This window comes from Paenibacillus sp. sptzw28, assembly GCF_019550795.1.
In the GTDB taxonomy this organism is placed as follows: Bacteria; Bacillota; Bacilli; order Paenibacillales; family Paenibacillaceae; genus Paenibacillus_Z.
The window spans coordinates 5,415,858-5,531,200 of the sequence record NZ_CP080545.1 but is presented as its reverse complement, the minus strand read 5'-3'; the positions used below and the strand labels follow the sequence as shown (position 1 = coordinate 5,531,200).

Annotated in this window: 105 protein-coding genes, 7 pseudogenes and 1 riboswitch (1 of these 113 only partly in view); of the genes and pseudogenes, 67 read left to right on the top strand and 45 right to left on the bottom strand. The window is 45.9% G+C overall.

Annotated elements, in window-relative coordinates; all coding sequences use genetic code 11:
- Positions 1 to 78: 78 nt before the first annotated feature.
- Positions 79 to 402, bottom strand: a complete 324-nt coding sequence (locus KZ483_RS25710; protein WP_220350366.1) for a hypothetical protein — start codon at positions 400 to 402, stop codon at positions 79 to 81.
- Between the two features lie 340 nt (positions 403 to 742).
- On the opposite strand from KZ483_RS25710, the gene KZ483_RS25705 reads away from it, so the two are divergent.
- The 3 genes from KZ483_RS25705 (at position 743) to KZ483_RS25695 (ending at position 3,648) form a co-directional block, all read left to right on the top strand.
- Complete coding sequence (locus KZ483_RS25705; protein WP_220350365.1) at positions 743 to 1,213, top strand: GNAT family N-acetyltransferase; 471 nt, start codon at positions 743 to 745, stop codon at positions 1,211 to 1,213.
- A gap of 141 nt (positions 1,214 to 1,354) precedes the next feature.
- Entirely contained in the window at positions 1,355 to 1,843 is a 489-nt protein-coding gene (locus KZ483_RS25700) for a hypothetical protein (protein ID WP_220350364.1), read from the top strand.
- Between the two features lie 434 nt (positions 1,844 to 2,277).
- Positions 2,278 to 3,648 (top strand): glycoside hydrolase family 18 protein, encoded by a 1,371-nt coding sequence (locus KZ483_RS25695; RefSeq protein ID WP_220350363.1) that lies wholly within the window; start codon positions 2,278 to 2,280, stop codon positions 3,646 to 3,648.
- A gap of 101 nt (positions 3,649 to 3,749) precedes the next feature.
- Here the strand turns inward: KZ483_RS25695 and KZ483_RS25690 are convergent, their stop codons facing one another.
- A complete protein-coding gene (locus KZ483_RS25690; RefSeq protein ID WP_220350362.1) occupies positions 3,750 to 4,568 on the bottom strand; it encodes a shikimate 5-dehydrogenase in 819 nt (272 codons plus the stop codon).
- A gap of 199 nt (positions 4,569 to 4,767) precedes the next feature.
- On the opposite strand from KZ483_RS25690, the gene KZ483_RS25685 reads away from it, so the two are divergent.
- The 4 genes from KZ483_RS25685 to KZ483_RS25670 all read left to right on the top strand — a co-directional run bounded on the left by KZ483_RS25685 (position 4,768) and on the right by KZ483_RS25670 (position 7,318).
- Entirely contained in the window at positions 4,768 to 5,253 is a 486-nt protein-coding gene (locus KZ483_RS25685) for a hypothetical protein (protein ID WP_220350361.1), read from the top strand.
- An 83-nt stretch (positions 5,254 to 5,336) separates the two neighbouring features.
- The gene (locus tag KZ483_RS25680; protein WP_220350360.1) at positions 5,337 to 5,873 is read left to right on the top strand and encodes an AAA family ATPase; all 537 of its coding nucleotides are present in this window, start codon (positions 5,337 to 5,339) and stop codon (positions 5,871 to 5,873) included.
- Between the two features lie 173 nt (positions 5,874 to 6,046).
- Complete coding sequence (locus tag KZ483_RS25675; protein WP_220350359.1) at positions 6,047 to 6,475, top strand: VOC family protein; 429 nt, start codon at positions 6,047 to 6,049, stop codon at positions 6,473 to 6,475.
- 231 nt (positions 6,476 to 6,706) lie between these two features.
- Positions 6,707 to 7,318 carry a TetR/AcrR family transcriptional regulator gene (locus tag KZ483_RS25670; protein WP_220350358.1) on the top strand — a complete coding sequence of 204 codons (612 nt, stop codon included), beginning with the start codon at positions 6,707 to 6,709 and terminating at the stop codon, positions 7,316 to 7,318.
- A 305-nt stretch (positions 7,319 to 7,623) separates the two neighbouring features.
- Here KZ483_RS25670 and KZ483_RS25665 read toward each other — a convergent pair whose 3' ends face one another.
- A complete protein-coding gene (locus KZ483_RS25665) occupies positions 7,624 to 7,836 on the bottom strand; it encodes a tyrosine-type recombinase/integrase (RefSeq protein ID WP_258881427.1) in 213 nt (70 codons plus the stop codon).
- Between KZ483_RS25665 and KZ483_RS25660 the strand changes: the two genes are divergently transcribed.
- Both KZ483_RS25660 and KZ483_RS25655 read left to right on the top strand, forming a co-directional pair.
- The gene (locus KZ483_RS25660) at positions 7,786 to 8,346 is read left to right on the top strand and encodes a hypothetical protein (RefSeq protein ID WP_258881796.1); all 561 of its coding nucleotides are present in this window, start codon (positions 7,786 to 7,788) and stop codon (positions 8,344 to 8,346) included. The genes KZ483_RS25665 and KZ483_RS25660 overlap by 51 nt on opposite strands.
- A gap of 80 nt (positions 8,347 to 8,426) precedes the next feature.
- Complete coding sequence (locus KZ483_RS25655; RefSeq protein ID WP_220350356.1) at positions 8,427 to 8,960, top strand: hypothetical protein; 534 nt, start codon at positions 8,427 to 8,429, stop codon at positions 8,958 to 8,960.
- A gap of 224 nt (positions 8,961 to 9,184) precedes the next feature.
- Here KZ483_RS25655 and radC read toward each other — a convergent pair.
- Positions 9,185 to 9,671, bottom strand: a pseudogene (gene radC, locus KZ483_RS25650) (DNA repair protein RadC).
- A gap of 399 nt (positions 9,672 to 10,070) precedes the next feature.
- Between radC and KZ483_RS25645 the strand changes: the two are divergent.
- From KZ483_RS25645 to KZ483_RS25610, 8 genes are all read left to right on the top strand, one after another.
- Complete coding sequence (locus KZ483_RS25645) at positions 10,071 to 13,379, top strand: DEAD/DEAH box helicase (RefSeq protein ID WP_258881426.1); 3,309 nt, start codon at positions 10,071 to 10,073, stop codon at positions 13,377 to 13,379.
- A 111-nt stretch (positions 13,380 to 13,490) separates the two neighbouring features.
- Positions 13,491 to 13,796 (top strand): AAA family ATPase, encoded by a 306-nt coding sequence (locus KZ483_RS25640; protein WP_258881425.1) that lies wholly within the window; start codon positions 13,491 to 13,493, stop codon positions 13,794 to 13,796.
- 63 nt (positions 13,797 to 13,859) lie between these two features.
- Complete coding sequence (locus KZ483_RS25635) at positions 13,860 to 15,080, top strand: IS256 family transposase (protein WP_220350355.1); 1,221 nt, start codon at positions 13,860 to 13,862, stop codon at positions 15,078 to 15,080.
- 57 nt (positions 15,081 to 15,137) lie between these two features.
- Positions 15,138 to 16,862: an ATP-dependent nuclease gene (locus KZ483_RS25630; protein WP_258881424.1), complete on the top strand. Its 1,725-nt coding sequence runs from the start codon at positions 15,138 to 15,140 to the stop codon at positions 16,860 to 16,862.
- Between the two features lie 4 nt (positions 16,863 to 16,866).
- A complete protein-coding gene (locus tag KZ483_RS25625) occupies positions 16,867 to 18,810 on the top strand; it encodes a UvrD-helicase domain-containing protein (RefSeq protein WP_220350354.1) in 1,944 nt (647 codons plus the stop codon).
- A gap of 2 nt (positions 18,811 to 18,812) precedes the next feature.
- On the top strand, positions 18,813 to 19,562 hold the full coding sequence (locus KZ483_RS25620; protein ID WP_220350353.1) for a YfgM family protein: 750 nt from the start codon (positions 18,813 to 18,815) through the stop codon (positions 19,560 to 19,562).
- Between the two features lie 1,083 nt (positions 19,563 to 20,645).
- Complete coding sequence (locus tag KZ483_RS25615; RefSeq protein ID WP_220350352.1) at positions 20,646 to 21,308, top strand: NAD(P)H-dependent oxidoreductase; 663 nt, start codon at positions 20,646 to 20,648, stop codon at positions 21,306 to 21,308.
- Between the two features lie 87 nt (positions 21,309 to 21,395).
- Positions 21,396 to 21,887, top strand: a complete 492-nt coding sequence (locus KZ483_RS25610) for a DinB family protein (RefSeq protein WP_220350351.1) — start codon at positions 21,396 to 21,398, stop codon at positions 21,885 to 21,887.
- Between the two features lie 48 nt (positions 21,888 to 21,935).
- Here the strand turns inward: KZ483_RS25610 and KZ483_RS25605 are convergent, their stop codons facing one another.
- Positions 21,936 to 22,304 carry a hypothetical protein gene (locus KZ483_RS25605; protein WP_220350350.1) on the bottom strand — a complete coding sequence of 123 codons (369 nt, stop codon included), beginning with the start codon at positions 22,302 to 22,304 and terminating at the stop codon, positions 21,936 to 21,938.
- A gap of 342 nt (positions 22,305 to 22,646) precedes the next feature.
- Here KZ483_RS25605 and KZ483_RS25600 point away from each other — a divergent pair, with 342 nt between their 5' ends.
- Together KZ483_RS25600 and KZ483_RS25595 are read left to right on the top strand one after the other, a co-directional pair.
- Positions 22,647 to 23,090 carry a hypothetical protein gene (locus tag KZ483_RS25600; protein WP_258881423.1) on the top strand — a complete coding sequence of 148 codons (444 nt, stop codon included), beginning with the start codon at positions 22,647 to 22,649 and terminating at the stop codon, positions 23,088 to 23,090.
- An 80-nt stretch (positions 23,091 to 23,170) separates the two neighbouring features.
- Positions 23,171 to 23,719 (top strand): shikimate kinase, encoded by a 549-nt coding sequence (locus tag KZ483_RS25595; protein WP_258881422.1) that lies wholly within the window; start codon positions 23,171 to 23,173, stop codon positions 23,717 to 23,719.
- Positions 23,720 to 23,752: 33 nt separating this feature from the next.
- Here the strand turns inward: KZ483_RS25595 and KZ483_RS25590 are convergent.
- The 10 genes and pseudogenes from KZ483_RS25590 to KZ483_RS25545 all read right to left on the bottom strand — a co-directional run bounded on the left by KZ483_RS25590 (position 23,753) and on the right by KZ483_RS25545 (position 32,329).
- Positions 23,753 to 24,974: pseudogene (locus KZ483_RS25590) on the bottom strand (IS256 family transposase).
- 287 nt (positions 24,975 to 25,261) lie between these two features.
- Positions 25,262 to 26,011, bottom strand: coding sequence for an SDR family oxidoreductase (locus tag KZ483_RS25585; RefSeq protein ID WP_220350349.1), 750 nt, complete (start codon positions 26,009 to 26,011; stop codon positions 25,262 to 25,264).
- A gap of 723 nt (positions 26,012 to 26,734) precedes the next feature.
- Positions 26,735 to 27,676 (bottom strand): NAD(P)-dependent oxidoreductase, encoded by a 942-nt coding sequence (locus KZ483_RS25580; protein ID WP_220353678.1) that lies wholly within the window; start codon positions 27,674 to 27,676, stop codon positions 26,735 to 26,737.
- A 58-nt stretch (positions 27,677 to 27,734) separates the two neighbouring features.
- Entirely contained in the window at positions 27,735 to 28,694 is a 960-nt protein-coding gene (locus tag KZ483_RS25575) for an NAD(P)-dependent oxidoreductase (RefSeq protein WP_220350348.1), read from the bottom strand.
- A gap of 170 nt (positions 28,695 to 28,864) precedes the next feature.
- Complete coding sequence (locus KZ483_RS25570; RefSeq protein WP_220350347.1) at positions 28,865 to 29,221, bottom strand: MerR family transcriptional regulator; 357 nt, start codon at positions 29,219 to 29,221, stop codon at positions 28,865 to 28,867.
- Positions 29,222 to 29,329: 108 nt separating this feature from the next.
- On the bottom strand, positions 29,330 to 29,494 hold the full coding sequence (locus KZ483_RS25565) for a winged helix-turn-helix transcriptional regulator (protein WP_309568614.1): 165 nt from the start codon (positions 29,492 to 29,494) through the stop codon (positions 29,330 to 29,332).
- A gap of 30 nt (positions 29,495 to 29,524) precedes the next feature.
- Positions 29,525 to 31,077 (bottom strand): annotated as a pseudogene (gene tnpC, locus KZ483_RS25560) (IS66 family transposase).
- Positions 31,078 to 31,147: 70 nt separating this feature from the next.
- Positions 31,148 to 31,501 carry an IS66 family insertion sequence element accessory protein TnpB gene (gene tnpB, locus KZ483_RS25555; RefSeq protein WP_220350345.1) on the bottom strand — a complete coding sequence of 118 codons (354 nt, stop codon included), beginning with the start codon at positions 31,499 to 31,501 and terminating at the stop codon, positions 31,148 to 31,150.
- Entirely contained in the window at positions 31,495 to 31,836 is a 342-nt protein-coding gene (gene tnpA, locus KZ483_RS25550; protein ID WP_220350344.1) for an IS66 family insertion sequence element accessory protein TnpA, read from the bottom strand. Before tnpA ends, tnpB begins: the two co-directional genes overlap by 7 nt.
- A 151-nt stretch (positions 31,837 to 31,987) precedes the next feature.
- Complete coding sequence (locus KZ483_RS25545) at positions 31,988 to 32,329, bottom strand: winged helix-turn-helix transcriptional regulator (RefSeq protein WP_220350343.1); 342 nt, start codon at positions 32,327 to 32,329, stop codon at positions 31,988 to 31,990.
- A gap of 225 nt (positions 32,330 to 32,554) precedes the next feature.
- Here KZ483_RS25545 and KZ483_RS25540 point away from each other — a divergent pair, with 225 nt between their 5' ends.
- Positions 32,555 to 32,713 carry a hypothetical protein gene (locus KZ483_RS25540; protein WP_220350342.1) on the top strand — a complete coding sequence of 53 codons (159 nt, stop codon included), beginning with the start codon at positions 32,555 to 32,557 and terminating at the stop codon, positions 32,711 to 32,713.
- A 262-nt stretch (positions 32,714 to 32,975) separates the two neighbouring features.
- Here KZ483_RS25540 and KZ483_RS25535 read toward each other — a convergent pair whose 3' ends face one another.
- On the bottom strand, positions 32,976 to 34,166 hold the full coding sequence (locus KZ483_RS25535) for a stalk domain-containing protein (protein ID WP_220350341.1): 1,191 nt from the start codon (positions 34,164 to 34,166) through the stop codon (positions 32,976 to 32,978).
- A gap of 81 nt (positions 34,167 to 34,247) precedes the next feature.
- On the opposite strand from KZ483_RS25535, the gene KZ483_RS25530 reads away from it, so the two are divergent.
- From KZ483_RS25530 to KZ483_RS25515, 4 genes are all read left to right on the top strand, one after another.
- Entirely contained in the window at positions 34,248 to 34,658 is a 411-nt protein-coding gene (locus KZ483_RS25530) for an MFS transporter (RefSeq protein ID WP_220350340.1), read from the top strand.
- Positions 34,659 to 34,984: 326 nt separating this feature from the next.
- Complete coding sequence (locus KZ483_RS25525) at positions 34,985 to 35,857, top strand: MBL fold metallo-hydrolase (RefSeq protein WP_220350339.1); 873 nt, start codon at positions 34,985 to 34,987, stop codon at positions 35,855 to 35,857.
- Between the two features lie 63 nt (positions 35,858 to 35,920).
- Positions 35,921 to 36,238, top strand: coding sequence for an HTH domain-containing protein (locus tag KZ483_RS29230; protein ID WP_397376229.1), 318 nt, complete (start codon positions 35,921 to 35,923; stop codon positions 36,236 to 36,238).
- Entirely contained in the window at positions 36,235 to 36,456 is a 222-nt protein-coding gene (locus KZ483_RS25515; protein ID WP_220350338.1) for a hypothetical protein, read from the top strand. The genes KZ483_RS29230 and KZ483_RS25515 overlap by 4 nt, the downstream gene beginning before the upstream one ends.
- Positions 36,457 to 36,461: 5 nt before the next feature.
- On the opposite strand, the gene KZ483_RS25510 is transcribed toward KZ483_RS25515, so the two are convergent.
- The gene (locus KZ483_RS25510) at positions 36,462 to 37,052 is read right to left on the bottom strand and encodes an NAD(P)H oxidoreductase (RefSeq protein WP_220350337.1); all 591 of its coding nucleotides are present in this window, start codon (positions 37,050 to 37,052) and stop codon (positions 36,462 to 36,464) included.
- Positions 37,053 to 37,429: 377 nt separating this feature from the next.
- Here KZ483_RS25510 and KZ483_RS25505 point away from each other — a divergent pair, with 377 nt between their 5' ends.
- Positions 37,430 to 37,990: a DJ-1/PfpI family protein gene (locus tag KZ483_RS25505; RefSeq protein ID WP_220350336.1), complete on the top strand. Its 561-nt coding sequence runs from the start codon at positions 37,430 to 37,432 to the stop codon at positions 37,988 to 37,990.
- A gap of 780 nt (positions 37,991 to 38,770) precedes the next feature.
- Here the strand turns inward: KZ483_RS25505 and KZ483_RS25500 are convergent.
- The 3 genes from KZ483_RS25500 to KZ483_RS25490 form a co-directional block, all read right to left on the bottom strand.
- On the bottom strand, positions 38,771 to 39,082 hold the full coding sequence (locus KZ483_RS25500; protein WP_220350335.1) for an SHOCT domain-containing protein: 312 nt from the start codon (positions 39,080 to 39,082) through the stop codon (positions 38,771 to 38,773).
- 193 nt (positions 39,083 to 39,275) lie between these two features.
- Positions 39,276 to 39,392, bottom strand: a complete 117-nt coding sequence (locus KZ483_RS29225; protein WP_220350334.1) for a DUF5946 family protein — start codon at positions 39,390 to 39,392, stop codon at positions 39,276 to 39,278.
- 81 nt (positions 39,393 to 39,473) lie between these two features.
- The gene (locus KZ483_RS25490) at positions 39,474 to 39,917 is read right to left on the bottom strand and encodes an Lrp/AsnC family transcriptional regulator (RefSeq protein WP_220353677.1); all 444 of its coding nucleotides are present in this window, start codon (positions 39,915 to 39,917) and stop codon (positions 39,474 to 39,476) included.
- Between the two features lie 23 nt (positions 39,918 to 39,940).
- Between KZ483_RS25490 and KZ483_RS25485 the strand changes: the two genes are divergently transcribed.
- From KZ483_RS25485 to KZ483_RS25470, 4 genes are all read left to right on the top strand, one after another.
- On the top strand, positions 39,941 to 40,489 hold the full coding sequence (locus tag KZ483_RS25485; protein WP_258881421.1) for a flavodoxin family protein: 549 nt from the start codon (positions 39,941 to 39,943) through the stop codon (positions 40,487 to 40,489).
- 137 nt (positions 40,490 to 40,626) lie between these two features.
- A complete protein-coding gene (locus tag KZ483_RS25480) occupies positions 40,627 to 41,061 on the top strand; it encodes an NUDIX hydrolase (RefSeq protein WP_220350333.1) in 435 nt (144 codons plus the stop codon).
- A gap of 133 nt (positions 41,062 to 41,194) precedes the next feature.
- Positions 41,195 to 42,103 (top strand): DMT family transporter, encoded by a 909-nt coding sequence (locus KZ483_RS25475; protein WP_220350332.1) that lies wholly within the window; start codon positions 41,195 to 41,197, stop codon positions 42,101 to 42,103.
- A 37-nt stretch (positions 42,104 to 42,140) separates the two neighbouring features.
- Positions 42,141 to 42,620, top strand: coding sequence for a GNAT family N-acetyltransferase (locus KZ483_RS25470; RefSeq protein WP_220350331.1), 480 nt, complete (start codon positions 42,141 to 42,143; stop codon positions 42,618 to 42,620).
- A 64-nt stretch (positions 42,621 to 42,684) separates the two neighbouring features.
- On the opposite strand, the gene katA is transcribed toward KZ483_RS25470, so the two are convergent.
- Positions 42,685 to 44,148, bottom strand: a complete 1,464-nt coding sequence (gene katA, locus KZ483_RS25465) for a catalase KatA (protein WP_220350330.1) — start codon at positions 44,146 to 44,148, stop codon at positions 42,685 to 42,687.
- Positions 44,149 to 44,412: 264 nt separating this feature from the next.
- Here katA and KZ483_RS25460 point away from each other — a divergent pair, with 264 nt between their 5' ends.
- From KZ483_RS25460 to KZ483_RS25400, 13 genes are all read left to right on the top strand, one after another.
- A complete protein-coding gene (locus tag KZ483_RS25460) occupies positions 44,413 to 46,422 on the top strand; it encodes an ATP-binding protein (protein ID WP_220350329.1) in 2,010 nt (669 codons plus the stop codon).
- A gap of 192 nt (positions 46,423 to 46,614) precedes the next feature.
- Positions 46,615 to 48,279, top strand: coding sequence for an extracellular solute-binding protein (locus KZ483_RS25455; RefSeq protein WP_220350328.1), 1,665 nt, complete (start codon positions 46,615 to 46,617; stop codon positions 48,277 to 48,279).
- 22 nt (positions 48,280 to 48,301) lie between these two features.
- Positions 48,302 to 49,198 carry an ABC transporter permease gene (locus KZ483_RS25450; RefSeq protein WP_220350327.1) on the top strand — a complete coding sequence of 299 codons (897 nt, stop codon included), beginning with the start codon at positions 48,302 to 48,304 and terminating at the stop codon, positions 49,196 to 49,198.
- 16 nt (positions 49,199 to 49,214) lie between these two features.
- Entirely contained in the window at positions 49,215 to 50,099 is an 885-nt protein-coding gene (locus KZ483_RS25445; protein ID WP_220350326.1) for a carbohydrate ABC transporter permease, read from the top strand.
- A gap of 54 nt (positions 50,100 to 50,153) precedes the next feature.
- Entirely contained in the window at positions 50,154 to 51,920 is a 1,767-nt protein-coding gene (locus KZ483_RS25440; RefSeq protein WP_220350325.1) for a sensor histidine kinase, read from the top strand.
- Positions 51,921 to 52,205: 285 nt separating this feature from the next.
- The gene (locus tag KZ483_RS25435) at positions 52,206 to 53,462 is read left to right on the top strand and encodes an O-antigen ligase family protein (RefSeq protein WP_220350324.1); all 1,257 of its coding nucleotides are present in this window, start codon (positions 52,206 to 52,208) and stop codon (positions 53,460 to 53,462) included.
- Positions 53,463 to 53,774: 312 nt separating this feature from the next.
- The gene (locus tag KZ483_RS25430; protein WP_220350323.1) at positions 53,775 to 54,872 is read left to right on the top strand and encodes an acyltransferase family protein; all 1,098 of its coding nucleotides are present in this window, start codon (positions 53,775 to 53,777) and stop codon (positions 54,870 to 54,872) included.
- A gap of 51 nt (positions 54,873 to 54,923) precedes the next feature.
- Positions 54,924 to 56,435, top strand: coding sequence for a Calx-beta domain-containing protein (locus tag KZ483_RS25425; protein ID WP_220350322.1), 1,512 nt, complete (start codon positions 54,924 to 54,926; stop codon positions 56,433 to 56,435).
- A gap of 645 nt (positions 56,436 to 57,080) precedes the next feature.
- Positions 57,081 to 58,733: an extracellular solute-binding protein gene (locus tag KZ483_RS25420; protein WP_220350321.1), complete on the top strand. Its 1,653-nt coding sequence runs from the start codon at positions 57,081 to 57,083 to the stop codon at positions 58,731 to 58,733.
- Positions 58,734 to 58,759: 26 nt separating this feature from the next.
- Positions 58,760 to 60,412: a helix-turn-helix domain-containing protein gene (locus KZ483_RS25415; protein WP_220350320.1), complete on the top strand. Its 1,653-nt coding sequence runs from the start codon at positions 58,760 to 58,762 to the stop codon at positions 60,410 to 60,412.
- 173 nt (positions 60,413 to 60,585) lie between these two features.
- A complete protein-coding gene (locus tag KZ483_RS25410; RefSeq protein ID WP_220353675.1) occupies positions 60,586 to 61,569 on the top strand; it encodes an aldo/keto reductase in 984 nt (327 codons plus the stop codon).
- 83 nt (positions 61,570 to 61,652) lie between these two features.
- On the top strand, positions 61,653 to 62,633 hold the full coding sequence (locus KZ483_RS25405) for an NAD(P)H-quinone oxidoreductase (RefSeq protein ID WP_220350319.1): 981 nt from the start codon (positions 61,653 to 61,655) through the stop codon (positions 62,631 to 62,633).
- Positions 62,634 to 62,679: 46 nt separating this feature from the next.
- On the top strand, positions 62,680 to 63,279 hold the full coding sequence (locus KZ483_RS25400) for a P-loop nucleotide/nucleoside kinase family protein (RefSeq protein ID WP_220350318.1): 600 nt from the start codon (positions 62,680 to 62,682) through the stop codon (positions 63,277 to 63,279).
- Between the two features lie 96 nt (positions 63,280 to 63,375).
- Here the strand turns inward: KZ483_RS25400 and KZ483_RS25395 are convergent, their stop codons facing one another.
- From KZ483_RS25395 to KZ483_RS25370, 6 genes are all read right to left on the bottom strand, one after another.
- Positions 63,376 to 67,395 carry a carbohydrate-binding protein gene (locus tag KZ483_RS25395; RefSeq protein WP_220350317.1) on the bottom strand — a complete coding sequence of 1,340 codons (4,020 nt, stop codon included), beginning with the start codon at positions 67,393 to 67,395 and terminating at the stop codon, positions 63,376 to 63,378.
- Positions 67,396 to 67,437: 42 nt separating this feature from the next.
- A complete protein-coding gene (locus KZ483_RS25390; RefSeq protein ID WP_220350316.1) occupies positions 67,438 to 68,259 on the bottom strand; it encodes a carbohydrate ABC transporter permease in 822 nt (273 codons plus the stop codon).
- A 10-nt stretch (positions 68,260 to 68,269) separates the two neighbouring features.
- Positions 68,270 to 69,181 (bottom strand): carbohydrate ABC transporter permease, encoded by a 912-nt coding sequence (locus tag KZ483_RS25385; protein WP_220350315.1) that lies wholly within the window; start codon positions 69,179 to 69,181, stop codon positions 68,270 to 68,272.
- Between the two features lie 6 nt (positions 69,182 to 69,187).
- Positions 69,188 to 70,492, bottom strand: coding sequence for an ABC transporter substrate-binding protein (locus KZ483_RS25380; RefSeq protein WP_258881420.1), 1,305 nt, complete (start codon positions 70,490 to 70,492; stop codon positions 69,188 to 69,190).
- Between the two features lie 88 nt (positions 70,493 to 70,580).
- The gene (locus KZ483_RS25375) at positions 70,581 to 72,200 is read right to left on the bottom strand and encodes a response regulator (RefSeq protein WP_220350314.1); all 1,620 of its coding nucleotides are present in this window, start codon (positions 72,198 to 72,200) and stop codon (positions 70,581 to 70,583) included.
- Positions 72,197 to 74,047, bottom strand: coding sequence for a cache domain-containing sensor histidine kinase (locus KZ483_RS25370; protein ID WP_258881419.1), 1,851 nt, complete (start codon positions 74,045 to 74,047; stop codon positions 72,197 to 72,199). The genes KZ483_RS25375 and KZ483_RS25370 overlap by 4 nt, the downstream gene beginning before the upstream one ends.
- Before the next feature lie 184 nt (positions 74,048 to 74,231).
- On the opposite strand from KZ483_RS25370, the gene KZ483_RS25365 reads away from it, so the two are divergent.
- From KZ483_RS25365 to KZ483_RS25350, 4 genes are all read left to right on the top strand, one after another.
- Complete coding sequence (locus KZ483_RS25365) at positions 74,232 to 75,392, top strand: nucleotide disphospho-sugar-binding domain-containing protein (protein WP_220350312.1); 1,161 nt, start codon at positions 74,232 to 74,234, stop codon at positions 75,390 to 75,392.
- 577 nt (positions 75,393 to 75,969) lie between these two features.
- Positions 75,970 to 76,494 (top strand): 5' nucleotidase, NT5C type, encoded by a 525-nt coding sequence (locus KZ483_RS25360; RefSeq protein WP_220350311.1) that lies wholly within the window; start codon positions 75,970 to 75,972, stop codon positions 76,492 to 76,494.
- 145 nt (positions 76,495 to 76,639) lie between these two features.
- Positions 76,640 to 77,110 carry an alpha/beta fold hydrolase gene (locus KZ483_RS25355; protein WP_220350310.1) on the top strand — a complete coding sequence of 157 codons (471 nt, stop codon included), beginning with the start codon at positions 76,640 to 76,642 and terminating at the stop codon, positions 77,108 to 77,110.
- Complete coding sequence (locus tag KZ483_RS25350; protein WP_220350309.1) at positions 77,088 to 77,891, top strand: class I SAM-dependent methyltransferase; 804 nt, start codon at positions 77,088 to 77,090, stop codon at positions 77,889 to 77,891. The genes KZ483_RS25355 and KZ483_RS25350 overlap by 23 nt, the downstream gene beginning before the upstream one ends.
- 265 nt (positions 77,892 to 78,156) lie before the next feature.
- On the opposite strand, the gene KZ483_RS25345 is transcribed toward KZ483_RS25350, so the two are convergent.
- The 5 genes from KZ483_RS25345 to KZ483_RS25325 all read right to left on the bottom strand — a co-directional run bounded on the left by KZ483_RS25345 (position 78,157) and on the right by KZ483_RS25325 (position 81,775).
- Positions 78,157 to 78,600, bottom strand: a complete 444-nt coding sequence (locus KZ483_RS25345; protein WP_258881782.1) for an MEKHLA domain-containing protein — start codon at positions 78,598 to 78,600, stop codon at positions 78,157 to 78,159.
- A gap of 89 nt (positions 78,601 to 78,689) precedes the next feature.
- Positions 78,690 to 79,472 carry an SDR family NAD(P)-dependent oxidoreductase gene (locus KZ483_RS25340; protein ID WP_220350307.1) on the bottom strand — a complete coding sequence of 261 codons (783 nt, stop codon included), beginning with the start codon at positions 79,470 to 79,472 and terminating at the stop codon, positions 78,690 to 78,692.
- 21 nt (positions 79,473 to 79,493) lie between these two features.
- Complete coding sequence (locus KZ483_RS25335) at positions 79,494 to 79,829, bottom strand: cupin domain-containing protein (protein ID WP_220350306.1); 336 nt, start codon at positions 79,827 to 79,829, stop codon at positions 79,494 to 79,496.
- 33 nt (positions 79,830 to 79,862) lie between these two features.
- Positions 79,863 to 80,879, bottom strand: a complete 1,017-nt coding sequence (gene dmpG / locus KZ483_RS25330; protein WP_220350305.1) for a 4-hydroxy-2-oxovalerate aldolase — start codon at positions 80,877 to 80,879, stop codon at positions 79,863 to 79,865.
- A gap of 5 nt (positions 80,880 to 80,884) precedes the next feature.
- A complete protein-coding gene (locus KZ483_RS25325; RefSeq protein ID WP_258881418.1) occupies positions 80,885 to 81,775 on the bottom strand; it encodes an acetaldehyde dehydrogenase (acetylating) in 891 nt (296 codons plus the stop codon).
- A 179-nt stretch (positions 81,776 to 81,954) separates the two neighbouring features.
- Positions 81,955 to 82,050: riboswitch (cyclic di-GMP riboswitch) on the bottom strand.
- 182 nt (positions 82,051 to 82,232) lie between these two features.
- Between KZ483_RS25325 and KZ483_RS29220 the strand changes: the two genes are divergently transcribed.
- From KZ483_RS29220 to KZ483_RS25310, 3 genes are all read left to right on the top strand, one after another.
- Entirely contained in the window at positions 82,233 to 82,460 is a 228-nt protein-coding gene (locus KZ483_RS29220) for an alpha-L-arabinofuranosidase C-terminal domain-containing protein (protein ID WP_220350304.1), read from the top strand.
- Positions 82,358 to 82,600, top strand: a complete 243-nt coding sequence (locus KZ483_RS25315; RefSeq protein WP_220353752.1) for a hypothetical protein — start codon at positions 82,358 to 82,360, stop codon at positions 82,598 to 82,600. Before KZ483_RS29220 ends, KZ483_RS25315 begins: the two co-directional genes overlap by 103 nt.
- A gap of 79 nt (positions 82,601 to 82,679) precedes the next feature.
- Complete coding sequence (locus KZ483_RS25310; RefSeq protein WP_258881781.1) at positions 82,680 to 82,865, top strand: DinB family protein; 186 nt, start codon at positions 82,680 to 82,682, stop codon at positions 82,863 to 82,865.
- Between the two features lie 153 nt (positions 82,866 to 83,018).
- Here the strand turns inward: KZ483_RS25310 and KZ483_RS25305 are convergent, their stop codons facing one another.
- On the bottom strand, positions 83,019 to 83,453 hold the full coding sequence (locus KZ483_RS25305; RefSeq protein ID WP_258881417.1) for a cupin domain-containing protein: 435 nt from the start codon (positions 83,451 to 83,453) through the stop codon (positions 83,019 to 83,021).
- 610 nt (positions 83,454 to 84,063) lie between these two features.
- Between KZ483_RS25305 and KZ483_RS25300 the strand changes: the two genes are divergently transcribed.
- From KZ483_RS25300 to KZ483_RS25270, 7 genes and pseudogenes are all read left to right on the top strand, one after another.
- Positions 84,064 to 84,390 (top strand): helix-turn-helix domain-containing protein, encoded by a 327-nt coding sequence (locus KZ483_RS25300; RefSeq protein ID WP_220350303.1) that lies wholly within the window; start codon positions 84,064 to 84,066, stop codon positions 84,388 to 84,390.
- Positions 84,391 to 84,455: 65 nt separating this feature from the next.
- On the top strand, positions 84,456 to 85,145 hold the full coding sequence (locus KZ483_RS25295; RefSeq protein WP_220350302.1) for a hypothetical protein: 690 nt from the start codon (positions 84,456 to 84,458) through the stop codon (positions 85,143 to 85,145).
- A gap of 216 nt (positions 85,146 to 85,361) precedes the next feature.
- On the top strand, positions 85,362 to 86,924 hold the full coding sequence (locus tag KZ483_RS25290) for an esterase/lipase family protein (protein ID WP_258881416.1): 1,563 nt from the start codon (positions 85,362 to 85,364) through the stop codon (positions 86,922 to 86,924).
- A gap of 166 nt (positions 86,925 to 87,090) precedes the next feature.
- Positions 87,091 to 88,002 (top strand): annotated as a pseudogene (locus tag KZ483_RS25285) (S8 family peptidase); the annotation flags it as partial.
- Between the two features lie 413 nt (positions 88,003 to 88,415).
- Entirely contained in the window at positions 88,416 to 88,895 is a 480-nt protein-coding gene (locus KZ483_RS25280; protein ID WP_220350299.1) for a hypothetical protein, read from the top strand.
- A 268-nt stretch (positions 88,896 to 89,163) separates the two neighbouring features.
- Positions 89,164 to 89,403: pseudogene (locus KZ483_RS25275) on the top strand (transposase); the annotation flags it as partial.
- Positions 89,404 to 89,855: 452 nt separating this feature from the next.
- Positions 89,856 to 90,545, top strand: a complete 690-nt coding sequence (locus tag KZ483_RS25270) for a hypothetical protein (RefSeq protein ID WP_220350298.1) — start codon at positions 89,856 to 89,858, stop codon at positions 90,543 to 90,545.
- 41 nt (positions 90,546 to 90,586) lie between these two features.
- On the opposite strand, the gene KZ483_RS25265 is transcribed toward KZ483_RS25270, so the two are convergent.
- Genes KZ483_RS25265 through KZ483_RS25250 form a run of 4 tightly spaced genes read right to left on the bottom strand, consistent with a single transcriptional unit; the run spans position 90,587 to position 94,712 of the window.
- Positions 90,587 to 90,805 (bottom strand): hypothetical protein, encoded by a 219-nt coding sequence (locus KZ483_RS25265; RefSeq protein ID WP_220350297.1) that lies wholly within the window; start codon positions 90,803 to 90,805, stop codon positions 90,587 to 90,589.
- Positions 90,802 to 91,986: a Ger(x)C family spore germination protein gene (locus tag KZ483_RS25260; RefSeq protein ID WP_220350296.1), complete on the bottom strand. Its 1,185-nt coding sequence runs from the start codon at positions 91,984 to 91,986 to the stop codon at positions 90,802 to 90,804. The genes KZ483_RS25265 and KZ483_RS25260 overlap by 4 nt, the downstream gene beginning before the upstream one ends.
- Positions 91,983 to 93,089, bottom strand: coding sequence for a GerAB/ArcD/ProY family transporter (locus tag KZ483_RS25255; RefSeq protein ID WP_220350295.1), 1,107 nt, complete (start codon positions 93,087 to 93,089; stop codon positions 91,983 to 91,985). Before KZ483_RS25255 ends, KZ483_RS25260 begins: the two co-directional genes overlap by 4 nt.
- Positions 93,090 to 93,122: 33 nt before the next feature.
- The gene (locus KZ483_RS25250) at positions 93,123 to 94,712 is read right to left on the bottom strand and encodes a spore germination protein (RefSeq protein ID WP_220350294.1); all 1,590 of its coding nucleotides are present in this window, start codon (positions 94,710 to 94,712) and stop codon (positions 93,123 to 93,125) included.
- A 231-nt stretch (positions 94,713 to 94,943) separates the two neighbouring features.
- Between KZ483_RS25250 and KZ483_RS25245 the strand changes: the two genes are divergently transcribed.
- A complete protein-coding gene (locus KZ483_RS25245) occupies positions 94,944 to 95,765 on the top strand; it encodes a S8 family peptidase (protein ID WP_220350293.1) in 822 nt (273 codons plus the stop codon).
- A gap of 298 nt (positions 95,766 to 96,063) precedes the next feature.
- Here the strand turns inward: KZ483_RS25245 and KZ483_RS25240 are convergent, their stop codons facing one another.
- On the bottom strand, positions 96,064 to 96,222 hold the full coding sequence (locus KZ483_RS25240; protein ID WP_258881415.1) for a hypothetical protein: 159 nt from the start codon (positions 96,220 to 96,222) through the stop codon (positions 96,064 to 96,066).
- A 64-nt stretch (positions 96,223 to 96,286) separates the two neighbouring features.
- Positions 96,287 to 96,739, bottom strand: coding sequence for a hypothetical protein (locus KZ483_RS25235; RefSeq protein WP_220350292.1), 453 nt, complete (start codon positions 96,737 to 96,739; stop codon positions 96,287 to 96,289).
- A gap of 89 nt (positions 96,740 to 96,828) precedes the next feature.
- Between KZ483_RS25235 and KZ483_RS25230 the strand changes: the two genes are divergently transcribed.
- The gene (locus KZ483_RS25230) at positions 96,829 to 97,290 is read left to right on the top strand and encodes an Lrp/AsnC family transcriptional regulator (RefSeq protein ID WP_258881414.1); all 462 of its coding nucleotides are present in this window, start codon (positions 96,829 to 96,831) and stop codon (positions 97,288 to 97,290) included.
- 34 nt (positions 97,291 to 97,324) lie between these two features.
- Here the strand turns inward: KZ483_RS25230 and KZ483_RS25225 are convergent, their stop codons facing one another.
- Together KZ483_RS25225 and KZ483_RS25220 are read right to left on the bottom strand one after the other, a co-directional pair.
- A complete protein-coding gene (locus tag KZ483_RS25225) occupies positions 97,325 to 98,128 on the bottom strand; it encodes a WYL domain-containing protein (RefSeq protein ID WP_220350291.1) in 804 nt (267 codons plus the stop codon).
- On the bottom strand, positions 98,103 to 99,431 hold the full coding sequence (locus tag KZ483_RS25220; RefSeq protein WP_220350290.1) for a helix-turn-helix transcriptional regulator: 1,329 nt from the start codon (positions 99,429 to 99,431) through the stop codon (positions 98,103 to 98,105). The genes KZ483_RS25225 and KZ483_RS25220 overlap by 26 nt, the downstream gene beginning before the upstream one ends.
- A 209-nt stretch (positions 99,432 to 99,640) precedes the next feature.
- Here KZ483_RS25220 and KZ483_RS25215 point away from each other — a divergent pair.
- Positions 99,641 to 101,061: pseudogene (locus KZ483_RS25215) on the top strand (RtcB family protein).
- Positions 101,062 to 101,669: 608 nt separating this feature from the next.
- Positions 101,670 to 101,909: pseudogene (locus KZ483_RS25210) on the top strand (slipin family protein); the annotation flags it as partial.
- A 140-nt stretch (positions 101,910 to 102,049) separates the two neighbouring features.
- Here the strand turns inward: KZ483_RS25210 and KZ483_RS25205 are convergent.
- Positions 102,050 to 102,232, bottom strand: coding sequence for an IDEAL domain-containing protein (locus tag KZ483_RS25205; protein ID WP_220350289.1), 183 nt, complete (start codon positions 102,230 to 102,232; stop codon positions 102,050 to 102,052).
- 104 nt (positions 102,233 to 102,336) lie between these two features.
- Here KZ483_RS25205 and KZ483_RS25200 point away from each other — a divergent pair, with 104 nt between their 5' ends.
- Entirely contained in the window at positions 102,337 to 103,119 is a 783-nt protein-coding gene (locus KZ483_RS25200; RefSeq protein WP_220350288.1) for a nucleotidyltransferase domain-containing protein, read from the top strand.
- Positions 103,120 to 103,428: 309 nt separating this feature from the next.
- Here KZ483_RS25200 and KZ483_RS25195 read toward each other — a convergent pair whose 3' ends face one another.
- Positions 103,429 to 105,192 (bottom strand): DUF262 domain-containing protein, encoded by a 1,764-nt coding sequence (locus tag KZ483_RS25195; protein WP_220350287.1) that lies wholly within the window; start codon positions 105,190 to 105,192, stop codon positions 103,429 to 103,431.
- A 193-nt stretch (positions 105,193 to 105,385) separates the two neighbouring features.
- Here KZ483_RS25195 and dndB point away from each other — a divergent pair, with 193 nt between their 5' ends.
- The 6 genes from dndB to KZ483_RS25165 are packed head-to-tail and all read left to right on the top strand — an operon-like array spanning position 105,386 to position 112,419.
- Entirely contained in the window at positions 105,386 to 106,483 is a 1,098-nt protein-coding gene (dndB, locus tag KZ483_RS25190) for a DNA sulfur modification protein DndB (protein WP_220350286.1), read from the top strand.
- Positions 106,480 to 107,868, top strand: a complete 1,389-nt coding sequence (gene dndC / locus KZ483_RS25185) for a DNA phosphorothioation system sulfurtransferase DndC (protein WP_258881413.1) — start codon at positions 106,480 to 106,482, stop codon at positions 107,866 to 107,868. Before dndB ends, dndC begins: the two co-directional genes overlap by 4 nt.
- Positions 107,865 to 109,856, top strand: a complete 1,992-nt coding sequence (gene dndD / locus KZ483_RS25180) for a DNA sulfur modification protein DndD (protein ID WP_220350285.1) — start codon at positions 107,865 to 107,867, stop codon at positions 109,854 to 109,856. The genes dndC and dndD overlap by 4 nt, the downstream gene beginning before the upstream one ends.
- The gene (locus KZ483_RS25175) at positions 109,840 to 110,244 is read left to right on the top strand and encodes a DndE family protein (protein WP_220350284.1); all 405 of its coding nucleotides are present in this window, start codon (positions 109,840 to 109,842) and stop codon (positions 110,242 to 110,244) included. Before dndD ends, KZ483_RS25175 begins: the two co-directional genes overlap by 17 nt.
- Positions 110,225 to 111,355 (top strand): cysteine desulfurase family protein, encoded by a 1,131-nt coding sequence (locus tag KZ483_RS25170; RefSeq protein ID WP_220350283.1) that lies wholly within the window; start codon positions 110,225 to 110,227, stop codon positions 111,353 to 111,355. The genes KZ483_RS25175 and KZ483_RS25170 overlap by 20 nt, the downstream gene beginning before the upstream one ends.
- 47 nt (positions 111,356 to 111,402) lie before the next feature.
- Positions 111,403 to 112,419 (top strand): nuclease-related domain-containing protein, encoded by a 1,017-nt coding sequence (locus KZ483_RS25165; RefSeq protein ID WP_220350282.1) that lies wholly within the window; start codon positions 111,403 to 111,405, stop codon positions 112,417 to 112,419.
- On the opposite strand, the gene KZ483_RS25160 is transcribed toward KZ483_RS25165, so the two are convergent.
- Together KZ483_RS25160 and KZ483_RS25155 are read right to left on the bottom strand one after the other, a co-directional pair.
- On the bottom strand, positions 112,395 to 114,461 hold the full coding sequence (locus tag KZ483_RS25160; RefSeq protein ID WP_220350281.1) for a UvrD-helicase domain-containing protein: 2,067 nt from the start codon (positions 114,459 to 114,461) through the stop codon (positions 112,395 to 112,397). The genes KZ483_RS25165 and KZ483_RS25160 overlap by 25 nt on opposite strands.
- Positions 114,458 to 115,343: the end of a PD-(D/E)XK nuclease family protein gene (locus KZ483_RS25155; protein WP_220350280.1), read on the bottom strand. 2,030 nt of this gene lie beyond the right edge of the window; 886 of the gene's 2,916 nt are visible here — the last part of the coding sequence; its start codon lies off the right edge, out of view; it ends in the stop codon at positions 114,458 to 114,460. Before KZ483_RS25155 ends, KZ483_RS25160 begins: the two co-directional genes overlap by 4 nt.

Genomic DNA, 115,343 nt, shown 5'->3' with positions numbered 1-115,343 from the left:
TTGAGTTTTCAATCGTTCGGGTTCTTTTGCTTTAAGATTCGTGCTTCGGATCCTGCTTCTGACACGAGGGGCCGGTTCCTAACTAGGGGGACCGTTCACTTTTACAACCATACTCTCCCATAACTTGCTGCCTATGTATGCATCAAATCTCCACAGACCCTGCTTGGGCAAGGATATAGAAGTTAAAATATATCGATCGGCAGGTACAGTTTGCACGTTTTCCCCTGTAATTTTCAGCGCTAAAGCGACATTTTCTTCAATGACTATTTCATCATTTGAATTTTGGTGGGAAGCCACCAGCTTAAAATTCTTTTTCCCGCCGAGCTGTTTCTCGTCTCCCCACAGGTGAAAGACGTAAAATTGCCGTTTACCGGTTATAAACGGTTTATCGATGATACTCATTTTAGTTGTCCCACGCAAGGTTTGCGAATTGTATTGATAAGTCGGACTAAGGCTCCAATCGGCCTCAGGAATATCATCCGCCCTGGAGCATGATGCAAGAATACAAGAAATTATGAGAAGCAGGAGATAACTTTTCTTGTTCGTAGCGATCACCTCGTTGCAATTGTAACATAATGCAAGATCAAGAAACGCGAATATCAAATTTACTTGGCACTCTCACATACAGGGCAGATATAGGCACACCAAGCTGATTTCCAGTATACTGATTTTAGGTCAATATCCAGACTTCCGAAGTAGTTCAAATACGTAAAATATTTGCATATAGGAGGGGTTAATCAGCTTGAACATAACTTTAGAACCAATAACAAGGGCTAACTGGCTGGATGCTCTCAATTTGAAAGTAAAAGATGGCCAAAACGAATTCGTTCCAGCGGTTGCTGTGTCTCTTGCCAAGGTTCATGTGAAGCCTGATGGCGACCTGGTACAGTATCTTCCTTTTGCCATTTATGACGGCGATACCATGATCGGATTTATCATGCATGCATTCGAGGAGCATACAAGCCATTCGTACTGGATCAACGGTTTTCTTATTGATTCCCGCTATCAGGGACAAGGATATGGCAAAGCCGCTATACTCCTGATGATCGACTATATTAAAGGCCGGTTTTCACAATGCCGGGAAATAAGGCTCACGGTTCACAAGAACAATACTGGCGCATATAAACTTTATGCGAATATCGGGTTTACGGAAACAGGTGACATCTGGGGAGATGAAATAGTCCTCCGTCAACAGATAGAGTCGTCAGAATAACACTGATTCTCTATCTTTTTTATGCATTAATTCTTGGCGGAGATTATAAGGTGTGTCTCAGCCCGCGGCGCCCCTCTAACCAAAGACAGGAGCACAGCATACACTGCATATATGCTTCATCCTGAAGGAGGGAACCGCCTCGTGAGATATACGGTGCAATATATACCTCTTAGCAAGATCAAGCCGGATTTATCGGCCCGAATAACGCAGCGCGTCAAGGAGCTGCGCAAAGCGGCGCACGATTGCATGAACTTATTAATTGTCCGAAAAAGCAGGAAGGCGCGCGGTTACGTCATTGTCAGCGGCATTAATCATTTCAAATATCTCAAGAATCATACGAATAAAAAATATGCGCCTTGTCTTATCGATGAAAGCAAGGCTTTATCGAATCTTGCTTCGCTAATACACCGTTTCAGGAAGCGAAAGCTTCCCTACGAGGTCCCATACATCAAACCGGACAGACTGGCTGGAGGCAGCTGGTCGATCATCAATTCCTTCTTGAAGCAGGAGCCGAGGTTTAAACGTTTATCCCGAAGCCAGCAAATCAAAGTACTCCGGCTTGGCTTTCAGTATAAGCGAACGACGATATCATCGATGAAAGCGAAGGTTAACGACTTGCTGGCCAAGTAGTCTGAGAAGCTGGGCTGACCCGTCCAACCAACGTATCCCTCCATATTATGAACAGTACAGATGTGAATGAAGAAGGATCCACAGGGCTTGCTGCCCTGTGGATCCTTTGCATTTAACTCCTTGAAAATAACCAGTCCGCTCTATACCGCCTCCATAAATTGCTTCGGAAAACTCCGTATATCAGTTCGATGGGATCCCGATTCCGAAATTACCAGCTTGTCTCCAGCGAAAGGGGCTCTGCTCTCCATCATTTAGCTGTTTGAAAGCGTTTACCTTCGACTCCAAATTAGACGGTCAACCAGAATCCTTTCCTATTATTTCATAGGGAAAAGATACCTGATTCATCATCTATTAATGGCTGATATAATGAGAGGATGTTATTTAGAAGTTTCGCGCGCAATTACAGCAGGATACTACATCACGGAGGTATTATTGTGAAAACAAAGGCTACATTATGGAAAAGAACGGTTCGACGAAGGCATTTGTTCATACTCTCGCTTCTATTGATTTCAATCTCGGTTAGCGTTTTTGCCGCTTCGAAAGATTTTAAAGCTCCGGCCGCTCCAACACCGGAGGCTGCGAATTATAACGATTCAGGATTACCCCCGGTCAATACATACTCTTCAATCGCTAAAGCCAGCGTTACCTCAGACATATTATCTGTAGCCGGCAATCCGGTAAGGGTAAAGACTAAGGCTGTATCGTCCGCCCAGCGCAAAAAAATCATCGGTTATTACGCGGGATGGTCAGCATACAGCGGCAAACAAGCGGCTCAGATCGACGGAAGTAAGCTGACGCATATCAATTATGCTTTTGCGAATATTGGCCCTGATCTGAAAATCGCCCTCGGCGACCCGCATGCTGATACTGAACAAATATTCCCGAATGATTCGCCAAGCGACCCGTTCCATGGCAATTTCAATCAACTATTGAAATTAAAGAAGCGTTATCCGCATCTGAAAACATTCATTTCGGTAGGGGGCTGGTCGTGGTCCGGTAAATTTTCCGATGCTGCGCTCACGGATGCATCTCGTTCGGCATTCGCCGACAGCTGCGTGGCATTCATTGTCAAATACGGGTTTGACGGCGTCGATATCGACTGGGAATACCCGGTTGCAGGCGGGGCCGAAGGTAATGTGAAGAGGCCGCAGGACAAGCAGAATTTTACCTATCTGATGCAGAAGCTTCGCAGCAAATTGAATGCGCAGGGAGCGAAGGACGGGAAGAAATATCTGCTTAGCTTTGCCGGTGCTGCGGGTCCAGACTATGTCAATCATATAGAGCTGTCAAAGCTGCAGCGGGTTGTCGACCACATCAATATCATGACCTATGATTTGCGCGGGACGTGGGATTCGAAGACCGGCCTGAACGCACCTCTGTACAGCGATCCGAATAGCGGATCAGCTGCAGTAAGCGTCCATAATGCGCTTCGGTTGTACCGGAGCAAAGGCGTGCCTGCAGGAAAGCTTGTCGTGGGTGTTCCATTCTACGGTTACAAATTCGACAAAGTTTCGAATGTTAATAATGGGTTATATCAGAGCTTCAGCGGAGGAAAGGCCGTCAGCTATTCACAGATTGTTTCCAAGTATATCGGACAGGGCTACACGCGGTTTGTCCAGGGAAGCGCCAAGGTTCCTTACCTGTATAACGGAAGCAGCTTCATAAGCTACGATGATCCGGAATCGATCGGTTACAAGGCGGCATATATTAAACAACAAGGCCTTGCGGGAGCTATGATTTGGGATTTAAGTCAAGATACGGACAATCATGATCTTCTTAATTCGTTATACCGGGGATTAAAATAGTTTAACGGGGGCCTTTGACGGGCCCCCGTATTTTTTTGGTGATCTAACGGCAAAGTATGTTTTACTACTTCGGGCTGGGGAAGCCGGCCGCATGAAAGATATTATGACCGGGCGAACTCGGCTGCCCGCTTGACCTGCTCCTCATCCGGGCGAACGCCGGTATAAAGGACGAACTGCTCCAGCGCCTGAATAGCGCTGACTTCCGCCCCCGTTATGACCTTCTTCTCCAGTGCCCTTGCCTGACGGATGAGCGGTGTTTCGGGAGGAAGTGCGACCACATCGAATATGGTCCCGGCTTTCGCGATAACTTCGGGATCGAAGGCAAGCTCGTCTGACTCGGGGCCTCCTGCCATACCGATAGGCGTAACATTCACGAGCAGATCGGGATGCATGGATCCCATATCTTCTTTCCACTCATAATCATAGGTCTGCGCCAGCGCACGTCCGGCGGCTTCGTTTCTGGCAATGACGAAACCTGTGCGAAACCCGGCGTCGCGAAGCGCGCACAAAACCGCTTTCGCCATACCGCCGCTGCCTCGCAGGGCAAATACGGCATCGCGTGGCACTTGATGCAGATCGAGCAAATTCGAGACCGCAATATAATCTGTGTTATAGGCGCGAAGCCGGCCGTTATCGTTAACAATCGTATTCACGGACTGGATGGCGGCCGCAGATTCATCCATCTCGTCAAGTAGTGGGATGCAAGCTTCCTTGAAAGGCATGGAAATCGCACATCCGCGAATCCCAAGAGACCTTATACCGCCGATCGCCGACTGCAAATCATTCGTGGTAAACGCTTTGTAGACAAAGTTAAGATTTAACTCATTGTACAGGTAATTATGAAAGCGGGTGCCGAAATTTCCCGGCCTGCCCGCCAGCGACATGCAAAGCTGTGTGTCTTTATTAATTACTCTAGGCATAGTTCTTCTCCCTCCAAATAAGAGTTCACCATTGCCACGACATTGTAACATCTTGCGTTGATCCCGCACAACAGCTGCGTCACTTTGCGAGGGGATGAGAAGTGGACGATCACTCAAGGATGTGTGAGGTTTAGACGCCTGCGGCGGTAAATAACCGGGCGAGCAGTTCCAATATGTGGTATTATGTAGCTAAAAAATCATGGGAGATAAGCTAATGCCACATCACAAGAAACCAATGCTAATAAAGCAAAAGTACCTGGGTTTTTTGCTTATAGCTCTTGGAATTGTAATTATACTTATTAAGGCATCTTCAGACCGATCGGACGAAGGGCCGACACTGTTCTATATCGGAGGCACTGGCGAGCAAGTCGGTCAGTTCCCGGTTAAAGACGGGCTGGTTTATTATTCAGTAACCTTTGATAATCCAACAAGCCGATCTTTTAAAATCCATACAATTGAACCTGTTTTAACCGAAAAAGCCAAAAGTATATTACTTGCTAAAATTAAACCTACCGAAGAGGTGAAGAGAGTGGATGCTGGTGAAGAAGTTGAATACAGCGGAAACTTTCATGTAAATACCAGTGAGTTAACAGAAGCGGAAATCGTAGAAATGATGCCATTAATTGAAGCATACAGGGTGATTTTTAATCATAATGAAGAAATAATATTACCAATCCGCCCATAATGGTTATAAATAAATTTTACCTTACCATAACCTGTTGATTGCAATAAAATGGATGTAATCGTTCATCAATTGGAGGTACTACTATGGAGCAAAAATTACCGCTATTTATTATCACGGGAGCAAGCGGTGTAGGTAAAACAACTGTGATGCAGGAACTGCGAGTTCAAATGCCGGATTTTGATATATTTAGTACGGATATTGATAATTTTGGAACCACGGCTGCTAAATTGGAGTATCAGGACAGATTTAATATATTGCTCCATTTCGCCAACTTTGTATCTAAATCCGGAAGAGGGACGATTATTTGCGGTACGTTTATGCCTTGGGACGCGCAGAAATGTGATGTTTACAATTGTTTCAGCGAAGTTTACTTCATCAACTTACATTGCAACGACACAACCCGTAATAATCGTCTTCTTAATCGAGAGGATAAGGCAATGTGGACGGATGAAATGCTAAAGGAACATGAAAAATTTGCTCAGTGGCTTCTCGACAACGCGGAAACCGCATATAATCCGCCAATGCCAACAATCGATACCACCTCTATTCAACCATTCGAAATTGTAAAGCAGATTAAAAAATACGTCTTACAAAAATGGAGTGTTAGGATAACCGGATGATCCCCCAGGCTCCACCATACATAACAACGAACACGCCGAATTGGCGTGTTTTATTGTTTTTCTCGAAGGATGGAACAATTGTATTGAAATCGGCAGCTTGTTGAGCTCCATTTACAAACATACAGTATGTATGTTAAGATTGAGTTATCATTACCGAAGGGTGGTTTTCATTCATGAAAGTGTCCAGTTTTTATCCCGTTATTTTAACAGACCAAGTTGCCGCCACTGCCACATTTTACACGGAGCACTTTGGATTTGAAAAGGTGTTTGAGGCCGACTGGTATACCAGCTTGAAAAAGTCCGGCACTGATATCCCGTTCGAGTTGGCTGTTCTCGATGCCGCTCACCCGACTATTCCGAACGCATACAGGACGAAGACAAGAGGGCTGATCCTCAATTTCGAAGTGGACGATGTCGATGCTGAATACGAAAGGCTCATTGGAAATGCCGAGCTTCCCGTGGTACTGGATATCCGGAGCGAAGATTTCGGACAACGTCATTTCATCACTTCCGATCCCAACGGGATATTGATCGATGTCATTACCGTCATTCCTCCGTCGAATGATTTCAGCAGCCAATATGTCGAAGAGGTATGGAAATAAGGGGATACTGACATGGGATCGAATATGCCTTTGAAATCAAGCCATTGCTGGATGACTGTTCCGGTTATGTTAGAAGGTCTGTGGCCAATCATTTGAATGATTTGACGAGGGATTACAAACAGCTCACTATGAACTGGATGGCTGATCCGGTGATCAAGATGCTCTCGCCATGATTAAGGAATTGTAGGTTTTAGGGACGCGATTGTTATATGAATGGAGAACTTGCCGGTTATGAGAAAAAGCAAAGCTGAGACAACGGAAACGATACGGAAACTGATAGTTATCGCCAGAACCCATTTTAATTCTAATGGTTATGCGGATACGGCATTGGAATCGATCGTTCATGAAGCGAATTTAACGCGGGGAGCGGTCTATCACCATTTTCGCAACAAGAAAGAACTGTTTCGAATCGTGCTTGAAGATGTCCAACGGGAAGTAGCCGAAAAGGTGGAGCTGGAGGCATCGACAAGCGAAGATGTGTGGCAGCAGCTCTACCTGGGCTGCCGTGCGTTCATTATGGCAGCCGTTGAAGAGCGAAACAGACGTATTATGCTGATTGACGGCCCGGCGATTCTAGGTTGGGATGTTTGGAGAGAAATGGACAAAATCCATTCGATGCGATTATTGAGGGGGCAGCTGGAAATCATGCAGAGCCAGGGATACTTTCGGACGGCTCCCCTTGATGCCTTGACCCATTTTATTTCGGGCGGCTTGAACGAGACGGCTCTTTGGCTTGCCAATGAATCCTCGCGGTCGAATGCGTTGGATGAAGCTATGAAGGTTCTTACCGTATTCTTGGAAGGATTTAAACAAAGTACGTTTCATTCATCCGATGCAAGGTGAACCACCTTGTAGTAGTGAAACCCGGTAACGGCGGGAGAGCGCATCGCTGGCAGCGATGAGGTCAGGGGTTCGATCCCCCTAGGCTCCATAACAAAAAAAGCCTTTAAACACAAGGATTTTCGAGTGTTTAAAGGCTTTATTATATGCCTAGATAATGATGATTTGAGGGCGTGGTCACACGTTTGGTCACAGAGAGTATTTTTTTGAGTTATATCCGAAGAAAATACAATATAACCTTGAGCAAAATAGTCACTGGTTTTCGTATAAATTCAAAATAAGCGCTAACTGTTAAAGTTTTTTTTATTTTAGCCGAATAACATTTCCCCATATTGTGTAGCGGTCTGCTTATGAACAGAAGGCAAAACATGAGAGTACGTATCAAGAGTTACTCTAATGTCGGAATGGCCAAGAATTTCTTTTACCACTTTGGGATTAATATTTTGGGCTAACATGAGTGTAGCGACAGTATGTCTGAGATCGTGGAAGCGGATGCGTGGGACATCTGCTTTCTTGATCAATCTATAGAAGTACGAAGTAAATTTCGAGGCTTAAGGGGTTTGCCTGATTTGGTGCAGATGACCAATCATTGTCCTCATAATATGATCCAGCAGCAAGTTTCCAAAATTGGATACCATACCGTACTTTTAACAATACCAATTGACTTTTATACAGCCGGAGCATTGTTTGAGGCATTGGAAGCTTACTCAAAGGAAATGAAAGCAAAATTTTACCCTAAAAAATGGGAAGATGTTTCTTGGACTGAATTTTGGCTTTTTAAAGACAAGGGGCTTTTAATGTACTTGAAGGACTATCATTATACGAGAGATAATCAAAAATACGTTTATAAAGTGATTGAGGTAAGACTAAATCCAAAGCGACTGTGCAAAAGAAATGAGTACGTACAGGTTAGCGCTTATGAGGATTATCCAGTGATCGTAAAAATGTTTGAAAAATTGCTTGCCCCCCTGAACGTATTTATAAACAGATACGTGCTGCTAAAAGGAATGAGCTTAAAGGCATTAGAATAATTAGTCCGTTCATATTTGATGACATATCGCGATATAAGTTAGACCATATTGACTACTGTATTAATATTCGAACACCATACATGAATTGGTATATGGAACTAATCCGTCGCTCTGACATACCGAAATCTTTTGAATTGGTTCTGAAGGATAATCCGATTACTAAACGAAAAGAGCCGTACAAGAATGCTCTCCATCTTGAAAATAAATCGGTAATAATCAATTTTTATAATAAGAGGTTCCAGATAGCCGAGGTCTTTGGTGATGACTTTCCTGAAGGACATGAGGCCGAGGATATTATCCGTCTCAAAGTGCAGTGTAAAAAAAGGAATGTGAATAACTTAAAGGGTTATTATAGTATCAAAGGCAAATCACTGTTGGATTTTTCTAGTGAAGAACTATCGGAAAAGGTACTACTCTCGTACTATGAGAGAACGGTGGGATACGAGGATTACTATACATTGCAAGAAGCAAGATTTATAATCGGCGAATCCGATTACAAATGGAAGGTTCGACAGCGTATGATTGAGGTTCTCGAATTAATCAATCAAAAAAGGTCTGTTTGGAAAGCTAGAGATGATTATGAAGATGAACAAAGCGATTTAATGAGGCTCTAAAACAAATAAAAAAAACGGGCATAAACCCTGTCACGCTTCCTATTGGTTGGAAGATTCCACAGCTTCCAAACCTTCTAATGTAAATCGACAGTAGCTTATTACCCAATTAGCGATTAATTTATTGTTGAAGCAATTACTCTATAGAGCATTACTTTGTTAGGTTCAAGTGATTTTAGCGGGCAGATGATGAAACTACGTATCCGGAGATACGATATCGTGAATAATCATCCAGATTTTATGGCTATATATATTCCCGAAAAAGACGCATACAACGAAGGCAACTTTAAAAAGCCTTTTTCTTTTAGGCTAACGAAGGTGTTTCCTCCGATTATGAGGTGATCTAGTACTTCTATGCCCACAATTTCGCCTGCTCTCGCCAGCCGGTTTGTAAGAGGGATTAGGGTCTCCGCTCGGATGGTTATGTGCGCATATGAGCGAGGCACTGCAACGTTTAATCGCCGCGCGAAATACTTCCCTTGGATGAACGATTGCAGCGTTGAGAGAGCCTATCGAGATGATTTCTTTAAAGATCACTCTGTTCATTGTATTCAAAAATAAGCAAATGAAATGTTCTTTCGTTGCATACCTGAGTTCAGGTTCAAGTAAGTCAAATGCGTCTTTAGGGCTCCGTATTGTTGTTTGCTCATAAGTTGGAATGGTCAGGTTCTTAGCAAGCCTTAACAGGGCCGTCAACTGACGAGCTTTACCCATGCCGATTCCTTTTATGCTTATGAGTTGCTGCTTAGTTACGTCTATTAGTTGTGCTGTAGTCGGAAACTGGTTGAGTAGTTGCTGGATAGGATAGCTGTCGGGACGTTCGCGTAAACATTCTGAAATCAGTTTTTTCAACTCCTCATTGCGATTGTTCATAAAATCTACCTCCTAATTATATTGACGGGTACAAAAAGGCTGGACAAGTATGAATGTGTCCAGCCTTTTCGTTGCCTCTCGCGAGGACTACCTATCTGTATAGGTATCAGGGGTATAATATGAAAACCTCTTTCTTGATTATTCGAATTTCAATAGTGTAATAGGCTTGTTTTATTGGTTCCAAAAAAGGGAAATGGCGGAAGATGTCGAAAATGTAGTTAATATAGTATATTAGTGTGCTTGGATAAAATTCCGCAATCTTCTCAAAAGGAGTTGGAAAATTTGATAGAACTTACATTACCTGCTCTAGAGCGAGTTCTTCTGAAGGAGAAAGGGAAAAAGAATATCATTAAACAAATTCTTGTTTCGCCAAAGAAAATACAACCGAGATTATTTTCTATTGATTCAAATATGATTGTACTTGAAGACTCAGAACAAAGGTATTGTATTACTAACAAATCCTCAAATAACATCACTCCTTATGATTACGTCATCTTATCAAAGCAGCTACCTACTGAAACTAATATAAATGATGGATCATTAAAATTAGATAAATGGTTAAAACATCCGCGAAGTTCAGAGGCATATGAGACAACTGAAATTATAGAATCGTGGAACGATCAATTTGATTATAAATTAGAAGATATCAGTAAAAACATATATGGTTTAAGAAAACCGCAACTAGGTGCCTTGCATATGATTATGGGACATTTTCAACTTCCGTTGAATATTGCAACGGTTGTAATGCCTACTGGGACTGGAAAAACAGAAACAATGCTCTCAGCTCTAGTCGCTTATAGGTGTAGCAAATTACTAATTACTGTACCTAGTGATTCGTTACGTGAGCAAATATCAGAGAAATTTCTATCCTTAGGGTTGTTGAAAAGATTTGGAGTAGTAGGCGAGTCTGCTCTCTTCCCGATTGTTGGGGTTGTTAAAGAGCATTTTAAAACAGTTGAAGAGTTGCGTCATTTTTTTGAGAAATGCAATGTAGTTGTATCCACAATGCCTTTATTAGCTGACAGTTCTAAAGAACAGCAAGCAGAAATGTCTAAACTAATTTCACATGTATTTATAGATGAGGCGCACCATGTAAAAGCGCAATCGTGGGAAAAATTTCGTTTAAGCTTTAATAATGAAAAGATAGTTTTTTTCACAGCTACTCCATTTAGGAATGATGGGAAAAGATTGGACGGAAAGATTATCTTTAACTTTCCACTTTTAAAAGCCCAAGAAGACGGATATTTTAAAGAGATTGAGTTTATACCCGTAAGAGACTATGACTCAACTAGAGCTGACTTAACAATTGCACAAGCAGCCGTTCACAGATTAGAGGAGGATCATGAAAGGGGTCTTCCACACATATTAATGGCTAGGTGTGCGACTAAAGAGAAAGCGAGTTTAATTTTTGAAATATATAAAAACTTCACGAAGCATAATCCAGTTCTTATTCATTCTACGATTCCGAATAAAAGAGAAATCTATCAGTCCATCATTAATAGAGAACATAAAATTATTGTTTGTGTAGATATGTTGGGAGAAGGCTTTGATTTGCCTGAACTCAAAATAGCTGCTTTTCATGATATTAGAAAAAGTCTTCCAGTAACGTTGCAGTTTACTGGTAGGTTTACAAGAACTAAATATGATGAACAATTAGGGAAGGCCTCATTTATTGCAAATATCGCTGACTTAAATGTTACAGAAGAACTTGTGGAGTTATATGCTAGGGATGCCGATTGGAATAAGATATTGTCTGATATAAGTCATTTGAAAATAGATAATGAAATTAAATATAGGGAGCTAATGGATGGATTCACTAAGTTGAATAGTTCAAAGATCCCTTTTCAAAACATACGTCCTAAGCTCAGTACAGTGGTTTATAAGGGTCACAGGCACACATGGGACCCAAATAATTTTCACAAAGGAATTCAAGCATACAATCAAATTGAGTATAAATTTTTTGACGTTAATAGGAATGAAAATATTGCTATCTTTGTATTTGCAAAGAGCCTATATCCTGATTGGATTAATCATAAAGATATCTATAATTTAAATTGGGATATCATTGTAATGTTTTGGGATGAAAAGAATAGTCTTTTATTTATTAACAGTTCTGATAACGGCAGTTTGTACAAAGACCTGGCAAAAGCAGTAATTGGGAAAGAAGTACAACTGATTAACCACATGAATGTATTTAAAGCTTTACATGGGATTAATCGGATTAGACTTCAAAACGTTGGTCTAAAACTTTTTCTAGGCAGGGATATCAGATTTAGAATGAGTGTAGGCAGCGATGTTGGCGAGGCACTTTCCTTAGCTGAAAGACAAAATGGCCAAAAGGCATTTGTTGTAGGTGCTGGATACGAAAATGGGAACAAGACTAACATTGGATGCTCATATAAGGGAAGAATATGGACGAAGAAAGAAGGAGACTTATTAGAGTTTAAAGAATGGTGCATGAATGTTGGGGAGAAATTGGTGAATAACGAGCTTGATCCGAATATTATTCTGAAAGAAACATTGATCCCTGAAAAAATAATAGATAGACCATATTTATTTCCAGTCTGGATTGAATTAGATTCGGATATCTTGCAATACAATGAAATTAAATACGCCTTCATAATCAACGGTACTGAATATAATTTATCAACATCTGAGATTAGTTTGTTTAAACCAACACAAGATGGAGATTTACTTTTCTCTTTAAATACTGAGGATGGCAATGTGATTTTTAAACTTCATTTATTCGAAGATATTTTGGATAATACTGATGTAAAATTTCCTAATTATAAAATACATCAAGTTAGCAAAGAAAAAGTAGAAGTGATTTATGGGTCAAAGAGAAGAAGCGTAATCGATTTTTTTGATGAGTATCCTCCAACGATTTGGTTCGCAGACGGATCATCACTTACTGGAAATGACTATATTAAATTGAAGAAAAGAATAGGATTATACCCTTCTGAGAAAATCATTACTTTTGATTGGTCAAGGGCCGATTTAAGCAAAGAGTCACAAGGAGTAACACCTAAAATAGCGGACTCTATTCAGTATCAGGTGATAGATTATTTGAAAAATAAGGACTATGAAATTATATATGATGACGATTATAGTGGGGAAATTGCAGACATTATTACAATTAAGGTTCAAGACGATGTGATTTATGTTGAACTTTATCACTTGAAGTTTGCCAAAGGAGGAGTAGTCAGTAATCGCATTGATAATTTTTATGAAGTATGTGGACAGGCTCAAAAGTCGTGCGTGTGGAAGCAAAAAGAAGCGCAGGAATTTATGACGCATTTGTTAAGACGCGAACCAAAAAAGAAAATTGGTGTCGAAAGTTCAAGACTTGAAAAAGGTACTATGGATGATCTGGAGAGAGTTTTAGGCTTTGCAAAGAAGAAGATGCCTATGCAATTTAAGATATATATAGTTCAACCGAGCTTATCCAAAGCTAATCCTTCTGAGGATATCTTGCAATTACTGGGCGTTACTGAGAATTTCTTGAAAGAAACTTCTGGGATTGAGTTGGGGGTAATTTCAAACAAATAATAAAGTTTACTCTCGTTGAAGCGATTCCCTAATGATTTATCTATGCTCAAGAAATGAAGTAGACATTGCGTAACTGGATAATAAAAGTGAACGACAGAAAGGGAAATTGCTATGCAAATTTCAAAGCTGCATTTGATAAACTTCAGAAGTTTTGGTAATGAGGGTACAACAATAACATTGAATAAGCTTTCCGGTTTCGTTGGAGAAAACTCCGCAGGCAAAACTGCCTTAATACATGGTTTAGTTAAACTTTTTGGTGTGACTTCGCACGAACGAACCTTAGAAAAGTCAGATTTTCATATCCCTAAACAAGTCAAAGTAGAAACCATAAAAGAACTACAACTTTCAATTGAAGCCCGGATTGACTTTCCAGAGTTAGTGGACACTAATCAGGTTGCTTTGAGCCGGAGTCTGTAAAATAGATTGTGTAAACTCCTAAACCTATTACAATGGAAGTAGAAGAAAGGTTGGGGAGAACACATGGGATTATGGACGAAACAGCAACTCCGGCAGTTCATCAAGGAGAATAAATTGGTCTCGGCGCAGGATGCACAGAATGCGTTGAAAGAGCTGTTTGCCGAAACGCTGCAGGAGATGCTGGAAGCCGAGATGGATGAACATCTGGGCTATGAGAAGCACGACATGCAGAACAAGCAGACGACCAACAGTCGTAATGGCAAGAGTAAGAAAACCATCGTAAGCGAGTACGGTGATCAGGAGATCGCCGTTCCCCGTGACCGGCAAGGGGAATTTGAACCCCTGGTGGTGAAGAAGCACCAGTCTAATGTGACCGGCATTGAAGATCAGATTATTGCCCTTTATGCCAAAGGTGTCAGCACGCGTGAGATTCAGGATCATCTGCAAAATCTGTATGGGATTGAGGTCTCTCCCACCTTTATTTCTAACGTGACCAACAAGATCATTCCCTTGATTAAAGAATGGCAGAACCGGCCGCTCCAAGGCGTGTACGCGGTTGTCTTCCTGGATGCCATACACTTCAAGGTGAAGCAAGATGGTGCCATTGTCAATAAAGCCGCCTACATGGTAATCGGCATCGACCTGGATGGCAACAAGGATGTACTGGGCATGTGGATTGGTGAGCATGAATCCGCCAAGTTCTGGCTTAATGTTCTAAACGACCTGAAGAACCGGGGCGTGCATGATATCCTTATCATCTGTGTCGATAATCTGACCGGCTTCAGCCAAGCCATTCAGGCTTGTTACGCGAAAACGGATATTCAGAAGTGTATCATCCACCAGATCCGCAACTCCACCCGTTACGTCTCTTACAAGGATCTGAAGAAGGTAACAGCTGACCTGAAGCCGATTTACAAAGCAGCGACGGAAGAAATGGCACTCGTCGAACTCGATCGCTTCGAGGAAACCTGGGGGAATAAGTACCCGCTCATCATTCGCTCTTGGCGCAATAACTGGGATGAGCTGGCCACCTTCTTCAAGTACCCACCCGAAATCCGCAAGCTCATTTACACCACCAACATCATCGAGAGTTACCACCGCCAACTTCGCAAAGTGACGAAGGGAAAAAGCATCTTCCCGACGGATGAATCCTTGTTGAAAATGCTTTATCTGGCCACCATGGATGTTACGCGTAAATGGACAGGCCGCGTTCAAAACTGGGGTCAAATGCTGCTGCAGCTCTCCGTTTTCTATCCGGACCGCATCGGACAGCATCTGCGATAAAATTTCCCCCTCGGGGGAAAGCACGAAAAGAGTTTACACAAAAGATTTGACAGACCCTTGAGCCGAGCTAGTATTCCTCCATTTATAAATCAACTCGTTGTTCGTGCTACTGCTGAAGCACCTTATCTACGTGTTAGATTAATTGCAAAGTGGACTGCTGATAATACTCCTGAAGGCGAAATCGAACAGAAGTTATATTTTGTTACTGTAGCTGAAGGTATTGATGAAACAGAAGAGGATCTAATTCCAGTTACTCCTCATCAACGATCAACAATACAAGTCATATATGTTCCTGCAGTAAGAGAGCCATCTGCGCAACTAAGAAATGCATCGGGCACAATACTTTGGAGGATTTTGAATAATATTTCTTGGCCGGAAGACATAAATGACTCCATTAAAACAAAAATGGAACCTGTAAATGAATTATTTGACGGCATTGATGGGGTTTCGCAAATAAGAAGTGTCATCGGAGAGGAATGGAAAAAATACCACAAGGATGCTCGTTATCAAGATGCAAAATTACAATTTAGCAGTTCTACATTGGCTTCTATTCTTAAGAAAATTGAAGTGTCTTTTTCTCCAACACATGATCTAGGCGAATATAGCGTAGAAAAACTGGGGGATGGCCTTCGATCTCTATTTTATCTTTCGTTGGTGTCGTCCTTACTTGAAGCAGAAATAAAAGTTACTGGGAAATCGGGTGCTTCTCTTACTGTTCTCGCAGTAGAAGAGCCGGAGAATCACATATCTCCTCATCTTCTGGGACGAATAATGGAGAACCTAAGGGATATTTCTAATAAGTCAAATGCTCAGGTTGTTTTAACTTCACACAGCGCTTCAATTATTAAACGGATCGATCCAGAAAAATTAACTCACTTGAGAATTGATCAGATGAGTTGTACAACAATAGTAAAGAAAGTGATTTTGCCTAGTAAGACATCAGATGCTTATACATACATTAAGGAAGCTGTAAGGGCATACCCTGAAATTTATTTTTCAAGATTGGTAATTTTGGGTGAGGGGGATTCAGAAGAGATCGTAATTCCCAGAATACTTACAGCTAATGGAATACATCCTGATGATAATGGAATATCGATTGTCCCTCTGGGGGGGAGACATGTTAACCATATGTGGAAATTACTTAATGAGCTGAGTATTCCACATATCACCTTATTAGATTTAGATCGTGAACGAGGCGGTGGCGGTTGGAGCAGAATTAAGTATGCAATTAAACAGTTATTACTCAACGGTCGCAGCCGCGAAGAATTATTAAAAGTTTGGTATGGACAAAGAGAAGAAATCCTTTCTGATGACCAAATAGAAGAAATGGATGAATATTCAATGACTCCTGATTGGGTAGAAAATTCGATGAATAAATTATGGCTTCATAGACTGATGGAAGATAAATATAATGTCTTCTACTCAGCACCTTTAGACTTAGATTTTCTTATGCTCGAAACATTTCCTTATGCCTATAAGGAAACAGTACCTAGAGGGCCCAGCATTCCTGATCGTACCCAGCATCCAGATAAATATGCAGATAAAATTAAAGGCGGCATTATTGCGGCATTAAAGAATGAGAAGGCAACAGGTTATACATATACAGAAGAACAACATGAACTTATGGTTTGGTACAATACGCTATTTCTTGGGCGAAGTAAACCGAGCACACACATTGAAGCTCTGATAGAATTGGACGATGATGATTTAATAATGTTCATTCCTGATAATTTTTGTAGGTTAGTTACGAGAGTAAAAGAAATACTCCAAAAGGAAGTTTAAGACCATGTCATATATTAAACTAGATAACTGGAGTCCATCTGAAGGAATTACACTAGAACCAGCAGCAGAGATTGCAGTTAAATCTGAACTTAATAATCTTATTTTAGCAGGGCCAGGAGCGGGGAAAACTGAGCTGTTAGCACAACGTGCTTGCTTTTTATTACAAACAAATTTATGCCCAAATCCGCAAAAAATCTTGGCTATTAGTTTTAAGAAAGACGCGGCGGAAAACTTAAAAAAAAGGGTAGAATTGCGGTGCGGAAAAGAACTAGCTGCAAGGTTCGAATCAAGGACGTTTGATTCGTTTTCTAAACAATTATTAGATCACTTTAGATTAGGTCTACCAGATGCTTATCGTCCAACAAAACACTATAATATTGTAATTTCAAATAGGGATATTCGAGAAATAGCTACTGGTTATATCATTGAGCGCCATCCTAATCAGCCTAATTGGCAGCACGAGATTAACTTTAATCTTTTATACAGACGCTTAACCGAGGACGTTCTTCCAATCTATGATAATGGAGAAGATATCTATACGTGGATTTTGGTAAGACTTTGGAATGTTATGATTCATGGAAGGAATGGGTTTCCAAGTTCGTTGACGTTTCCTATGATTTCAAAACTTGCTGATTATTTGCTCAAACTAAATCCATTGATCAAAAAGGCGCTTCAGGTTACATATAGTCACGTTTTTTTGGATGAATTTCAAGACACGACTTATCTTCAATATGAATTAGTAAAAACAATTTTCTTAGAATCTTCGACAATATTATCGAGTGTAGGGGATGATAAACAGAGAATCATGGGGTGGGCCGGCGCACTTTCCGATTCTTTTGAACAGTTTAAATATGATTTTAATGCCATTCAAATAGAGTTAACACATAATCATAGGTCTGCTCCAAGATTAATCGAAATTCAAAATGTTATGGCAAAGATTATAAATGAAAATGCTACGGATGCCACGGTTTCCAGCAAACATCGTGATCTAGAGGGGATGTGCGAGGTTTGGGATTTTCAGACTCATTTAGACGAAGCTATTTATGTAGCATCAAATATAGCAAAAAGAATCCGGCAAGAAAATGTTACTCCGCGAGAGATTTGTATAATTGTAAAGCAACAAGAACATATCTATGCCCGGAATGTAATTGAGGAGTTAGGAAAGCACGGCGTTCAGACTCGAATTGAAAAAGAATATCAAGATTTGCTTGCAGAAGAATGCGTACAGCTAGTTATTGATTTTCTTGCACTAGCTACAACAGGAACGAACCACGATTCATGGGTACGAATATCAGAAATTTTGTCTTTTATACAAGGTTTTGATCCAGAGCATGATCATGCAAAAATATTAATAAAGGAATCGGAACTAGATGAACTTATCCAACAGATAAGACTTGAATTCCTTCAAGTGGCCAATGACGAAAATAACTGTAAAAAAAAGATTGAAAGAATTATTAAGGGTATTTTTTCCTTTATAGAGACGGAAAAGTATTTTCGTCTGTACCCTAAGTATGCTAGTGGTGTATTCTTCACAGAATTAATCGATAATACAATTGGGAAACTTACGACAGCTTATTTAAAATATTTAAACTGGGGTGACGCTATATCTGATTTTGTAGGGTTGTTTAGTGTACCTATAATGACAATCCATAAGAGCAAGGGATTAGAATATGATACTGTAATATTTCTGGGGTTAGAAGACGATGCATTTTGGAGTTTTCAAACACATCGAGCAGCCGATATGTGTGCATTCTTTGTTGTATTGTCCAGAGCAAAGCAACAATGTTTTTTTACCTTTAGTGCTTCAAGAGAAATACTGCGTTTTGGGGATGTTCAACTGCGACCTCAATTCAATCAAAACATTTCTTCACTATATCAAATATTACAGAATGCAAATGTTGATGTTAGACACATTGCAGAAATAAATTCGGCGGCAGATTGGAGTTAATAATGAAAATTTGGGGTGTTGATTTGTCAGTCATCATTATTGCATTGGTGACGGCATATATAGGTTATCAATTTAATCATCGTTCCAAAAAAAGAGAAGCATTTCTAAAAGAGTTAAGTTCAAGCTACAACGAAATCTATTCCCCAATGTTTGAGCAATTGTCACTTATTGTAGCAACTGAAGAGAAGAGCGAGAAATTAAAGTTGATTGATACTTTTGTTCAGGAGTATGCGGGTAAGGATTCAAAAATTCGATTAATAGCTTCATCGTTTATATTGGACTACTTTCATAATCTTAGGAGAGTTTACTTTAAGTACAAAGAAGAGGAGAGTAGAGTCAATGAACTGGAACTGTTAGAGAAAATAAATGGGCTTTACCCTATGATTGAAGATGAATACTGGAATGCTCATGATACTATTTATGAGGATCACAAGCAATTTATCAGTGATACATTTAACAATCCCTTCTTTGTTGTACTATCAAGTATATTTAAAATTGTTTACCACTTGTCAGTATTTGTATTTTGGATAAGTGCGGTTATTTTTTATTTTACCATTGCACGTTTAATTGTTCCTCTTGAATGGGTGCCCCAATGGTGGAACATCACTTATGCGCTTTTATTAGTTCTTGTGTCAATCACTTTTTTTGGGATAATGATGATGTTTAAAGAAATGCTGATAAAGAAAAATAGAAGAAAAAGTAGAATTTCAAAGAACTTGAAGAAAAAAATCAAAAGAATTTTTGCTAGATAAGTGAGCAATTAAAAAGGCGTTTTGGTCACACCTTTTCATTTTCGAGCGCCGCGGCACATTCGAACGTAGAAATTCAAAATAGAAAAAGCCTTATCCCACAAGGCTTTCTTCCGCTATTCCCTTTACGTACAAATCCCCATCTCTCCACTGGCAGTGTGGGGATCAGGAGTCGGATCCCCTTATAGCAACTTTACGAAGGATTCATCGCAAAGATGGAATGAATATTTCCCTCGGGATCGCCGAAGTGCCATATTTTATTAGCCCTAACTTCTCTTGACGTATATAAGTAAACCGTTCGGATGTTCTTCAGAGCCTTGGTCTCGATATGTATGTCTCGCGAGCCGCCAATAAAACCACCATATAATTTAATTATTACTTCACCTGAACTATTGGTCCGTAAAGAGTAACCTTTATAACGAGTAATCTCATCTTTAAATGTACCATGGAAATCAAGGTGTTTCCTGATACCTTTACTTCATTTTCCGTAATGTCAGTCGCGGCGATGGGTATTCTAAAAAACCATAGCATGAAAAGTACAAACAGGGTCATCGCCAGACTTAGTAGAATCCTCGCTTTTTTCGTTTTTATTGGAATTCATAGGTCCATTGCTTTTCCAAAGTCTACTCCCCTCAACTGCCGCGCAATCCTGCCCTGGGATATGCACTGAATTGTCGTTCTTCGTTAGCGTCATAATTCTCCTTGTTGTTCCTTCTTCATTTCTTCCTCCTTTTGTTTGAAGTACCTATCCGTGGCTTCCTTTACCAAATCACGCCCAGGTAATTTTGAGTTAATTCTAAGAAGGATTATAATAATTATTAGAAGTAAAATAACGATTATAAAATGCACCTGAACCACCTCCGCCGATGAAAAAATGTAATTTATTAATCAAAACTCATTGCGCTTCCGGCTACGGGTATAAGTTCTTGTCCAGTTCTGTTAGGTTGCTTTTGTGCAATTATTTAGTGAAATTAATATATTGATTCAGTGGTGCGCATTTACTTACTAATCTAAAGTATATAGAATATACTTGAATATGGAAATAAAATTGCCGTTCATCGGGCTATAAAAATGAGGAGTGGGAAAATGGACAAAGAACAAATATTGGCGGCCTACCGATTCAGACACGCGTGTAAAGAATTTGACAGTACCAAAAAAATAAGCGATGACGATTTCGAATTTATTCTTGAAACCGGAAGGCTGTCGCCCAGTTCGTTCGGCTTTGAGCCCTGGCAGTTCATCGTGCTTCAAAATCCTCAGCTCCGCGAGCAGTTGATTCCTTACGCCGAGGGAGCAAGAAAGCAGCTCCCGACCTGCAGCCACTACATCATTATGCTGTCGAGGAAGAAATCGGAGATGGTGGCCGATTCCGAATACACCCGGATGATTATGAACAATGTGAAAGGTATGCCGGAAGAAACGGTCAAGTACCTAACCGCCTTTTACAACAATTTTCTGCAAACAGATTTTGCGCTCATCGACAATGAGAGGGCGATGTTTGAGTGGGCGAGCAGACAGACCTACATTGCACTGGGCAACATGATGACCGCAGCCGCGCAGATCGGCATTGACTCCTGTCCGATCGAAGGGTTCAACAAGGAAGGTCTAGAGCGGATTTTGGCCGAGAACGGCCTGATCGATCTGAACCGTCTGGGTGTCTCATGTATGGTTGCATTTGGTTATCGTTTGCAGGAGCCACGTCCCAAGACAAGACGTCCAATCGATCAAGTTGTCCAATGGGTTGATTAAATATAATAGTTCTCCCCCAATAGAAGTACGTTACAATTAGAGTAGGTATTGACGTAGAGCGTTGAGCAATCTATTGGGGGGATTGTAATGGATGACTTTGTGGGTAAGGGTGAACTTTTGCGTCGGCTTCATAATGGATATGAAGATTTTAATGAAGGTATCAAGCGGCTTACGCCCGAGCAGATGGAAACATCAGGCGTGAACGGTAAGTGGAGCATAAAAGAGGTTATCTCGCATTTTATTGCTCATGAACAGTTCGCCTTGACTGAAATTCGTTATGCGCTTGCAGGAAAGCACTACGAGCCTGAGGATACCGACATAAATATTTTCAACGAGCAGGCTGTTGCAGTTCGACGTGACCAATCTCTTGACCAAATCATTCAGGCATGGGATGCCTCCTTTAGGCAGATTGTTATGGTCGTAGAGGAATTGCCGGAATCTGAATTTGATCCATTTGGGGAATTCACCCGGTTGCTTGGGGACACGGTTGATGGAGCGCTCGGAAACAATACTTATCAGCATTACGCAGAGCATCTTTTAACAATAATGACTTGGATTTCTAAGCTGCCGAGAGAATAGTCCAGTCATACCTACTGTTTGAAGGATAAATGTGAAAGTGTGGAAACATTATTCATTTAAAGTAGTTATAACCGTAGATACTTTTTTGTCCAATTCCTCATCTGGTTGTTTCGGAGGGGTATACACAAATAGATACCTTTCATTAACTGTGTAAAGCTTACGGTTACTTTGTTTTTCCTCTACATTGTGTTCTAACCGGGTTTTTCTTTTATTTAGCGCCTTTTTATCTTTTTCAATATATACACCTAACCTTGCTCTATCATTCAAGACAAAGTCGTAATATTCTTGAGTCCACTCATCCCCATATTGGACCTTGATACCCTCTTTTGTTAACGCTTGTGATATTTCTTTGTCAGACATATCACCACAAGCTGTCAATAATACGGCAACAAACACAAACAATAATATTTTATTCATGAGTAATCCTCCAGTGTTAAAAACCATGTGGAAAATAAGAAACGAGGGCTGTTTAAAACAGCCTTTTTCTTTTTTCAGGATTCGCAAGGTGAATCATGAGTTCCTGCATCATTAGACTATTGCCTGGGGTTACACGCTCATTATAGGAAGTTTCTTCAACGGGTGTCTATTGGTAGATTAAACCAATGAGCAGTGGACTAAGGTGGGAAATAGGAGGTACTGATGAAAAAGTATTATTCGTAAAGGGGGAATGAAATTGGGTGAAAAAAGAAAGTTGTTATTCGGAATTTCAATAAGTTTGAATATATTACTTATCGTGATTGTAGCTTGGGGAATCATTAGATGAACTCTGTTAAAGAGCAGATGAACTTTGTTAAAGAGCAGATTCTTGTTAAAGAAGTGCAACATAATTTAGTAGAATTGGAAGGTTTAATTGCCAACCAAAGTGATAGTAATTGGTCTGAACCCAACTTGGTTACAACTGAATTAGGAGATGTATTGAACGGAATTTGGCTTGGAATGACTACTGGCGAACAATTAGGAACATTTTCTAAAAGGGATAATGAAATTCTTAATAATTTGTACGCCAAATTAAATCAATATCCCAGTGATGAATTGTATAGTTTCGTTGATTTAACCGGAGAGGATAAAAAGAATTTTGAAGAGCTGCGGAAAACACTTCGTCACGTAGGATTGGGGTTAAATATCTCAATAAGTGCAAGTATGGATTCTTTTTTGAAGCAAGCAGAGGAACTAGGAGAGAAAATCAATTCGCCAATCAAATAGAACAACTAAGCAGTGGACGCCGAGGGTAGGACGTATACGAACGTTATGCGGGGTGGCATGAGTTCAACGGAAGAGTGGGGATGAATATGAATATAGTTCTTATAGGCATGTCCGGAGCTGGTAAAAGCACATTAGGTGTGATCCTTGCAAAAGCTTTAGGAATGGATTACGTGGATACAGATATTGTTATACAACAACATGAAGGTAGATTGTTACAAGATATAATTGATAATGATGGTATTGAAAAATTTATGGAAGTCGAAGAAAAAATCTTGTCTGAGTTGCAACTAAAAAACTGCATTATATCTACAGGTGGAAGTGTTATATATTCAGAAAAAGCTATGAATGTCCTTAAACGTGGTGGACAGATCATTTATTTACATGTGCCATATGAAGAAATTAAAAGGAGACTAACAAACATAACAAACATAACAACCAGAGGCATTGTAATCAAGAAAGGAAATAGCCTTAAGGACGTTTATGAGGAAAGAGTTCCTCTGTACAATAAGTATAGTGATAATACTCTTGATTGCTCGAATAAGGATATTGAACATTGTGTTAGTGAAATTATAGAGAAAATACAAGAAAGCCATTGCGATAATTCAGGGTCTGTCAAATCTTTTGTGTAAACTCTTTTCGTGCTTTCCCCCGAGGGGGAAATTTTATCGCAGATGCTGTCCGATGCGGTCCGGATAGAAAACGGAGAGCTGCAGCAGCATTTGACCCCAGTTTTGAACGCGGCCTGTCCATTTACGCGTAACATCCATGGTGGCCAGATAAAGCATTTTCAACAAGGATTCATCCGTCGGGAAGATGCTTTTTCCCTTCGTCACTTTGCGAAGTTGGCGGTGGTAACTCTCGATGATGTTGGTGGTGTAAATGAGCTTGCGGATTTCGGGTGGGTACTTGAAGAAGGTGGCCAGCTCATCCCAGTTATTGCGCCAAGAGCGAATGATGAGCGGGTACTTATTCCCCCAGGTTTCCTCGAAGCGATCGAGTTCGACGAGTGCCATTTCTTCCGTCGCTGCTTTGTAAATCGGCTTCAGGTCAGCTGTTACCTTCTTTAGATCCTTGTAAGAGACGTAACGGGTGGAGTTGCGGATCTGGTGGATGATACACTTCTGAATATCCGTTTTCGCGTAACAAGCCTGAATGGCTTGGCTGAAACCGGTCAGATTATCGACACAGATGATAAGGATATCATGCACGCCCCGGTTCTTCAGGTCGTTTAGAACATTAAGCCAGAACTTGGCGGATTCATGCTCACCAATCCACATGCCCAGTACATCCTTGTTGCCATCCAGGTCGATGCCGATTACCATGTAGGCGGCTTTGTTTACAATAGCGCCATCTTGCTTCACCTTGAAGTGTATGGCATCCAGGAAGACAACCGCGTACACGCCTTGGAGCGGCCGGTTCTGCCATTCTTTAATCAAGGGAATGATCTTGTTGGTCACGTTAGAAATAAAGGTGGGAGAGACCTCGATCCCATACAGATTTTGCAGGTGATCCTGAATCTCACGCGTGCTGACACCTTTGGCATAGAGGGCGATAATCTGGTCTTCAATGCCGGTCACATTAGACTGGTGCTTCTTCACCACGAGGGGGTTCAAATTCCCCTTGCCGGTCACGGGGAACGGCGATCTCCTGATCACCATACTCACTTACGATGGTTTTCTTACTCTTGCCATTACGACTGTTGGTTGTCTGTTTGTTCTGCATATCGTGCTTCTCATAGCCCAGATGTTCATCCATCTCGGCTTCCAGCATCTCCTGCAGCGTTTCGGCAAACAGCTCTTTCAACGCATTTTGTGCATCCTGCGCAGAGACCAACTTATTCTCCTTGATGAACTGCCGGAGTTGCTGCTTCGTCCATAATCCCATGTGTTCTCCCCAACCTTTCTTCTACTTCCATTGTAATGGGTTTAGGAGTTTACACAATCTATTTTACAGACTCATAATTCACCTAACGGATGACGATGATGTGGAGTTACATGCCGCCCAACTGGCTCTCATAAGGGAGCTTAAAAGCGTATGAATCCGTCAAGTGTTGGTTCTACCCGTGTATAGAAAAAGGAGCGAACCTTCGTATTTAAGAAGGTTCGCTCCTTTGTAGTTTTTTGACACTCGGCTCTTTCTGCAAGCTTCGTCCAAAACGGAGCTTGATGTTACTATAGGCCTTGTGCAAATCCACCGTCAACAGGAAACTCGACACCGGTGGTGAAGGTCGCATCGGCGGCCAGGAACAGGGCGGCTGCAGCGACTTCCTCGACCGAGCCGTGCCTCTTGAGAGGAGTAATCTCGTCGCCCTGCTTCATAAACTCGGCCCGTTCTTCTTCTGTCAAGCCTGGAACGCCCATTGTCGGGGTATCAATGTAGCCGGGGGCAACGGAATTCACTCGGATCTTCCTTGTCAGGAACTCGGAAGCGAGCACCTGAGCGATAGCTCCTACTGCTTCCTTAGATCCGGAATATGCGCTTATACCGGGGAAAATCTTATCATTGGCAACCGTTGTGAAGACAATCGCACCACCGTCATTAATTAGTGGGGCAAGGCGCTGAATCGTGAAGAACGCGCCTTTGGTGTTGATATTAAAGTGCCGATCCCAGGATGCCTCGGTCACCTGCTCAAGCAGGTTAATTTCTGCGATGCCGTGATTGACAAAAACGTAGTCGATGCGGCCCAGCTTCTCCTGGGCGAGGACACCGAGCGCGTCAATGTCGGCCATGTTCGCCGCGTCGGAGCGCACGGCATGCGCCGCCTCTGTCTTGAGATATGACCGAGCCTCTTCGATTTTTTTCTCGTTGCGGCCGGTGAACACGACTTCGGCCCCTCCTTCCAAAAGCGCCTTGACAATCGCGAGCCCCATACCATGGGTACCACCTGTGACGACGGCTTTCTTTCCAGCATACTTGTTCATATGAATCCTCCCTAAATGGTTTGATTTCAGCCTCGAATCAAACTTTAGAGTAAGATGGCAGAATTGGAAAGTACGCACTTTAATGTGCTATTAACACCAAATAGTTATATAGGTACCGATAAGTGCCTGCGCAGTGCATCCATGTTTAATTCAGAACAAACGTAATCGTAAAATCTCTGACGCCCTTATCGCCATAATAACTCCATAGAACAGGATTTCCACCATTAACTTCTTCCTAATTAAATCCATCCTTACTAATTCCGAAGTAAACCTGTTCACCATCCGGTGTTCTCTTTTCCTTAAAGTGTACAAATAAATATGCTTGCATTATTTGTGACCCCTCCAATAATTTTGTATACTTCGCTTCTGAAGATCGCTGCGCAAAATTCGTAGCCTTGTGCTGGTGGACGCCTTTTGATAATGAATTCATTAATTAGATTATATAAACATTAATTATTTTCATATTAAGATATATTTAGTTCGACTGCAATACTTAATAAAAGAAATTCTGAGTCTTTCGCAGGCCGATTGAAACGGTGGACCAATGCTTCCGGAATCATCGAATGTCTTGAGCGGGACGCTATCGATTCCTTTGATTACAGTCCTGACGCAAATACAAAGCACCCATTCTGTATACGAATGAGTGCCCCTAAGTTAGTTTTATTTCTCTGTCTGCAAAATATATCGTCAGCCTTTCTGAATCCTACAAGGAATGTCCTATTTTTACGGACGGTCACCGGACTTCTCGAAGAGTTCAATAAGGCTGGTGAAGCTATCATCGGCATGACCACTCGCAATACCACGCTCGAATACATCTAGGACGGCTGCGGGTAGAGAAGGATCAACACCGGCTTCTTTGGAGGTATGAACGACGTGCTTGATGCTTGCTAAACCCATAGCTAGTTTTTCAACGTCACCATGGTACATTCCTGTGTCGATACGGGGGGTGTAGAACTCAAGTAAATTAGGCATCGTGAATAGGATTTTTGAAACGTATGGCAGGAACTGTTCAGCTGTGATGCCATTCGCTCGCGCCACCGCAAGGGCATGAAGGTAGCTGAGCATTGAAGTCCAGAAGACATCTATCTGAGTCTGGTAAAACAACATAGCAAGTCCTGGGTCTTCGCCCTTATAATCAGTGCCTGTTAGCACCTCAAGTGCCTTCCTATGAGCTTCGAAGATGTCACTTGGACCACTATAGAGTGTAGTAGACTCCCCATTACCGATTTCTGAAGGTGAGGCCAACACGCCACCGGTGAGATGCCAGGCTCCGCGTCCGGTTAACCATTTTGCTGCTTCGCGGGCTTTCTCCGGGGTATCTGAGCTCAGGTTGACAATAACTTTGCCGGTTAGTTTCTCCGAGACCGATTCGAATATAGCGTACATTGCATCATAGTCCGTTAAGCTGAGGATGACCAATTCGTTGGGGGCAAGCGCCTCGCTGATAGTAGATGCCCTAATGGCGCCATTTGTCACGAGCTCGTCTGCTTTGCTTGAAGTTCGGTTCCACACGGTAACCTCGTAACCGCGATTCAAGAAAGCGCTAACCATCGCCTTGCCCATGGGACCTAACCCGATGATTGTGACCGGTGAGCGGTTCCCAGCTTCTTTAGTATCATCAATTGAGTCTTTGTTTAATTTCTCACTTTGGTTACTACTATTCATGGAGAAACTCCCTTCAGCTTGATAAATCGGCATGGTGATAAATACCATATCATAATTCTTATTCCACCCGTTGCGATTTCCTGAGTATCTCAACCAGTGATGAGATGCTGTGGTCCCGGTGACCTGTCGCTACCGCTCGCCTAAGCAGATCATGCATGGGGGCGTGCCAAGTAACGTCAATGTTTGCCTCCTCACCAACCTCAAGGTCGTATTCGATAGTCTCATGGAAGATGCCGACAGAGGAGGCTGGCTTGGTATAATCACCAGTATCGATCTCCTCCGCAAAACTTGGCAGGACCGATCCGATCATCTCCAGCCATTTAATGGTATACGGTACCAGCGAGCTTGCCTTCAGGCCGCGTTCCGTGACAAGGGCGGCACCCTGGAAGAAACCAAGAAGAGCCGGCAACAATGTGCCTCCCACGGCGAACTCGTAAAGTTTAGCGAGGTCCGGTTCGCCTCCAAGGTAGACGGTATCGCCGCCTAGCACCTTGAGCGTCTCCACGTGTTCGTCGAACGTAGCCTTGTTACCGCTGTAGTACAGGAGGGTATCCGGTTTCCCTACGGCTGCGGGTACATTTTTGACTGCTCCGTCGAGGAAATTCGCACCTTGTTCAGTTGCCCACGCGGCCATCTTGCGAGCGCCTGCAGGTGTACCGGAGTTCAGAGAGACCAGGGTTCGGCCAGCAAGTCCAACTCCAGCCGGTTCCATTGCCTGAATCGTGGCATCATAAGTGGTAAGACATGTTATAATTAATGGGCTTGCCGAGATTGCGTCCTCGATCGTATCCGCGTGTACCGCATCCATGGCAACGAGGGGAGCAGCTTTCGCGGCGCTGCGGTTCCAAACGGTTGTCTTATGTCCCGCTTTGACGAATGCTTCGGCCAGCGCTGATCCCATGTTGCCCAAGCCGATGACTGATACTGATAAGCGATCCATGTCCATCACCTTATCTCCAGTAACGGTAGAGTTGTCATTCAAATATTTCCCTACCTTACTTTGATCTTTCTTCTCCAATTGAAAAACCTCCCCAATAAGTTAGTTAATTTGAACCGAAAACGCTTCTCTGCGTGTTCGAACCTCATTCTAAAGTATTACACTAGTGTAAGGGTCAAGAGGTGCCGCAGGAATAAAAAAACGACCACAGAGCAAATGACGATGCTCCATGGCCTAGCTGTGAATAAATGTTATTTTTTAGACAACGTCAGAGAGATTTGACGTTTCAACACTCTCTTCAAATGTTGAAGCGCCGCGATCTGACGATCAACTTGAGACAGCTTCTCTTCGTACATGGCCAGCATTGCTTCGCAATACTCGTAATCGTCAGGGTTTGCGATCTCATCCTTGAACAGCTGACCAATTTCATCTGCCGTCAACCCGAGCTTTAAATATAACTGGATGGCCATGACTCGATCGACGGCAGACTCGGCGAAACTCCGATAATCGTTCTCTAGCCTATCTGCTTGCAATAGCCCTTTTTTTTCGTAATGCCGGATGGAACGAATGCTGACGGTGGTCAATCGGGATAACTCACCTATTTTCACTTTTATGTACCTCCTTGCTAATGCTCCAGCCTGCAAATACAAATTGAATCCACATATTCCTGAATACGAGTTTACCATTTGGAAGTTCCAGTAATAAGTGTCATCTCCTCATTCGGAACAGGAGGACTTCCATTTACGCTGATTGATATATAGCTCACCCCACTCGTCCAATTGGTCAAATATTGATTTCAGCGTCATTCCAAATTCACTCATTTCATAGACAACTTTTGGCGGTACTTGAGTAAGCGTCCCATCACGTACAACTAGCTCCATCTCCATCTAAGACCAAAAGTTTTGCGATAACTATCCCATAACGCGACAAGTAATCGGAAGCATAGATGACCATGGCAAATAAGGCTCGAGCGCCTCTGGATTTTGTGAATCCGGAAGCTGCGGAAGCTGCTCGAACAGGTACTTTAAATATTGAAATGGAAGAAGTCCGTTTTCCTTCGCCGTCTCGATGACGCTGTAGATCGCCGCACTTGCCTTCGCGCCGCGAAGCGTATTCGCAAATAACCAGTTCTTTCTCCCGATTACGAATGGCTTGATCGAGCGCTCACTGCGATTATTATCGATCTCGAGCCGACCATCCTTCAGGAAGGCAGTCAATTTCTCCCACTGATTCAGGCTGTAAGCAATCGCTTTTCCAACCAGACTCTTCGGCAGTGTTTGAGAGCGCTGTTGCTTGAGCCATACCGAATAAGCCTCCAGGATCGGAAGGCTTCGCTTCTTTCGCTCGGCATATCGTTCTTCTGGCGAAGCATCCTTCAGCTCGCGTTCAATATTGAAGAGAGCATTGCAGTAAGCCAGTCCTTGACTAGCTACCGAATCCTTGTTACCTCTCGTCGCTGACGGGGCTGCTTTCAACGCTTCATCGTATTTACGCCGCGCATGTGCCCAGCACCCCACAAGAGTCACACAAGGAACCTTATGATAGCCCGCATAACCATCGACATGCAGGTAACCTTTGAACCCGGATAAGAAGATTTGTGGATGCTCGCCGCCACGTGTCTTCTGGTAATCGTAGATGACCGCCGGCGCTACACCGCGTCCGGTGCGATACAGCCACAAATACGAGGACGATTGAGCAGACTTCCCAGGCTCACGCAGCACCTGCAGTGTCGTCTCATCTGCATGAAGCACATCCTGCCTTAGCAGATAAGCTTTCATCACGGAGACCAATGGCATGAGCCATTTCTGTGCACCATAGATCATCCAATTCGCCATCGTCTGACGAGATAACGTGTATCCAAGACGCGCGAAATGCTGCTCTTGCCGGTATAACGGCAAGCGTCGACGTATTTCTGGCTCATAACGTAAGCCATGCTCGACGGTGATGCCAAACTTCCCGGATAAACAGGTTTTGGCATCGCAGCTGTGACGATCGGGGTTTCAATATCTTCACGTTCACAATGACGGCAGGCATACACATTTCGCTCGTGACGGATGACCTTCACTTGTGGCGGTACAACGGCAATTTTATTGCGCGTCTCTGTACTCATCTCGTGAAGGAACCCACCGCAGCACGCACATACTTGCTCGCCTTCCTCCAGTGAATAGGTGATTGTTTCTACTGGAAGCTTGGAGAGATCCTCTGTTCGCTTGCCGGATGATTTGCGCCGCTCGTAGGTAATTTGTTCAGACCGCGGCTCTTCACCAGCAGGTGCTGCAATCATTTCGGCTTCGTTGAACAACGGGAGTTCTAATTGATCCGGATGCGTCTGCTCACTGGAAGCACCGAAACGCTTCTTCTGCGCTAAGCGGAACTGCTCTTCGTACCATTTGAGCTTGGCCGATAGTTCGATGATTTGTTGTTGTAGGGATTCGATGGTTGGCGTATCTGCATGTTTTTCCATACTTTACTCATTAGATAGAAAAAACCCAATCCCTGTAAGGGCCTATGACGAAATGATTACAAAGATGTGTCTAAATGACGGTAACGGCATTAACCTTGGGATGGGCTTGCCGCTGGCTAAGTGAAAGACCATCCAGCAGCCAGCGAAGCTCCCTGCTGGAAATGGCTACTACTTCTTCCTTGCCTGTAGGCCATTGAAATCTGCCACGTTCTAGGCGGCGATAGTAAAGCCAGAACCCATTGTGATCCCAATATAGAATTTTGAGCTTGTTGCATGCCCGGTTACAGAATACGAATAAGCCGGAGTAGAACGGATTCAGACCAAAGCTTTCCTGAACGATGGCAGCAAGTCCGTCGATCGACTTGCGCAGATCGGTGGAACCACAAGCAAGAAACACACGCTGATTGCTTGGAAAGGTCAGCATGGTGAAGTAAGCGCGTGAATCACTTCGCGCAAAAGCATGGGGTCAAAGCCGGAATGAAGCTCGATACTGGCTTCACCGATATGAAGGATTAGAGAAGGAGCAGGAGAAACGCTGCCAGGTGGATCTACAGTGGCAAGAGGTACAAACTGTACGGGAGAAGTCTTTGGATCTGGAGTAGCTGAGGATGATACACGCTTTATTTTGTACAGCCAATATTTCAATTGTTCGACAGAACAATGATTTGCGGAGCACCAAGCTTTCATCGTGAGGCCACTTGCCCGATAGGCTGCGATGCGTGTGTGCCAATCTTGTCTGCGTTGTTCTTTGGCATTCATGAGTTACCCTCCGTATTCAGGTTAATCTCATGATCTCATAGCTAGGTTAGTAGTTGAAGGTGTGGAGAGTTTGACGCTTACGAACAAACAAAATAAGCCCGGCCCGTGTTGGTATGGCCGGCTCATTTTGATTTGTTTAATGAGAACAGGGTCACTTCTTTCGGTGTAGCTGTCCTTGAATAAATTTTTCTCCCCACTCACACATTTGATCCAAGATCGATTGAAGTGACTCACCTATTTCCGTCATTTCATAGACCACTTTCGGCGGTACTTGATTGTAGACCGTCCTTAAGATAAGTTGATCTTCCTCCAGCTCCCGCAGCTGCTGAGTTAACATTTTTTGCGTAATGTCCGGCATTGCCTTTTTAAGCTCGCTCGTTCGTTTGGGTCCGTAGGATAAGTGGCATAAAATCAATGTCTTCCACTTGCCGCCGATAACTTCGATTGTGGCTTCCGCCGGGATGTTATACTTTCGTTTCAGTTGCGGTTCCATGAATGGTTTCCTCCTGTAGAGAAACGTGATTTCAAGGTACTTTTCGGTACCTATAGTACATTTTGGTGTTAATAGCAGAATAAAGTGCGTTCTTCCCTATTTGTATTATATGACACATAATGCCATTATACCAACATTACGAGATCGGAAAATGATGAAAGGCTGTTGAGGTATGCTTTTGACCCGGGGCTGTATAATGACGATCTGTGGAAGGGGATTTTGGAAATGAGGAAAAAGAAAATGAATCAGCAGCATGGCAAAATATCTTGGGGGTTGCTGTACGTGCTGTGCGGGGCAATTTTCCTTGAAGGGATCGACGTGTCGATGATGGGGGTGGCCCTCCCATCGATCCGCTCCGAACTGGGATGTCCACCAGCGCGCTGAGTGTCCTGTATCATTTAAATACGATCTTCTATAGCATAAACCCGAACTAATCTCCATTAAGTTCGGGTTTATGTGTTACACCGGCTCGGCTTAGTCCTGGTGTCTACCGCCGCCGCACCGTAGCGATGTCTATCTGAAGGAAAAATCCCATAAACGGGATATCGTCTTCCTGGTTTGCAAATAAATGCCCCCGAGCTTCCGCTGAAGCTTCGGGGGTGCAGCTTTACAAAGGGATGAACTGCACTGTTCTATTCCTGCTCGTCTATTTCTTGGCGAACAGCGAGAGCGGAATTGCGAACTCCTTCTCGCCCTGAGTATGTGAAGTGTACTGATCAAGCGAGTAGTGCACAATGATCGAATCGCCGCGCAGGAAGAAGTTTTGTTCGATGTTGTCACCGTACAGATCAAAATCTTGCGCAGGGTCGATCGCTTCCAACGGCTTGGTCAATTTGATGCCCTTTTCTTCGACTTGCTTTTTGATCTCGGAAGCGATGATCTTCAGGTAGTCCGGATTGTCGTCTGCCGTTTGCTTCAACGTCAGAACATTGCCTGTCCCCAGATCGAATGTATACGGATCATGATCGTAAGTATACAGATTATCCGGATTCGCTTGTTGTTCCGTGACGCCCGTGTAGGAATAGATATCGAAATGCAGGCTCAGCTTGTTGTTCTTATTGTAAGTAAACGTATAATCGACGTTATAGCTGAACCGCTTGGCCTCCGCCTTCGCCTTCTCCGTAGGATCGTGGTCGACCGAGTTTTGGTTCATATTCAGTATTTTTGCCCCGTTCGTGATATACACTTGAGCGGTTTCCTCAAGGGCAATGTTGATTTTTTTCTCAACATCTTTGTTCACCAGCCCCTCAAGCTGCGGATACTGAACGGTGATCGTCGTTTTGCTGTCGATGTCGTTCATCTTGTACGATTTGGTCTTGTTGATGAGCTTGACGTTGTTCTCGGCAGCGGCTGTGATCGTAATCTGTTTCGTCTTCGTGATGTAACCGATCCTGAGCCCCAATTGCTCCAGGTAGCGAAGTGGCAAATAAATTCTTCCATCCTTCATGATCGCCGGTGTCGCGGAAATACGATGGCCGTTCAGCGTGAACTGTCCGGCGCCTGCCTTGATTTCCATTGTCTTGTTCTTCCCGTAGATGGAGACGGTCCGCGTCTTACCGTTCCATGCCGCCGCCAGGCCAAGATCCTTGCCGATAGTGCCGAGGCCGACGAATGTTTGGCCGTTTGCTGAGACCACGGGCACCGACCGCGATGCACCGTTTATTTGCATCTGCATATTCTTCTGCACCGGATGAACGGCCGGCGCCGCTTCCGCCTTGTTCACAGGCACCGCTAACGACGCGGCTCCCGAGCCGAGCAACAGCGATGCCGCCACCGGCAATACCAGACCGAGAAGTTTCGAGCGTTTTCCATTCATTTCTGCAGCTTTGTTTTTCATCCTTCTCCACACCTTTTCGTTCGATAGTTTCTGTTTCTGAATAGGATTGTACCTCCGCCTACCACCCGAAGTGGTTACAAAATGGTTAATGCGGCTTCCTCCCCGAGGCTGTATATAGGTGTGGATGCCATACTGGCACCAACGCTCACTCCCCGACCTGTGAGCCGATTCGGCAATATGAGGGTCATATTCGGAGGGTTATGTCTTGCTGCACTGTCCTATGCGCTGTTCCTGCCGGTTGGCCTCGACTGGAGCTATGCGGCCAAGTTTCCGACGATGATTCTTACCGGTATCGCTTTTGCGCTGACCTATGGGCCGCTCACCATCGCTGCCACGGACGGTATCGCGGAAGAAGAACAAGGACTTGCCGGCGGCCTTCTAATTTTCTGGGAACGGAACGGGTACCATATGTACGGAGATCCTTTTAAGGAACAGCGCTATGACTTTGACGAGAAGGGGATATCCCCTTCTTTTTTTATGTTCGTGTCGTAACCGACTCGTTACGAACGGGCAGGTATGCGAGAATGAGATCGGGCTTCCAATATTTTAAAAGCCCGATCTCTGTTCATTAGAGGTGTGTCAATCGTTCCATTTTGCGCTCCGCTGGAACACATTGGAACTAGTGACGTAACTTTCTCAGCCGTATTTTTTTATCCGCAAATTTATTGTTGACACCCTGTTGTCAACAATGGCGGAGTACAATATCCTTATCGAATCTGATGAAAGGATGTTGGATATGGAAATGAACAACCAATTGGATTAAATGCAAGGAGTGGTTGTGCGCGGGAGACTGCTCGCTATGGGGGGAGGTGGAGCCAATGGCTGAGAAAACACGATTGCCCGGAAACGCCCAAGGCGATTTCTACGTAAACTCGGCTTGCATCGATTGCGATATTTGCCGTCAGCTGGCTCCTGAGATTTTCACCGCGATGAACGGATTGTCCGCTGTCGCTCGGCAGCCCGAGACGGACGAAGACAGGCGGCGGGCATTCCACTCCTTGCTGGCTTGTCCTACTGGTGCAATTGGCAGCGAATTGAAGGACGGACTGGTCGAAGCCATGAACGAGTTCCCGCTGCTATTGTCGGAGGACGTGTACTTCTGCGGCTACTCTTCGGCCAAATCATACGGTGGTCATAGCTATTTCATCAAGCGTCCCGAAGGCAACTGGCTGATCGATGCACCTCGTTTCGTGGCTGCGCTGGTGAAGAAATTGGATGAACTCGGCGGCATAAGCACCATATTCCTAACTCACAACGATACGGACGAAAAAAGCGATGCCGACAGGTATGCTAACCGTTTCGGGGCGGAAGTCGTTATCCACGCCGACGAAGAGGCCCGGAGAGACGGGAAGGAATGCCTTTTGACGGGTGCGCAGCCCGTTCAATGGCATCCGGATTTGACTTTATTGCCTGTGCCTGGTCATACGAAGGGCCACACGGTACTGCTCTATAAGGATACTTATTTGTTCGCGGGGGATCATCTCCATTGGGACCGGCATATGCGCGGGCTCAGCGCGGTACGGGATTACTGTTTTTATTCTTGGATCGAGCAGACGGAATCCATGGAGCGGCTGGAACGGCATTCGTTTCGATGGGTGCTGCCTCGCCATGGGGAATGGATCGAATTGGAACGAACGTCCATGAATCAAGAATTAATCGATTTGGTAGAACGGATGAGAAATACCGACTGAAGGGCCACAACGGAGGGATACAGGATGAAGCTGGAGAGATTGATGGCGATTACAATTTTCTAGCTGAATCGCAAGCGCGTTCAGGCGCATGAATTGGCAGAGAAGCTGCAGGTATCGCTTCGAACGGTTTATCGGGACGTCTGGCATACTCATAGTCCTAATCGGGGTTTTTATATTCGCCAGATTTTACTCAATCCTCGTTATCGCAGATTTAAGCCTGACACTACGCGGCCAAGACGAACCCGAGTCACCGTCTTTAACCTTGAGTTAGATATTATCAGGTTGTTATCCAATTCAAGGGAGATGAGGCGGTTTCGTTTAATCGGACTAAAAAAACGGAGGCCGACGGCTATGCGCACTTACTGCGGGCGGAATCGATGATATTCTGTAAGGATCGCGGCTGGATCATCGGCATGGTGATTACGGCTCTGCTCACCGCACTGCCTGGGCTTCTCCTTGCTGCAAGAGTTCGGCGCACGAGCACAAATAAGGACATAACCGGGAATCTGGTTATGTCCTTATTGCTGTTTGAGCCGACGAAGGGGATTTCGCTTCGCATGCAGGAAAAGCCGTGTGGCAGACGAATTCAGCTTCTCTAAAGCACCTAAGTTACGACCTTTGAGTCTATGTCATAATGCAGTCCGAGATGATAAGCATGCGTCAGGAGACTTTCGATAATTTCCGGCCTGGAATCCAAAGAGTCATATAAGATCTCAACCTTGCTATTCGAGATACCGCAGAAACCGGCAATTCCGAGGTTCAGGTGATGTTCCATCATCTTATCGTACTGGTATTTCTCATAGTGTCCTTTCGGAGCTGACGCTAGACCGAGCCACAATACTTTTTTATGATGCAGCTTGCTCGTGCCGTACGCAAACCCATTGTTCCATACACGGTCGATATATCCCTTTAGCATGGCTGGAAAGCTGTGCCACCAAACGGGAAAAATATAGGCGAGAGCGTCATGTTTCTTCATTCGTTCGATTTCCGTCTCAACCTCAGGCGAATAGATCTTGCGATCAGATGAGGATTCGGGTTCATCTGACTCCCATAACAAAGGATTAAACCCGATGCGATGCAGATCAAGCACCTCCGTCTCATGTCCCGCATCAGCGAGTCCCTGTGCAAATCTGTCTGCAACAGAAAAAGTTAAGGAATTCACCCTTGGGTGCGATACAACGGTCAAGATTTTCATAGACGTCACCTTCCATACTCTTACTTTTTAGTTCGAATGAGGTTCGATAAGATTATCTAATAAGCAGTATAAAAAAGGAAGAACGCACTTTTTTGTGCTATAAGAACTAAAAAGTGATATAGGCACCGAAAAGTACCTATTAAATCTATTTTGCCCCATTAGCTGCCGCGGTGGCTTAGAGTGATTTTCAGATAAGCTGATTCTTATACATTCTTATTTATCATTTGATCAGACGGCTCCGCTCGCAAAGACGATCAGAACATTGCCGATAAACCCTTAAATCCGAGGGACGGATTACCTCAGCAATTAATGAACATACCCTTTTTGATGGGGGAGTATGAATAAGGAAGAGCAATTTTTAATCAGAGGTGACATTCATGTCTAAGAGAATTCTGATTTTGACAGGTGATGCGGTAGAAGCCTTAGAAGTGTATTACCCGTACCTTCGGATAATGGAGGAGGGTTATGAGGCCGTAATTGCTTCGCCGAAGAGAAAGGTTCTGCGCACTGTCGTTCATGATTTCGAGGGATTGGACACATATACAGAAAAACCGGGCTATCAACTGCCAGCACATATCTCGTTTAGCGAAGTCATTCCCGAAGGATACAGCGGCCTGATCATTCCGGGAGGTAGAGCCCCCGAATACATCCGCCTCGATAAACATCTCCCCAGAATCGTCAGTCATTTTTTCGATATGAACAAACCCGTCGGTGCGATATGCCATGCCGTGCTCGTGCTGACCGCGTTGAATAAAAAATGGTATTTTGAAGGGCGGACCATGACTGCCTATCCTGCATGCCGTTTCGATGTGGAAAATCTGGGTGCCATCTATACAACTATTACGCCATTTGTGGATGGAAACCTTGTATCCGGACAATTATGGCCGGATCTTCCCGGTCTCATGAGAGAGTTTCTTAAGCTCGTTAATGCACAATAACTTTAAAAATCCTCTGGCAAAATTCGCACCGCCAATAGGCATCGCATCATAGTTGAAAACATTTGAATCATAAAGGTTTTTGGCTTTTATTTCTTGAACACTTAAAGATTATGACAACAATAAACTTTACCGTTTTGCCGCCTTCAAAGGCTTTAAATCGGGATGTCGAATGCCTGCGCATCGTGGTGTACACGAGAAATCAGCCTCTCGAGGTCAAGGTGTGTCCGAGTGGTTACCCGGGTATCGTGTTTTAGCTTGCAGTTGATGAGACCCGACAAACAAGAGGGACGGGCTCATCGAGTTGACGCTGGAATATATTCGCTACCTTATCTCGATATTTCAGTGAAGGAGCTTGTAGCTGCTTTTCATATTTCAGAGCGTCAATTTCAGAAGCGATTCACCCGTGTCGTAGGCATGCCGCCGTAATTGTACATCAGGGTAAGGCGCGTCAATAAAGCGAATGATGCATTCAGGGCAGTTCGAACGATTGTCCGACGTCACCTATGCGCTGAATTATTACGATCAGTCTTATTTTATACGCGATATGAAGTTGTTCTTCTCCTGGGTAAGTCCGAAACAAATAGCGATGAAGGTTAGTAAATTTCATGTGGAGCAAAAGAAACCACTGTGCCTTTTTTACAGGATCTTGCTGCTCAAGGATATATTGCACTCAGTTTCGATGCATGGCAGCATGTGGAACGAGGAACAGAATCGCCGCAGGAGATTCTTGGACGCGTATTTGGGAACTTTAGGCGTCATATGTGGCCCATCCTCCACCCTTTACCATTTCTCATTTAAAATTTCACTACGCTTCTGAAGGTACTCATCTTCTGTTATGAGGCCTTCCACCTTTAATCGTTCCAATCGGCGCAACTTGCTCTCGAAGTTTTCCGGTTCTGGTTCACGATTAGTAGCCTTCTGCTCCGATGACTGGACTTCGACGTCCCATTCGGAAATTCCACGGTTACCGAAGAAATTGACTCCGTGACTAATTGTGATCCCCAAGGCAACAAGTGTCCAGATAATGCCGAACCAGCCAATATTTATAATCACTGTCAAGCCGATCACAGTAAATATGCCACCGACAACCATCCTTAGCAAAGATGCCGCTTTGCTAGGACGCACACGTCCTCTATAGAACATAACCTACCTCCATTTGATGCATCGAAGAGACATACGAAACCTTAAAAGAACGGGGTATTTCTGTTTCGGAAAAACGAAATAGAGTGTTATAGAATTCAAGCGCACTAAAAGTCGTGTCTTTGGAGAATTGGAGCCATCTCATCTAGCGTTCTGCGCCACTCGGATCCGAGAACTCTAATGCCAAGAACTCGTCAAAAATCGATTGGCACGTGCTTTCTTCAATATGTACTGCACCACAAACCGCACAAGATTCCGACATCTATTTCTCTCCTGTCTCACTGATACTATTTTGAAAATTATGGTCTCCACTCCCCCCACCAGCGTATAAGGGATCTAGCAATCAATTATCTTCCGAAAGAGTCGGTTCCAGCAATTTGTGGTTAATGGGGGAGGATAGAACGACCAAAGTAGTGGAATTGCCGAATTTATCAATTGAGTTTTCGAAAACTTCCAATTCATGAATAGATTCGGTCAAGACTTTCAGTAAGTAATTGTACTCCCCGCTTATTCTGTGACATTCGATGACGGATGGGGAGGAACGGCAAAATTCAACGAACGCATCGCAATCGTTTGTGCGAAATAATACGTAAGCGGCGGACTTTTTCCCGATTTTATCGGGAGGGACGATAGCACGATACTGCTCGATAACCCCGCTCTCTTCCAGGCGCCGGACTCTTTCCGTTACGGCGGGCTGTGACAATCGGACGAGCTTCCCGAGTTCAGTCATAGATATTCTGGCTTGATTTTGCAGGTGCAGAAGGATTAGTTTATCGACCTGGTCAATCAAAGTGCTTCACGCAGGTCTCATTGCACTTCATTGATGATTTCATTTCGAGTTTTCTTCGTGACTGCCGGTCCTGCCGTCTTCCCGGCGGCGAATGCGCCATAACGGACCGCTTCCGGACTTTGTTCTTCGACCACTTTCTCCCAGCCCAAGGCGTCGTGTTCTGCTCGCCGGTATATTGGTACGGCTTATCGGCCCAGACGAAGGCATTCTTTGACCGTACATTCTGCTACTATGCAGCTTCCTATCCGGGCTCGGCCGAGGTCATTGAGGGGATGACGGGCAAGCGTGTCGGCCTGGTCCTCGCTTCCGAGGAGACTTACCCTGGCGCTTCGCTTGGCATTGTTCACCAGCTGCAGGAATATTCGCGATATACGCGCTCCGAGTTCGTCGGCATTGTCCGCGGAATCGGCAACAGCCGCGGCGAGGTTGCGCGTGACCCCGGCTCACCGCTGCTCGCGGCCGAGCAGCTTGGGCGTGAATTTTTTGAGCGTAAGTATTCGGATTTCCGCCTCGACACCGAAAGAAGCGGGAGAGTCTGGCCATTGTCCGAACCCGGCATTAATCCATAGTTCGCGAGTAGAGTGGTCTGTTTCCGAGGGGCATTTCGAGTGTCTTTACTTGTTATGACACACCGACACCGGGTTCCAAATTGAGAGAAAGGGTGTTAGAGTGGATATTATTGTTCTTTTTCCAGGAGGTAATATCCATGTTTATCGTGAATGTCGAGGGTGCCGTTTATAGCGGTGACATGTGGCTCATAATTAAACGCAGCGCGAAAGAAAAGCATGCCGGAGGAACCCTGTCTCTTGTCGGCGGAAAAGTCGATAATGAGAGCAGCTCTGTGGAAATTCTCGAGAGGACTGTAAAACGGGAGATACTTGAGGAGGTAGGTATTGAGATAATGGACAACTTGCACTATGTTTACAGTTCCTTGGTTACCTTGGACACCGGATCTAACTTCATAAATATAGTCTTCCTATGTCCATACAATAAGGGAACGGCGTACTGTAAGAGTCCGGACGAGGTAGAAGCGGTCTATTGGATGACCTTTGATGAAATTATGAATCACCCCAATACTCCGCCGTGGATGAAAGAAAGTGTAATCAGGGCTGAAGAAATCCGGAAGCGGTTGGATCAATAAATTGCCTAATGGTTTTTAGAAGACATCTGCTGAAGGGAGCAGATGTTTTTTGGTCCAACTGGAAGCTCGACTAAGTAAGCGTCGCAAGCCTGAAGACGGCCTCTATTTTCAACTGGAAGGGGATTGAGTTCTAATGAATAATGGATGGACGTATTTTCGTCTTGTGGCGGCCTCCTTTTTTTGGGGAGCCAGCTTCAATGCCGGAGCATTAGCGCTGCAGGCGATGCCTCCTTTAACGGTAACGGCCTGGAGATTTATTATTGCGTCCGTATTGATGCTCATGTTATTTTTCAGTAAGGAAAGGCCGACTTGGCAGCGAATTCGCTCTTCAATTTGGGCTTATATCCTGCTGGGCGTCGTCGGCGTGTTCGTAACCAATGCGCTGCAGTTCACGGCACTGAAGCATACATCTCCCATTCACCCGGCCCTGATTATGGCTACGAATCCGATTGTGACCGCAATCTTGGCTGCCCTCCTACTCAAGGAGAAGCTTCACGCCCGGCAGGCGATGGGGATGCTGCTCTCGGTGATTGGAGTTCTCTTTGTGATTACCAAAGGGTCATTCCTGCAGCTTACCTCCGTATCGATTGGAGACGTAATGGCGATGGGAGCGAATATCAGCTGGGCGCTTTACGGGGTGCTCGGGAGAAAGTTTCTGAAGGACAGCACGCCGCTGGCAACCACTACGATGACGATGCTGGTAGCCACGATTTGCCTGCTTCCATTTGCGAGTGTCCAGCATGCCGATGTCTCGAACGACGTGCTGACTACAGCCTGGCTTAGCATCGCTTACATAGGTTCGTTTGGTGCGGTATTGACCTTCCTTTGGTGGAACCAGGGTATAGCAACCGTCGGAGCAAGCAAGACTTCCGTCTTTTTCAACCTGGTGCCTGTTGTAACGGTCATTATTTCGGCTATAATGGGTGAACCCGTCGGTTGGATCCAGATTGTGGGGACCTTCTTCGTTATAATGGGAGTCGTTATCGCTACTCTGACTGTCCGGGAACAGCGAAGAACAACAAGCATGGGCGAAAAGTTCTAATGGGGGAGCTGATAAAGTGATCCTTGAAACGGAAAGAATGACGTTACGTTCAATGAGAATGGATGACGTGGATAATTTACTGCAAATTTTCTCAGACCCGATCGCAATGACATACTATCCTTCGACGAAAGACCGGGCTGAAACCATCAAATGGATTGAGTGGACGCGAAAGAACTATGCCAGCTACGGTATTGGATTATGGGTTGCCGAGCTAAAGGAAGATGGTGCGTTTGTGGGGCAGTGCGGACTGGTGCTGCAGGAAGTGGATGGCAAGCAGGAGGTTGAAATCGGATATTCGTTTGTCCGCAAATACTGGGGGCTGGGGCTAGCGACAGAGTGCGCAATTGCTTGCAGAGACTACGGGTTTGGCAAGATGGGATATGAACGGTTGGTGTCATTAATCTCTATTAACAATATTCCCTCCGTCAAAGTAGCAGAGAGGGTCGGCATGACACTGGAGAAGGAAATCATCAAGTGGAACAAGCCGGTTAAAGTCTACGCGATAACCAAGGACTGATTGAAAAAAGCCTTAGACCATTACAAGTCTAAGGCTTTCGGCATTTTCGTCTGCAGTTAAACTGCTAAACTTCCTGTGGTACGGTCAAACCAAGCCCCTCTGCAACGCGCTGTCCGTATTCGGGATCCGCTTTATAGAAGTGCCCGATTTGACGAAGCTTAATTTCGTCTTTCTCAACAGGCTTCATGGCACCGACTATATTAGCCACCAGACGGGAACGCTCTTCCTCGCTGAGCAGACGGTACAGGTCGCCGGCTTGCGTATAATGATCATGACGATCATAGGCAACGCTGTCGGCCTGACCGGTTACCGGGTAAGCAGCCGGTTTGTTTTGCGGTGATTCCGTCGGTCCGCCGTAGCTGTTTGGCTCGTAATACACGGAGCCCCCGCCGTTATTATCGGAGCGCATTTGCCCATCGCGCTGATAATGGTTCACTTCCGCCTTAGGTCGGTTAATCGGCAGCGTATTGTGGTTGGTGCCGACACGGTAACGGTGAGCGTCGGCATATGCGAACAGGCGGCCCTGGAGCATTTTATCAGGGGAAGCTTCAATGCCGGGCACGAACGATCCGGGGGAGAATGTCGCCTGCTCAACCTCGGCGAAATAGTTTTCCGGATTGCGGTCGAGTACCATCCGTCCCACCTCAATTAGAGGATAGTCTTTCTGCGACCATACCTTCGTCACATCGAACGGGTCGAACCGGTAAGTATCCGCATCCTCCAGCGGCATGATCTGCACATGCAGCTTCCACGCCGGGAAGTCGCCGCTCGCGATAGCGTTGAATAAATCTTCCGTATGGTAATCGGGATTGTCGCCTGCAAGCTTCGCAGCAAGCTCTACGTCAAGGTTTTTGATGCCCTGCTCCGTTTTGAAATGATATTTCACCCACACACCCTTGCCCTCGGCATTGACCCACTTGAACGTATGGCTGCCGAAACCGTGCATATGCCTGAGCGTCGCGGGGATACCGCGGTCGGACATTAATATTGTCACCTGGTGCAGGGATTCGGGGGATAAGGACCAGAAATCCCATACCGCGTTCGGGTTTTTCAAGTGCGTCTGCGGATGACGCTTCTGTGTATGGATGAAATCGGGGAATTTAATCGCATCGCGAATGAAGAACACAGGCGTATTGTTGCCGACCAGGTCATAGTTGCCTTCCTCGGTGTAGAACTTCACGGCGAATCCGCGCGGGTCGCGAACCGTATCGGCCGAGCCAAGCTCGCCGGCAACCGTTGAGAAACGAATGAACATGGGAGTGCGTTTGCCAACCTCCGATAAGAAATCAGCTTTCGTATAAGCGGATAAATCATTCGTCACTTCAAAATAACCATGCGCTCCCGCGCCTTTCGCGTGAACGACGCGTTCCGGAACCCGTTCCCTATTGAAGTGCGCCAATTTCTCCAGCAGGTGGACATCCTGAATCAATGTCGGGCCGCGTGATCCGGCTGTCATTGAGTTCTGATTGTCCCCGACAGGGGCACCCCAGCTGGTCGTAAGCTTGTTGTTTTTGTTGTCTGTACTCATAATAGAATCACCTCATAGAAATGTTATGAATTTGCCCATATAGATATGATAACAGTTCTCAGTATAAAAACAATACTTATTTATAATAATTCTAAATTGTTTCCGGGTGAATGTATGAAACATAGTCGTGTTTTGCTTCTCCCGAAGAGCGGACCCGAGTGCTGAATCGGTATTTCCCACCTTTATCCATGGATGATGAAGGATTCTCCGGGAAAATCAAGAATATAAGCTATGTCATGGTTCTTCAAGAAAGGCGGTGAAAATATGTCTGCGTTAAATCGTTATGCATTGCAAATCGGCCTTTTGATGATATTCGTTTATATCGGGTTAAGCTTGTATTCGGATAAAACTCCGTACTCGAATATGCTCACCGTCAACATCCTGCAGCTTCTTGCATCCTTGTATGCGTCGATCCTGTTGTTCAACGCTTACCGTACAACGAAATTAAACTCTTGGTTGTATTATTGTGCCGGCGCAGTATGCTATTTGACCGCTCAGCTGTATTGGACCCTCTTCTTGATTCTATTCAAGGCAGAGCCGGCTGCATTCGGATTTTTCGAAATCTTCTGGATGATCCAATATATTTTCTATATCATGGCGCTCTACCATCAAAATAAAACCAATAACAAGAAACTCGTACTCCGTTTTACACTGGATGTGCTTCTCTTCACAATTGTAACCGCTACCATGTACTGGCGGTTTTTGTTCGAGCCGCTAGTGGCCGGGAAAATGCTGTCGAGCGAAGAGATTTTATTCAATCTCTTTTGTTCCTCCGCAACTGCCGTTATTTTATTCGGACTGCTCATTCTTTATATCTACGAACGAAACTCGACGGCTTCGAAGGCTACTTTTCTCCTTATGGCCGGCTTCTTCATCAAGACTTGCGGCAACACTATCGCCTTATATTTGAATCAAGGCGCCTTTTGGAGTGAAACTGTGGGTTGGCTTCCCGAGATATGCTGGTTCGCAGGACTGGTCTTTCTTGGTTTCTCCGCCCTTGCTAGTAATGCCGGCTTGAAAGCGGTTCGTTCGATAAACTTAAGCGGCCGTTATAATCTAAGGCGTTATGTTCCGCTGGTAGTCGTATGCTTGCTCATTATTGCATACTTCTGTGCCGTTAACCCGCTCTCCGTCACCTTGGCCGGCTTGATTATCGCCTTCGTATTATTGCTGCTGCGGCTCTTGTTGGCGATTCGGGATTACGAGTCCGCAGATGAAGCGCTGCAGGAATCCATACATAACTATCGGGATTTGGTGGAAAATTCGCTGATTGGCGTAATTATTGAACAAGACGGAATACTGGTTTACGTGAATCGGTACTGCGTGGAATTGTTCGGATACAGCCCTGGAGAGATGATTGGACAACCGCTGCTGGAATATTTCTCGCTTGCTGAATACCGCAGGCTCCAGGAAGAGTTTGCGCAGCTTGACGTTCACAAGTTCACGCCGCGGCTTTGCTTCGAGTGCAGAAGAAAAGATCAATCCATTCTTTACGTTGATCTTCAAGCGGCGACAACGCTGTATCAAGGGAGGAAGGCCGTTTCCGTGACGCTGCTCGATATTACGGAGCGCCAGGCGTCCGAACAATTGCTGATCCGTTCGGAGAAGCTGTCGGTCGTAGGTCAATTAGCCGCGGGAGTCGCGCACGAAATCCGAAATCCCTTAACGGCTTTAAAAGGCTTCACTCAGCTGCTGTACCAGAGCTCGAATGCGCCAAACCAACGATATTATGAAATCATGCTCGCAGAATTGGAGAGAATTAACTACATCGTCGGCGAGTTCATGCTTCTCTCCAAGCCGCATCAATGGCAGCAGCTCAGTTCCCACGATCTGCGAAAGGTACTGGATTTCATCATACCGATTATTGAGTCGCAAGCCATCATTCATAACGTTGAGCTTCAAGTGGAGCCTGGCCCCGAACTGCCGCAGGTCCGTTGTGACGCCAATCAAATCAAACAGGTATTCGTTAATTTAATGAAAAATTCCATTGAAGCGATGCCGCAAGGAGGAAAAATAACTATTCGTTTTGAGCTTGATTTCAAGGATCAGGTCGTCGTGACGATCGAGGATACCGGAACCGGAATTCCGGAAGAGATCCTGAAGCGATTGGGCGAACCGTTCTTCTCCACCAAGGAGAGCGGCACCGGTCTTGGACTGATGGTGTGCTATAAAATTATTCAATCCCATGGGGGAGCTCTTACGATCGGCAACCGGCAAGGTAACGGAACCATTGTTCGCATCAATATGCCCGCGGAGACAGATTTAACGGAATGATACTAACAAATGGACCGGCATGGCATTTCCAGTCACTCTGACAGGCCTCACATGAGAGGTCTGTTTTTTTTGAAAAAAAGTAAACAAAAGACTACTGTTGTAGAAACATTCACATAGACCCGGATAATCAGTCGCCCCTATAATCGAAGATGCGAATACAAATTTATCCTGAAAAGGAAAAGGGGGGCACCCATGAGAAGCTTCAGGAGGCATCTGCTCGCAGCCATCATGGTATTCGTATTGACCGCCATAACTGCATGTTCCGGCAGCAGCGGGGGCGGTAACGCAAGCAATGGTCCTAACGCGACTTCTCAGGAAGGAAGTGAAGAGGCAGCCCAAGCTAAAGGGCCGTTCGGCAAATATGACAAGCCGATTACCGTTAAAACAGTGAAACGAGTGGAGAATAACACGAAGTTCAAGCAAGGCGAATCGATCGAAAACAATATATGGACCCGAACGTTTGAAAACGAGCTCGGTATCAAGCTCAGCTTTGATTGGATCGTAGAAACGGCGCAATTCGAACAAAAAATGAATGTGTCTATTTCATCGGGCTCCCTCCCGGATATTTTCCCGGTCTCGGCAAGCCAGCTCCAGCAGCTGGTGGAAGGGAATAAATTGGCGGATTTGACGAAAGTATTCGATGAATACGCTTCGGACATGGCGAAGACGCTTGTGAACCAAGACGGGGGAATCGGCATGAAGTCGGCGACATTCAAAGGGAAGCTCATGGCCATTCCAGCCCCAGGGCCGCTGACGGACCAATCCCATTTAGTTTGGGTTCGGACCGATTGGCTGGCGAAGCTGAATCTTCCCGAACCGAAGTCGCTCGCCGATTTGCTGAAAATTTCGGAAGCGTTTACCAAGAACGATCCGGACGGAAACCGCAAGGATGATACGGTCGGCCTTATTGCGGATAAAACGGTGTTTGATACCCTCCGCGGATTCTTCAACATCAATCATGCCTACCCGGGAATCTGGATTAAGGATCAGTCGGGCCAGCTGGTTAGCGGAATTATCCAACCGGAAGTGAAGACGGCGCTCGCCCATTTGCAGAAGATGTACAAAGACGGCCAAATCGACCGTGAATTCGGCGTAAAAGATCTTACGAAAACCTTCGAAACGATTGCCTCCGGCAAAGCGGGCATGGTGATCGGTTCGATGGCCTATCCTTTGGCCGTTCTTCAAAGAACGAAGGATAATGACCCGAACGCGGAATGGAAACCGTTCCCGCTCCCGTCAAGCGACGACAAACCGGTCAAGATCGAGCTGAATCCGACCGTCAGCCTTTTCTATGCCGCCAATGAAAACACCAAGCATCCGGAAGCGCTCATCAAATTGCTAAACATGTTTATCGAGAAGATGTGGGGGGCGACGGCCGATCCGGGTACATTCCACAAGAGCGAAGGGGTTGAAGTGTTCAAATACCCGCCGGTCACGATCTCGAAGGTCAAGAAAAACCTTGAAGGCTACCGAGCCTTGAAGAACGCCTTTGAAACGAAGGATATATCCAAATTGGATGTCGAACAAAAAACGAATTACGACAGCATTGTGAAATTCAAGGACGGCGACCCCAGCCAGTGGGGCTATTACATGGTGTTCGGCGAGGGCGGCTCGCAAAGCGTTATCGACGCGTACGACCAGAATAATATGTTCATCTTCAACGAGTTTATCGGAGCCGCGACACCGACAATGGTTCAGAAGGGGGCGACCTTGAACAAATTGGTGCTCGAAACGTTTACCAAAATCATCATGGGCGATGAACCGGTAGACCAATTCGACACTTTCGTGGAGCAGTGGAAGAAGCTTGGAGGCGATTCAATCACCCGTGAAGTGAACGAATCGATGGCTTCCAGATAAGTCGCCAGGAGGGAGACTGCCCATGCGGGCGAGAAAAAACAGAGAACTGCCATTGCATTTGATGCTGCTGCCGGGAGTGGTTCTGGTTCTTCTTTTCAGTTATGGACCGATGCTCGGCATTGTAATGGCGTTCCAGGAGTTTGTTCCGACCAAAGGGATTTTCGGGTCCTCCTTGAGCGGCTGGGATAACTTCCTGTACGTGATGGAGCTTCCCGGCACATTCCGGGTTTTATTCAACACCGTGTACATTGCGGTTATGAAAATCATTGCCGGCATTGTCGTTCCCGTCACAGTCGCGCTGCTCCTGAACGAGCTTCGGCGAAGCTGGCTGAGGCGCGGGGTCCAGACGCTTATCTATTTGCCGCACTTTATGTCGTGGATTATATTGGGGGGCATTCTGATTGACATTTTGTCCCCCTCCCACGGGATTGTGGGCCGATTCCTCGGTTTGTTCGGAATCGAACCGATCTTCTTTCTCGGGGACAACGGATGGTTCCCGTATGTACTCGTCATTTCGAATGAGTGGAAGGAATTCGGCTTCAGCAGCATCGTTTATTTGGCCGCTCTGACCGGCATCAATCCGTCGCTGTATGAAGCGGCGGTTGTCGACGGGGCGGGGCGCTGGAAGCAGACGCGGCATATTACGCTGCCCGGGATTCTGCCGATCATCATCTTGCTTTCGACACTCAGTCTCGGGCAAATATTGAATGCCGGATTTGATCAGGTCTTTAATCTGTACAGTCCCCAGGTGTACGAGAGCGGCGATATACTGGATACCCTCGTTTACCGGATTGGACTGGTCGATGCCCAATACGGCGTGGCGGCCGCAATCGGGCTGTTCAAGTCGGTCATATCGTTCTTCTTTATTGTCATTTCGTACTGGATGGCGTACCGGCTGGCCAATTACCGCATTTTTTGAAGGGCAGGTCAAGGCAATGCTGCAGAATAATACTACCGGTTACCGGATATTCAGTGTCATCAATCAAGTGCTGATGATAGGTCTTTCACTTCTTTGTGTCCTGCCGGTACTGCACACGCTTGCGATTTCATTCAGCAGCAGCTCGGCGGCTGCTGCGGGTTATGTCACGCTGTGGCCGGTCGAATTTACCTGGAAATCGTATGAATTCGTCATCGCCAAGCCTGAATTTCTGCGGGCAATGTGCGTCACAGTGCTGCGTGTGCTGCTTGGCGTCGCCATTAACATGCTGCTGACGATCATCATTGCCTACCCGCTGTCCAAGGAGGCTCGCGTTTTCCGCTGGAGGACGGTCTATGTATGGTTCTTCGTCTTTACCATTTTGTTTCACGGCGGCTTGATTCCGACCTATATCGTCGTCAAGAATCTCGGACTGATCGATACGATCTGGGCGCTTGTGCTGCCCGGGGCCGTTCCCGTCTTCAACGTCATCCTGCTGCTCAATTTCTTCCGCACCCTGCCCAAGGAGCTGGAAGAGGCGGCCGCTATCGACGGGGCGGGCCATGGCACAATATTATGGCGTTTGTATGTGCCGCTTTCTCTGCCGGCGCTCGCAACCGTCACCCTATTCACGATCGTCGGTCATTGGAATTCATGGTTTGACGGACTGATCTACATGAACAGGCCTGAACATTATCCGCTGCAAAGCTATTTGCAGACGGTCGTTATTCAGAACGACCTCGCACTCCTTTCCTCCACCGATCTGGAGCTTCTGCAGACGATATCCGACCGGACGACGAAAGCGGCGCAAATCTTTCTGGCAGCGCTGCCCGTTCTGCTCGTTTATCCCTTTCTGCAGCGATATTTCGTGAAAGGTATTGTAGTGGGGAGCGTGAAGGAATGAATACGCAGTATAATAATCGATAGTAACCCATTCCAGTATAATCGGGGGATATCGATGAAAGAAAGAATACGACTCCGGTCGCTAGGTATATATCCCAAGCTTTTCATTTCATTCCTGATCGTCGTGCTGCCGATCATCGGCATCAGCTTTGCCATGAATGAATCCGGTTCACGAAGCGTGCGTGAACAGATTACAGCATCATCCAATTCGACTATCGGTCTGTATATGAATTTGCTGGAACTGGATCTGGAGCGTGCGATCAGTTTGCAGCGGGAGTTTATCGACGACGTTAATTTGAACAATTTGAGCACGAGATCGGAGTTCATGACCAGATACGAGATTCGCAGCGCTGTAAACCAGGTGCAGCGGAACCTCCGTTTGTTGAAAGCATCCGGCAGCTACATCCAGGATGCCCGCGTGAATATCCCGTCTCTAAACCGAAGCATATCCGCCTCCGCCGAATCAATCGAAGACCTGCCGCGCGAGGAGTATCAATCGCTGAAAGGGACCGTGAATTCGTTCGGCTCCCCGTTATATCAGTGGAAAGGCAAGCTCTACCATGTAGTTAATTACCCGGATGTGGCAGTGCTCCCTGAAGGTACGGAGCCTCTATTCCAGATAGTGGTGGAATTGTCGGTAACGAAGCTGAAACAGGGTCTGCGGCAATTTAACACAAATGAAGGCGGCATATCGTTTCTGATTGGTGACGGATGGTCAATGGCGGAAGGAAATGATCAAAGCCGTGCGGATCTCGTCGCCGCAGCTTTGACGGATAACCGTCGGTCCGAGGGCGGGATGATCGAAGCAGAGGGGGAGCGGTACTTCCTTTCCCGGGCCGCTTCCAAGAAGCTTGGACTGACTTTAGTTAAGGCTGTTCCGGAAGAACAGCTCTTCGGCCCGCTTCGGACGTATCGGGATTCCTTTTGGCTGTTATCCAGCATTTCGCTGCTGGTCATGGTTCTGTTCAGCTATGGCATTTATTTACTTATTCACGATCCGCTCAAGAGGCTCGTGACCGCATTCAAGCGAGTTGAGGGCGGGCAGCTTGATATTTCCATCCGCCACCGGTATCAAGACGAATTCGGTTACTTGTACCGGCAGTTTAACGGGATGATGAAGAAGCTCGACATGCTCGTGCACGAGGTATACGAAAAAAACTTTCGTTTACAGCTATCTGAACTTCGCCAATTACAATCCCAGATTAATCCGCACTTCCTGTACAACAGCTTCTACATCGTCTACCGGATGGCTAAAATGCGGGACCACGACAAAATTATGGTATTCACCAAATATTTGGGCGATTATTTCCGCTTTATCACACGCAGCGATTCCGATACGGTCTCACTTGGGCAGGAAGTCGATCATATGCGCAATTATATAGAAATTCAGACGGTCCGATTCTCGAGAAGAATCTCGGTCCGATTCGATGAATTGCCTGATTGGGCAAAAGAAGTTCAGATTCCCAGGCTTATTCTTCAGCCTATTGTGGAGAATGCGTATATATACGCGCTGGAGGACAAGGTTGCGGACGGGGTACTGCATGTTTCTTTTGCGCATTCGGCTGAGACTGTGTCGGTGGTCGTGGAGGATAACGGCGACTCCCTCACGGAGGAGAAGCTCGGCGAACTGCGAATGCGGTTAGGGGACAGGGCGAACCATGCGGAGACTACAGGCATGTTGAACATTTACCGACGGCTCCAGCTTATGTATGGTAACCGTTCCGGCATTCGGGTTGACCGCAGCGGGCTCGGAGGGCTGCTTGTCGAAATTGTCATTCCGCTCGAACCGGCTGGACAGCTCCCGCCGTCAAATCCACATTAGTCTGGTACAGATCAGCGGCCGATTTAGTTATGGTTCTATTTGATTATAGGTCTATTTACACCTTGCCGTGCGCAAGGATCTAATTTACAGCTCAGGCTCCTATCCGAATGGGTGGAGGGTATGTTAAGCTGCGCGTTTTAACAGCCGGATTTATCGAAAAGCGCTCGAAACCAGGACAAATGGACCGGTTCGATGCGCGAAATGACCGTACGAGCCGCGCAAGCCGAAGCCGATTTTTTCGTTCATTTGTCTCGGGTCTATAAGACCATAGGAGGCATGCAATGAATGAATACAATTAGTGGGGAAATTAATCAAAGGATTGAACACCCGCGACCCATCATCAAACTACTGTCATTGTTATTTTTAATTCTTTTACTGGCGTTAATGGTTAACGGATCGATACCGCAATTACAGATGTTTCTGTTCAGCGGGAATGTTCCTGTTCCAATGACGCTGGTAAGGTTTACGGCGGCTGTGATGTGCCTCGGCATTATAACATTAACACTGCGCCGAAGAGTCGAAGTAGACTCGATGCTTATGTTTACCTGGTTTTTATTTACGTCGTACCTCGTTATCGAAATCGGTTTACTCGCTACACCTACGAATAGCCACCTGTCAATCATTACCTCCATCCTTTCGGTTTACTTCTTTGTTTTCACTATTCCTTTGGTATTGTATTTGCATGGAAACTTGAAAGAGAAACAAATTATACGAATATTGCTTTCCATTTTCGTTCTTTTGGCTATTCTGGGAACCATTCAATTTTTACTGAAAGAACCTTTGCTGCCCGTGTCTTCAAACGATTTATCCTTCACTGTGTACTCGTGGAACTTCCATGAGAATGTAAGGGCATTTTCATTGTTTGAATCAGGGTACTCGTTCGGGCATTATATCGCGATAGCCGGGGCCGTCTTCCTGCTGCTGCCTATGAATCGCTCTATCAAGCTGCTGCTTATGGCGCTCGTACTTTTTGCCGGGTACTCTACTCTTACACGTAACGCGTATTTGGAGATAGGAGCCGTATTGATTGCAGCATTCATATTGTCGAAGAAAATCAATAACCGCGCCGCCCCGTACATCCTGTCTTTCTTCAATGCATTGGCGGGTTATACGGTAATGAAGCTCGCGCCCGTTATATCATCCAAGTTTGGTGGGAATGATATAGTTTCCATCGAAACTCACACATCGAGAGTAAATGAGTGGAGTTATATCATGGAGATGTGGTTGTCGAATGACGTTTATACGGCCTTGTTCGGAACGGGACTCGCTCAAGGGTTTGGTTTTCAATATGTCGATAATATGTATTTGGCGGTTGGCGCGCAATTCGGAATTCTCGGCTTAATCAGTTTTGGTTTGCTGTTTCTCTCTATGACCGGTTACGTATTCAGAGAAGCAAGAGCGCGTATGACACCATTATCAATAGCTATTGCGGCTTTCTGGACAAGCTTTCCGATTGTAAGCTTCTTCAACATTTCTCTTCCGCCTTATTTATTCGTATTTATTATTTTGATGCTGGCCAGGAAGGAGAGGGCAGGGGCATGATTCACTTAATGAGGCGGAAAATTAAAGTGACGACATGGGTTTTGACAGTGGCGGTCATATTGATTTCTGTAATAATGCCTGGAGTGTTGACAAGAATTGTCGAGTAGTACAGTCGCCCGGGGTTCTTGCAGGCCGGTGCCTTTACGGCCCGGCTTTTTTTTACTTTATTCAAAGAAACGACAAAAAAATATAAAAAGTATATAGAAGACAAGCAATATAGAGAGATTCTCATATAACAGAAAATCCGCCGACTTTATAATCGAGAGACAGAGGGACAAATCTATCTCGATAAAAAATAGAGGAGAGGATTATATGGGGAATCATACGATTGAAAGCTATCTTGCGGATCGGAGGAAAAACAATTTTGATTTTATTAGATTAGCAGCCGCAATTCTAGTCATTTTTTCGCACTCTTTTCCTTTAACTTTACTCGCTGGTGATAAGAAGGAGCCATTAATGGTTTTATCCGGGGGACAACTTACAATCGGCAATTTATGCGTAATAATCTTTTTTGTGGTAAGCGGATTTTTAATAACACAAAGCTTTGTGCATAGTCAAAACTTAAAAAAATTCCTGCTTGCGCGTGTGCTCCGGATATTTCCCGCTCTAATCTTTATTGTTTTGGCAACTGTATTTATCCTGGGACCCATTGTTTCTACTGAATCCCCTAAAGAGTATTTCTCGAATCCTGCCACATACGCCTACCTGGAAACCATCTTACTGCATTCATCCGCAAGCATGGGCGAAATACCATCCGTCTTTGAGAACAATATTTATCATAGCGCGGTTAACGGGTCTTTGTGGACGCTTGAATATGAATTTATATGCTATCTGGTTGTCGCATTTATGGGTATTTTCAAAATGCTGAATAAACCTTTCGCAATTCTACTGCTTCTCGGGTCAATAACAATAGCTCATGTCCCCTTAGGCATCACTGTTGGAACACATACTATCCAGAACACAGCGTATTTTCTTCAGTACTTTTCGGCGGGAATGTTATGTTTCTTGTATAGAGACAAGATTATACTAAACCATTCCTATGCAGCAATTTCATTTCTCGTATTAGCAGGAATGACTATCGCCGGCGGAATCAAATACGGCCTTATCTTATTTGGAAGCTATCTAATACTCTATCTGGTCTTCAATCCAAAAATCAAATTAAACAACACCTCCAGGCTTGGAGATTTTTCCTATGGGCTATACATCTTTGCATTCCCGATTCAACAAACATTGACACTATACTTGCATCCGAACATCAACCCATATAGTCAATTCTTATTGGCCTTACCGCTGACACTATTATGCTCCATATTCTCATGGCATCTAATAGAAAAGAAAGCGCTCAAGTTCAAAACCAGGAAAGTTGGAAGCCGGACAAAACTGCCGGAAACGAAAGAGTCGTTCGCATAAATGCGTTATCGACAGCACAAATTGTATCAGTAATTACGGGAGGGATTCATAATGGAAGGTATCAGATCCAAGCGGCAACTACTATGGATATGGAGAAAGTTCGCTTCACTGCTGGTGATGCTCGTCCTTATCCTGATGCCATTCGGCACTTTGGCGCGCGCGGAAGTGGCTGCCGGCGAAATCTCATTTTCCAGTAGTTCTTATGTGGCGTGGGAAGGCCGTACACTAGTATTGGAAATTAACCGGACAAGCGGATCGGGGGCTGCGAGCGTCTTATTAACCCCTATAGACGGCTCGGCTCAAAAAAACGAAGATTACTTTGCAGTTAATGGGCCTTCGGAGCCGATAAGACTGTATTTCGTGGAAGGGCAGACCGTAATGCAGTTGAACTACAACATAACCGACGATACACTGATCGAGGGAGACGAGAACTTCTCCTTCATGCTCAGCGATCCGGAAGGAGCGACACTCGGTTCTAACACTGTGGCGAACATAGTTATCAAGGATAGTGATACCCCTATTCCGGGTCCGGGCGAGTTTAACCTGAGCTCCGAAATCTATTCGGCCGGGGAGGGTGACGGCTATGCCAACCTGACAGTGAACCGAACGAAGGGAACGACGGGCGAAGTGACGCTTTACTACTCGGTATTGGGGTGCGGCAACTTTGGGTGCAGCGCGACCGAGGGAGAGGACTTTCTAGGCGGTTATAGTCTAAGCATTACCTTTGCCAATGGCGAGACGTCCAAGACGATTCAGGTGCCGTTAATCGATGACAGAATGTTCGAAGGCGACGAGAAAATTCAAATCTACCTGAGCTCGGCATCAAACGGCGCGACCATCGGTGACAAGAGCCTTGGGGTATTGACTATTGTGGACAATGAACCTCAACCGATACTGACGCTGGAGAGCGGCACCTACTCGATAACGGAGAACGGCTCCAAGCTGAGCATTAACGTCCTGCGCGAGAACTATTTGGATACGATCACAACCGTCGAATATGTGACGGGGTCCGGGAGTGCCGAAGCCAGCAAAGACTTTGTTGCAAAATACGGCAAACTGACTTTTCAACCCGGCCAATCGACGGCAACGATTGAAATCGAAGTACTCGACGACACGGTCTATGAAGGCGACGAAACCTTCTCCGTTAACCTCTGGAAACCGGACCGTGGCGAGCTTGGCTCGATCACAAGCGCACAGGTGACCATCTTGGAGAACGAACCTGTGCCCAGTCGGCTCGAGTTCAGCGCTCCCCAATACTACGGGCTTGAAAAATCCGGTCAGGTCACGGTCATCGTAAACCGTATGGACTATACGGGAGCACCGGCAACCGTGGATTATGCAACGGTATCGGGTACTGCTATAGCCGGCGAAGACTTTACTGCCGTTTCGGGCACGCTGACCTTTGCGCCGGGCGAAAGCAGCAAGGAGATCCCTATTACGTTCATCGATGACAAGAAGAAAGAGCCGTTCGAGACCTTCAGCGTGCAGCTGTCTAATCCGACCGGCGGCGCCGCAATAGTCGGCCAAGGGAAAGTAACGGTTACGATTCAAGATAAGTATTAGCGGGATTCGGATCCCTCTCGCGCGGAGGGGTTCTTCCTTTTTGCAGCGCCTTTCTTCGGCTGTTTGCGCTCGAGAAAAACCGGTCGGTAAGTGTAAGCAGCCAGAAGCAACAGGCTGTTATGCTCACGTGTATCCCTAGGTAATAAGTCTTGCAAACTTCCATGCTTTTATGTAACAATCAAGACAGATCTACTTCCAATTTGAGGAATCTCGCAACGAGTGTGAAAGAGGCGGTGAACCTGATCATCGTGGGTGCAGCCTCCATCATCACTCGTTTTTTGTCGCTCCATATGATGATGCGGTGACCTCACGGCAAACCTGCCGATCATCTCGAGCATCCAGACAGCGAGCTGCAGCCCTGCTCCCTCACCAGCAGCAAGAACCCCTCCGTAATTGTCCGGTGACCGCAAGCGACATTGAGGCCGCAGCAGCGGGATTTGCCCGGGAAAAACACACTAACGATTCGTTATCCGAAATGAGAAATTGATTTTAGACTGAAGAGGAATAGAATTAAGCTTGGTGCATAAGAAATGGTAGGGATGGCGGGGACTAGAGTTCAGAGTTCTATCTTCTTCCGGAAAGCGCATTGACGAAAAAGGGTGAGATAAAATGAGACGGTCTGGAATTCGGCAAGTCGCTCGGGTTATGTTTATGTTGGTTCTCGTTGTTGTAACTGCATGCAGCAAAGCCAGCCCGTTGGAAAACGCAAATTCGCAGCCGGCAAATGAAGTCAGGACAGTGCCGGCCGGTCCGTACGGCAAGTATAATCCGCCGATTGAAGTAACTGTCGCCCGTAAGGTGGACAGCAGCATGAAATTCAAAGAAGGCGAATCGATCGACGAAAACATCTGGACAAAGACACTCGAGAACGATTTGGGAATCAAGGTCAAAAACGTTTGGGTAGCGACCGAAAGCCAGTTTGAGCATAAAATGAACATCGCCATCACTTCGAACGATTTGCCCGACATCTTTCCCGTTAACGCCAGCCAACTGCAGCAGCTCGTCGAGGGCGGGAAGTTAATGGATTTGACCGAGGTCTTCGATGAATATTCAGCCCCTCTTATGAAACATATCATTACGGAGGATGGAGGAAACGCTTTGGCGGCCGCCACTTTCCAAGGCAGGCTGATGGCCATCCCGCATACGACTTCATCGATTGACGGGGCGCCACTTTTATGGGTCCGTACCGACTGGCTGCAGAAGCTGAACCTCCCGGAACCGAAGACAATGGACGAGGTGTTTATAATATCCGAAGCGTTCGCGACTCGGGATCCAGACGGAAACGGTGAAGACGATACGGTCGGGCTGCTTGTAGAGAAGAACCTGTGGGGCGGTTTACCCGGTTTGACAGGATTTTTCAACGGCTTCCACGCGTACCCGGGCATTTGGGTGAGAGACAGCTCCGGAAAGATCGTTTACGGGGGGACGATGCCGGAAGCGAAGAAGGCGCTTGCCAAGCTGCAGGAAATGTTCAAATCCGGACAAATTGACCGCGAATTCGGCATTAAAGACGAGACGAAAGTGGCGCAAACGATCGTATCCGGCAAAGGCGGTCTGTTCTTCGGCTCGATGGCGTCACCGCTAACCGCTTTGCAGCTGCTGCGCAATAATGACCGGAATGCGGAGTGGAAGCCTTACCCGATTCCATCGGTGGATAGCATGCCGGCACGCCCTCGAATCTTTTTCCCGGTCGTGGACTATTACGTAATCAATAAAAAGGCTGAAAATCCGGAAGCGGCGATTAAAATCCTCAACCTGTACACTGAGAAGCTGTGGGGCGAAACGGCTGAACCGGATACATTTCAGAAGAAGGACGGCATTGAATTTTTCAAATACCCTCCGGTTCAGTTGGGCCGGGCAAGGAAAAACTTGAACGCGCATTTGCATTTGATGGATACGTTCAAAACGGCTGATATCTCGAAACTGAATGCGGAGGAAAAAAAATATTACGACAGCATCGTCAAATTCAAAGAAGGGGACCAAAAGAACTGGGGCTATAACAAAGTGTTCGGCGAGAACGGTTCGTTCGCAGCAATCAATCAATATGATCAAGCGAACATTTATATGAAAAATGAATTTTACGGCACCCCGACTCCGAAGATGGTACAGAGGAACGCGATGCTCAGCAAGATGGAGCTGGAGACGTTCACCAAGATCATATTGGGAGACGCGCCGGTGAATGAGTTCGATAATTTTGTTGTTGAGTGGAACAAATTAGGCGGAGAGGATATAACCCGGGAAGTAAACGAATCGATGGCATCCAGAAAATCCGCAGTCCGATCCGGGGAAGATCATTAAGCTGCTGCCGGAAGGAGGCTCTGCCGATGTACCGGGTACTGATTGTCGATGATGAAGAGATCATAGTGGACGGCCTCTACGAATTATTTACGGATGTCCGTCATGTTGAGCTCGAGGTACACAGGGCCTATTCCTCGCAGGAAGCTCTGGGGAAGCTGAATCGGCTTAAGATGGACATCGTTTTTTCGGATATCCGGATGCCGGGCTTGAACGGCCTCCAGCTGCAGCAAATCATTAACGACAAGTGGCCGTTTTGCAAGGTGGTTTTTGTCTCAGGGTTCACCGATTTCGATTACGTTCAAACGGCTTTGCGGAATGGCGGCTCCGATTTCATTCTGAAAACTGAGGGCGATGAGAAAGTGCTTGAGGCGATGGACAAAGCGATCGCCGGTATCCAAAGCCGGATGGAAACGGACCGGTTTATGGAGAACGCCAAAAGGCAGTGGCGGACTTCGCTTCCGCTGCTGCGGAAGGACTTTCTGCTGGGGCTTGTGAATGGAGAGCGCAAAGCGGAGCCGTCGGCACTGAGGCGCCGATTTGAAGAATTGGAAGTCTCGTTTAATCCCGATGCACCCTTGTTTCTGCTTGCAGGACGAATCGACGAATGGCCGCAGGACGTAGAGAAAGCGGACCGGATGTTATTTATTTATGCCATGGAGAACTTGATGGCAGAGTATTTCGAAAGGTATATTACATACTATTTGGATTGCGGTCACAATCGGTTCTGCTTGCTCCTTCAGGAGCCGTCTGGTACGCAGACTATTGAAATAACGGATGAAAGCACGCTTGCAGCTTTCGTACAGGGTTCGCTCGATTCCATTCAGACAACCTTTCGCGAGCTCCTGAAGCTGCCGGTTTCCATGATTTTCTCTCCGAAGCCGATTGGATGGGCGGGAGTTCGGGACAAATACCGGGATCTGATTGGCTCCCTGTATCGCCGTCTCGGTTGGGGCCGTGAAAAACTGCTGACCGACGATTCACCGGCTCGGGAGGATGAAAATTCCCTTCCCCGCATGCGTCAAAGGGACGAATGGTTAAATGCTGCGAAGAGAATCGGATTGTTCCTTGAAAGCGGTCAAAAAGATGAATGCATAAGAGCGTGTGCCGATTTAATGCAGGCGGATGGCTGTCCGCAGGAATGGCTTATCGAGATCTATTATGCCGCAGCTATGCAAATTGTGCGCCAAATGAACGACCGCGAGCAACCGCCGGGAGGACGATTCTCCATCGATCGTCTAATCCGGCTGCAGGATCACGATTCCTGGCAGGAAGCAATGCGTTATTTGTGTGATACGGCCGAATGGTTGTTGGAACACGCTTCGAGAAGCCAAGCCGAACGGCCCAACGAATTAATCAACCGATTGCACCGGTTTATCGACGGGAATTTGGGTGAAGATTTGTCTCTAACCAGATTAGGAGAAACCGTTTACTTGAATCCCGCCTATTTATCGAGGTTATACAAGCAAACGACCGGAATCGGATTGTCCGAGTACGTTACGCAAGCACGGTTGAACAGAGCGAAAGAGCTGCTTAAGAAAACGAAAATGAAAATCCAGGATATCGCCGGGGCCGTCGGGTTTGAATCGGCAGCGTACTTCTCACGGTTTTTCAAGAAAGAGACGAATGTATCGCCGAACGAATACAGGGAATCCGTCCACTCGGTCCGTGCGCCGCAATAATAAGAACGCTTGTACGTAAAGGGAAGTAAAGGTAGAATGAAGATACAATTGAATCTTGGGTGGGCATGGTTTGTTGCTTCAATGATCTGGACAACGAAGCTGTTTTCACCGGCGGGACTTTGGTTAATGCAATCATGGGTTGAATGCGGACAAAACAAGGAGTGACGAAAGCGATGGATTATGTAAAACTCGGAAATACCGGCCTTGAGGTATCCCGGATTTGCCTGGGCTGCATGAGTTACGGGGTACCCGAAAGAGGCACCCACCCCTGGTCGCTTAACGAAGAACAAAGCAGGCCCTTCCTGAAGAAAGCGCTTGAGCTCGGCATTAATTTCTTTGATACCGCGAATGTGTATTCAGACGGCACAAGCGAGGAGATTGTCGGTCGCGCGCTGAAGGACTTTGCCAAGCGTGACGAGGTCGTGATTGCAACCAAGGTACACGGCCGCATGCGTCCCGGACCCAACGGAGCGGGGCTCTCCCGCAAAGCGATTATGAGCGAGATCGACAACAGTCTCAGGCGGCTCGGCACCGATTATATCGATCTCTATCAGATTCATCGTTGGGACAGTCGTACACCGGTGGAAGAAACGATGGAGGCGCTCCATGATGTAGTGAAAGCCGGTAAAGCGCGTTATATAGGAGCCTCCTCGATGTATGCCTGGCAGTTCCTCAAAGCGCTGCATATTTCAGAGCGCAATGGTTGGACGCGATTCGTCTCGATGCAGAACTACCTGAATCTTCTTTATCGGGAAGAGGAACGTGAAATGCTTCCGTTGTGCGAAGCGGAGAATATAGGCCTGATTCCCTGGAGCCCTCTTGCCCGGGGGCGTCTGACGCGTGATTGGGATGATGTGAGTGCGCGCTCGGAGACCGATGAGCCCGGCAAGATCCTTTATTCGGTAATGGCTGAGGCAGATCGCAAAGTGGTGGAACGGGTGGCGGAGGTTGCGGCGAAGCGGGAAGTTCCGCGTGCACAGGTTGCGCTCGCCTGGGTATTGCAAAAACAGCCGGTGACGGCGCCGATCGTAGGAGCGACCAAGCCGAATCATTTGGACGATGCTGTCGCCGCTTTATCGGTCAAGCTGACTTCCGAAGAAGTCGCAAGCCTCGAAGAACCGTATGTCCCGCACCCGGTACTGGGCGGGCTGAATTAATTGTGTTTGCAGGAGAATAGAGTAGGGGAGCAGTTCGCTGGCGTGCTCCGGTACGTATTCTCTCCGACCAAGGAGGCTTGAAGATGAGAGCGATTATCGTTGAGAAGCCGGGCGGGATCGAGCAGTTGAAGGCCGGAGAATGCCCCATCCCAATACCGGGAGACGGCGAATTGTTGGTTAAAGTGAAAGCGACTGCCGTTAACCGTGCCGATATTATTAAACGAATGGGCAAATACCCGGGGGACACGGGTACTAATAAGATTCTCGGCTTAGAGATGGCGGGTGTAGTCGAACAGGCAGGCAGCGACTGTAAAGGCTGGAAAATCGGAGATCGCATATTCGGCCTTCTCCCGGGCGGAGGGTACGCGGAATATGCGGTTATACCCGGAGAGATGGCGATGAGGATTCCGGATAATCTGTCCTTCGAGCAAGCGGCTTCGATTCCCGAAGTTTTCCTGACCGCCTATCAAACCTTATTCTGGCAGGGAGAGCTGAAGGCTGGAGAATCGGTGCTCATTCACGCGGGAGCCAGCGGAGTGGGTACGGCAGCCATTCAATTGGCCAAGCATATAGGAGCCAGAGTTATCGTTACGGCCGGGTCCGACGAGAAGCTGGCGGTATGCCGCAGCCTGGGTGCCGACATCGCGATCAACTATAAACGTGCTTCCTTTGATCAGGAGGTTCGGAAAGCGACCGAGGAGCAGGGAGTCCACGTCATCCTCGATTTTATCGGCGCTTCTTATTGGGAGCAAAATATATCCAGCCTGGCTATCGATGGAAGGCTGGTGCTAATAAGCTCGCTCGGCGGCTCCCGGGTGGACAATATCAATCTTGCCGCTATCTATGCGAAGAGAATAACGATCATAGGGACGCTCCTCTCTCCAAGGAGTCTCGCCTACAAGATTCAATTGACCCGGGAGTTTGTCCATGACGTTCTGCCTCTCTTTGAGGAAGGCAGGGTGAAGCCGGTCATTGACCGAATTTACCCCCTGGAGGAAGTCGGCGAAGCGCACCGCCGCATGGAGGAAAACAAGAACATTGGCAAGCTTGTCCTGACCCTTTGATAGGGGACGGTTACATCGATAGTGATTATTCCAGCGGAGGGTGAGCATGCGGAAATTGATTTTCTTTATCGGCGGGGCGGGAGCGGGGAAGACGACACTGGCGAAAGCCTTGGCGAAGAGGCGGCGCCCGGCTTTGTTCGACATGGACACATTGTCCCGGCCCGCCTCCGAGGCGATCATGACCCTCTCGGGTCTTGACCCGAGCGACCGCGATTCGGCGGTTTACAAGTCACGCTGCCGGGACCTGGGTTACCGCCTGACCATGGACGCCGCATTGGAGAACGTGGAGATCGGAACGGACGCCATAGTAATCGGCCCTTTCACCAGAGAGACGGATGACCCGCAGTGGCTGGAGCGGGAACTCGCAAGAATCGGCGGAACGCTTGATGATGTTGAAGTGAAAGTGATATTCGTCTCGCTTCATGATGAACAGCTGTACCATAAGCGGATCAGTGATAGAGGTCTCGGTCTCGATGCATGGAAGCTGGAGAACTGGAACGAATTCAGCCGCTCGCTCGTCGGACGGACGGTTAAATGGAACCTTCCCGCAGGCTCCGTTCTTTATTTCGACAACTCGGAGTCGATTTCCGAGGAGACCATCTCGATTCTAGAACGTTTCGTTTATGGAAGCGAAGCCTTCGGATGAAATAGTCGGACCCGTTTGACCCTGAATACTAGAATAAAACAGGAAGGGCACCAGAGAGGGTGCCCTTCCTGCTTATTTCCGGTCAAATGAGGCTGCTCAAGGATTTGTATAGAACTCCACTTCTGCGACATTGCCGTACCCGCCATTCGGTGATACATAGCGCAGGTAGCGGTAAGCGGTAGTATCGGCAATCGTCACCTCGTTCCATCCCACCGGCGGTGTAGAAGGAATCGTATAGAGGTCGACGAATCCGGTGCCCGGGCCTTCATTAGAGCCTTGGAATTTACCTCCGGCCATCCTCGAGGCGAATGATTCCCGAGGGTAGAAGCGGATCTGAGTAATGACTGCTTCGTTCCCTGCACCGAGATCGATTCCCGTGTAACCGCCGCCCGCCGCGAAATAATCATAGAATGTATTCGTTTTATCATCGAATGCTTTGTCGTATTCGCCGCCGGGCGACCAGGAAGGACCAAGCCCGAACAATGCTCCGGTTACTTCCAGCAGTTGATTGCTGATCTGAATGACCGCTTCCCCGCGTATGCCGGTACCATCCTTGGCTTCGGCCGTTACCTTCACTTCACCGTTCTTCCCGCCGCCCGTCGGTGTTAACAAGCCGCCGGCGCTAATTGCAGCCAAATCGGTCGGACTGCCGCCCAGGTTCGTGACAGACCATGTGACGTCTTGATCCGCATTCGCGGGAAGCACTTGAGCCAACATCATCAGCGACCCTCGATTGGTGGTAATGGCGCTTGCTCCTCCGCTGCCCGTTACATGGATTTGGGCGACGTCCGCATAAAGGCTGACAGGGAATATAGAATCATAGAGCGGCGTCCGCTGCGCTTGTAATACTTGGACATTCTTTGCGAGGATGTCCGTTGTTTTCGCATCCGTCGCTTTTGCTTTCCAGTGCAGCTGCAGCACATCCTCTGTCTTGAATTCGGGAGTGCTCTTCAGGTTTAATGTAACTTCACCAGGCACATTCGAAGCCGCTTCCGTAACCTTGATACCATTCACCAGAGCCTCAGCCGACACATACTCAACATGCTCAGAATTGTAGGATAAGGTCAGCTGCAGCTCTTTCGAGTTAACAGGAAGATTAGCCAGCTTCAGCGTCAGGTCGAACGGCTCGTTTACTTTCACGCTTCCGCTGCCGGTTAGCTCAACGACTGGATTGGTGTTCTCCGTCTTGCTGTTCTCTTCCGCGAGTACAGGCAGCGGATAAATTTCGAACTTATCAAATGCCGGCGTGTATTGATGCGGTACCATGACCGTGTCCACGAACGGTGCAGTGCCTGATGCATTGCTTCCTCCGTAAGGGTTTGAGCCGCCGTCATAAGTGTTGTTATTCGAGAACCGGATCGTATTCATCCCTTCCTGCAATTCGGCATCGATCGTGACGGTGGCGAACTGCTGCCAGGAAATCGTGTTTTTAAAGAATACGGTTTGCGGTGCGGCGCCGTTCACGGAAACCTGAGCATAGCGCTCAACGACATTGTTATTGTAGGAGTGGGAACCGGAATATTCGCCGTTCGCATAGGTGATCACCATCTTGTATTTGCCCGCCCGCGGCACATTAACGTCGGAAATTTCAAGAGATCTCTCCTGTCCGTCATACGAAGTGATGCCGTTCACATATTTGCCGCCTGATGCGTAGCGGGCGAATGCATCCTCGCGAATTAACGGCGGATCGGCTTGTGCCGGCGCTCCAACTACGGCAGCATCCTCGGCTTCTTTCACAAATACGGCGTCTTTGCCTGTATATTGGGCCTCGATATAATCCATGCTCAGGTCCGACGTCGATCTGATATCGATCAGGTTGATGCCGGTTCGCAGGAACATATTGACCTTCCATGTACGCCAACCATTCGTATTGTTAAGAGGAATATTCATGATGTTGTTCCGGTCATGATCGATGCTCAGCGTACCCGTATTGCTCGTGGCAAGCTTGAGCGTTACATCGTACATGCCGTCCTTGAGGACGCTTAGTACAAAACGGGTTTTCGCATCGGAACCGGCATTCGTATTCGGACTGCCGTCAGTCAGCTTCGAGGACGAATCGCTAAACCCGGTCACATAACCCGCCCCTTCAAAACCGGGCAGCAGGCTTTCTCTTCTCAGTCCTTTCGCAGCATCGTAGTCGGCAAATTCGGCCTGAACGCGATAGCTCGGCCGCTGCCCGGCCAAACCGTTATAGGTCAGCTCAATGGCGTCAAGCGTTGCCGCTCCCAGCCCCATCTCACCGGTATCCTGATTGTATTTGCTGATCGCGATCGAATGCGTGCCCGCTTTTAAGCTCACGTACTGCGAGACCATCCCGTGCTGCCGCCAGCTGTAGTCTGCGCGAAGTACGGCTTTGAAGGACGGCTGATCGTCGATCTTGACGAAAAACTCGGAGTTTTGTCTTTGAACCGTGCTTCCTCCGCCGGACTGCGCCGGAAGAGATGCGGTGGAGCCGCTGCCTTCAACAATGTCCAGACGATAGCTGCCCTCCTTGGGCACCGTAACCGACGTAAATTTGACCAAGCTGTCCGGATGGTCGATTCCGCCGATATGCTGACCGCCCGAAGAGGAAGTGCCTGAATTAACTCTTGGATAAACATCCGTCGGATTCTGAACATTAACTTTTACTTCCGCCTGCTCCGCTTCGTACCTTTTGACCCAGTCAGTGCTCGGCACCGAATCGACGGCCCCGGTTATGACGGCATAGTAGGCTGCGGTAGAATCATCCATCGTGACAGGCAGTGTCACGCTGCCGTCCACCACATCAAAGTTGCCGTCGATGATTTGTGCCGGTTCTGTCAGGAAACCCGTCAAACCCGTATAGCCGGCATACCAGACGGTTATATGCACTTTACTCGCACCGGCCAAGAAGCTCGGACTATTCTCCTGACCGGTTACGTTGTTGAACACAACCCGGCCCTGTCCTTTGGTTCCCCCAAAGATGATATTGACCTGCTTCTTCTTGTCATCCACCGTCGAGAGACCGTACAAACCAGGTCCGTAGGCATCCGAGTCGTCTCTTGCCTTTACGACATTCACCTTCGCCATCCGGCCTTCCATATCGGCATACCACTTATAGAGCCACCACGCGCCGTTCGGCTCGTTCTGCCCGGCCAGCAGCGAGCCGTATGAGTTCGCCGTGTTCCAATAGGGAAGTGCACCGTGGATCTTCAGCTCGTCGTAACGGGCGATATATTGGACAAGGGAACCGCCCTGCGCAATTTCCGCCGTCGAAGCATATTCATTGATGTCGACCGGAATCGGAAACGGACTCTTACGGTCCGGATACAAGCTCTTGTAGACAGGAATTTGCGCCGTTTCCAAAGAGCGGAAGGCAGCCAGATTGCCCGCCGCGTTATTGTACGACTTATTGGCAAGCAAATGCCAGGAAACGATATCCGGCAAACAATCGTTCTGCACGCAGAATGTAATGAAGGAAGCGAACACATTGGATTTGTAATCGATTAAGTTCGGGCCGGATATTTTGGCGCCTGGGTCGATCGATTTAATCGCGCGGTACACTTTCAGCCAATCATTGTTGAAAACGTTCCTCGAGTTGGCACCGGTCTGGTTTCCTGCGTTGATGCTGGGATACCGGGTCGAGTCTTGCTCCGGCTCGTTGTAAGGAATGTAGAGAAACTTCTCATCCGGGTCCTGCCCGGGGTTTTTGACCGCCCATGCGTCTTTGTAAGCCTTCACGGCCGTAGCCACCGGGATGACGGCTTCATTAATATATTGCTCGGCTGTTCTGGAAGGATAGTACCATAAGCCGTAATAATCCTGCACGAGGACCTGAATAAAGCCGCCGCCCGCTTCAAAGAAATAGTCGGCTACCCGCAGGCCGTCTCCGGAAGGATGCTGCACGCCGTTCGGAGCTTTCTGCGAAATATGCGACGGCTTGAGCGGAATCAGGGTATTGATGTCGGGAACGTTCGGCTCGCTGAGGCCATACAGCGCCGCGCTTGCCCCATGGTAGATGTCGCCGAGCGACTGATCCGCCAGGTCGACAGATATCTCGGCCCAGGACGCTCCGTGCGCCGTCGATGCGAAACCAGGGAATACGGAAATCATTAATGCGATCGAAAGAAAGAGCGATATTGTTTTTCTTCGTCTCACTACGAAACACTCCCCTGCAATATTATGTTTACTCCTTAACACTCAGCCTTTTACCGATCCGGCCGTAATGCCGCTGACGAACTGCTTCTGCAGCATGACGAATACTGCAATAACCGGAACGGAAGCCATCACCACTGCGGCGAACATGATCGGATAATTGGTCAAGTAGCGCCCCATATATTTGGACAGTCCCAGGGAGATCGTCTTGATCTCTTCGCTGCGGATATACAGCAGCGGATTATAGAAGTCGTTCCATATGAACAATAAGTTGAGGATCAGCACCGTACTGACGGCAGGCAGGCATAGCGGCAGCACGACCTTCCAGAACGCCTGGAACTCATTGCACCCGTCAATGACGGCCGCTTCGTCGAGTTCTCTTGGAATCGTACGGAAAAACCCGCTTAAGATAAAGACCGAGAAACCCATCGTTGAAGCGATATAGATCAGGATTACGGACCATATCGTATTCACGAGCCCCAGCTTGGCGATCATCATATAGGATGGAATCATGACAGCCTGCGCCGGCACGATAATGCCGAATATGAAATAGTGATAAATCCTGTCGCCGGATTTGAAGCCGTTCCTCGTAATCGCATAGGAGGTAATCGTGCTGAGGAGCAGTACCGCCGCTAGCGAAAGGACGGAAATGACGATCGTATTTTTAAAATAGACCAGCATATTCCCCTGCACAAAAGCGGTATAAAAGTTTTCAAACACCGGCATTTTCGGAATCGAATAAGGATTATTGAACAATTCGCCGGGCGTTTTGAATGCCCCGAAGAATACAACCGCGAGCGGCGTTAGTATCATAACCGCAAACACGAGCAAAGCGGCATACTGAAAAAGCAATAATTTATCTTTCATCACGTCCCCCTCAATAGCCGATGTCCTTGGCGCGAAATAACCGGATCTGGACGAAGCCGACGATCATGATCACGATGAGCAGCACGAGGGAGACGGCGGAGGCGTACCCCATTTCGCCGTATGTAAAGCCGATTTTATAAATCAGCGTTCCCAGCACTTCCGTCGAGCTGCTGACCGGTCCCCCCGGCGGGGTAATGATATAGATGAGGTCAAACACCTTGAGGCTTCCGGTGGTCGCCAGGACGACGTTCATCATAATGGCCGGCATTAACAATGGAACCGTCACATGTATAAACTTCCGGAAGCGGCTCGCTCCGTCAATATCGGCCGCCTCATAGAGCGATTCCGGAATAGTCAGCAGCCCTGCGATGAAGATCACCATAGAGTAGCCCACATACTGCCACGAATTCACGAACGCGATCGAGAACAAGGCGGTGCCCGGATCGCCAAGCCAATTGCGCGTCAAGAAAGAGAGACCGGTCGATTGAAGCAGCGAATTGAGAAATCCGTTCATCGGGTCAAACATATAAGACCAGACGAGTGCAAGCGTTACGTTAGAGAGAACAACCGGCAGCAGAAAAATCGTCTTGAAAAAGTTTCCGCCCCACAGCTTCTTCGCCAGGATCAGGGCAAAGATGAGCGCCAGTGTCAATTGGATAAGCACCACGGTAACCATATAGACCGCGTTGTGCCACAGCGCGCTTGCGAATTCCTTATCGTCCGTCAATAACCGGATGAAATTATCCAGCCCGACAAACCTCATTTTCGTATTGCCGCCATTCCAATCAAAGAGGCTGAGATACGCATTTCCGACAATGGGCAGTAGAAAAAAAGCGGTATAGATAACAAGTGCCGGTAAGGTAAACAGCAGCAGAATGATATTTCTTCTGTCGCGTTCTGACGTCAGGGAAAGCCTTCTCATGTCAGATCACCCTTGCCTGGCGTCGTCGATCGCTTTCTGAATCTCCGCGAGCGTCTTGTCAAGGTCCAGTTGACCGGCCAAATACTTGTTCACGCCCTCGAGGATTTTGACCTGCAGCGATTCGGTCGACACGGTATGCGGCCAGTACAAGGTCGCATCGTCACGGGTTACAACGGCGGCAATTTTCTTGCTTACGGGATCGCTTATTTCGGCTCCCTTCACGGAAGGTACTGCCTTGGCTCCGGCAGCCAGCTTCTCCTGGTTCGCTTTACTGTTCATGAATGCAACGAACTTCTTGGCCTCTTCCGGATGCTCCGTCTTATTGTTAATCACCCGGTACGTGCCGACATTAATGTTCGGTACCGTCTTACCGCTGCCGGGTACAATCATGAAGTCGATGTCGTTTTTCGGATTCCGCTCCATAATGCTGGCAATATCCCACGTTCCCGTAATGATCATTGCGGCTTTGCCTTGACCGATAAGATCCTTGGCCTGTTCGTGCTTGATTCCCGTCCAGTCCTTCGGCATGTACCCTTTATCCACGAGCAGTTTGTGCTTCTGGATCGCGTCTGTAAAAATCGGATCGGCGATCTTTACTTCGCCGCTTTCCAGTTTGGCGGTCCAGGCTGCATCGGCGCCGTTGTTCGACATGATGGAGCCCCAGAAGAATTGAGGGACCCACCATTCCGAGTCCATTGCGATCGGAATAATGCCTTTCTCCTTGAGCGTTTCGCATACCGCTATGAATTCGTCCCATGTTTGCGGAACCTTGAGGCCGTATTCTTCAAACATCGTTTTGTTGTATAGCAGGCCGTCGCTGTGCATCAATTCAGGCGCCCCAAGAACCTTGCCGTCTACCGTGACGGGCTTTAAAGACGCCGGCAGAAACTCGTTAAGGAACGCTTCCCCGGTCAAATCCAGATACACCTGATCGCCGAGCGCCGCAAATTCGGCAAACAAGCTTGGGGACCACGTATCGAAAACGTCCATTTTCTCTCCGCCGAGCAGGCGCGTTTTGATACCTGCCGTATAGTTCGCATTCTGAATGAAATCCGTCTCTATCTTGATGTCCGGATTCTGCTTTTCAAACTCGGCAATAGCGTCATAATACGCTTTGCCTGCCTGCGCGGTATCGAGCAAATAACTGGAATAGCGAAGTGTAACCTGCTCCGCCTTCTTCCCGCTTTCGCTGCCGGACACCTTCTGATTCCCTTCCGCGGCCTGATCCGCAGGTTTATTATTGCCGGAACAAGCTGCAAGCAAGGCCATGAGCGTAAGTGAGACAACAATGATGAACCATTTCTTCTTCACCAACTCTTCCCCCTTCGGTAGTCGTATTTCATTATTAATTGTATAGAGGGAGCGGTTCTTCCGTAATAAACGTTGTTTACCGGTTCTGCTACTTTTTTGACATATTCCTATATTCCTCCGGAGTTACGCCGACAACCTTCTTAAATATTTTGCTGAAATAGGTGTAATTGAGGTAGCCTACTTTTTCCGCCACTTCATACACCTTCAAATGCCTGGAATCGAGGAAAAATTTCGCTTTGTCGATACGAACCTTCGTTAGAAACCGGATGAAATTGTCTCCCGCTTCCTGCTTGAATACGCGGCTCAAGTACGATGAATTGACATTAATCCGGCTCGCGACGCTTTGAAGCGAAATGTCCTCCGCATAGTACTCCATAATGATATCCATCGCCATTTCCACATAGCTTCGCTGCTGCTGATCGGCATTTTGTCCCTTATAACGGTCGGACAGATGGCTTTCAGCATAATTATGAAGTTCCTGCATCGTGTCCAATTCCAGAATGCGTTCATAGGGTGTTTTACCGCCTGCCGCATTAGGGCGGTCCGCGGGAAGATACGTTCCGATAAGACCGATCACCCGGATATAGGTTTGACGGATTGCCTGTTCGGATAGATTATCATGCGCTGAAATTCTTATTTGAAGGTCGCGAATAAACCCCAGGCCATCTTCCAGCCTGAGACTCTCCAGCGCAATGCGGAACTGCTTCGCATCTTCGCGTTTAAACGGGATATCGTGATTGTCCCGCACCGGCTTCGCCGCCATATGGTCGAACCAGATTGTCTTTCCGGTTCCATGGAAGAAACGCTGCTTTACCGCCAAATCGGCTTCCTCGCAAGCCGTTTTCAGGCCTGCATAACCGGATACCGGCGTGCTTAAACCAACTGTAACCGAGATATTCATGAAATCCTTCATCGCCCCGATTAGCGTGCGGCAGAGCCGGTCCGCGCTCTGTTTGTACGTTCCGGCCTTCACTTCGGACGGATCGAGGTTAACGGCAAGCAAATATTCACTGGAGCTCCCGATAATAATCTCCTTGTTCCACTTGGACGGTATCATTTCTTCGAGGATATTAACGATGGAAAACCTCAGCAGCCTCTCATCCTTCTCTATGTATTTGTTTCGAATCGTCTCGAACCGGTCAATGGATAATTGCATCACCAGAAGTCCGTCGGGACGCAGACGGATGCTCAGCTGCTTCATTTCCTTGATGAAATCCCGCTCGGATTTGAGGCCGCTGATCATCTCCTTGAATGTCTGCTCTTTCAGGTAGCTGACGGTTTGCTGATAGTTGCCGGCAGTAATGGTTTCATTCCGCCGAAGACTGTTCCCGTCCCGAATCATCGGTTTGACCCTGTCCAGCATTTCGATCAGCTGATTGTGCTTCAAGTCGCTCTTGACCAAATAATCGACTGCGCCAAGCTTTAATGCTTCTTTCACATAATGGAATTCCTCCATGCAGCTTAAAATAACGTACCTGCACGAATCCGACAGCTGCGCCGCGGTACGGATCAATTCGAGCCCATCCATCACCGGCATTTTAATATCCGTAATAATCAGGTCTGGCGGGTTGGACGCCGCTATATCGAGCGCTTCCTTACCGTTCGACGCTTCGCCGATAATGGTGAAGCCGTATTCTTCCCAGTGAATCATCGATTTTAATCCGATTCTCATCAGGAGCTCGTCATCGACAATGAGCACTTTAATCATCGTGTCATTTCCCCCTGCCGTTCCGGGTTTTCAGTACCGGGAATTCTAATATAGAACGTTGTTCCTTTTCCCGTTTCGCTGGTGAAATGGAGTCCATATGCGCTGCCGAAGTGATTCTTGATTCTGCTGTTTACATTGCTGATCCCGATGCCGTTAAACGAGCCGTTCGCATTCGAGATCTCTTTCTGCAGCGTTTCGATTGTCGCTTCATCCATACCCGCGCCGTTATCCGCAACGGAAATGACAATATCGCTGTTATCACGGTATATGGCGATACCGATTATGCCTTCATCCTCGTTTTCCGATGTTCCGTGGAATATGGCGTTCTCTACGATAGGCTGTATCGTCAATTTAAGGATTTTCTTGTCCAGCAGAGCTTCATCGACATCGAATTCAACCTGCACCCGGTTGTAGTAGCGGATTTTTTGAATCGTTATGTAATGCATGATGTTCTCCAGCTCATCGCGAACGGTCACAAGTGTACCCACTTTCTTGGTCGCGTAACGAAGCATCGAGATTAACGCTTCCGTCATCTCCACGATCTTGTCCGCCCGCTGCATGGAAGCGATCCACTTGACCGAACCCAGCGTATTGTACAGGAAATGGGGATTAATCTGAGCCTGCAAAGCCTGTATTTCCGCTTCCGCCTTTTGCTTTTCCTCCATATAAATTCGCTCAACCAGCCGCTTCAATTCCCGGGACATCAGGTTGAACCGGCTCGCAAGCAATCCGATTTCATCATTCGAACGGATGGTCTGCAAATTCTCGAATTTCCCTCTTTCCACCGAGGTCATGTTGCGCATCAACAGCTTGATCGGCCGGGTAATTCGGGTTGTTACATAAAATGAGCTGACAACGGCAAACAGGGTCACCAGAATGGCAATCATGATCAAATTTCGCCGCAGAATGTCCCCTTCAACGGACAGTTCGTCCATAGGCATGTGGAGAATCGTTTGCCAATTGCGATGCTCGAACGGCATGGAAGTAACGATATAATCCTCATTGCCTACGTGCAAAACGGCTCCGCCGGCTTTTCCTGAAATCTCGTCCAGCCGTGCAGGGAATACCTTGGCCAGAGGCTTGCCGATTGAACCGTAATCGCTGTTGTATACGATATTCCGATGCTCATCCAGGATCGTAAACGCTGTCCTCCGTGAATCCAGCAGACGGCCGTTTACTTTATCGATGAAATCGAGATCGATGCTGATTACCATAACTCCAAGCAGTTTGCCGTTATTCATATCGAATATTTTGCGTATGCTGGAAATGGCCCAGTTGTTCTCGCTTTTAACCTGGAGGTCCCGGTGAGTTTGCAAATAGCTCGCGGCATCGGGCGATTCTAGAAACGCCCCGAACCACGGTTCTTGTGACGCGTTGTAGCTGTAATTAATCGGCTTGTTCGGGCTGATATACAGATCCCTTCCGCCGTTTAAGTTGTAAATATAGATGGAGAAGGCGCGGTCCTTCATCATGATGTAGTTCATTAACAACGTATAAGCCTGATTCTCGTTTACTTTATTGCTGTCCCTCAAATAATTCTGAATCGGGTAATTGTCCTGCTCCGAGTAGGAGACGTAGCTGTTGATGCCGTAGCTGGCCAGCATCGAAATTTTCTCCACCTCGTTCAAATATTCATCGATACGGAAATTTGCCTGTCTGGATATTTCCTGCAGAAGGTCGGTATATTTCCTCACCAGCAGCTTCTGGGTAGACAGATATGAGCTGTACGACATGACGAATATCGGCAGTATAATTACAATCAGGAACAACAGGACCATTTTGGTCTTGATGCTGAGAAAGCGCTTTCTATCCGTTGTAATCCCCTCTATCCTTTTATGATTTGCCAATTGATATTCAATACGGGAAGCCGATTTCCTTTTTCGGATGTAATTGCTCATCAAAGTCCATAGTTGGATGTTAGATTACTTCGTTTTTGGGGTATAAAGGTGGGGGACCAAAATCCACTTTCTGGAAGGGAACGTATTACTTGTCATTGGCAGGATTATAAAATTAGGAGGCGATTTGTTTCAAATGAAAGTTTTATTCACCAGTTTCCCCGGTATGGGGCATTTTCTTCCTGTTGTCCCTCTTGCTTGGGCACTGCGTGCCGCGGGGCATGAAGTACTCGTCGTCACTACCGATCAGGCTGTTAAAGCAAGCGGCCGGGCGGGATTGCCGGCGGTGGATGCATCGCCCGGGATCAATATCATGGCAATAGCCACTGGTAGTAGGGGCGCGGATGCATTCAAGAATTTCCGTGATCCCTTCTCGGGAGACAATATGGCCCGTACCGCCGAGTGGATGTCGGAAGTCAGCAATCGTATGGCTGACCGCACCATTCTGACTGCCAGATCCTGGAAGCCGGATTTAATTGTCCACACGCCGCTTGATGCCATTGGACCACTGGCCGCTTCTCTACTATCCATTCCTTCCGTAGTCCATGGCTTTGGTATACTATCATTCGGTAAGATAACCGATTTTATTAATCTTATTTACGAGGCTGTGCGTCCAGCCGGTGAACGGAATGGCGTGATCGGCGGCCCCGTACGGCCGACGGCTGTGATTGAAACATGCCCGCCCAGTATGCGGCAGCCTGACCATACGGACGCATGGTTCGTCCGCTACGTTCCATATAACGGAGGCGGCGAGCTTCCGGACTGGCTTTTAGAGCCGCGATCGCGGCCTCGTATCTGCGTCACACTGGGTACCGTGATCCCTCAAGTGGCAGGCGTTGGCGTGTTGAGCGGAGTGTTAGAGGCGGTGGGAAGCCTGGATACCGAGGTTATTCTGGCACTCGGTGGAACAGACCCGTCCGTACTCGGTACTTTACCGGCCAATGTTCGGGCAACCGGTTGGGTTCCTCTAAGTGATCTGGTACCGACATGCTCTGCTATCGTGCATCACGGCGGATCGGGAACAATGATGAGTGCCGTAGCCCCAGGCGTTCCGCAGCTGGTGCTCCCGCACGGGGCCGACCAGCACATGAACGCTGCCGCGGTAAAGCAGCGGGGGATCGGGCTTACGCACCTGCCGGAGGAAGCCGATGCGGAGACGGTGCGAAGCAGCCTGAAGCAGCTTCTTGAGGATCCCAGCTTCACCCGGGCGGCCCAAGAAGTCAAGGAGGAGAACGAAAGCCAGCTTCCTCCTGCAGCTATTGTCGCCCGCCTTATGGAATTGGCAGGCCGGAACTGACGACCCGGTAGTGATAAGAAACGGCAGCCGGCATAATGGCTGCCGTTTTCTCGTTGGAACCATTTTTATTATTTTCGAAAGAGGACTGGGTTTAAATAAAACGAATGTTTAGAGATACACCTTTTCCATTAACAATGGGTCTTATATATATCAGGCTATTAAGAGGAGAGAATGTAGATGGAATTGAAGCAACTCATCGATCAGGCCAAAATTGGCGATCAAGCCCCCAACCTCTCTTATACTTCACAACTGGCTTTTTCCATTGGCATTGTATTCCTTGCTGCGCAGTAAAGTGGCAACCGACACTTCTGCGCTTGCCATATCCGGGGCCGTTCCGGCGCTATGGGTTATCATCCAAATGTTCAGGATCCGTCGAATCGATTGGATAGGTCTTTTTGGAATAGCAGGCTTTGGCGTGGCATGAGTAAAAAGGAAAAGCTTGTTATGACACCATATCTTTTCTCACAGCGATTTGTTTCTTAATTACTGCGATAAACGGTTAGATAACTTGTTGTATATTCAACCGATTACTAGAGCTGAATATCCCTAAAAGTTATAGAAGGAGTGGAAAGAGTCAATGAAGAGAATTGCAATTGATATGGATGAAGTAATTGCTGATTTTAACCCGAAACATTTACGATTATTTAATCGTGATTACAATGAGAATCTTACTGTAAATGACTTGGTGGGAACGCGTCTTCGGGATTTACGTCCTCATTTACAGAAAGAGATTATTGATTACTTAAACGACGCTACATTTTTCCGTGATTTAGATGTCATGAAAGACAGCCAAAAAGTTATTAAAGAATTAAGTGAACAGTACGAAGTTTTCATTACCACAGCAGCGATGGAGTTTCCAACCTCTTTCGCTGCAAAGTATGAATGGCTAAAGGAACATTTCTCCTTTCTGAACGAAATGAATATTGTTTTTTGCGGAGACAAGAGTATTATCCGTGCTGATTTCCTGATCGACGATAATGTAAGACATTTCAAAGGATTTGCGGGTCAAGGAATATTGTTTACGGCACCACACAACATTAATGAAACAGGATATGTTAGAGTAAACAACTGGCTAGAAGTACGTGATTATTTTCTGAAATGAGTTCCGATAACGGATAACGAGTTGACTACAGAAGGAGCATATCACGCGGCAGCTGCCTTTTATTTTATTAGGATTTTGGAGAAAAAAGGTATTGTAGTTTCCATATAGAATTTTTTACGGATAAAAGGCTCTAGGGAGGCTTATAATGCGTAAAGTTAGAACTTATGGCATTGAGCCAATTAAAGCGTTTCTTGTCCATGGAGGACCTGGGGCTGCTGGTGAATTGGCCCCTTTCGCAAGAGAATTATCGCTCAGATCCGGTGTTGTCGAGGCACTTCAAAATAAGAAAACAATATCCGAATTGGTTTTAGAGTTGAAGGCAATCATTAGAGAACATAGTAACGAGTCTGTCCAATTAGTAGGTTATTCATGGGGAGCTTGGCTAAGTTTTATTTTTGCTGCCTTATATCCTGAAATGGTTAGAAAATTAATATTAGTGAGTAGCGGTCCTTTTGATGCTTCCTATGCATCCAGAATAAGTGAGACACGACTATCTCGCCTTAACGAAGAAGATAAGAAATTACACGAATCACTTAAAATGAGATTAAATGAGTCAGATTCTAAAGGGAAACAATTTTGGAGAGGGTGTCTGCATGGACAAAAATTCTGTTTATAGAACAAACATTATAGGCGCTGGCGAGGTTGGTGCCATCTCGGTCGACATGGATAAGAATGTTGTTCATAAAACAAACAGCTTATTTTGGGATACAAAAGGAAATGATGTTTTAGGAGCAACCTCACTTCCTTTTTATGGAGCATTTGTCTCAGAAGAGAAATGCCAACTTTTTGGCGACGTCTCAGGAAAAAAGATGCTGGAAATAGGCTGTGGAAGCGGTCAATCTTTGCAATATCTGGGGGAACGCAAAGCATCCGAACTATGGGGTATGGATATATCAGAAAATCAAATCGAAAAGACAAGGCAACATTTGACGGCGTGCGGTCTTTCAGCAAAATTAATCTGTTCTCCCATGGAAGAAAAATGTGGCATACCAGTAGATTATTTTGACTTTGTTTATTCAATTTATGCCATAGGCTGGACCACCGACCTTGAGGGTACTTTTTGGCGGATCGCTTCTTACCTTAAAAAAGACGGCGTATTTATTTTCAGTTGGTCTCACCCTATACATAAATGTGTTGTTGCAGAGAATAATATGCTTGTTTTTAAAAAGTGTTATTTCGATGAATCTTGGTATTCGGTATCTCTTGATGAAGGTGAGCTAACATTATCGGATCGTAAACTATCAACTTATGTGAATGCGTTGGCAAAAGCGGGATTTGTAATTGAACAAATGATTGAGCAATCTGATGATGAAATTATACAATCACGGGACAGCGATTTTGCAAAAAAAGCAAAGATGCTTCCTGTAACTTTTGTAGTTAAAGCAAGAAAACTATAAGAGAACAGTATAAGCATTCGACAGCCAACCATAATAGACATAAACGAGAGACGATTGTTGAAGTAACGGGGAACGATAGTGGAGCAAACTGCCGCGGTGCAGATGCTCCATTTTTCGTTCTTGGGCAAGGTAACAGAGAAATATTATCCGTGAAGAGGAACAAATGTGTATCGGTTTATCACAGTGTCCGGTTATAGCTCAGCAGAGTGGAGCAATTCATTAAGCTCAAGGCCATACTTATATTGGAGGTAAACGGCTTGAGTCGTTAAATATAACGATGCTCACGAAACGTGGCGGCCTGCCCCCGAATGGTTCCTGTTTCGTCCGTCAAATTCCACACAGTAGCTTTCATGATGTGGAATCTCCGGCCAGAACTGGAAATTCGGATTCCCGTGTAATCATCAATGAATCCTTTATCGCTTACGGCTTTTAGAAAATTAGACCGCTCCTCGCGTTCCAGCGGTTCCGCAGTAAGCCTTGACGGTGTGCGTGTAAACGCCTCCCAACTCATTTCCCATAGCTCCAGTGCCGCCTTTCCAAAATTCAATATCGGATCACCCTCTGTTCCGTGGGATAGCACCACGAAGGGAGCATGAAACAATTGCTTAAACGGTGCGCCGGCAAAGACCGGTTCATCCAGAAGAGATTGTCCTGTCGCTCTTCGGAAGCTATCCATGATAAGACTGGCATGCTTGTTAGATGCTCCAATTACGCTGTATTGTATAAATTGCGTTCCCCCTCATCCCTTTGATTCCCGCATAACGGGATATGATTTTTCCGTTGTGGTTGGAGCTTTAATTACAAAGCAGGACCTGATCCGCCGTCTATATTAATCGAGGTCCCTGTTACGTAGGAAGCCGCTTCGGATGCCAGAAACACAATGACTTTGGCCGCCTCGTCCGCATTTCCGATTCGTCCAAGCGGAATCTGGTGGCGGGAATCCCTGGCATATTGTTCCCAAGTGAGGCCCGGTTCCTCCCTTTTCCATCGCTCCTCAATCTGCCCGCTTCGAATCGTCCCGATACATACGGTATTTACCCGGATTTGCTCCGGTGCCAGATCTCGGCTCATCGCTTTGGTCAAAGCCTGCCCGGCGGCGCGGCTTACAGAGCTCGGCATGGACGAAGCAGGGGGCGTCTTGGCCCAGGAAGTAGTGACGTTGACGATTGCACCTCCACCGGCATTACGTAAATGAGGGATCGCGGCCCGAGAGACGCGGATGGCAGCATACAGCTTTAAATCCAGATCAGATGCCCACAGCGCGTCATCTATCTGTTCAAACGGCTTCGCAGCGGCGGTTCCGGCGTTATTGACTAAAATATCCAGCCGACCGAAGCGCAGTACAGTATCGGCGACCGCTTTTTCGCAATCCTCGGACTTCGTTACGTCTACCTTTATCATAAGTACATCAGATCCGGATTGATTCCTGATATGCGCAGCAGCGGTAGTTAATTGCTCTTCATTTCTTGCGCAAATCGCAACCATAGCGCCTTCTTTGGCAAACATTACCGCTGTTTCAAGGCCGATTCCTTTACTCCCACCGGTGATGAGCGCAACTTTTCCCTTGAGTATCAAATCCATCGATTGTTTGCTCCTTTGATTTTAAACAGTTATCTGCGGCATATAATCTTCACGGGCCGGATTGAAAATATCCAATGAAACCGTGTCTTCAATAGCGTATACGCTATGTTCTATCCCGCCAGGAATTACAAAGCTCCCGCCGGCCTTTACTTCGTACTCCTCATTGTTGCAAATAACCCTTACTTTTCCTTCTGTAATGTAAAAGATTTGTTCATGATAATGACTATGCAGCGGAAATAGGGATCCTTTTGCTATTAAATGTTCAACAAGCATTAGTTTGTTATTATAAGCCAGCACTCTTCTTTCTACACCTTTGAATGGATAGGCTACTTCTACTTTATCCCGATCTGTCATCATATAATATCACCCTTTATTTAAGATTCCGCTTACTTAGTTGGAGACCACAGCTTCTGATTCGGCGATCTCATGTACAACTTCAATAATCATATCTTCTTGACCGGCAATAATTTTTCTTCTTCCTAACTCCATAAATACTTTATGGGGGTCTACATTATATTTTTGGGATAAGAGTTCAACAGGTTTTGCAAAGCCTGAAAATACGCCGGCCAATCCGCTTATAACACTTGTAGAATTGATAGTCGGTACTTTTTCGATGATTGTCTTCTCTGCAATGTTTGCTCCTTCAAGGAGCTTTGATAAGTCAATATTAGTGGTATAGCCCAATCTATTTAATACTGCGATCAGTACCTCCAATTGGGCATTGCCAGCCCCGGCTCCGAATCCCCGAATCGTACCATCCAGTATTCTAGCTCCTCCACTTAAAGCTGCAACCGAATTTGCTATGGCATGGCCTAGGTTGTTATGTGCATGAAACCCTACAGGTATGTTTATTGTGCCGGTGAGTGCTTTTACCCGCTCAATAACGTCTTCCGGCAAATAAACTCCGGCAGAATCCATAATGATTACACCGTGTGCCCCATACGATTGCATTTTTAACGCTTCCTGCGTAAGTAATTCAATAGACGCCATATGGCTCATCATCAATACTCCATAAGCTTCCCGCCCTCTATCCAAGGCATACTCAATGTGCCTCTTAGTGATATCGGCTTCAGTGCAATGAGAAGCGACCCTGACAACATGCACACCCAGGTCTAACGCTGCTTTCAAATCGTTTATCGTAGCTACACCCGGTATAACATGGATTCCTATTTTCGTATGACGTAAAGTGCTTGACGCCAGCTCAAAAATTTCTTCATCCCGAACAAGAGATTCGCCTAATTGCAATGAAGATGCTCCAAGGCCATTGCCGTGCCCGACTTCAATAATCGGAATACCTGCCGCATCGGCTATGAGCATGTAGTTATACATCTGTTCTCTGGTTAACTGATGACGTACGGCATGGGAACCGTCTCTTAGGGTTGGATCACTGATTAGAACCGTGGACACCTGGATTACGCCCCTTTCTCTATGCCCGCCAGCTTTGAAGCATACTCTTCTGCAGTAGCAATGGCGGCACAATTGATAATATCAAGATTTCCGGCATACGGGGGCAAGTAGTCTCCAAGTCCCTGCACTTTAATCATTACTACAATTCGGCCGTCTTCTATAGTAGGAGGGATAATTAATTGATAGCCTGGAACATAAGATTGCATCTTAGAAATAATTCGGTTCAAATTTCTATGAAGCAGCTCCAGATTGGGATTATGAACCTTGGCATAAATGGTGGTTTGCATGTCAATGCAAGGCTCTGCGGGGTTTAAATTAATAATAGCTTTAGCTTTATTACATCGGGAGAATTTTCGGATCGCTTCCTCCGTATTTTCGATATATTCGTCAAGGTTGGATCTTGTAGCCGGACCGGCGCTCTTGGAAGCAATACTGGATACCACTTCAATATATTCGACCCGTTCATGGGATTGTCCGATCGCATACGCTACCGGTACGGAAGCTTGTCCCCCGCATGTAACCATATTTACGTTATCAAGCGTCAAGCATTCACTTAAATTTACCGCAGGAACACACATTTCCCCAATTTTTGACGGAGTCATATCTATAACAAACTTTCGAAGCCTTCTAAAAACTATTGCATGTTGAGCATGAGAAAATGCAGAAGTGGCATCGAAAACAATATCGTACATATGAGCGTAATCTACAATAGCATCAATTTTTTTATCCGAAACATGTATTCCTAAATCTCTGGCTATAATCATCCCGGGCGATTCCAAGTTTCTACCCACAAACAGTGTACACTCCAAATGAGGCGATCTCATCGTTTTTTTTAGTAAGTCTGTCCCGATATTGCCGCTGCCTATAATTGCAACCTTGATCTTCCCACTGCTCATTTTAAATCCTCCTTGGCGCAAAAAGTGCATGGATTTAATTCTGAATTTTCCGACTTTTGAGAAAATATTAACTCCAATACTCACATTTCTTTCCTGCCAGACGATTTAATTAATTTTAAGCAGCACAAAAAACCTCCCATCAGCATTATTAGAATGAATAGACGGAGGCTGCCGTCGTATTCGGTAACTGGCAGGCATAGCGAATGGTGGTGCTTTCCGCCTTAGCCCCTATAGCTTTGCGTCGCCGCTTTTCAGCGGGTTTGCCATTATCGTACGAAATATTCTGTTGTCGTATATTGTCAATTTACATGATATTACTATATTTTAAAATAGGCATATTATACTATTTTGATTATAATACTATATTAGAAATCATTATAATAAAAGGATGCGCAAAGGGTTTCTTATAGCTCGGTTCACTCGGCTATTTAGGCAAAATTCGTATTGCCTATGACGAATGGAATCTTCATCATCGCATATTAACTCCGGAACCGCGGATTATTTAACACCGAGGGATGAAAACGACATCAATTCCAGCTACACAATGGCGGATACTGTGTTTACCGCTTGTTTTATAAATCAGTGTCTCAAACACAGCGATGTAATTGGAATGGCGAATTTCGCACCGACCGTCAATACAAGGGCAGTGCAGTGCAGCATTCGAATGCCGTTCTTTATAGTGTGACCGGCGATTCGAAAGATGCTTACAACGATATTGGGAAAGAGCAGGTTCGCGTCATCGAACAGCCGTTACATTGGAATGCGCAATCTGATCTTACAGTTGAAATTCAGCCCCATTCCGTAAACGTTCTTGTAGTAACGTAACGGAACTCGAAACAGCAGCGGTACGCCCTCGTGGTACGCCAGCTTGGCGGCACACCTTGCAACCATTGTACCGAATACGATAACGAATACAAGGTATAAAATGCTAAGGCTATTCCTGATAAAATACCCCAAACGCCACCAAATTCATCACCGCGGGCAGATGACGATTCTGATACGTCAAGCGGGACTTACGGCTCCCGGCATCTACGGACCGAACGAAGAGGAAACCGCAGCCATGCGCGCAGCCCACGCGACGAACAAATGATAGATATATTTAAGAGGCAGTGCCGGCTCGGCGTCTGCCTCTTTGCTGTTCCAAAAGATGCGAGGAACGTTCAAAGGAATAAAAATTTTCAACTTAGGGGTGAGCGGGCTCAGGGCTTTTATCTGAACTGAAAGCTTTGTTCCCTTCGTTAAATCACCACTTCACGGGTTCTTCGAGAATAATGCCGTCGGTCATGACCCATTGGGTCAAGCTGTGTTCCTTGGCCTGGATGACAATAAAGTACAAATCCTCTGTCTCGGACGTATTCCGCAGGGTACGCACACCTTGCGGTGCCATGCGTACGGCGCTTCCTTCCGTCACCTCGAGAATTTCGCCGTCAACTTGAACCTGCCCCCGGCCGCGAATAATTACGTACAACTCCTCATTCTCCTTGTGCTTATGATAGAAAGGCACCTCCCCCCGGGGGGGCAGCTGATTGAGCGACACCTCCATGCTGGTTAACCCAAGAGATTCCTTCAAAAATAGTTTCCCCTTGGCAGGAGCTTCCGTAACGCTTCCGAGCTTCTCGAACAGACCTGCTTGCACCATCGTGTAATTCCGGTTTTGCATGTTCAACACCTCTTCCATTAGGTTATCGCATCCTATACGAGTCCATCTTACCATACCGCAAATAACGTGATTTCTTTTCAATTGCTCAGTTGAGGACGAGGTCCCGTTCATTCATGATGGAACCTGCGTCGCGGAAGCTTGAAAACGGACATTCATCACGAACACTGCCACAGATGACTTATCCGGTATAAAAAGTACACTCTGGGAGCTGTATGACAAAGAGGATGGGACCAGCACAACTGGACAGGGCACAAAGATCACCGTCCCTACTATGGTCTGTCATACACCGGCATGGACTGGTTCCTTAACCGGGAGACAAAGCCGATAACTCTCCGGATCGATACAACCGCACCTGTAACCAAATATACGGCGAAGCCTATCTATGGAAATGACAAGCCGGTACCGGAAACATGAATCTGGAGTTCTACAGTGTAAATATTGCCGCTCGTTTCCCGGCTGGGAGACGGGCGGTTTTTTTGCCGATAATGACACTCTCTACCTGAGGGCTTGAGTTCTCGTTATGGTCCGCCGTTTGAATTTTTTGATAATTTATACCGCTTCTGATATAATGGGAGCAGATATGGAATATAATAGTATTCGCTTCTATAAAACAAGGAGTTGATGCAGCGTGCCAGGTGCCAAATTAGACCAGGACTTTCCCGATCCCCATCCCCATGCCAGCGGCCGAAATAATCCTGGAATGGCAGCGGAGATAAACAGCTTTACGATCATGATTGGAAGTATGGTTTTCGCCCGCCGCGTGGAGCTGAGATTGACGCAGCAGCAGCTCGCCGAGATGGCTGGGACGAATCAGGCTCATATTTCCAAAATCGAGGCAGGCGATGATTCCGTTACCGGAAAAGTGCTAAACAAGGTTATGAGGGTATTGAATCTTGCTTCTTTACAGCCCGGTTACCAAGAACAAGCGGCAGGCAGGGAGCTCGTTCCCCAATAAGGTCTGCCAAGATGGACCGGCTCAAGGGTGATAGACAAATAGACATGTTTACGAGGAGGGCTCCTATGCTGCCAGATTTGTTGATCGAATGTGTACGCCGGGAAACACACGGAACAATGAAACTAGATCCGGATAACATGAGCCGGCTTGCGGAGTTTAACCCGCTAATGATCCAGACCCAAAGTGAACCCAGTCATGTGTTGTTCGATCTCCATCCTGATACGTATGTCGCGCCAATTATCAAGGAAGCGAAGACGATGACTATTGATTTTACGCTGTTGAGGCCGATCGCGAAGCAAGAAATCGAACTGCTTGAGGCCATGTACAATAACCGGATTTATACTCTCTATGCATTTGCTTTCATGTTCACATATGAAGAGAAAGGATTGATCTTATTATGGGCGAAGCAGCTGGCCTCTCCGCCCGCGTTTACCCGTGAAAAAACAAACGCACTGCTCGAACAGGCCTTGGAGCTGGAGGCGGAAGGTTCATACTTTGCATTCTCAAGCGTACTGCACCCCTGCCAGGTGATAGAGCTGTTCTATGATAAAGAAAAAATTGCTACTGCCGTAGGCGGTCATTCTTCCGTAATGATCATCCCCGTAGAAAAGAAATGGAGATTGCAGCTTCGGAAAACCAAGAAGGAGCCCGAAGACGATTTCGAAATCCTGCGGAGGCTGCTCTCGGGATATAAAAATGAAGCGGTTTATCTGCAGAATTATTTTCAGAAAAACGATCTCTGTATAAAGGGTTGATTCATACCTTATTTTTGGGAATTCGGACAGCTTGCCGTCTTCCTGGAAATAAGGTTTTTTTTATGCCTGTTAACATAGGGGCAAAGTCGGGTCACGAATCGCCGGCGAGTCATAAAGTGTAAGGGGGAGAGCAATCGAACCCGACAGTATGTCCAGCTTAACAAACAAATTTTGAGATGAGGGGGATCGGTTCTATTGAAGCGTTGCTTCATTAACTTGGCAGCAGCATTGGTTCTGGCCACCGTTCTATCACTCGTTTGGCTGACGCGGGCTGAGGCGGAGGTACCCGCCCCCATACTGCACAATGACAATGCTTACGGCAGCTTCGGGGATTGGTATACGGGAGCGGTACCGCCGCGGGCTTCACCGGAGAAACCCGTACTTTTGTTCGTGCAGGGTCTGCATTCCGATTACGGGCGCTGGCTGGGTTCGGACGGTTATTATGAAGCCGCTTACAATGCCGGCTACCGAACAGCTTTCGTGCAGCTTAAGGATTCTGCGGGAGCAGGGGGCAATATGTGGACGAACGGCCCGGTCCTCGCTGATGTGATCCGCAAAACGGCGTCCTACTATGGCGTTCCCAAGATTAATATCATCGCTCACTCCAAGGGCGGCATTGACTCACAAACGGCTCTTGTTTATTACGGGGCGTCTCCATATGTAAACGTGGTCCATCAGCTGTCTACACCGAACAAAGGCTCGGAGCTTGCCGACATCGCTTACAGCAACTGGGCTTCCTGGCTCGCGGCGATCCTTGGTCTTAAAGACGACGCGGTCTATTCTCTGCAAACTTCATATATGGCGAACTTCCGCGCTCAAACGGATAGCAGAAGCGAGAACAACGCAACGATAACCTACATGTCCGCCGGTACAGGTGACGATGGGTGGTTTACCGGCAGCTGGTTTGCCCATGCTTTTCTTCCAGGCGCCGATGACGGGGCGGTAACAGTGGGCTCCGCCATGGGTCTTCCCTATGGTATCGACAGCTTTACCAAGAACATCTCCCACACCGCCATGGCCAGGGCTTCCCAGACCTGGAGTCTGGTACAGCCGAAGCTATCGGCGGACAGCACCAGATCATCGGTGTCCGCTCTGGCCGCTCCCACAAACGAATCGGCTTCCGCCCAGGAAGATGGAGATATGATTCTACGCGGCGGAGTAGTGGAAGGAAGCGGCAGCGTGTCTATCCCCCTAGAGAGCGGAATCGGCCGTGTTTCGCTGGAAGTGATGACCGCGATAGACGACACTAACGTCAAGCTTATTTCGCCATCGGGCCGTGTATATCGTCCGAAGGTCTCTCACGCGTCCGATTCGGAGCCTGTATTCTCCAGAGCCGCAAGGCATCTGTTTCAGTTGAATAAGCCCGAGTCCGGCGATTGGTCGATTCAGCTGTCGGGCAAGAAAGACGCTTACTTCGCCCTTGCGCGGATTGAAGGACCAAACAAAACGAGCTTGAATGCGGGCAAGAAGGTGTACCGCAAGGGAGAGGCGGCGCGGATATCCGTCGATTTTGGCGGATCAATAGTAAAGGGTTCGGCCAAAAGGCCAAGTCTGAACAAGTCCGCAGCAGGCAATGCAGCTGCACAGTCCAAAGCGCTGCCGGAGACTGCCATTGCAGAGGACGGACGGCTTCAGCTGCCTTTTCAAGCGCCGGCGGAACCCGGGGTATATAACCTTTCTTTCGACGTTGTAGGTATTAACGGTAAAGGGGAAAAGGTGACCCGCTCCGTAAATTATAATTTTGCCGTAACGGATGAGCAGGGGAATATCGAAAACTAAAGTCAGACGATGCTACTATACTATCGCCTTATTATCGGGGATTCGGACAGCTCGGGTGTCCTTTCTGATAATAAGGTTTTTTTATGCGCAGGGTACAAGCCGGGTCGCTTCACCGCACCGCGTCATAGAGTGTACAAGGGTACCGATGGAAAGGAGGTGTTATCATTTGGCGAAGTTGCGTCTGATCCCTTATATCGTGGAATCGATCTCGGCGACGGGCAGCGAGATTCCGGCAGGAGTCCGTGCGGTTCATGCGCCGGAAGTTTGGGCTGAATCGAAAGGGACGAATGTCGTTGTCGCTGTAATTGATACGGGATGCGATTACAATCACCCGGATTTGAGAGGCCGTGTTATCGGCGGAAGGAATTTTTCCAAGGACTACAATGCGAATCCGAACGAATATATGGATAATAACGGCCACGGAACTCATGTTGCAGGAACGATTGGCGCGATTTTTAACAATTCCGGTGTTGTCGGAGTCGCCCCGGAAGTCAAGCTGCTGGTTCTCAAAGTGCTGGGGAGCGATGGTTCGGGAAGCTATCAGTCAATCGTAGACGCAGTCCGCTATGCCGCACAGTGGAGAGGTCCAAACGGGCAGCGAGTTCGTGTCATCTCCATGTCGTTAGGCGGCCCCGACGATGTTCCCGCAGTCCATGAGGCGATTAAAAATGCGGTTGCGAGTAATATTCTGGTCGTTTGCGCAGCGGGAAATGAAGGGGATGGAAATCCGAACACAGTTGAGAAATCGTTTCCAGGCGCATACCAGGAGGTCGTTGAGGTCGGAGCTGTGGATGTGAACGGAACCCCGGCATCGTTCACCAATACAAACAGCGAAATTGACCTTGTCGGACCCGGAATTAATATTTTGTCTACCTATCCGGGCAACCGGTATGCGACGCTTTCCGGGACGTCGATGGCTGCGCCGCATATATCCGGAGGTGCGGCTGTCCTCATTGACAAGCTTGAGCGTGAATATGGACGAGCATTGAGCGAGGCTGAAATCTACGCACAGTTGGTTAAGCATACCCGGAGCTTAAGACTCGACAAACGTATTGAAGGCAACGGCATGCTTGATTTGACCGCTGTTTCGCAGCTGCCGCCATCGGCAGTTCCGAAGACAATAGCCGTTCGAAAGTATGCGGCAGGATACGCAGTAGTGGCAGGTTACTTCAAAAACAAAGCGGAAGCGGATGTGTTCGCGGAACAAGTAAGACGGCTTTGAATAGGAACTATAACCGCTTGTTTTCCGGTAGGGAAACAAGCGGTTTTTTTGTGCGAAAGACGGTTTTGACCGATACCGTTCAACTCTGATCATACCTTACAAACCACACCTTTAAGGAATCTTTATCCAATTCGACAAAAATAAGGTTACTATATCAAGATAAATATGGTACAGTAGCTTTGTCTCCATAAAAGGAAACATTTAGGAGGTGAGATTGCGCTCAATTAAAGGATTGTACGATACAAGACCCAAAGAGGAGGAAATGAAAATTGAAAAGGATTAGTTCGGTTTTTCTGGCATTGGTATGTGTTTTGGCTGTTCCATTCTCGTCGTCCGCATTTGCAAGTGGTGAAGGTGCCAATGATAAGGCCGCCGCTGCAGAGGTGTACATCATTCGTGCTAATGGAGTAACTACTATGGCAGCCGGGGAATGGGATTACTTAGGCGCCCGCAGCACTTCTTCCAGTGAGAATCCTTCCAACTACGTATTTTCCGGCGGCGGAGATTTCAAGTACAAAGTATATTCCGGTCCCAGCGGCGGAGCCTGGTACCAGCTGCGGGAATACGATCCTAACAATGCGGATGATATCATTACAGATCCTAACGGGTATAGTCTATTTTACTTATATCCTGGCGACACATTAGTTTACAGGGGAATCAGCGGAGCTGTAGATGGCGACAACAATAAAGCTGAATTTTATGTAAAAGAAAGCTTTAGCGGAGCAGCAACCGTACAATACTGGGATTAATTTTATAAGTAACGGGGGCTGTCCCATAAGTCATCAAAGATGACGTGGGCGGCCCCTTCGTTTAAATCTTGAAAAACAAATGGTCAAACACAGTTAACTGCGCAGTCGAATGTTCTTACGATCGCTGTTGTTCGGGGATTCCTTGAATGGATTAGCTAAGGTGGGAATCCCCTCACAAAGGCGACCGCTGACGCTTCTCCAAAATCATTCGACCTGCTCCGTTTTGGTTTAACCTCATTCTCAATATTGAACACAAAAAGAAGCCATTCAGATTGCCAAAGCCGTCCGTGAGAACATCATGTTCATGTGGCTGGCTGCTAGACAGCGTCCAGACTTCCGGACCATTAACCGCTTTCGTTCCTAACGTATGAAGGACGTCTTGGAGTCCGTCTTTACGGCCGTCCTCCAGTTTCTTGCCGAAGAAAACTACGTGAAGCTCGAGCATTACTTCATGGAAGGAACGAAGATTGAAGCCAATGCCAACCGGTATACCTTTGTCTGGGGAAAGCCGTCGTGAAGAGAACCGGAAAGCGTATTTGGTCAAAGCAAGAACAACCGGGGATTTCGGGCGATTCCCGCTTCGAGGCTTGCCGAAAGTAAGCCTTGAGGTCGGTTGACTTTCCCTTGCCCACAATCTGCTGAAGAAAGCAGCGGAGGACCAAAAAAGAAAAATGGCTGCGCTGGTTTAAGGACCAGCATAGCCATTTTTCTTGTATAAAGAAGCGTTAGGTTGGGTTAAACCGATTTGATTCTACCCTTTTGAGACGGCCTCTTTATATTTCCGGGCCTATGCGCAACAAACATCCGTACTCTACGCTTGGCTGCGGTCATAAGGTCAAAAGAGTTGACCCGATTTAGTCAATTCAATGAGTTGATTCTGTTTGATGCGAGCTTTAGAGTTTATAGTAGAGCGTTACGCTTGGATGAGAATAGAGGAATAACTTTGCGAGGAGGGCTCCTATGCTGCCTGATTTGTTAATGGAATGTGTACACAGGGAAACGCGCGGAACAATGAAACTAAATCTGGATGACATGAGCCGGCTTGAACAGTTCAACCCGTTTATAATCCAATCTCAAAGTGACCCAAGCCATGTGCTGCTGAATTTCCATTCCGATTCCTACATTGCTCCTATTCTCAGGGAACAGGATGCGGTGCTTATTGATTTTGCACCAGTCAGGCGAATCCGAATGCAAGAAATCGAGCAGCTGTCCGCCATGTACAATAACCGGATCTACACCCTATACGCATTCGCATTCATGTTCAGCTATGAAGAAAAGGAAATGATTTTATCATGGGCGCAGCAGCTGCCCACTCCGCCGACGTTTAACCGCGAACAGACGAAAGCATTGCTGGAAGAGGCCTTGGAGCTTGAAGCGGAAGGATCATATTTTGCCTTCTCAAGCGTTTTTCACCCCGCTCAGCTAATAGAGTTATTTTACGGTAAACAGAAAATCGCCACTGCTGTAGGCGGACATTCGTTTGTGATGATCATCCCCGTTGAGAAGAAATGGAAATTGCAGCTTCGTAAGAACAAAAATCAGCCGAAAGACGATTTCGAAATCTTGCGCAGTCTGCTCTCCGTGTATAAAGAAGAGGTAGTCTATCTGGAGAATTACTTCCAGAAAAACGAGCTTAGGATTATAGTCTGATTTGTAACTGCATGATGCGATTCACATCTGCTCAGTTCCTACTACTCCATCATCTTCCCGAGCGGCTTGAACATCGATGTAATCCATGTGACCGGTCCCGTCATTACCGGCAGGTCAAATAAGGAAAGAGCCCACCCGGCAAGCATCATTACGGCAAAGGCGGCTTTATCTTTTGGCGGGTTCTTTTTTATTCTGTGCCATTCATACAAGAAGATCAAGGCAACGATTATCGTAACGCCGATTATTCTTTCCCACCTCATTTTTTGATCACCTTATCCTCCGGAAGTCCGGCAGGATCCGTGATTAACCCGGGCCGGCGTATATAGGAATCGAGATCGAACTTCACTTCAACCTTCGGAAATTCCGTATCCCAGCGGTCTTGTACTTTCGCCCACTGTTTGGGATATTTCCGGTGGAACTCTTCCGCAAAACCGAAAACGTCAGCCTTAAACCCTTTCTGTATCTGGTGAAGAGCAAGCTCCATACGGTCACGGATATCTTCCTTCATATTTCTTTCCAGGATTTTTAAAATCCTGGCATCTGCGACGTTGTAACGAGTTCCGTTTTGTATCACATCGCCTTCGGTCCTGATTTGCACAATCATCTTCATGTTACCCTTCTCAATTTGAGGTATCAGCTTTGTGGATTCCCGAATCGGATTCAGCGAAACAAAACCTCCCAGTTCTTTTATGGGGACCGTGACAGTTGTGACATGGATTTCTTCCCGCAACCACATCAGGCCCTTTGTTTTCTTCAGGGAGAGTTCGCCGACCATTTCCCCCCCCCTGAGGATGGAAGTGCCTGTTATATATGGAATGGTCTCCAATGGTTTTTCCCCCCTTCTACTCTTCAAAATATCAATCATCGGGAGGGCTGCTGCATGGGACAGACTGGTCAGCATTCCATTCAAGTCCTTTAATGTGACCTTCATCCCCAAACGCAAGTCAGACATCTCCCGAATCACTTCCGAAGAGGCCCGTTCAAGGGGAGGAATCAATTCCAGTGTTTTTGACGCCTTCCCCTTGCTGACAAACATATTGGCTCTTTCCCGAACTTCCGGATAGCGGAGCAGAAAATCCATGAAGGTCTGAATCCCGGTTCTGGCTGCCTCTTCACCAAAAACAATGACCTTGCAGTGTCCCCAAAATAATCTGCGCGGCAGCTTTGACTGAAGCTGGGCCATGGCATCCGATATGTTGTTTCCGGCCCCGGATCTTACAAGCGTCATTTTAGCTCCTCCGGCACCGCCGCCCCCCGTTCCTGCGCCGCCAAACGCCCGGGGAATAAAAATTTGTACCGACATTTCAATCTGCTTGTCGTTCTTTCGGTCAATTGCCGCTCCCAATATAATTGCCACATCGTTTACTTCAGTTCTATCCCAACAGCCGGAAAGCAGGAGGACCATGGCGCAAAGGAGTAGAAGCGGCAATCTTTTTCTCATCCGGGCCGATCCTCCTTCGGCATTCTGGTCCTCTTCCGAAGCAAGGCAATGATGAGGAGCAGAATCGGGATGGCAATATTGATTAATAACATATAAAATGGGCTGGATTGTACAAAAAAACGAGACAGTTCAGCCAAATTGGGCAGGTCCCAAAAACTGAATATCACCGAAAAATATGCAATCGGAATCACGATCGGCCGATAATCGGACAGGTTCAGCCATTGAGCGAACCCAAGTGAGGTCGCATATAGATGAAAGGATAATTTAACAAATACCCCAAATGCCCACATCACTATAATAATCGACTCCAAATTCTCGAAAAAATCGGCTTTACTGATATACCGGGCGGCATTCATGAACGGGTAAACAAATCGGCTTAAATTACCCCCGTATAAGGAAAGCGTAATCAGATTCGTCGCAACCAATGTCAGCAGCACAGACAATGCAGAGAGCATGCTCCATTTCATCGCTTTCTCCCCGTTCGTTAAGAAAGGAAGGATGAACGTAATCATAAAAAGCTCCGCAAACCATGCTTGCGGCAGCATAGCTCCCTTGATCGAAGGCAGTATTCCATGCTCCATAACCGGAAAAATATTTTTGAAATCCACGTCAGTGACAAGCATCAGAATAATGAAGATCAGAGGAAGGACAATCAAGGGAAAGAACATCTGAGCCGTTCTTCCAAGAATTTCTATCCCTCCCTGTGTAGCGGAGACGCAGAGCAGGACCATGACTGACATGACTACACTGATGGGTGTATGCGGCAGAAAGACACCTATAATAAATTCCGCATATTGCCGGATAACGGCGCCATTGATTTGCAAATAAAAGAACAGAATGACAAGCCCGATAATTTTACCCGGAACGAAGCCGACAATACGCACGCTATATTGGATAACGCTCTCCTTTGGATACAGCTTATGAAGCTTATAGGCCAGATACGCCGCAAGAAAGCCGATGAGTGAAGCCCATATCGGCGAGATCCACACATCGTTCTTTGCGTATTTCGCGGTAATGCTCGAAAGGGTAAGAATAGCAGTGGCTATAATTGTCGGATAAAGTATGACTCCCATTTGGAGGGCAGAAATTTTTCCTTTTTCCATCTGTGTACCCACCTCTGCTCATAATCACGCTTCTTATGTTTCGTTTCCCTTGGACGGACCGGGCATTTGTCCGGGAGCCTGCCGGTATTTGTCATCATTGCCAGTCAGATGCGGTCGTACGTCCATCATCCACAAAGGGGATCTTGCGAGCACATCTTTCACCTCGCGTCTCTTCATCGGAGCGAGAGGGGTCAAATAAGGAACACCGAAGGAACGCAGCTTGCATAAATGGATGACAACGGCGATAATTCCCACCATAATCCCCAGCAAGCCGAGCGTCCCCGCCAGAAAAATAATCGGAAATCGCAGGATCCGGATCGATATCGCTGCGATGTAGCGGGGCATCATGAAAGAAGAAATTCCCGTAATGGCCACCACCATGACCATCGGGACGGAAACCAGACCGGCCTGAACCGCCGCTTGCCCAATAACCAATGCTCCAACGATACTGACCGCGGAACCAACCTGTTTCGGCAGTCTGGCCCCCGCTTCACGGAGTCCTTCGAAGGATGCCTCCATCAAGAGCGCTTCAATCAGCGCCGTAAAAGGAACCCCTTCACGGGATGCCGCTATACTGAGCAGCAGAGAGGTAGGGATCATCTCATAATGATATGTAAGGATGGCCACATAAAACGATGGAAGCAGGAGTGCGACTCCGACGAAGAAATAGCGCATCCAGCGAATAAAGGTACTGACCATGAACCGCTGATAATAATCCTCTGCCGACTGAAGCAAGGAAAACAAGCCCGTCGGTGCAATGATAACAAAGGGAGTTCCGTTGATAAGAATTGCCACTCGCCCTTCCAGCAAGCTGGCGCAGGCCACATCCGGCCGTTCTGTCGTCAGGATCTGCGGGAAAGGGGAAAACGGATTATCTTCAATCATTTCCTCGATGTAGCTGCTTTCCAGAATACCGTCGACCTTGATTCGCTTCAGCCGATTTTCGACCTCTTCAATCAGCGTTTTATCGGCAATTCCTTCAATATAAGCCATCACCACTTGAGTCTGGGTGTAGCTTCCGATTAGCATGGATTTCATCTTCAAGGCAGGGCTTTTGATAATACGCCGCAATTGAGAGGTATTCACCGCCAATGTTTCGGTAAACCCCTCTCGCGGTCCCCTGATCGTTCCTTCAGCTATCGGCTCATCGATGCCGCGCTTCTCCCATTTGTTCAGACCTAGTGAAAGTCCGCGATTGTCTCCTTCATACAGCAGGATGGGACTGCCTGACGAGACAAATTCAATGCATTGTTCTATCGTCTTGATTTCCGACACCTTCGAAACCGAGACGATGTTATCCGATATTTGTTTAAGGGTGAGCGAGTCGCCCGTGGATTCCCGCATCAGCGGCGCAATCACATATTCATCAATTCCCCTGATGTCGGAGAGGCCTTCGATATAAACCAGCAGCGCCGGGGTCTTGTCTCCGATCATAAACGAACGGAAGACGACATCCGAACAACCGGCATACATAGAGCGAAGAGCCGCTCTATTTTCATTCAAATCATTGAGAAGAGGATGCTCAGGCTCAGCATTTTGTTCTGCTCTTTGTCTTTGAGGGGGTTCTTCCTTCTTTGTCTTGCTGGACTTAAGAAATCTTTGCAAGTTGCGTATCAACTTCATCCGCCTCGCTTATCCTCGGGTGAACTGCTTTTCTTCCGAAAGTTTAATATTGGAAATATTTTAACCCCTTTGGCTGTTTTTTATTACGAACAAGTTAACGCAAATGAGAAATAGCGGGGGTTGTCTGGTTTTGGACTGAAAAATAAGGACAGCCGAGGGTTCGGCTGTCCTAGACAAATCTATGGGTATGCGCGGGCATCCAGTTTGTGTTGCAATATTATAGCCCATCGTATGCCAATTGCCAAACGCCACGGAACGCATGCTGCAGGAACGATTGGCGCCATAGCGAACAACGCCGGTGTTGTCGGAGTTGCCCCCGAAGTCAAGCTGCTGGTTATCAAGGTGTTGGAGGGCAGCGGTTCGGGAAGCGACCAGTCCATTATTAGCGCAATCCGATACGCCATACAGTGGAGAGGTACAAGCGGGGAAAAAGTTCGTGCCATTTCCATGTCATTAGGCGGCCCGGAAGATATTCCCGAACTCCACAGCGCCATTAAAGATGCGGTTGCCAATAATATTTTGGTCATTTGCGCGTCCGGAAATGAAGGAGACGGAAATCCGGACACGATCGAAAAATCGTATCCCGGCGCATACCCGGAGATGGTTGAAGTCGGAGCTGTCGATGTGAACGGAAGCCCTGCATCGTTCACGAATACAAACAGCGAAGTCGACCTTGTCGGACCCGGAGTCAATATTTTATCCACCTATCCGAACAATCGGTATGCGACACTTTCCGGAACGTCGATGGCTACGCCTCATATATCCGGAGGCGCCGCCGTTCTCATCCACAAGCTGGAACGGGAATATGGACGGGAATTAAGCGAGGCTGAAGTCTACGCGCAAGTGGTCAAGCATACCCGTGAGTTAGGGCTCGACAAACGCGTTGAAGGCAACGGTATGCTGGATTTGACCGCAGTTTCGCAGCAGCAGCCATCCGTACTTCCGGATACGATAACGGTTCGTAAGTATACAAAGGGATATGCAGTTGTCGCAGGATACTTCGACACCAAAGAGGAAGCGGATATGTTCGCCGAACAAGTGAGAAAAATATAGGGATAAGGTTAATTAAGATATAGCCGCTTGTCTCCCGGTCGGGAAACAGGCGGCTTTATGTTGTCAACGATGGCGGTAATCCGGGGCTATGACTGGCAGTAGAGTGCCCTAACAAGTTAAAAAGGTATACAATTTTTACATTTTCGTGATTTCCGTTCTCATTTTAGTCATTTCAGTGTGTTAATTTGATTGACCTGAGCTTTACACTTTATAGTAGGCGTCCTCTATAAGACCACTTTGATCTTGGTTTGACAGCGTGATGCCATCGTGGTCACTTGAGAGCACAGGCTGCAAACAACTAAACACTCTCAACGTAACTTGCCAGTGCCTTGGCTGCCGATTCTGCCATCCGCCGCTTCAAGCTGCCGCCATCTACGATCCTCACACGCGTCCCAAGGAAACGTATTTTGGACAAAACATATTCGCTCTCGTTCGCAAGGAAATACGTACTGACCATAAACCGCTGTTAATAATCTTGTGCTGAGTGAAGCAAGGAAAACAAGCTCGTGTAATGTACAGAGTCAGTCGTTCACGATAGTCAGTTCCTTCGATACGCCAAAATTTTCCCAGTGGTTATTTTGTGCCAGAACAAGGCGTATTTGATTCGTTCCTTCATGCAAATTGTCCAGCGGATAAAGCTTCATGTCCGTGATCGGCCCTACTATTTTTCCGTCCAAGTAGTAATGGATATGGCCCTCCCCCGGGACCCGATCGCCTCCATAATTATTGTCCGTCAGCCGTAGATTAGTCATAACCTTAAGGTACTTCTTCCCTTTGATGGTTTGAACAAAAGCGTCCAAACGGTATTTCTTCTCCGGTCCATCATCCAAGGAACTCGCCGCCGAGTGGACTATTCCGTGGTTCTTGTGCATAGCGGCCTCGGTGCCGTCTGTGTTATCCGCTTGGGCCTGAATCGCGATAAAGACGGAGCCGAAGAGTAAAGAGGTGAAGAGAAGCGTATATCTCTTTTTCACTTGATAAACCTCCCATTCCAGATAATAATTAGATTTGAGGATCCTCAAGAATGATTTTAGTAGATATCGTTCTCATCATACATACGCTCATGAAAGTGTTTGGCATTTTGACTTTAGCCGTGAAAGGATGTCAAGGAATGATTGATCACATCGATATGAAAATCATACGCTGTCTTCAGGGAAACTCCAGAATACAATGGAAGCAGATCGGAGAAATTGTTCATATGTCCGGCGCGGCAGTTGCAAACCGGATTCAGCGGCTTGAAGATTTAGGGGTGATCGAAGGTTTCACCGTTAAATTGAACGAAAAACTGCTGGGAAACATCTACTGCGTATTTATCATCGTGATGATAAAGGATTACCAGCATACTAAGTTTCAGGATTTTATTAAAGAGCGGGAAGAGATCAAAGAAGCCCATCGTGTGAGTGGAGAACCGTGTTTTATTCTAAAGGTGGAAGTGCCAGAACATCAGCAGCTTTCCCGTCTATTGGATGAAATCCTGGTTTACGGTCATTATAAAATTAATATTTCGATCGGCCAATACAAATAAAGAAACGATTCACTTTACACGAGAGGGAAAACCACTAAAAACTCTCCCTGTACCTTGCCAATGCCTTGGCTGCGGATTCAGCCATCCGCCGTTTCAAGCTGCCGCCATCTACGATCCTCACGCGCGTGCCAAGGAATCGTATTTTGGACAGAACATATTCACTCTCATCCGCCAGGAAAGCAAGCTTAATCCGGTACGTGTCCGAGGAATCGTCATATGCCACTTCCTTCTCGAAGCAGGAGAAGGCATACAGAATCCGCGAGAGCTCCGGATTGTACGACCGAACGACTTCTACGACCGCTTGCTGTTTGCGAGATTCGAGAATCCCGGCGACTTTGTCTCTCATGCTCTCGGCAATGCCCGGCGGAAGGGTCCTTTCAGATACGGAGATGATGTTCTGCAATTTCGTGGACATAAATGTACGGTGACTTGTGTTATACCAGAGCAGGTACCATTCTCTCTTGACCATCGAGTACTCAAGCTTATACGGGAAGCCCCGGACCTCGTCATTGACTCGGCCGTTCTTGATGCTGAACGTCATTCGGATGCCTTCATTCCGCAAAATAATTCCGCGAAGCATGCGGAGAAGCGGGTGATACACCTGACGCTCCCGGCTTCTCGATTTCTCCATAATGACGTCCCTGATTTCCACCACCGGCTCCGGCTGCAATAGAGTCCGTAGTTTCTCAATTGTACCAGGGTCAAAAGCGTCCGCTGCAGCAGGATGCTCCAGCATGAGTTTGAGCCAGCCGCGTTCCTGAGAGGTTAATGCAATTGCCCCCGATTCTTCCAACCGGGAGATGACCTGATAGTTAAAGATTTTCTCGAACAGATGCATAGTAGGCTCCGATCTCCTTCCATTCCGCAATAAACTCCCGCCGCAGCCGGAGAGGCTCAAGCACCTCGCAGCTGGAACCAAAGCTGCGCAGCCACGGCTTGATTTCCGTGATGCCGTTCACTGTAATCTCGTAGATGAACGAAGCTTCGTCTTCCTCCGTAATCGTTCCCCACTGCCCCTGAAGCATAACGCGTTCCCGCACAAAATTAGCCGGCGCTCCTTCAGGATGATAAAATCTTGCCCGGATCTTCACCGGATGACCGGTATCCGTAACCCAGCTGTATTTCATCTTTTCCTCGATATCCTGCAGCTTTCGCGCAAATTCTTCTTCCGGGACAGTATCGCCTTCCTCGAACTCAGTCAAGCCTTCCATTCGGAACTTCATAATGCCCTGACGGGAATTGTGACCGATCAGATAGCACCGTCCGTATTGATGGTCATACACGACCCGCAGCGGCAGAACGGTTTCCAGAATGCCTTCCGTCTCGCGCTCGAACAGGGGATTCGTATTCTTCGAGGCATAGCTCTTTCGCTTCCTGGGAGGGAAGTACAGGAACCGCAGCTTCCGCCGATGCCGGATCGCGTGGAACACGGTGTACAAGTGCGCCTCATCCAGAATCCGCGAGAAATAATGATACTTGTATAAGAAGGGTTCAGAGTTAAAATCATCGTTTAAACTGCGAGCAGCCAATGACTTTTTCAAACTGTCCCGCAGCAAATAGCCTTGAACGGAAGGTACCTGCGTATTCGCCATCACATCGACGAAGTCGTAGAGATCGATGAGCTCGGCATCCGTCAGCTTCGTGAGGAGCTCGTTCTGTACCGTATAACGGTAGGGACGGCCGCCCGGTTCCCGCCGGATGACGCCTACTTCCTCCAAATATTTCAGGTCGGAACGAATCGTTTTCTCGTCGGGCAGCGGGACATCGGAAGGCAGTCCGCAGCAGCATACATCGAGCAACTCCATCGCGGTAAGAGTTTGTTCCTGCAGGGAGGTCAGGATCAGGCTGAGCCTGTGGCTTTCAGTCTCTTTAAGCGACTTGGCCCTGAAAAGAAACAGCAGCAGCGGATCCGCGGATTCGTAGTAATTGAAACGAAGCGATTCCGCAAATTCCTTACTCTCTTCCTGGGGCAGCCGCTGATACACCGAACTGACGACTTCCTTCAGGTACCGGAGCGTCTTGTCGAACGTATGGACGGAGATTCCGAGGCGTTCCGCAAATTGCTGCCGGTTATATGCGCCGCCGGTGAGGACAAGCATGCGCAGGAACTGAATCTCTTTATCGAAGCTCTCTCTTGCCACGGGCGTACCTCCTTTGCTGCTTGTCCCTCCTATTGTACAAGAGTTGGCAGATGTGGCAAATGGGAAAGTTTTTCCCCGTCGCCATACTTTCGCCATGTTCGCGGACCTGCAAATAAGCGAAAATAAGAGCATGAAGCCGGTCAGTACCGTAGGTTGCAGGTGGTGGCAGAGACCATCAAGAGCACTAGACCACATCGGAGGATAACATCATGGAAATCAAAGCAAAGACACACGGGAATAATCATCACGAAATCGAGTTAGAGCACGGGAACCTTCATGTATTTGCCAACTCGGATGTTTTCCAAACCTTTGAACCCAAAGTTTACGAAATGGCTGATAACAACCTTAGAATTCCGCGAAATGCTTATATGAGCTATACCCCTGACGCGCATGTGGGCATAGGAACTTGTATAGGGACAACGGCGGTTTGGAGCATGAAGGACGGCTTTGTTTCCCCATCCATTGTCGGTGTCGATATTGGCTGTGGGATGCGGGTGCACACTACGCCGCTGCACAAAAGGGACATTCAAGATAAAGCGGTACGAAGAACGCTTATTAAAGCGATTGAAAAATACGTTCCCACAAACGAGCGGACAAATACGCATTATGCTGATATCGATATTATGGATGTTGTACAACATGGCCTGAAGGGGCTACCTGGAGGATATGTCCCGGATGAGCAGTGGATGACTCACGTAGAGGAGTCCACCTTCAAGTTCGAGCATCGGTATCTTGACAATCTGCCGGCCAAAATCCTTAAGTATGCGCACGGACAATTAGGGACTCTCGGAGGCGGGAACCATTTTATCGAAATTCAATACCTGGAAATTGAGGAAGCCCACAAGGATGTAGCTGCCAAATGGGGATTGTTCGACGGTCAGGTTGTGGTTATGATTCACTCCGGTTCCCGCGCTTGGGGAGCTATGCTGGGTAAGGAGTTCACGAAGATATTCAGAGAAGCGATGTACAGCTGGGGTGTGGGAAATCCGGACCGGAATCTGATCTATGCGCCCATTGCGAGCAATGAAGGGCAGACCTACTTGAATCTTATGTATTCCGCTTTGAATTTTGCGGTCAGCAATAGACACATGATTGCGTTTGGTGTTCTTGTGAAGCTTTCAGAGAAGTGTTCGGGGCAGGTTTAGAAATGCCGGTGCTCTATGACCTGATGCATAACTATGCTCTGAAGGAGTTTCACCGAAACGAGCCGATGCTTGTTCACCGCAAGGGGGCGACAAGAGCGTTACCTCCGAATCATTTTCTCAATTCAGCCGCCTATAAGGAAACCGGACATCCTGCGCTAATACCGGGCTCAATGGGGACGTCATCCTACATCATGATTGGCAGAGAAGAAGGAATCAAGAACTTCTATTCCATCTGCCACGGCGCAGGAAGGGCAAGATCCAGAAGGGCTACCAAGGAGCTGGTTACCGTGGATCAATTCGAGCAATCCATGAAGGTCGGTACCGATGATGAAATCCTCGTTAACCATCGCTCTTTGCGAACAATACTCGATGAATGCCCGCAAGCGTATAAGGACGTCGATCAGATCATCGATAGTGTCGTTGGGGCATCATTGGCGGATGTAGTGGCCAAATGTAAACCAATGGCAGCCATAAAGGGAGTATGAGCCGGTAAGGATGAGAATGAACAGGTTCACTCATGGTGGTATACGTCAGTAGACGTTTTATCATAGATTAGGGTTTATGTACGGTTGGCTGTACCAAGGCTGGGACTTCATAATAGTTCCGCAGTGCTCGCACATGCTGTGTGCTTGTATACTGTACTGTCCATTCCGGCATAAATCCTCCAGCTGCAGGGGTTCGAATCCCCTATCGTGTGGAACGATTAGCTCAGTGGTAGAGCACTCGACTTTTAATCGAGCGAATTTAAGATGATGGACCTTAAGCCGGATTCCTCAGTGGCTCTCTAAGCACGCTGCTGCAGGGCTCTGCAATCCGTGGATACCGAAATAAGTAAGCGAGCTCGTCCGCTATTTAATGAAGTGAGCTGCGACAGGCTGCAGTTTGGCCGATTCTCTGTTCACCGACTATATAGCCGGATGCCGGGCTTCCTTAGTTCTTAAGCGAGATTCCGCTATTGCTGCAGGAGGAATCCTTCGTTAAGGTCACAAATCAAAAGGCAGGTTAGTAGACTGAGTTGATGCTTACGATGCCGCGTTTTTTCCGAAAACGCCTGAGGGGGGATTTACATGTTTAAAAAAATCACGATACAGACGCAGAGAAGAAGGCGCAGGCTATTATCATCACCCGCCGTGAAGAAACCGCGTCAACCCGCAGTCTGCTGAATACGGCGAAGCTCATGGATGAGAACCAGACGCTTTATCGCTTGAAAGAGCTTGAGTTTCTGGAGAAAATCTGTGAGAAAATCGGTACGATTTCACTTACCGGCGGCGGTAATTTGCTGGAACAGTTGAACTCGTTGCTGGGGGATAAGAGCGCGGGTAAAGTGCAGTGATTAGAAGAATCTTGGCTCCCAGCTGGTGGTACCTGCTGTGAAATATAAACAAACAATGATGTGGAAAAAGGCGCCTCTTTGACAATCGCAGAGAGGACGCCTTTTTCGCTAAAAGGTTATCCCGGTGTTACCGAAGAGCTTTAATATTTCCGCAGCTCCCGTAATTCATCCGTCAGCTTAATGAAAGCTTGCTTATCGCGATCCCGCAGCGCGTTGTCAATGGCCGCATTTAATTTCTGTTCCTTGTGTTTCCGCAGAGCTTCGTCAAGCGTCATCTCCGCAAACAAAGCGAGCATGACGTGGTTATACCCCAAGGTTTCCATTCATTCCAGCCCCCCTATTAAACTAGCAATACAATCAGTATTGCCAGTTCAGGGCAGAATATAATTAGAGTTTATCAATATTCATTGAATTAGGAGGGACAGCCATGTCTACTATTAAATCAATCATTCTACAAGAACTAAGCCGAATTGAGCAGGAGGAGCAGGTGCGCATCCTGTATGCTTGCGAATCCGGAAGCAGGGCATGGGGTTTCCCTTCGCAAGACAGCGACTACGATGTCAGACTTATCTATATTCGGCCGGTTGAATGGTACTTGTCTATCTTCGACAAACGAGATGTCATTGAGCGTCCTATCAGCGATATGCTTGATATCAACGGATGGGATTTACGCAAAGCGCTTAACTTGTTCCGCAAATCGAATCCGCCGCTGCTCGAATGGCTCCAATCACCGATCCGGTACGAAGAGAAATACACTGTGGCTGAACAGATTCGCCGTATATCTCCGCTTACCTTTTCGCCGAAATCGTGTATGTACCACTATCTCAATATGGCTAAGGGTAACTACCGGGACTACCTGCAGGGGGAACATGTCAAAATCAAAAAGTACTTCTACGTGCTGCGTCCTGTACTCGCTTGCGAATGGATTGAGCAATATGGCAGCATGCCGCCAATGGAGTTCGATGTTCTGGTGGATCGGTTAATTCCTGAGGATAGCGAACTGAAGCGGGTCGTGCAGAATCTGCTCGTTCGGAAGAAAGCGGGAGAAGAGCTGGATTACGAGCCGAGGCTGCATCCGATCAACGATTACCTCGAAGAGAGAATGGCTTCTTTGGAGCAAACGGCCGGGTCGATGAAAGCGGCAGAGTCCAGCCTGGATGACCGACTGGATTCGTTGTTTCGCTCTGCATTAGAAGAAGTGTGGGGTTAGATTATACATACTTATATATAATTTGTAATGGGCAGATATAGTTGGCTAAGCCAACTTGTCTATTCTAAAATTTGATGAATGCAGATCCCCGGATTCGGACTCTTGGCAGAACCTTCTTATTGGCTAGGAAAGAGTGTTTGATCTTCAGCAGAATCATCTGATTGGAATGATCCCCTATATATAGTTTCAAGACACGATTGTAACTACAAAGTGCCTCAACAAGTTGTGACTTTATACAACATAATCGTGTTTCGCGATTATGTTGTATAAAGTCTTTACCTCGTTAATGTAAAGCCAAAATGTTTAATTCTAATAATAACGCCATACATTTAGTGCTTCCTGAGCCATTCTTTGTTGGCGAGTGTTAATTGAAGCGAAATCCCAAACAATATACGTGGATGAAGCTGAAATATCTCGTGGATAAGACAACCCAGAAGTTTGATATATTTGCTTTTTATCATTGAAATCTTTATTACCAACATTTTGGTTCTTATCACTTTCCAGAATCAGTAAATTACCGAGTCGGGTAACAAAATCACTATATTCCGGATTATTTCTAACATGTCCCCATTCATCGACTCGTGTAGCTGCCTTGGATGGTTTTTTTGGCATAATATGTTCAACATGTTGCGAAGGGCTGTGAGGTAGGGGAACTACCCCAGTCATTCTATTCCTCTCTAATTCGTTTAATATATAAAATGCAAGGTTACTGTTGTTTGTTCTAAAGGTAATAAAATTATTGTTAAATTCGTGGTCACTTGTTAGGCTCTTTATATAATTAATTGTGCTATCTAAATCTCTAGTGCCATCACGAAGTGCTTTTGACATTAAACCAATTTCCTTCTCTAAATTTTCCACCGAATTTCTTCCGATTGTAAAATATCTAAAGCAAAAAGAAAGTGTTGCGTTTACTAATCTCTCAAATTTTTGATCTTCATTATTATATTTTACAGCTGCGGTAAGGAGCATAGGGAGACTGTGTGTAATATCTAAAGTTTTAAAGGCCTTTAATTTATTGGTAATATTTTCATTCCAAAACGTCGCACCAATAAGATTCACCCTAGCATACCAATCTGATTCAACTCTTAGTTGTTCTAAATAATCAAGTGGATTATTCGTTAGCAAGAGATTTGAAATTACTTTAAAGAGTTCAACTTTCTTCACCGGTCCATGAACAGATGCGTGTTGAAATCTTAAGTAATCAGTTAAATCTTCGGTATCTATGTTATCAATAATGCTATCCCATTTATCTTTTATTAGGTGGCGTTGTTCCCTTTGAACCGACTTGAAGATTTCATTTTTAATTATGTCTGAGTCCGTTAAATCCTTCCCACGATTATTAATTGTTCCAAATATTGTGTATGCCGTTTCCTTATCCTTAACCGTTATTTCCAAGAAAGTAAATAGTCTGGTGAAGGCTCTTACAAAACATCGTAATTTATTATGTAAATCTTCTTCATTCATTCCAGGTGGGAACTCGCTATTGAGTTTACTAACGAAAAAATCGTGACCCTCTTTTAGTCTTTGTCTCGCTGAGGTGGGGCTTTGTATTTTAATTGGGTTCAACAGGAGATACTCTTCACGTTGACCCGCTGTCTGTCTTATTAAAATATATTCCCTATATAAATCATCCACTGTTTCATCCAGATATAACCTTTGTTTTAATGGTTCATCATATTCATTTTTTTGTAAAAGTGGCGTAATCATAGATCTTATTCCAGATTTAAAATCAGTATCACTTAACCGTGCAGTAATCTCTAGCATTGCTTTTAAAAAAATACTACTTGCTGTTAATCGTTGTTGACCGTCCGTAATCTCATACTCACCATTTTCAGTTTTCGTCAACAATATAGTTCCAAAAAAATGTGGTTTTATATTTGGTTTTTGTTGGTAATCAGAATCGTATGTACTTTCAAATGTATTTTTAAAATCACTCCAAAGCTGTTCTAGTTCTTCCTTTGTCCACGCAAAATTTCTTTGGTAATCGGGTACCCTAATTAATTTGTTATCTTCAAAAAGAAGAGTTCGTAAATTATGCTCTTTAGCACTAAAGAAGTCTCTTGGTTCAATCAATGGCTCGACCATCCCTTCAAAGAATGTACTCTCTTCATAATAGTAATAAAATTATATCATTTATTGGTGATTTTTAGGACTCGATTCCATTCCAAGAGTACTGATAATTTTATGTTTTCATATTGACCCTCTAGTAAACATAGTCTAACATAGAATCATAAAGTTACGTACGTAATATGGAGGTATTACATATATGGAAGCGACTTTTAGTTATAGTTTTCCAGCCCTAAGAGGTATCCAAGCTGGTAGTGAATTTTATGTTGTCATGTGTCCGTTAAAATTAATCCCTAAGATATTCGTATTTGATGAGGAGGAAATTCCCCCAGAGTATAGAGCGCAGAGAACTATAAATCGTTCAAGGGTTCCTGAAATTGCTAGTTACATCTTGGATAACCCCAAAGACTATGTGTTTAGTTCACTTACAGCGTCGGTTGATGGAAATATGAAGTTTCAGCCTTATACAAAAGATCCAGAATTCAACAATTTGGGTCGTTTATCGATCACTCTGGATGCCAAGCTTTTAATTAACGATGGTCAACACCGTCGCGCGGCAATTGAAGAAGCATTAAAGGTCTCACCAGAATTAGGGCAGGAAAATATTTCAGTGGTATTTTTTAAAGATGAGGGATTAAGGAAGAGCCAACAAATCTTTGCTGACTTAAATAGGCATGCTGTGAATACAACCTCATCCCTTGGGATTCTATACGAGCACCGTGATCAACTTGCAAATGCAACAAAAGAGATAGTCTTACAAATCCCACTTCTTGAACGATATACGGATAAAGAGAGACCATCATTGTCTAAATTATCGCCAAAAATATTTGTACTAAGCAATATATTTAATACTAACAGTCGAATCCTCAACAAAAAGAAAGGTGATTTCGTCTCAGAACTTGAAAAAGATTTTCTATTGAAATTTTGGTTAGAACTTTGTGAATCTGTTTTAGAATGGCGAGCAGTATTAAAAAAGGAACTTACCCCGACAGAGCTGCGAACTAATTATATAAATGCACACGGTGTGTTTTTGGAAGCAATCGGCCTTATTGGTTCTTATTTATATAACAATCACCCGACAGACTGGGATCAGTTTATTCAGAAACTGCCATCAATAGATTGGAGTCGAAACAATTCTGATTGGATGGGACGAGCATTTGGGCATACCGGCAGAATAAATAAAAATAATGATACCATTAGCTTGACAGCAAATATGATAAAAATGAAGATGGGGCTACCACTAACACCACAAGAAGAACGAATCGAAGACAAATTAAAAGTAGGTGAACTCGCATGATTTTAGGAACGAAAAAAAATGAAATGATTGAAGATACAATCGACAGCATTCAATCAATGTACTTAATGGATTCGCTTCCATGGGTCGTCGGTTTCTCTGGGGGAAAAGACTCAACCGCACTTACTCAATTAATATTTGAAGCGGTAGATCGTCTCCCGGCTGAAAAACGGCATAAGAAGATTTATATCATTTCATCTGATACTCTTGTTGAAACACCACTGATAATTTCTTCAATTAATAAGACATTAATACGTATACAAGAAAAGGCTCTTGAACGAGACCTGCCAATTGAATCACATAAAGTCAAACCAGAGATTGAAAATAGTTTCTGGTCCTCTATTATTGGAAAAGGTTATCCTTCGCCGCGGCAAAAATTTCGTTGGTGTACGGATCGAATGAAGATTGACCCTGCAAATAGGTTTATTAAAGATAAAGTCGATCATTTCGGTGAGGTTGTAATGGTATTAGGAGTTCGCGCCGACGAAAGTGCAACTCGAGCTCAAGTAATTGATTCTCACTCAATAGAAGGCAAAACGTTAATGAGACATTCAACTCTATCGAATGCTTTTGTTTATGCTCCAATTAAGCATTTCACAACAGATGATATATGGATGTATTTGCGGAATGAGCCATCACCATGGGGAAATAATAACCATGAATTATACGCCCTATACCAAAATTCTTCTGGTGGTGAATGTCCTCTTGTGGTTGATAAGGACATTAAAGAGAGTGCCGGTTCCTGCGGTAATAGTCGCTTCGGGTGCTGGACCTGTACTGTAGTCAGTGAAGATAAAGCATTGCGTGGGTTCATAGAAACAGGCGAGGAGTGGCTTCGTCCACTTTTAGAATTTCGTGACTGGTTATCTGATATTCGGGACAAAAGAGAATATCGTGAAGAACATCGGATGGATGGTGGAATATATTTTACCGGTCAAGGTGATGAAAGAGAATTAGGCCTTGGACCTTTTACGCTTGAAGCGCGACGTATGATATTAACAAGATTATTGGAGACTCAAAGAAAAGTAGCCAACCCATTTGATGGTGAGTACAAGTTAATTCTGGAAGAGGAACTAAAGCATATTCGGCGAGTTTGGATTGATGATGGAGATTGGACTGATTCGCTTCCGGACATTTATCACGGCGTTACAGGTGAAGAACTAGACTGGGAGTATGATGATCGGGCAATGTTCGAAGATGACCAGATTACTGATCTCGAATTGTTGTGTGAAGAAAATAATGTAAGCCTCAAACTGCTGAAAAAGCTCATTAATACTGAAAAAAACTATAGTGGATATCGGGTAAGAAGAGGTTTGATTCAAGAATTTAACAAAATACTTAACCAGGATTGGTTACATTATGGGAAGGTAGAAGGGTACAAGGAATGAAGTTTAATCGGCTGGTGTTAAAAAATATAGGCGCTTATTACGGTAACGGTGAATCATTTGATCTTAAAACAATTGGCATCGAACGTAATGTAGTTCTTATTGGTGGAAAGAACGGTTCTGGAAAAACGACAATATTAGATTCACTTCGAATTGTTCTTTTTGGTTCATTTACATACGGTTTAAAGCCGGATTCAGCGCTATATTTAGATAAAATTGAAGCAAAGCTAAATTCCATTGCAAAAAAAGAAAACCACACAAGTTATCAGGTCATTCTAGATCTTGAAATGGTGGAGAATTTAAAGCGAAATCAATATACATTAAATCGCAGTTGGACGAAAAATAAAAAAACAATTAAAGAATCATTCAGCGTATTTAAAAACGGTCAGCAACTAAAGGAGAAGGATGTCGAACTATTTCAAACCAAGCTGCGTGACGAGACTCCCCCACAACTTCTAGATTTTTGCTTATTTGATGGGGAGAAAATATCACAAGTGGTCTCGAGAGAGACTCTTGCCGAATACCTGAGACAAACGGCAAAAGTAATGTTTAATGTAGACTTGTTTGAAAACCTTGAAGCTGACTTGGATACTTATTTAAAACAAGAAAAAGTCTTCTCCAACCTATCCTTAGAAGAAAAAAAACTAGTTGAAATTGAACAAGAAAAAAATGATTTATTAATGAAAAAGAATGGATTCATTATTGAATTCGAAAGTGTTGAAAAAGAGATTGATGAGAAAACTTCATTGTATAATGATCTAGAACGGCAGTTTCATGTCAATGGTGGATTAGAAAAAAAAGAGCGCGACCTACTAGTAAAGAAGATGAGTGACATCGATAATCGACGTCTTTCAATGATGGAGAAAAATCGGGAAAACTTGATATCCATTTTCCCATTTGTTATGAGTAGGGCTTTACTTAAAAATGTCTTAGTTCAAATGAGCAAAGAAGCAAAAGCGGATTTGAAAAATGAATTTATTAATACAATACCACAAGATACATTTAAGAATGTACTAGGTGTGTTATTGGATAAAAATGATGATGATATTGTTTCGGAAATTTATATGAAATTGACGGGACTCATGTCATCGGATGAAATTATGCCAATACATAAAGCCTCAGCAATTCAGAGGGCTGAAGTAATGTCGTTCTTTAAACAAGCATGTGAATTTAGTCCAAAAGAGATGTTAAACGACTTTAGGGGAAATACTCAGCTCATTAAAGAAGTGCAGGTGATACGTAAACAAATCGAAGAAAATGATGCTTCCAGCGACCTTAAAGAACTTCTTGATAAAACACAGCAAATCCAGAACGAAATTACGACCATTCAATTTAAAAAAGAACAAATGATTGTCTTATCCAAAGAATTAGATGAAAATATTCATTTAAAAGAGAAAGAATATGAAGACCTAAAGGCTAAAGTAATAAGATCCAAAAAAATGGGGCATGTGTTTGAAATTGCTACAAAGGTATCAGAAGTTAGTCGACTCTTTCGTTCTATGCAGATGAAAAAGAAATTACAGCAAGTGGAACTAGAAACTGCTAGAATGTTGCAAATCGTTTACCGCAAAGAATTGTTTGTAACGCGAGTTAAAATTCATCCTGAAACATTTGAGTTACGGATCTTTGATCCTAACCAGGAAGAAATAAATATTGAAATCTTATCTGCGGGTGAAAAGCAAATCCTCTTACTTTCGACAGTCTGGGCAATGGCGATGTGTTCTAAGAGAAGACTTCCTTTTGTTTTTGATACACTTTTGGGTCGTCTGGATCAAACACATAAGAAAGCGATTATGGAACAGTTTATACCCCGATGCGGTGAACAAGTGATAATTTTATCAACAGATTCTGAGATCAATCATGAACAGTTTGAACAAATCAGTAAAAAGGTGTCACATCTATACACCATTGATTTTAATTCAGATTTAGGCAGAGTTCAGGTTTCAAACAACTACTTTGGTATGGAGAGTAATTATGAATTTTCGTCTTAATACTTCAAAAGCGACAGCGGAACGATTGAAAAACTTACAAGCTTCAACCAGACTTACACCAAACATTTTAGCACGATATGCTGTCATTTTATCGCTAAAGGAACCGCAGCCCATTTTAATGACGGTTAAAGACAAAAGCGGCCTAGAGCTTCCTCGAAACGTATTAACTGGGCCTTATGATTATTTATTTAAAGTTTTAATTGCTCAACATGAAAATCGTGAAATTACGGATGAAGAGTATTTTCCAGGGCTGTTTAATAATCATCTAGAGCGAGGCTCTATATTGCTTCAAAACGAGTACAACTACGCAGGAAATTATGAAAAAATGATTACCAATTTCCTTTTGAAAGTTCCAGAGGTGGAGAACGATGATCTATTTGGACAATAGTGCTACAACGAAAATCCATCCAGAGGTTGTAGAAGCTATGCTGCCGTTCTTGTACGAAGAATATGGTAACCCTTCAAGTAAGCATTATACGCTTGCTGAAAATGCAAAAAAGGCAGCAGATGAAGCACGTTTTCATGTGGCGCAATTAATCGGTTGTAAGCCGGAGGAGGTTATCTTCACAAGCGGCTCAACAGAAAGCAACAATATGATTTTAAAAGGAATAATGGATGTTTACGACGACCAGGGCAATTACCTGGTCGTTTCCAAAACTGAACATTCTTCTGTTTTAGAAACAGCAAAGTTTCTACAAACAAAAGGGAAATGTGTAACGTTTATAGAAGTAGATCGGTATGGAAGGGTTATATTTGACGACCTCAAGGCGACAATCGATGTGAAGAAACCATTGTTAGTCAGTATTATTTTAGGTAACAATGAATTAGGCTCTCTTAACGATGTTGAAAAAATTTCAGACTTATGTAGAAACAAAGATGTATTTTTCCATAGCGATGCTACACAGGTATTAGGGAAAATAGATATTCGTCCCTTCATTCAAAACGTACGTTTTATGTCTTGTTCTGCACACAAATTGCACGGACCCAAAGGTATTGGAGCATCAATCCTAAAAAAAGATGATCTAGGGATAAAGACGAAAATAACCCCGCTTCTTCATGGCGGTGGTCAAGAGTTTGATTATCGAAGTGGTACGCTCAGTATGCACAATATTGTTGGATTCGGTAAAGCTGCTGAGATAGCACTTCGCGATATCGAAGAAAATCAAAAAGTGCTGTGCCAATTAGAGCAACATTTACTTAATAACCTTAGGGAAAAGTTCTCGCAAATATTGTCTTTGAATAGCGATGAGCAGAATAAAATTCCGGGTATCGTTAACGTTCGATTTGATGGTGTCGACAATGAATTTCTTATTAAGGAACTCGCCACAAGAGTGGCACTTTCAACTGGATCGGCTTGCAGCTCAACAAAACCATCGCATGTGCTTGAAAACATCGGGTTAAGCCTTGGACAAATACGTTCATCCGTTCGTATATCGCTCTCAAAATACAATACGATTGAAGAAATCAATGCTTTTTGTTCAATGCTTGCAGGCGAATAACGCGGCTATCAAAGCAATATCATTGTTGAAAAGAGTTGAACTAATTCATGGCGATCTCGTTTCCAGATCATCCACAGACCAGGACCAGCGGTGAAAAAGCACTTATCGATAACTTGAAAATACAGCTTTCTGATATCTGGCACATATTTTACGAGCCAATTATTGATGGCGTAAAGCCCGATATCGTACTGTTTTCTCCATATCATGGTGCCTTGATTGTAGAGGTAAAAGACTGGAATGAAAAGACGATTAAACACGTTTCGGTCGACGCTTGGACTATAGAAACGGAAGACGGGGAAAAACGTGTTAATTCTCCATTGAAGCAAGCAGCGGACTACAGCTACAAGCTCTTGAGTGTGCTTGCGAAGTCGCCAATATTAATGCAACAAGAGGGCAATTACAAAGGACGTTTACTTTTTCCTGTTGGATATATGTGCTACTTTACTAATCTGCCGCTAGAAAGATTGGAAGCACTGAAAATTACTTCGGTTATCCCTGACAAGTTTATTCTTTCTCTTGATGTACACGATGATCATCTGGAGTATCGTGTAATTGAGGTGTTGAATAAACATTTTTCAATTCAGCCATTGTCTGTGGAAGCCACCAACGAAGTAAAACATATTTTGTATCCTGAGGTCACGATTGAAATAAACAATCAATCTTATTTCAGCAATAAATCTGTCATGAAGTTCTCGAGTTTAGTGGATGAAATATTGTATATCTGTACCGAAATCAGACACTTGCAAAAAGTCATGTCTATCGAGAAAGTCGCGATTATCTTCGACATTGATCGAGTAATTAGAAAAAGAACCTTGTCAGAAGAGGTAAGGCTTATTTTGAAGGATATGGGTATTGATATGTTATGCCGCGGCGGGTACGTAGAGCTCATCTCGTTAGCGAAAAACGATCACGGTGGACTTTGGGACATTGCGTTTATTATCGACTGTTACGGTATAATCATGACTGATGAAAAAGAAGCTTTCCTAGAGATGTTGTCTAAGAAAGCTTCAGTGGGTTCAATCTATTATACAAGTCACAGTCAAATTAACTTCAGCCAGTTTTGAAAACAAATGGCGCTTTTTGGACAGTGTTCGCTTCCAACGAACACTAATTTTTTTTCTGCACGAGTCAAGGCGACATACAACACACGAAGTTCTTCGGAATAAAGATCCTGCTTATAACTCTCCACGGTTGTTTCATAGTTTGGGCTTGGAACACGCACAGATTTTTCGCCATAATAAGGTGTGTAACAATACTCTAAGCCTGTAGCTTTGTTATAGACAACAGCCGGTTGTAGGACTGATTTGCTCAGCGTTTCTTCCAAGCTGGGAAGAATAACGATGGGATATTCCAATCCTTTTGCCTTATGAATGGTAATAAGGGTCACCGAGTTAGCATCTTCTCCGGTTGGAATATCAGACTGTTGTTCTTCTTTATGGCTAGCAATCATTGCATGAAGCCAGTCTTGAAATTCATGAAGTTGAATAGTTTCTTTTATATTAAAATTTCTAGCTAACTCCTTTAACTTGTTAAGATTAGCAACTGCTTGAGGCTTGCTTGTAATGAGCCGTTCTCTAATACTTGTGATTTGGTATATTGACTCCAGAAGTTGCGCAGGTGTTCGTTCTGCAACTTGAGATTGAATCTTTACTACAAAGTCATATACCCTACTACGGTCATTCGAAAAATAAATAGTTTCAAGTGCTTCTTCGATGTTTATTTTACTATCTGGAAACAGAATAAAGTTAACTAGCTTGTAGGTATCAATAATCTCACGCTGATTAAAGAAGTTCCCAGCTCCAATGAGTTGAAAAGGGATGTTCAGTTTAGCTAATTCATCCGCAAATTCGATCATTGGATAGTTCTTTCTAAAGAGAATTGCGAATTCATTTGGCGAAGCGCCGCGATCGATTTCAGAACGAATATATTCGGCAACGAGTTTCGGTTGGGATTCGTCTTTTTTTGCATATGTCCACTGGTAAGCATCAGTTAACGTAACCGGTTCTTTAGAGATTTGATTTGACCGAAGCGGCTCGGGCTTAAATTGAATTTCTGGATAGCTTTCTTTGATACGTTTAAATAATGAATTGACCAAAATAACAAGTTCGCCAGTCGATCGAAAATTCGTCGAGAGAGTCAACACTTCACCATAATTTACTATCCACTTTTCGACGGACTCATAAGCTGATAAATCTGCTCCTCTAAACTGATAAATCGATTGTTTGCTGTCACCGACTACAAATAAATTAGGACTTTCCGGTGTTCCGTCACACAGCTTCCTTATAATACCGGTTTGATACATTGAGGTGTCCTGGAATTCATCCACAAATAAGTATTTATAATTGCTTTTAATGCTCTTGACGATATCAGGCTCTCTAGATAAGAGCTTAAAACAGTATTCGAGCAGATTATCCGGATCGAGTGATTGTAAACGGAATCGCTGGTGATTTCGATGCAACTGTTCCAATATCTCGACAATTTCTTGCTTAATATGTCGTGGATTGCCGGTTTCTATCGTAAGGCTGTCTTTAGTTGTTTTGAGCACTTTTTCGAGTGAGAGCCCTTGCGATCGGATCATGGTATAAGAGTCGATTACTGTTTTACGTAGCTGATGAAAAGGCATGTACTTCTCATGAAATACTTCCTTCTGATCTCGTTTTTTTTGTGTTAACCAACTTTCGAATGTCCGTTCAACCGCCTGAATCATAGCAGCTTCCGAAACCTTGAAATTCGGTGAATATTCAAAATCAGGAAAATGAATCGGACCTGCTACGTCCAGAATGGCTTTACAGAATTTATGGATTGTAGAGATCTGACACGAGTTCAAGTTTTCAAGTTCGTAACGATAACGTTGTCGTTTCTGTGTATTAGTCGTACTTTTCCATTGATGGTACAAATACAACTTCAAGCGTGATAGCAAGTTTTCCGTTGCTTTATTCGTAAAAGTAATAATCACCATGTCTTTAATACTCAAATTTTGATCATCATCAAGCAACCGGAGAATCCTTCGGCTAAGGACTTCTGTCTTACCAGTACCGGCGCCGGCTTTGACTAATATGAGGGTGGCATTTGATTCAATTGCTTTCTTTTGTTCGGATGTAATCATTGGTCGACCTCACGTTCATGACAAAACTTATTAAAGGTGCAATACTTGCAATGACCTCCGGCGTTCTTATCAAATTTACCGGATTGAATGTTCGAAATGACCTCAGTTAACGTACTGGTTGCTGTTGCAGAATCGTTATAAAAGCTCCGTTTGAAACGATCATACCATTCTTTAATTTCCTTCATTTGTTCTTTCTCATCATGATCATTGGATGAAAAAGCAAGAATATCTTTACGGTTTGAAATCGAATAGCGATGAATTTCACTGTGGTTGTACTGAACTTCCAGTTCTTTAGTAGCTGTGAATGTGAATCCATCTAGCCTAATTTGCTTCTGTTTGTCAGTGAGGAAAAACTGAATTGTAATATGATTGTTTCCAGCTTTCCGATATTCCCGAACGTAAGGATTGTCGAAAACCCAGTGAATCAGCGTTGATAAAAAGAAGTCAGTCTGGGATGTTATGTTGTGCCAAATACGGTTGCTTAACGGAAAGAGTGGACGAACATATTCTTCGGCGTCTGCGCGATAGCTCTTCACTTTGTTTAACAGTCGGTTGTACTGTCGTTTTACATCAATTGACTCAGGAATAGCATCAGGTTCGCTTGTGGCTAACAGTTCAACAGATTTTTCATAAAGACAAGACGATGCATAGGATTGAATGTGAAAGAGCTGCGTGTACACGTTTTCGCTTTGATATTTCTTTTGATAATAAAATCGCCGGGGGCAATATTTATAAACGGTTAGTTCTTCTACAGTAAAGTGGCGATCAAATAATTCCTTTCTTATTTCTGCTCTATTAAAGACATCATCTTCCTTCAATGGTTTAATGCTACTCGGGCATTTTAATACTCGAGATTGTATCAGCAAATCTTCTAAGTTTGGC

What these genes read in the sequence shown, in the direction of transcription:
- KZ483_RS25710 (WP_220350366.1), bottom strand. Translation starts at nt 402, where the DNA reads ATGAGTATCATCGATAAACCGTTTATAACCGGTAAACGGCAATTTTAC.
- KZ483_RS25690 (WP_220350362.1), bottom strand. Translation starts at nt 4,568, where the DNA reads ATGCCTAGAGTAATTAATAAAGACACACAGCTTTGCATGTCGCTGGCG.
- KZ483_RS25685 (WP_220350361.1), top strand. Translation starts at nt 4,768, where the DNA reads ATGGGAGATAAGCTAATGCCACATCACAAGAAACCAATGCTAATAAAG.
- KZ483_RS25680 (WP_220350360.1), top strand. Translation starts at nt 5,337, where the DNA reads ATGGAGCAAAAATTACCGCTATTTATTATCACGGGAGCAAGCGGTGTA.
- KZ483_RS25675 (WP_220350359.1), top strand. Translation starts at nt 6,047, where the DNA reads ATGAAAGTGTCCAGTTTTTATCCCGTTATTTTAACAGACCAAGTTGCC.
- KZ483_RS25670 (WP_220350358.1), top strand. Translation starts at nt 6,707, where the DNA reads ATGAGAAAAAGCAAAGCTGAGACAACGGAAACGATACGGAAACTGATA.
- KZ483_RS25660 (WP_258881796.1), top strand. Translation starts at nt 7,786, where the DNA reads ATGTCTGAGATCGTGGAAGCGGATGCGTGGGACATCTGCTTTCTTGAT.
- KZ483_RS25655 (WP_220350356.1), top strand. Translation starts at nt 8,427, where the DNA reads ATGAATTGGTATATGGAACTAATCCGTCGCTCTGACATACCGAAATCT.
- KZ483_RS25640 (WP_258881425.1), top strand. Translation starts at nt 13,491, where the DNA reads ATGCAAATTTCAAAGCTGCATTTGATAAACTTCAGAAGTTTTGGTAAT.
- KZ483_RS25635 (WP_220350355.1), top strand. Translation starts at nt 13,860, where the DNA reads ATGGGATTATGGACGAAACAGCAACTCCGGCAGTTCATCAAGGAGAAT.
- KZ483_RS25625 (WP_220350354.1), top strand. Translation starts at nt 16,867, where the DNA reads ATGTCATATATTAAACTAGATAACTGGAGTCCATCTGAAGGAATTACA.
- KZ483_RS25620 (WP_220350353.1), top strand. Translation starts at nt 18,813, where the DNA reads ATGAAAATTTGGGGTGTTGATTTGTCAGTCATCATTATTGCATTGGTG.
- KZ483_RS25615 (WP_220350352.1), top strand. Translation starts at nt 20,646, where the DNA reads ATGGACAAAGAACAAATATTGGCGGCCTACCGATTCAGACACGCGTGT.
- KZ483_RS25610 (WP_220350351.1), top strand. Translation starts at nt 21,396, where the DNA reads ATGGATGACTTTGTGGGTAAGGGTGAACTTTTGCGTCGGCTTCATAAT.
- KZ483_RS25605 (WP_220350350.1), bottom strand. Translation starts at nt 22,304, where the DNA reads ATGAATAAAATATTATTGTTTGTGTTTGTTGCCGTATTATTGACAGCT.
- KZ483_RS25600 (WP_258881423.1), top strand. Translation starts at nt 22,647, where the DNA reads ATGAACTCTGTTAAAGAGCAGATGAACTTTGTTAAAGAGCAGATTCTT.
- KZ483_RS25595 (WP_258881422.1), top strand. Translation starts at nt 23,171, where the DNA reads ATGAATATGAATATAGTTCTTATAGGCATGTCCGGAGCTGGTAAAAGC.
- KZ483_RS25585 (WP_220350349.1), bottom strand. Translation starts at nt 26,011, where the DNA reads ATGAACAAGTATGCTGGAAAGAAAGCCGTCGTCACAGGTGGTACCCAT.
- KZ483_RS25580 (WP_220353678.1), bottom strand. Translation starts at nt 27,676, where the DNA reads ATGAATAGTAGTAACCAAAGTGAGAAATTAAACAAAGACTCAATTGAT.
- KZ483_RS25565 (WP_309568614.1), bottom strand. Translation starts at nt 29,494, where the DNA reads ATGGAGCTAGTTGTACGTGATGGGACGCTTACTCAAGTACCGCCAAAA.
- tnpB (WP_220350345.1), bottom strand. Translation starts at nt 31,501, where the DNA reads ATGCTGACCTTTCCAAGCAATCAGCGTGTGTTTCTTGCTTGTGGTTCC.
- tnpA (WP_220350344.1), bottom strand. Translation starts at nt 31,836, where the DNA reads ATGAATGCCAAAGAACAACGCAGACAAGATTGGCACACACGCATCGCA.
- KZ483_RS25545 (WP_220350343.1), bottom strand. Translation starts at nt 32,329, where the DNA reads ATGGAACCGCAACTGAAACGAAAGTATAACATCCCGGCGGAAGCCACA.
- KZ483_RS25540 (WP_220350342.1), top strand. Translation starts at nt 32,555, where the DNA reads ATGAGGAAAAAGAAAATGAATCAGCAGCATGGCAAAATATCTTGGGGG.
- KZ483_RS25535 (WP_220350341.1), bottom strand. Translation starts at nt 34,166, where the DNA reads ATGAAAAACAAAGCTGCAGAAATGAATGGAAAACGCTCGAAACTTCTC.
- KZ483_RS25530 (WP_220350340.1), top strand. Translation starts at nt 34,248, where the DNA reads ATGGTTAATGCGGCTTCCTCCCCGAGGCTGTATATAGGTGTGGATGCC.
- KZ483_RS25525 (WP_220350339.1), top strand. Translation starts at nt 34,985, where the DNA reads ATGGCTGAGAAAACACGATTGCCCGGAAACGCCCAAGGCGATTTCTAC.
- KZ483_RS25515 (WP_220350338.1), top strand. Translation starts at nt 36,235, where the DNA reads ATGATATTCTGTAAGGATCGCGGCTGGATCATCGGCATGGTGATTACG.
- KZ483_RS25510 (WP_220350337.1), bottom strand. Translation starts at nt 37,052, where the DNA reads ATGAAAATCTTGACCGTTGTATCGCACCCAAGGGTGAATTCCTTAACT.
- KZ483_RS25505 (WP_220350336.1), top strand. Translation starts at nt 37,430, where the DNA reads ATGTCTAAGAGAATTCTGATTTTGACAGGTGATGCGGTAGAAGCCTTA.
- KZ483_RS25500 (WP_220350335.1), bottom strand. Translation starts at nt 39,082, where the DNA reads ATGGTTGTCGGTGGCATATTTACTGTGATCGGCTTGACAGTGATTATA.
- KZ483_RS29225 (WP_220350334.1), bottom strand. Translation starts at nt 39,392, where the DNA reads ATGTCGGAATCTTGTGCGGTTTGTGGTGCAGTACATATTGAAGAAAGC.
- KZ483_RS25480 (WP_220350333.1), top strand. Translation starts at nt 40,627, where the DNA reads ATGTTTATCGTGAATGTCGAGGGTGCCGTTTATAGCGGTGACATGTGG.
- KZ483_RS25475 (WP_220350332.1), top strand. Translation starts at nt 41,195, where the DNA reads ATGAATAATGGATGGACGTATTTTCGTCTTGTGGCGGCCTCCTTTTTT.
- KZ483_RS25470 (WP_220350331.1), top strand. Translation starts at nt 42,141, where the DNA reads ATGACGTTACGTTCAATGAGAATGGATGACGTGGATAATTTACTGCAA.
- katA (WP_220350330.1), bottom strand. Translation starts at nt 44,148, where the DNA reads ATGAGTACAGACAACAAAAACAACAAGCTTACGACCAGCTGGGGTGCC.
- KZ483_RS25460 (WP_220350329.1), top strand. Translation starts at nt 44,413, where the DNA reads ATGTCTGCGTTAAATCGTTATGCATTGCAAATCGGCCTTTTGATGATA.
- KZ483_RS25455 (WP_220350328.1), top strand. Translation starts at nt 46,615, where the DNA reads ATGAGAAGCTTCAGGAGGCATCTGCTCGCAGCCATCATGGTATTCGTA.
- KZ483_RS25450 (WP_220350327.1), top strand. Translation starts at nt 48,302, where the DNA reads ATGCGGGCGAGAAAAAACAGAGAACTGCCATTGCATTTGATGCTGCTG.
- KZ483_RS25445 (WP_220350326.1), top strand. Translation starts at nt 49,215, where the DNA reads ATGCTGCAGAATAATACTACCGGTTACCGGATATTCAGTGTCATCAAT.
- KZ483_RS25440 (WP_220350325.1), top strand. Translation starts at nt 50,154, where the DNA reads ATGAAAGAAAGAATACGACTCCGGTCGCTAGGTATATATCCCAAGCTT.
- KZ483_RS25435 (WP_220350324.1), top strand. Translation starts at nt 52,206, where the DNA reads ATGAATACAATTAGTGGGGAAATTAATCAAAGGATTGAACACCCGCGA.
- KZ483_RS25430 (WP_220350323.1), top strand. Translation starts at nt 53,775, where the DNA reads ATGGGGAATCATACGATTGAAAGCTATCTTGCGGATCGGAGGAAAAAC.
- KZ483_RS25425 (WP_220350322.1), top strand. Translation starts at nt 54,924, where the DNA reads ATGGAAGGTATCAGATCCAAGCGGCAACTACTATGGATATGGAGAAAG.
- KZ483_RS25420 (WP_220350321.1), top strand. Translation starts at nt 57,081, where the DNA reads ATGTTTATGTTGGTTCTCGTTGTTGTAACTGCATGCAGCAAAGCCAGC.
- KZ483_RS25415 (WP_220350320.1), top strand. Translation starts at nt 58,760, where the DNA reads ATGTACCGGGTACTGATTGTCGATGATGAAGAGATCATAGTGGACGGC.
- KZ483_RS25410 (WP_220353675.1), top strand. Translation starts at nt 60,586, where the DNA reads ATGGATTATGTAAAACTCGGAAATACCGGCCTTGAGGTATCCCGGATT.
- KZ483_RS25405 (WP_220350319.1), top strand. Translation starts at nt 61,653, where the DNA reads ATGAGAGCGATTATCGTTGAGAAGCCGGGCGGGATCGAGCAGTTGAAG.
- KZ483_RS25400 (WP_220350318.1), top strand. Translation starts at nt 62,680, where the DNA reads ATGCGGAAATTGATTTTCTTTATCGGCGGGGCGGGAGCGGGGAAGACG.
- KZ483_RS25390 (WP_220350316.1), bottom strand. Translation starts at nt 68,259, where the DNA reads ATGAAAGATAAATTATTGCTTTTTCAGTATGCCGCTTTGCTCGTGTTT.
- KZ483_RS25385 (WP_220350315.1), bottom strand. Translation starts at nt 69,181, where the DNA reads ATGAGAAGGCTTTCCCTGACGTCAGAACGCGACAGAAGAAATATCATT.
- KZ483_RS25375 (WP_220350314.1), bottom strand. Translation starts at nt 72,200, where the DNA reads ATGATTAAAGTGCTCATTGTCGATGACGAGCTCCTGATGAGAATCGGA.
- KZ483_RS25365 (WP_220350312.1), top strand. Translation starts at nt 74,232, where the DNA reads ATGAAAGTTTTATTCACCAGTTTCCCCGGTATGGGGCATTTTCTTCCT.
- KZ483_RS25360 (WP_220350311.1), top strand. Translation starts at nt 75,970, where the DNA reads ATGAAGAGAATTGCAATTGATATGGATGAAGTAATTGCTGATTTTAAC.
- KZ483_RS25355 (WP_220350310.1), top strand. Translation starts at nt 76,640, where the DNA reads ATGCGTAAAGTTAGAACTTATGGCATTGAGCCAATTAAAGCGTTTCTT.
- KZ483_RS25350 (WP_220350309.1), top strand. Translation starts at nt 77,088, where the DNA reads ATGGACAAAAATTCTGTTTATAGAACAAACATTATAGGCGCTGGCGAG.
- KZ483_RS25340 (WP_220350307.1), bottom strand. Translation starts at nt 79,472, where the DNA reads ATGGATTTGATACTCAAGGGAAAAGTTGCGCTCATCACCGGTGGGAGT.
- KZ483_RS25335 (WP_220350306.1), bottom strand. Translation starts at nt 79,829, where the DNA reads ATGATGACAGATCGGGATAAAGTAGAAGTAGCCTATCCATTCAAAGGT.
- KZ483_RS25325 (WP_258881418.1), bottom strand. Translation starts at nt 81,775, where the DNA reads ATGAGCAGTGGGAAGATCAAGGTTGCAATTATAGGCAGCGGCAATATC.
- KZ483_RS29220 (WP_220350304.1), top strand. Translation starts at nt 82,233, where the DNA reads ATGGAATCTTCATCATCGCATATTAACTCCGGAACCGCGGATTATTTA.
- KZ483_RS25305 (WP_258881417.1), bottom strand. Translation starts at nt 83,453, where the DNA reads ATGGAAGAGGTGTTGAACATGCAAAACCGGAATTACACGATGGTGCAA.
- KZ483_RS25295 (WP_220350302.1), top strand. Translation starts at nt 84,456, where the DNA reads ATGCTGCCAGATTTGTTGATCGAATGTGTACGCCGGGAAACACACGGA.
- KZ483_RS25270 (WP_220350298.1), top strand. Translation starts at nt 89,856, where the DNA reads ATGCTGCCTGATTTGTTAATGGAATGTGTACACAGGGAAACGCGCGGA.
- KZ483_RS25265 (WP_220350297.1), bottom strand. Translation starts at nt 90,805, where the DNA reads ATGAGGTGGGAAAGAATAATCGGCGTTACGATAATCGTTGCCTTGATC.
- KZ483_RS25260 (WP_220350296.1), bottom strand. Translation starts at nt 91,986, where the DNA reads ATGAGAAAAAGATTGCCGCTTCTACTCCTTTGCGCCATGGTCCTCCTG.
- KZ483_RS25255 (WP_220350295.1), bottom strand. Translation starts at nt 93,089, where the DNA reads ATGGAAAAAGGAAAAATTTCTGCCCTCCAAATGGGAGTCATACTTTAT.
- KZ483_RS25250 (WP_220350294.1), bottom strand. Translation starts at nt 94,712, where the DNA reads ATGAAGTTGATACGCAACTTGCAAAGATTTCTTAAGTCCAGCAAGACA.
- KZ483_RS25245 (WP_220350293.1), top strand. Translation starts at nt 94,944, where the DNA reads ATGCCAATTGCCAAACGCCACGGAACGCATGCTGCAGGAACGATTGGC.
- KZ483_RS25240 (WP_258881415.1), bottom strand. Translation starts at nt 96,222, where the DNA reads ATGGTCAGTACGTATTTCCTTGCGAACGAGAGCGAATATGTTTTGTCC.
- KZ483_RS25230 (WP_258881414.1), top strand. Translation starts at nt 96,829, where the DNA reads ATGAAAGTGTTTGGCATTTTGACTTTAGCCGTGAAAGGATGTCAAGGA.
- KZ483_RS25225 (WP_220350291.1), bottom strand. Translation starts at nt 98,128, where the DNA reads ATGCATCTGTTCGAGAAAATCTTTAACTATCAGGTCATCTCCCGGTTG.
- KZ483_RS25205 (WP_220350289.1), bottom strand. Translation starts at nt 102,232, where the DNA reads ATGGAAACCTTGGGGTATAACCACGTCATGCTCGCTTTGTTTGCGGAG.
- KZ483_RS25200 (WP_220350288.1), top strand. Translation starts at nt 102,337, where the DNA reads ATGTCTACTATTAAATCAATCATTCTACAAGAACTAAGCCGAATTGAG.
- dndB (WP_220350286.1), top strand. Translation starts at nt 105,386, where the DNA reads ATGGAAGCGACTTTTAGTTATAGTTTTCCAGCCCTAAGAGGTATCCAA.
- dndC (WP_258881413.1), top strand. Translation starts at nt 106,480, where the DNA reads ATGATTTTAGGAACGAAAAAAAATGAAATGATTGAAGATACAATCGAC.
- dndD (WP_220350285.1), top strand. Translation starts at nt 107,865, where the DNA reads ATGAAGTTTAATCGGCTGGTGTTAAAAAATATAGGCGCTTATTACGGT.
- KZ483_RS25175 (WP_220350284.1), top strand. Translation starts at nt 109,840, where the DNA reads ATGAATTTTCGTCTTAATACTTCAAAAGCGACAGCGGAACGATTGAAA.
- KZ483_RS25170 (WP_220350283.1), top strand. Translation starts at nt 110,225, where the DNA reads ATGATCTATTTGGACAATAGTGCTACAACGAAAATCCATCCAGAGGTT.
- KZ483_RS25165 (WP_220350282.1), top strand. Translation starts at nt 111,403, where the DNA reads ATGGCGATCTCGTTTCCAGATCATCCACAGACCAGGACCAGCGGTGAA.
- KZ483_RS25160 (WP_220350281.1), bottom strand. Translation starts at nt 114,461, where the DNA reads ATGATTACATCCGAACAAAAGAAAGCAATTGAATCAAATGCCACCCTC.